This is a genomic window from Peptococcus niger, assembly GCF_900101835.1.
Taxonomy (GTDB): domain Bacteria; phylum Bacillota; class Peptococcia; order Peptococcales; family Peptococcaceae; genus Peptococcus; species Peptococcus niger.
This window is the reverse complement of sequence record NZ_FNAF01000003.1, coordinates 57672-173014: the sequence shown is the minus strand read 5'-3', so window position 1 is coordinate 173014 and position 115343 is coordinate 57672. Positions and strand designations below refer to the sequence as shown.

At 52.0% G+C, this 115343-nt stretch carries 98 protein-coding genes, 5 tRNA genes and 1 other RNA gene (2 of these 104 cut by a window edge); 19 read left to right on the top strand and 85 right to left on the bottom strand.

Annotation, left to right across the window (positions count from 1 at the left end):
- From BLQ16_RS03655 to BLQ16_RS03530, 26 genes are all read right to left on the bottom strand, one after another.
- Positions 1-1167 carry the 5' portion of a 4Fe-4S dicluster domain-containing protein gene (locus tag BLQ16_RS03655; protein ID WP_091791388.1) on the bottom strand. The gene continues 162 nt to the left of window position 1, outside the view, so 1167 of the gene's 1329 nt are visible here — the first part of the coding sequence; its start codon is at positions 1165-1167; its stop codon lies off the left edge, out of view.
- A 16-nt stretch (positions 1168-1183) separates the two neighbouring features.
- Positions 1184-1444, bottom strand: a complete 261-nt coding sequence (locus BLQ16_RS03650) for a EutN/CcmL family microcompartment protein (protein WP_091791466.1) — start codon at positions 1442-1444, stop codon at positions 1184-1186.
- 5 nt (positions 1445-1449) lie between these two features.
- A complete protein-coding gene (locus BLQ16_RS03645) occupies positions 1450-1746 on the bottom strand; it encodes a BMC domain-containing protein (protein ID WP_091791387.1) in 297 nt (98 codons plus the stop codon).
- Positions 1746-2585, bottom strand: coding sequence for an ethanolamine utilization protein EutJ (gene eutJ, locus BLQ16_RS03640; protein WP_091791386.1), 840 nt, complete (start codon positions 2583-2585; stop codon positions 1746-1748). Before eutJ ends, BLQ16_RS03645 begins: the two co-directional genes overlap by 1 nt.
- The gene (locus BLQ16_RS03635) at positions 2569-3081 is read right to left on the bottom strand and encodes a hypothetical protein (protein WP_091791385.1); all 513 of its coding nucleotides are present in this window, start codon (positions 3079-3081) and stop codon (positions 2569-2571) included. Before BLQ16_RS03635 ends, eutJ begins: the two co-directional genes overlap by 17 nt.
- 1 nt (position 3082) lies before the next feature.
- Positions 3083-3514, bottom strand: coding sequence for a EutP/PduV family microcompartment system protein (locus BLQ16_RS03630; RefSeq protein ID WP_159427973.1), 432 nt, complete (start codon positions 3512-3514; stop codon positions 3083-3085).
- A gap of 11 nt (positions 3515-3525) precedes the next feature.
- Positions 3526-3879: a BMC domain-containing protein gene (locus tag BLQ16_RS03625; RefSeq protein ID WP_091791383.1), complete on the bottom strand. Its 354-nt coding sequence runs from the start codon at positions 3877-3879 to the stop codon at positions 3526-3528.
- 11 nt (positions 3880-3890) lie between these two features.
- On the bottom strand, positions 3891-4838 hold the full coding sequence (gene cutD / locus BLQ16_RS03620; RefSeq protein ID WP_091791382.1) for a choline TMA-lyase-activating enzyme: 948 nt from the start codon (positions 4836-4838) through the stop codon (positions 3891-3893).
- A 26-nt stretch (positions 4839-4864) separates the two neighbouring features.
- Complete coding sequence (gene cutC, locus BLQ16_RS03615) at positions 4865-7414, bottom strand: choline trimethylamine-lyase (RefSeq protein WP_091791381.1); 2550 nt, start codon at positions 7412-7414, stop codon at positions 4865-4867.
- 17 nt (positions 7415-7431) lie between these two features.
- Entirely contained in the window at positions 7432-8940 is a 1509-nt protein-coding gene (locus BLQ16_RS03610; protein ID WP_091791380.1) for an aldehyde dehydrogenase family protein, read from the bottom strand.
- Positions 8941-8960: 20 nt separating this feature from the next.
- Positions 8961-9263 carry a BMC domain-containing protein gene (locus BLQ16_RS03605; protein ID WP_091791379.1) on the bottom strand — a complete coding sequence of 101 codons (303 nt, stop codon included), beginning with the start codon at positions 9261-9263 and terminating at the stop codon, positions 8961-8963.
- A gap of 9 nt (positions 9264-9272) precedes the next feature.
- Complete coding sequence (locus BLQ16_RS03600) at positions 9273-9575, bottom strand: BMC domain-containing protein (protein WP_091791378.1); 303 nt, start codon at positions 9573-9575, stop codon at positions 9273-9275.
- Between the two features lie 8 nt (positions 9576-9583).
- A complete protein-coding gene (locus BLQ16_RS03595; protein ID WP_091791377.1) occupies positions 9584-9862 on the bottom strand; it encodes a hypothetical protein in 279 nt (92 codons plus the stop codon).
- A 12-nt stretch (positions 9863-9874) separates the two neighbouring features.
- Positions 9875-10978, bottom strand: coding sequence for a hypothetical protein (locus BLQ16_RS03590; protein WP_091791376.1), 1104 nt, complete (start codon positions 10976-10978; stop codon positions 9875-9877).
- Between the two features lie 502 nt (positions 10979-11480).
- Positions 11481-11900 carry an ATP synthase F1 subunit epsilon gene (gene atpC, locus BLQ16_RS03585; RefSeq protein WP_091791375.1) on the bottom strand — a complete coding sequence of 140 codons (420 nt, stop codon included), beginning with the start codon at positions 11898-11900 and terminating at the stop codon, positions 11481-11483.
- 8 nt (positions 11901-11908) lie between these two features.
- Positions 11909-13342, bottom strand: coding sequence for a F0F1 ATP synthase subunit beta (atpD, locus tag BLQ16_RS03580; protein WP_091791374.1), 1434 nt, complete (start codon positions 13340-13342; stop codon positions 11909-11911).
- Between the two features lie 18 nt (positions 13343-13360).
- Positions 13361-14239: an ATP synthase F1 subunit gamma gene (gene atpG, locus BLQ16_RS03575; RefSeq protein WP_091791373.1), complete on the bottom strand. Its 879-nt coding sequence runs from the start codon at positions 14237-14239 to the stop codon at positions 13361-13363.
- A gap of 14 nt (positions 14240-14253) precedes the next feature.
- The gene (gene atpA, locus BLQ16_RS03570) at positions 14254-15768 is read right to left on the bottom strand and encodes a F0F1 ATP synthase subunit alpha (protein ID WP_091791372.1); all 1515 of its coding nucleotides are present in this window, start codon (positions 15766-15768) and stop codon (positions 14254-14256) included.
- Entirely contained in the window at positions 15765-16331 is a 567-nt protein-coding gene (atpH, locus tag BLQ16_RS03565) for an ATP synthase F1 subunit delta (RefSeq protein WP_091791371.1), read from the bottom strand. Before atpH ends, atpA begins: the two co-directional genes overlap by 4 nt.
- Positions 16328-16822 (bottom strand): F0F1 ATP synthase subunit B, encoded by a 495-nt coding sequence (gene atpF / locus BLQ16_RS03560; RefSeq protein WP_091791370.1) that lies wholly within the window; start codon positions 16820-16822, stop codon positions 16328-16330. Before atpF ends, atpH begins: the two co-directional genes overlap by 4 nt.
- A gap of 47 nt (positions 16823-16869) precedes the next feature.
- Positions 16870-17106: an ATP synthase F0 subunit C gene (gene atpE / locus BLQ16_RS03555; protein ID WP_091791369.1), complete on the bottom strand. Its 237-nt coding sequence runs from the start codon at positions 17104-17106 to the stop codon at positions 16870-16872.
- Between the two features lie 46 nt (positions 17107-17152).
- Positions 17153-17860, bottom strand: coding sequence for a F0F1 ATP synthase subunit A (gene atpB, locus BLQ16_RS03550; protein WP_200781871.1), 708 nt, complete (start codon positions 17858-17860; stop codon positions 17153-17155).
- 4 nt (positions 17861-17864) lie between these two features.
- Positions 17865-18125: a hypothetical protein gene (locus BLQ16_RS03545; RefSeq protein WP_091791368.1), complete on the bottom strand. Its 261-nt coding sequence runs from the start codon at positions 18123-18125 to the stop codon at positions 17865-17867.
- Positions 18122-18430 carry an AtpZ/AtpI family protein gene (locus BLQ16_RS03540; RefSeq protein ID WP_091791367.1) on the bottom strand — a complete coding sequence of 103 codons (309 nt, stop codon included), beginning with the start codon at positions 18428-18430 and terminating at the stop codon, positions 18122-18124. Before BLQ16_RS03540 ends, BLQ16_RS03545 begins: the two co-directional genes overlap by 4 nt.
- A 70-nt stretch (positions 18431-18500) precedes the next feature.
- Complete coding sequence (gene wecB / locus BLQ16_RS03535; protein ID WP_091791464.1) at positions 18501-19628, bottom strand: non-hydrolyzing UDP-N-acetylglucosamine 2-epimerase; 1128 nt, start codon at positions 19626-19628, stop codon at positions 18501-18503.
- 11 nt (positions 19629-19639) lie between these two features.
- Positions 19640-19969, bottom strand: a complete 330-nt coding sequence (locus BLQ16_RS03530) for a MazG-like family protein (RefSeq protein WP_091791366.1) — start codon at positions 19967-19969, stop codon at positions 19640-19642.
- Positions 19970-20245: 276 nt separating this feature from the next.
- Here BLQ16_RS03530 and BLQ16_RS03525 point away from each other — a divergent pair, with 276 nt between their 5' ends.
- Positions 20246-20734 carry a deoxycytidylate deaminase gene (locus BLQ16_RS03525; protein WP_091791365.1) on the top strand — a complete coding sequence of 163 codons (489 nt, stop codon included), beginning with the start codon at positions 20246-20248 and terminating at the stop codon, positions 20732-20734.
- Between the two features lie 52 nt (positions 20735-20786).
- Here the strand turns inward: BLQ16_RS03525 and BLQ16_RS03520 are convergent, their stop codons facing one another.
- Positions 20787-21512 carry a hypothetical protein gene (locus tag BLQ16_RS03520; RefSeq protein ID WP_091791364.1) on the bottom strand — a complete coding sequence of 242 codons (726 nt, stop codon included), beginning with the start codon at positions 21510-21512 and terminating at the stop codon, positions 20787-20789.
- 119 nt (positions 21513-21631) lie between these two features.
- Here BLQ16_RS03520 and BLQ16_RS03515 point away from each other — a divergent pair, with 119 nt between their 5' ends.
- Positions 21632-22063 (top strand): hypothetical protein, encoded by a 432-nt coding sequence (locus tag BLQ16_RS03515; RefSeq protein WP_091791363.1) that lies wholly within the window; start codon positions 21632-21634, stop codon positions 22061-22063.
- A gap of 58 nt (positions 22064-22121) precedes the next feature.
- On the opposite strand, the gene BLQ16_RS03510 is transcribed toward BLQ16_RS03515, so the two are convergent.
- The 5 genes from BLQ16_RS03510 to BLQ16_RS03490 are packed head-to-tail and all read right to left on the bottom strand — an operon-like array spanning position 22122 to position 24154.
- Entirely contained in the window at positions 22122-22874 is a 753-nt protein-coding gene (locus BLQ16_RS03510) for a sigma-70 family RNA polymerase sigma factor (protein WP_159427972.1), read from the bottom strand.
- A gap of 16 nt (positions 22875-22890) precedes the next feature.
- Entirely contained in the window at positions 22891-23271 is a 381-nt protein-coding gene (locus BLQ16_RS03505; RefSeq protein ID WP_159427971.1) for an ATP-binding protein, read from the bottom strand.
- Positions 23249-23668, bottom strand: coding sequence for a sirohydrochlorin chelatase (locus tag BLQ16_RS03500; RefSeq protein ID WP_159427970.1), 420 nt, complete (start codon positions 23666-23668; stop codon positions 23249-23251). The genes BLQ16_RS03505 and BLQ16_RS03500 overlap by 23 nt, the downstream gene beginning before the upstream one ends.
- The gene (locus BLQ16_RS03495; RefSeq protein WP_091791359.1) at positions 23661-23897 is read right to left on the bottom strand and encodes a PspC domain-containing protein; all 237 of its coding nucleotides are present in this window, start codon (positions 23895-23897) and stop codon (positions 23661-23663) included. Before BLQ16_RS03495 ends, BLQ16_RS03500 begins: the two co-directional genes overlap by 8 nt.
- A 41-nt stretch (positions 23898-23938) precedes the next feature.
- On the bottom strand, positions 23939-24154 hold the full coding sequence (locus tag BLQ16_RS03490) for a PspC domain-containing protein (RefSeq protein WP_091791358.1): 216 nt from the start codon (positions 24152-24154) through the stop codon (positions 23939-23941).
- Between the two features lie 100 nt (positions 24155-24254).
- On the opposite strand from BLQ16_RS03490, the gene BLQ16_RS03485 reads away from it, so the two are divergent.
- Positions 24255-24611 carry a hypothetical protein gene (locus tag BLQ16_RS03485; RefSeq protein ID WP_091791357.1) on the top strand — a complete coding sequence of 119 codons (357 nt, stop codon included), beginning with the start codon at positions 24255-24257 and terminating at the stop codon, positions 24609-24611.
- A 43-nt stretch (positions 24612-24654) separates the two neighbouring features.
- On the opposite strand, the gene BLQ16_RS03480 is transcribed toward BLQ16_RS03485, so the two are convergent.
- Both BLQ16_RS03480 and BLQ16_RS03475 read right to left on the bottom strand, forming a co-directional pair.
- Positions 24655-25287 carry a hypothetical protein gene (locus BLQ16_RS03480; RefSeq protein WP_091791356.1) on the bottom strand — a complete coding sequence of 211 codons (633 nt, stop codon included), beginning with the start codon at positions 25285-25287 and terminating at the stop codon, positions 24655-24657.
- A 72-nt stretch (positions 25288-25359) separates the two neighbouring features.
- On the bottom strand, positions 25360-26277 hold the full coding sequence (locus BLQ16_RS03475) for a ketopantoate reductase family protein (protein ID WP_144019652.1): 918 nt from the start codon (positions 26275-26277) through the stop codon (positions 25360-25362).
- A 115-nt stretch (positions 26278-26392) separates the two neighbouring features.
- On the opposite strand from BLQ16_RS03475, the gene ffs reads away from it, so the two are divergent.
- Together ffs and BLQ16_RS03465 are read left to right on the top strand one after the other, a co-directional pair.
- An RNA gene (ffs, locus tag BLQ16_RS03470) (signal recognition particle sRNA large type) lies at positions 26393-26657 on the top strand.
- 280 nt (positions 26658-26937) lie between these two features.
- Positions 26938-27010: transfer RNA gene (locus BLQ16_RS03465), tRNA-Lys, on the top strand.
- Positions 27011-27105: 95 nt separating this feature from the next.
- Here the strand turns inward: BLQ16_RS03465 and BLQ16_RS03460 are convergent.
- The 20 genes from BLQ16_RS03460 to murA form a co-directional block, all read right to left on the bottom strand.
- The gene (locus BLQ16_RS03460; RefSeq protein ID WP_091791354.1) at positions 27106-27828 is read right to left on the bottom strand and encodes an amidohydrolase family protein; all 723 of its coding nucleotides are present in this window, start codon (positions 27826-27828) and stop codon (positions 27106-27108) included.
- Positions 27829-27930: 102 nt separating this feature from the next.
- Positions 27931-29733, bottom strand: a complete 1803-nt coding sequence (gene lepA, locus BLQ16_RS03455; protein ID WP_091791353.1) for a translation elongation factor 4 — start codon at positions 29731-29733, stop codon at positions 27931-27933.
- Between the two features lie 21 nt (positions 29734-29754).
- Positions 29755-31329 carry a murein biosynthesis integral membrane protein MurJ gene (gene murJ, locus BLQ16_RS03450; protein WP_159427969.1) on the bottom strand — a complete coding sequence of 525 codons (1575 nt, stop codon included), beginning with the start codon at positions 31327-31329 and terminating at the stop codon, positions 29755-29757.
- Between the two features lies 1 nt (position 31330).
- Positions 31331-33445: a glutamine synthetase III family protein gene (locus tag BLQ16_RS03445; protein ID WP_091791351.1), complete on the bottom strand. Its 2115-nt coding sequence runs from the start codon at positions 33443-33445 to the stop codon at positions 31331-31333.
- Positions 33446-33447: 2 nt separating this feature from the next.
- The gene (locus BLQ16_RS03440) at positions 33448-33903 is read right to left on the bottom strand and encodes a hypothetical protein (RefSeq protein ID WP_091791350.1); all 456 of its coding nucleotides are present in this window, start codon (positions 33901-33903) and stop codon (positions 33448-33450) included.
- A gap of 108 nt (positions 33904-34011) precedes the next feature.
- Positions 34012-35706, bottom strand: a complete 1695-nt coding sequence (locus tag BLQ16_RS03435; RefSeq protein ID WP_091791349.1) for a lactate permease LctP family transporter — start codon at positions 35704-35706, stop codon at positions 34012-34014.
- A gap of 267 nt (positions 35707-35973) precedes the next feature.
- Positions 35974-36810, bottom strand: coding sequence for a metallophosphoesterase (locus tag BLQ16_RS03430; RefSeq protein ID WP_159427968.1), 837 nt, complete (start codon positions 36808-36810; stop codon positions 35974-35976).
- The gene (locus tag BLQ16_RS03425) at positions 36803-37441 is read right to left on the bottom strand and encodes a phosphoribosyltransferase family protein (protein ID WP_091791347.1); all 639 of its coding nucleotides are present in this window, start codon (positions 37439-37441) and stop codon (positions 36803-36805) included. The genes BLQ16_RS03430 and BLQ16_RS03425 overlap by 8 nt, the downstream gene beginning before the upstream one ends.
- 239 nt (positions 37442-37680) lie before the next feature.
- Positions 37681-37998 (bottom strand): TusE/DsrC/DsvC family sulfur relay protein, encoded by a 318-nt coding sequence (locus BLQ16_RS03420; RefSeq protein ID WP_091791346.1) that lies wholly within the window; start codon positions 37996-37998, stop codon positions 37681-37683.
- Positions 37999-38010: 12 nt separating this feature from the next.
- Entirely contained in the window at positions 38011-38211 is a 201-nt protein-coding gene (locus BLQ16_RS03415) for a hypothetical protein (RefSeq protein WP_091791345.1), read from the bottom strand.
- Between the two features lie 92 nt (positions 38212-38303).
- Entirely contained in the window at positions 38304-38528 is a 225-nt protein-coding gene (locus BLQ16_RS03410; RefSeq protein ID WP_091791344.1) for a hypothetical protein, read from the bottom strand.
- Positions 38529-38569: 41 nt separating this feature from the next.
- Positions 38570-39658 (bottom strand): dissimilatory-type sulfite reductase subunit beta, encoded by a 1089-nt coding sequence (gene dsrB, locus BLQ16_RS03405; protein WP_091791343.1) that lies wholly within the window; start codon positions 39656-39658, stop codon positions 38570-38572.
- Positions 39658-40866 (bottom strand): dissimilatory-type sulfite reductase subunit alpha, encoded by a 1209-nt coding sequence (gene dsrA, locus BLQ16_RS03400; RefSeq protein WP_091791463.1) that lies wholly within the window; start codon positions 40864-40866, stop codon positions 39658-39660. The genes dsrB and dsrA overlap by 1 nt, the downstream gene beginning before the upstream one ends.
- Positions 40867-41095: 229 nt before the next feature.
- Complete coding sequence (locus BLQ16_RS03395; protein WP_091791342.1) at positions 41096-42502, bottom strand: cobyrinic acid a,c-diamide synthase CobB; 1407 nt, start codon at positions 42500-42502, stop codon at positions 41096-41098.
- A 9-nt stretch (positions 42503-42511) separates the two neighbouring features.
- Positions 42512-44968, bottom strand: a complete 2457-nt coding sequence (gene leuS, locus BLQ16_RS03390; RefSeq protein WP_091791341.1) for a leucine--tRNA ligase — start codon at positions 44966-44968, stop codon at positions 42512-42514.
- Positions 44969-45290: 322 nt separating this feature from the next.
- Positions 45291-45364 (bottom strand) — tRNA-Arg (locus BLQ16_RS03385).
- A gap of 62 nt (positions 45365-45426) precedes the next feature.
- Positions 45427-45513: transfer RNA gene (locus tag BLQ16_RS03380), tRNA-Ser, on the bottom strand.
- Between the two features lie 109 nt (positions 45514-45622).
- A tRNA-Ser gene (locus BLQ16_RS03375) sits at positions 45623-45707 on the bottom strand.
- Positions 45708-45825: 118 nt separating this feature from the next.
- Entirely contained in the window at positions 45826-45987 is a 162-nt protein-coding gene (gene rd / locus BLQ16_RS03370; RefSeq protein ID WP_091791340.1) for a rubredoxin, read from the bottom strand.
- A gap of 97 nt (positions 45988-46084) precedes the next feature.
- Entirely contained in the window at positions 46085-47347 is a 1263-nt protein-coding gene (murA, locus tag BLQ16_RS03365) for a UDP-N-acetylglucosamine 1-carboxyvinyltransferase (RefSeq protein ID WP_091791339.1), read from the bottom strand.
- A 231-nt stretch (positions 47348-47578) separates the two neighbouring features.
- Between murA and BLQ16_RS03360 the strand changes: the two genes are divergently transcribed.
- The 5 genes from BLQ16_RS03360 to BLQ16_RS03340 all read left to right on the top strand — a co-directional run bounded on the left by BLQ16_RS03360 (position 47579) and on the right by BLQ16_RS03340 (position 51576).
- Positions 47579-47649: transfer RNA gene (locus BLQ16_RS03360), tRNA-Gly, on the top strand.
- A 104-nt stretch (positions 47650-47753) separates the two neighbouring features.
- Positions 47754-48200, top strand: a complete 447-nt coding sequence (locus BLQ16_RS03355; protein ID WP_091791338.1) for an RrF2 family transcriptional regulator — start codon at positions 47754-47756, stop codon at positions 48198-48200.
- A gap of 445 nt (positions 48201-48645) precedes the next feature.
- A complete protein-coding gene (locus BLQ16_RS03350) occupies positions 48646-49383 on the top strand; it encodes a (Fe-S)-binding protein (RefSeq protein ID WP_091791337.1) in 738 nt (245 codons plus the stop codon).
- A gap of 36 nt (positions 49384-49419) precedes the next feature.
- Positions 49420-50853, top strand: a complete 1434-nt coding sequence (locus BLQ16_RS03345; RefSeq protein ID WP_091791336.1) for a LutB/LldF family L-lactate oxidation iron-sulfur protein — start codon at positions 49420-49422, stop codon at positions 50851-50853.
- Between the two features lie 3 nt (positions 50854-50856).
- Positions 50857-51576 carry a LutC/YkgG family protein gene (locus tag BLQ16_RS03340; protein ID WP_091791335.1) on the top strand — a complete coding sequence of 240 codons (720 nt, stop codon included), beginning with the start codon at positions 50857-50859 and terminating at the stop codon, positions 51574-51576.
- A gap of 106 nt (positions 51577-51682) precedes the next feature.
- On the opposite strand, the gene BLQ16_RS03335 is transcribed toward BLQ16_RS03340, so the two are convergent.
- The 4 genes from BLQ16_RS03335 to BLQ16_RS03320 all read right to left on the bottom strand — a co-directional run bounded on the left by BLQ16_RS03335 (position 51683) and on the right by BLQ16_RS03320 (position 60159).
- On the bottom strand, positions 51683-52735 hold the full coding sequence (locus BLQ16_RS03335; RefSeq protein ID WP_091791334.1) for an NAD(P)H-dependent oxidoreductase: 1053 nt from the start codon (positions 52733-52735) through the stop codon (positions 51683-51685).
- A complete protein-coding gene (locus BLQ16_RS03330; protein ID WP_091791333.1) occupies positions 52732-53988 on the bottom strand; it encodes a lactate/malate family dehydrogenase in 1257 nt (418 codons plus the stop codon). The genes BLQ16_RS03335 and BLQ16_RS03330 overlap by 4 nt, the downstream gene beginning before the upstream one ends.
- Before the next feature lie 12 nt (positions 53989-54000).
- A complete protein-coding gene (locus tag BLQ16_RS03325) occupies positions 54001-58821 on the bottom strand; it encodes an HD domain-containing protein (protein WP_091791332.1) in 4821 nt (1606 codons plus the stop codon).
- Between the two features lie 87 nt (positions 58822-58908).
- Entirely contained in the window at positions 58909-60159 is a 1251-nt protein-coding gene (locus BLQ16_RS03320) for a M18 family aminopeptidase (protein WP_159427967.1), read from the bottom strand.
- Between the two features lie 94 nt (positions 60160-60253).
- Here BLQ16_RS03320 and BLQ16_RS03315 point away from each other — a divergent pair, with 94 nt between their 5' ends.
- The 3 genes from BLQ16_RS03315 to BLQ16_RS03305 all read left to right on the top strand — a co-directional run bounded on the left by BLQ16_RS03315 (position 60254) and on the right by BLQ16_RS03305 (position 64478).
- Positions 60254-61576, top strand: coding sequence for a CHAD domain-containing protein (locus BLQ16_RS03315; protein WP_091791330.1), 1323 nt, complete (start codon positions 60254-60256; stop codon positions 61574-61576).
- 154 nt (positions 61577-61730) lie between these two features.
- Positions 61731-62198, top strand: coding sequence for a pyridoxamine 5'-phosphate oxidase family protein (locus BLQ16_RS03310; RefSeq protein ID WP_091791329.1), 468 nt, complete (start codon positions 61731-61733; stop codon positions 62196-62198).
- A 90-nt stretch (positions 62199-62288) separates the two neighbouring features.
- Positions 62289-64478, top strand: a complete 2190-nt coding sequence (locus tag BLQ16_RS03305) for a DNA topoisomerase III (RefSeq protein WP_091791328.1) — start codon at positions 62289-62291, stop codon at positions 64476-64478.
- 62 nt (positions 64479-64540) lie between these two features.
- Here the strand turns inward: BLQ16_RS03305 and BLQ16_RS03300 are convergent, their stop codons facing one another.
- From BLQ16_RS03300 to BLQ16_RS03180, 25 genes are all read right to left on the bottom strand, one after another.
- On the bottom strand, positions 64541-65038 hold the full coding sequence (locus tag BLQ16_RS03300) for an NUDIX hydrolase (protein ID WP_091791327.1): 498 nt from the start codon (positions 65036-65038) through the stop codon (positions 64541-64543).
- Between the two features lie 19 nt (positions 65039-65057).
- The gene (locus BLQ16_RS03295) at positions 65058-66680 is read right to left on the bottom strand and encodes a hypothetical protein (protein WP_091791326.1); all 1623 of its coding nucleotides are present in this window, start codon (positions 66678-66680) and stop codon (positions 65058-65060) included.
- Positions 66677-67417 (bottom strand): ABC transporter ATP-binding protein, encoded by a 741-nt coding sequence (locus BLQ16_RS03290; protein ID WP_091791325.1) that lies wholly within the window; start codon positions 67415-67417, stop codon positions 66677-66679. Before BLQ16_RS03290 ends, BLQ16_RS03295 begins: the two co-directional genes overlap by 4 nt.
- 1 nt (position 67418) lies before the next feature.
- The gene (locus BLQ16_RS03285; RefSeq protein WP_091791324.1) at positions 67419-67754 is read right to left on the bottom strand and encodes a YbjQ family protein; all 336 of its coding nucleotides are present in this window, start codon (positions 67752-67754) and stop codon (positions 67419-67421) included.
- Between the two features lie 134 nt (positions 67755-67888).
- On the bottom strand, positions 67889-69643 hold the full coding sequence (locus BLQ16_RS03280; protein WP_242868940.1) for a hypothetical protein: 1755 nt from the start codon (positions 69641-69643) through the stop codon (positions 67889-67891).
- Positions 69644-69657: 14 nt separating this feature from the next.
- The gene (locus BLQ16_RS03275) at positions 69658-70875 is read right to left on the bottom strand and encodes a CynX/NimT family MFS transporter (protein ID WP_091791323.1); all 1218 of its coding nucleotides are present in this window, start codon (positions 70873-70875) and stop codon (positions 69658-69660) included.
- A gap of 123 nt (positions 70876-70998) precedes the next feature.
- Positions 70999-72039: a ribonucleotide-diphosphate reductase subunit beta gene (locus tag BLQ16_RS03270; RefSeq protein WP_091791322.1), complete on the bottom strand. Its 1041-nt coding sequence runs from the start codon at positions 72037-72039 to the stop codon at positions 70999-71001.
- A 27-nt stretch (positions 72040-72066) separates the two neighbouring features.
- Complete coding sequence (locus tag BLQ16_RS03265; RefSeq protein ID WP_091791321.1) at positions 72067-74601, bottom strand: ribonucleoside-diphosphate reductase subunit alpha; 2535 nt, start codon at positions 74599-74601, stop codon at positions 72067-72069.
- A gap of 175 nt (positions 74602-74776) precedes the next feature.
- Positions 74777-75646: a copper amine oxidase N-terminal domain-containing protein gene (locus BLQ16_RS03260; RefSeq protein WP_091791320.1), complete on the bottom strand. Its 870-nt coding sequence runs from the start codon at positions 75644-75646 to the stop codon at positions 74777-74779.
- Positions 75647-75665: 19 nt separating this feature from the next.
- Positions 75666-82022, bottom strand: coding sequence for a S8 family serine peptidase (locus tag BLQ16_RS03255; RefSeq protein WP_091791319.1), 6357 nt, complete (start codon positions 82020-82022; stop codon positions 75666-75668).
- Between the two features lie 25 nt (positions 82023-82047).
- Entirely contained in the window at positions 82048-89292 is a 7245-nt protein-coding gene (locus BLQ16_RS03250; protein WP_091791318.1) for an S-layer homology domain-containing protein, read from the bottom strand.
- A 15-nt stretch (positions 89293-89307) separates the two neighbouring features.
- Positions 89308-89841 (bottom strand): flavodoxin family protein, encoded by a 534-nt coding sequence (locus tag BLQ16_RS03245; protein WP_091791317.1) that lies wholly within the window; start codon positions 89839-89841, stop codon positions 89308-89310.
- Between the two features lie 108 nt (positions 89842-89949).
- Positions 89950-90729 (bottom strand): ABC transporter ATP-binding protein, encoded by a 780-nt coding sequence (locus BLQ16_RS03240; RefSeq protein WP_091791316.1) that lies wholly within the window; start codon positions 90727-90729, stop codon positions 89950-89952.
- Positions 90719-91759 carry a FecCD family ABC transporter permease gene (locus BLQ16_RS03235; RefSeq protein ID WP_091791315.1) on the bottom strand — a complete coding sequence of 347 codons (1041 nt, stop codon included), beginning with the start codon at positions 91757-91759 and terminating at the stop codon, positions 90719-90721. The genes BLQ16_RS03240 and BLQ16_RS03235 overlap by 11 nt, the downstream gene beginning before the upstream one ends.
- The gene (gene isdE, locus BLQ16_RS03230) at positions 91752-92675 is read right to left on the bottom strand and encodes a heme ABC transporter substrate-binding protein IsdE (protein WP_242868939.1); all 924 of its coding nucleotides are present in this window, start codon (positions 92673-92675) and stop codon (positions 91752-91754) included. The genes BLQ16_RS03235 and isdE overlap by 8 nt, the downstream gene beginning before the upstream one ends.
- A complete protein-coding gene (locus BLQ16_RS03225; protein WP_159427966.1) occupies positions 92650-93549 on the bottom strand; it encodes a heme-binding Shp domain-containing protein in 900 nt (299 codons plus the stop codon). Before BLQ16_RS03225 ends, isdE begins: the two co-directional genes overlap by 26 nt.
- Positions 93527-94912 carry a hypothetical protein gene (locus tag BLQ16_RS03220; protein ID WP_091791313.1) on the bottom strand — a complete coding sequence of 462 codons (1386 nt, stop codon included), beginning with the start codon at positions 94910-94912 and terminating at the stop codon, positions 93527-93529. Before BLQ16_RS03220 ends, BLQ16_RS03225 begins: the two co-directional genes overlap by 23 nt.
- 156 nt (positions 94913-95068) lie before the next feature.
- Entirely contained in the window at positions 95069-95911 is an 843-nt protein-coding gene (locus tag BLQ16_RS03215; protein WP_091791312.1) for a helix-turn-helix domain-containing protein, read from the bottom strand.
- A 23-nt stretch (positions 95912-95934) separates the two neighbouring features.
- Complete coding sequence (locus BLQ16_RS03210; RefSeq protein ID WP_091791311.1) at positions 95935-97587, bottom strand: amino acid ABC transporter ATP-binding/permease protein; 1653 nt, start codon at positions 97585-97587, stop codon at positions 95935-95937.
- Positions 97584-99425 carry an ABC transporter ATP-binding protein/permease gene (locus tag BLQ16_RS03205; RefSeq protein WP_091791310.1) on the bottom strand — a complete coding sequence of 614 codons (1842 nt, stop codon included), beginning with the start codon at positions 99423-99425 and terminating at the stop codon, positions 97584-97586. The genes BLQ16_RS03210 and BLQ16_RS03205 overlap by 4 nt, the downstream gene beginning before the upstream one ends.
- On the bottom strand, positions 99422-99793 hold the full coding sequence (locus BLQ16_RS03200; RefSeq protein ID WP_159427965.1) for a YbaN family protein: 372 nt from the start codon (positions 99791-99793) through the stop codon (positions 99422-99424). Before BLQ16_RS03200 ends, BLQ16_RS03205 begins: the two co-directional genes overlap by 4 nt.
- Positions 99794-100075: 282 nt before the next feature.
- Positions 100076-101110 carry an electron transfer flavoprotein subunit alpha/FixB family protein gene (locus tag BLQ16_RS03195; protein WP_091791308.1) on the bottom strand — a complete coding sequence of 345 codons (1035 nt, stop codon included), beginning with the start codon at positions 101108-101110 and terminating at the stop codon, positions 100076-100078.
- Between the two features lie 12 nt (positions 101111-101122).
- Positions 101123-101917 carry an electron transfer flavoprotein subunit beta/FixA family protein gene (locus BLQ16_RS03190; protein ID WP_091791307.1) on the bottom strand — a complete coding sequence of 265 codons (795 nt, stop codon included), beginning with the start codon at positions 101915-101917 and terminating at the stop codon, positions 101123-101125.
- A 45-nt stretch (positions 101918-101962) separates the two neighbouring features.
- Complete coding sequence (locus BLQ16_RS03185; protein WP_242868938.1) at positions 101963-102268, bottom strand: ferredoxin family protein; 306 nt, start codon at positions 102266-102268, stop codon at positions 101963-101965.
- Positions 102265-103548 (bottom strand): FAD-dependent oxidoreductase, encoded by a 1284-nt coding sequence (locus BLQ16_RS03180; RefSeq protein WP_091791306.1) that lies wholly within the window; start codon positions 103546-103548, stop codon positions 102265-102267. The genes BLQ16_RS03185 and BLQ16_RS03180 overlap by 4 nt, the downstream gene beginning before the upstream one ends.
- Positions 103549-104035: 487 nt before the next feature.
- Between BLQ16_RS03180 and BLQ16_RS03175 the strand changes: the two genes are divergently transcribed.
- The 6 genes from BLQ16_RS03175 to BLQ16_RS03145 all read left to right on the top strand — a co-directional run bounded on the left by BLQ16_RS03175 (position 104036) and on the right by BLQ16_RS03145 (position 112014).
- A complete protein-coding gene (locus BLQ16_RS03175; RefSeq protein ID WP_091791305.1) occupies positions 104036-106447 on the top strand; it encodes an FAD-dependent oxidoreductase in 2412 nt (803 codons plus the stop codon).
- A 62-nt stretch (positions 106448-106509) separates the two neighbouring features.
- The gene (locus BLQ16_RS03170; RefSeq protein ID WP_091791304.1) at positions 106510-107379 is read left to right on the top strand and encodes a fumarylacetoacetate hydrolase family protein; all 870 of its coding nucleotides are present in this window, start codon (positions 106510-106512) and stop codon (positions 107377-107379) included.
- A 318-nt stretch (positions 107380-107697) separates the two neighbouring features.
- Complete coding sequence (argC, locus tag BLQ16_RS03160) at positions 107698-108732, top strand: N-acetyl-gamma-glutamyl-phosphate reductase (protein WP_091791302.1); 1035 nt, start codon at positions 107698-107700, stop codon at positions 108730-108732.
- An 11-nt stretch (positions 108733-108743) separates the two neighbouring features.
- Positions 108744-109967, top strand: coding sequence for a bifunctional glutamate N-acetyltransferase/amino-acid acetyltransferase ArgJ (argJ, locus tag BLQ16_RS03155; RefSeq protein ID WP_091791301.1), 1224 nt, complete (start codon positions 108744-108746; stop codon positions 109965-109967).
- Positions 109948-110826: an acetylglutamate kinase gene (argB, locus tag BLQ16_RS03150; RefSeq protein ID WP_200781870.1), complete on the top strand. Its 879-nt coding sequence runs from the start codon at positions 109948-109950 to the stop codon at positions 110824-110826. The genes argJ and argB overlap by 20 nt, the downstream gene beginning before the upstream one ends.
- A 9-nt stretch (positions 110827-110835) precedes the next feature.
- On the top strand, positions 110836-112014 hold the full coding sequence (locus tag BLQ16_RS03145; protein ID WP_091791300.1) for an aspartate aminotransferase family protein: 1179 nt from the start codon (positions 110836-110838) through the stop codon (positions 112012-112014).
- A 224-nt stretch (positions 112015-112238) separates the two neighbouring features.
- Here BLQ16_RS03145 and BLQ16_RS03140 read toward each other — a convergent pair whose 3' ends face one another.
- Together BLQ16_RS03140 and BLQ16_RS03135 are read right to left on the bottom strand one after the other, a co-directional pair.
- Positions 112239-113294: a Fic family protein gene (locus BLQ16_RS03140; protein WP_341443773.1), complete on the bottom strand. Its 1056-nt coding sequence runs from the start codon at positions 113292-113294 to the stop codon at positions 112239-112241.
- A gap of 389 nt (positions 113295-113683) precedes the next feature.
- On the bottom strand, positions 113684-115343 hold the 3' portion of the coding sequence (locus tag BLQ16_RS03135) for an S-layer homology domain-containing protein (RefSeq protein WP_091791299.1). It continues 545 nt past the right edge of the window; 1660 of the gene's 2205 nt are visible here — the last part of the coding sequence; its start codon lies off the right edge, out of view; its stop codon occupies positions 113684-113686.

The following is a 115343-nucleotide window of genomic DNA, read 5'->3' as shown; positions in this document are numbered from 1 at the left end:
GATGTGTTGGCGCAGGCCCAAATACACTTCAGACGGACTATCATCATAAGTCTTTAAAGGAGCCGGGCCGTCATAAGCCAAAATATTTAATCGTGCCATCAATCGTTTAGATGAAAGCAAGCGCCACCGTCGTTCAGGACGCGGGGTAAAATGCTCTTTTGTTTTTTGATAGCGGATATTTGCTTCTAAGGTTTCCGCCTTAAAAATCATATTGGCTGTCTTGGGATATAAATTAGCCGGGCAGGCAAAAAGCTCGCAAACACCGCACTGACAGCATAACTGAGAAATAGCAAATGGTTCTAATTCTTTCGGTGCGAACGTCATGCCATTCATAATGCGATGTGGCTCAATAGAATGTCCCATTAAGTACCGCGGACAGAGGTCCGTGCACATACGGCACTGCTCACAAGCGCCATGATTGATGCGTTTTGCCTGTGGCATTTTCACAGTTTTACGTTGAATCAAGCCATGATCCTTGGGCAATACAACGTATCCCTTGCTTTTTTTTGTTACCGATCCGGATAAATCTTTTAAAACTGCCCCCATCATCGGTCCACCGTCAATGACAGCAATATTCTCGAAATCAACAACCCCGGCTGCTTGAAGCACTTCTTTTAGCGGTGTGCCAACCGGCACACCGGCCGTATACGGTTTCGGGACATGGCCTGCCACTGTTAAAAAGGTGGTGACAACAGGCTCACCATGATGTGCTCTGTACACATTCAGAGCGGTCTCACTATTCATGACCACACAGCCGACAGCAATAGGAATGCCGCCTTCCGGCACCACCCGGCCGGTGACCTCATGGACCAGCATCTGTTCATCGCCCATGGGGTATACATCCCGAAGTGGTTTAATGGTAATCCTATCTTGCAGTTTTAAAGCCGATAAACGGTCGGTCAGATGTGCAATCACCTCATGATGCTTCTCCTTGATGCCTATAATGGCTTGTTTAACATTCAGATGATTGGCGACAAGCTGAAAGCCTTGTAAAATTTCATCTGCATAATAGACCATTAATTGTTGGTCCACCCTTAAAAGCGGCTCACATTCAGCAGCATTCATAATGAGGAATTCGGCTTGTCCTTTTATTTTAGCTGCAGTTGGAAAGCCAGCGCCGCCGGCGCCTATTACGCCGGCTGCGCGTACTTCTTCCACTAAATCCATAGCTTCACTTCCTCAGTTAAAATATACAATCCTCGTCTATAATACCGACCACTGCTGCATCTACAGGGATGCTGTCATCACCTAGCATACGTCGCGCTGATGAGCCTGTTGTGATGAGTACTCTTTCGCCAATGCCGGCGCTAATAATATCCACCACAACCAATTCCTCACCGGCACGATTGCCGCCTATGATTTCTGCACGCATTAATTTAAATCCGCTGAGGCTTTCCGTTTTTCGTGTTGCCCACACACGTCCAATTAATTTTGCCGTTAACAGCTTCCTCATCCCTTTTTCATTAATCGCTTCCCAATTGTATCAATCGCCTCTTCAACTGCAGCTGTTTCACCATAAATGGCAAGTAAAATCATATTTTGTGGACAAGATCCACGAATATCTTCCACATGTACGCCTACGGTTTTTTGAGCGATATCGCTGGCGACAATCATATCGATTAATTTCCCTTGACACAAACCAATGGCATCAATTTCAGGCAAATCAATCGGCTCACGACTGCCCCGGCGACGGTCAAGTATCTCCAGTGTTGCAGGTGAAGGATGTTTGATGATACGAACATCCATTAGTTTCCCTCCTCCGGCAATTGACAATTCAAGGCAATCCCAAGAGGGGTAACAAACATCGGCTGTTGCGGTTTAAAGGTCGGAATGCCCGTACGGCGTTCAACGATTTCTTCAATACCGTTCAAGCAGGCGGTCCCTCCAACCAATACAATGTTGTCCACAGCATGGCCAGCTACATGATGACTGACAATAGCTGAAACCTTATCAATCACCGGCGCTAAAACAGGCAGTAACTCTTTATGATGTGCCGGATTGCGTTTAAACCGCTCCGCTTCATCATAAGGCATTTTATAGGCTCCCGATACCACCAAAGAAAAATGTGTTCCTCCGGTAGCTTCATCTGAAACATCCGTGACATGGCCATCTTTAAATATTGATATGCCGGTGGTCCCACCACCAATGTCCACTATGGCACCGTCTGTTATATTCAGAACAGCATTGGCGGCAGTGGGTTCATCCAGTAAATTGGTCAACTGAAATCCGGCACTTTCCACCACATTTTTAATGGCACCACCGTCAATTGATCCGGTTTCCGGCGGAATGGCAGCTGCTGCATAGACCAGTTCTGTATCCAGCTCTTGCTCCAGTTCGTCTTTCATGCGGCGCACAATATCTACCGCACCGATGTAATCAACCACCATGCCGTCCCTAACCACATCAGCGTATTGCATTTTACCTGCAACCGGACGCTTTTCTGCATCTAAAACGACAACCACAACACAAGCTGTTCCAAGGTCCACGCCCACATAAAAAGGTGGTGTCGCATTGTGACGAGGGGTCTTTAAAACCGTCTCAAAATCAGCAACCAGCTGATCAGCTTTCTCAAAGCGATGCTTCATCGGCAACCCCTCCCAGCAAATTTAAATAAGCCTGTATCAAGGCACTCTGTGCGGCGCATAAAACGGTTTCGTCTCCAGATGCCTGGACCAAAAGATTGGTCAATTTCCTATACCGCAGTAATCTGGCCGCTCCCGGATGGGCTAATAACTTACGCTCAAAATCCGGCATTTTTTCAGATACCGTGCACCCACACGCCACCGGTTTCCCGCTGGTCAGCGATTCAGCTAAATCGGCAAACAGGGCCGCATCAGCAGGGATATCCAAAGCCGCTTGCCACAATTCTGCGATTACCAGTGCCAGGTCTCCGTTTTTTTCAGCATCATGCCCCACATTTTTTACCCTTTTAGGTGCAGTGGGATCAATGATATCCACCCGTTGGTCTATCAAAAAAGTCCGAGCGCCCGGAGTTAAACGGATATCTTGTGAAAGACGATAAGTTGAAAAAGGGGCTTTTGCATAAGCGTCGCGCATCTCTCCTTCGGTAACATATCGCATTTTATCCCTCCCTTACAGCTTCTCGGATAGCGTCTAAAAACACTTGCATGCTTTCTCCGACAGTAAAATCAACCACAAAAATTTTATCAACACCTGCTTCAACAAGCTGGGCCCGGCCAAAACCAGTATTTTTCCCCTCATGGTCTTTCAGGTTAACAACACCATAAGTAGGGCAGCTGAACAGCTTTGCAAACCCATGAGAGTACACTTGTCGGTTACGATCAGCATCGGCCAAAAGGACCAGGCAGGCGGCTTGATTTTGCGCCATTGCAATCAAATGATGCGCCATCCAGCGATGCTCCAAATAGGCTGCCGGGACATCAATGGTACAAGATCCATAAATAGGATCCTGCCGTTTGCCCAGAGGCGCTTCACTGCCTTCCAACAAATGTGCCAGGTAGGATTTTCCCGAGCCTTCCGGCCCAATAATCATAACGCGCCGCTTCATGTACGCGTCACAGCTACAGTGTCAAATCCCAGTAAGTCACATAGCGTCTCCGTCACTGCTTGAAGAGCTGTGGCAACACTTTCCACATCACCACTGATAATGACTGAACCGGTAAAACGGTCCAAAAAACCAATCTCCACATCAGATGCTTTAGTGGCAACATCTGCTGCAATAATAGCTGTTTCCACAGGCGTTAAGGTTAAAATACCGATGGCACCCCGGCCTTCAATGCCCAGCCGCTCATATATGTCCTGCATCGGATGAGCGATGACGTGGGCCAAGGTCACTTGTTTGCCCGGCACACTCTCCTGAATAATGCGTTCATGTGTCCGTTTCTCAGGAATGCCCATCATTCGCCTCCTTAATGCCGTATCAAGTCAACCTTAAAATCATAATGAGAAAGAATCTTTTCCAGCCGATCTAAATCTGCTTCGGAGAGACTGGGGTCTCCTTCTATGGGATAGACCTTCCCCACCTGGGGATATTTCCCCACCCCCATTTTGTGGTAGGGCAAGATATCCACGCCTTTAAAGTTTTTATACAGTTTATACGGCGCTAAAAATTCAGCCACCTGGTGAAATTCTTCATCACTATCGTTAATGCCTTTTAAAAGCGGCATCCGTATTTTAACATTATAGCCTTTTTCTAAAAGCAACGCTAAATTATGCAGGATTTTTTCGTTGTTGACCCCGGTCCATTCCATGTGCTTAACAGGATCCATGTGCTTTAAGTCAAACAAGAACAAGTCACAGACCTCTGCAATTTTTAAAATATTGGATTCAGAGGTGTAGCCCGATGTTTCAATGGCCGTATTAATCCCCGCTTGCTTACAAGCAGCCAGTATGCTAATTGCCGCTTCCGGCTGGGCAGTACACTCGCCACCACCCAAGGTTACACCACCACCGCTCATCTCATAAAACATGCGATCTTCTTCTACAACTTCCAACAATTCGGTAATGGTTTTCCGTTCACCAACAATCGACAATGCTTGTCGCGGACAGGCTGCAACACACTTTCCACAGGCGATACAATCAATTTCCCTGTTTACCTCATGTTCTCCGGCTGCATTCATACGATGAATGCCCACCGGACAAACCTTAGCACAGGCACCGCAGTGAATACAGGCTTGCGCTTTGAACATAATTTGTACTTTTCGTTCCAAACCTTCCGGATTGGCACACCAGCGACAGCGCAGAGGACAGCCTTTAAAAAAGATCAGTGTCCGCACACCGGGTCCGTCATAGGTGTTATATTTTTGAATGTTGAAGATGAGCGCTTCCCGCTCAGGACCGGTGTTTCGAGCCGTCATGTCATCCTCTCCTTTACGCCATCGGTTTAAAAGCCCTTCAATACCGTCCGGGAAATGATTTCATCCTGTACTTCTTTACAAAGTTCAACAAAGAAGGCGCTATAACCGGCAACACGCACGACCAAATCTCGATATTCTTCAGGTTTTTCCTGTGCTTTCTTTAACGTTTCATTGTCCAAATAGTTGAACTGCATTTCACCGTTGCCGTAAGCACAAGCCGTCCGTAACAAGGTAATTAAACCGTTTTCACCCTCAGGAGTATCCAAAAGGCCGCCAATGAGTTTAAAGTTATGAACCATGCCAATATTCATATTGTCATTCGACAATTTGGAAACAGATTTAATAACAGCCGTCGGCCCCTTATAGTCAGCGCCTTGGGTCGGGCTGATGCCATCAGACAAGGGCGTCCAAGCCAGGCGGCCATTTGCAGAAGCCCCGGTCATTTCACCGAAGGGGGTGTTGTTAGAGATGGACAAAGTCCCGTGAGATAAAATAGAATACAGAGTTTTATACTTACGGTGTTCCATTTCTGTAAAGTTGATTAAATCTGCTGCGATGAAGTCAGCATAGTCATCATCATTACCGTACTTCGGAGCATTCAAGCAGTCTGTGCGCACTTGATCATAACCTTCAAAGTTTGCCACAAGTGCTTGGTTTAACTGCTGTAGGGTATATTTTTTATCATCGTAAACCAGTTTTTTGATGGCTGCCATCGAGTCTGCATAGGTGGCCAAGCCACTCCATACAACCCCCGGGCCAAAGTTATACATTGCCCCGCCAGCAGATACATCTCGTCCCTTTTCCATGCAGCCTTCATAAAGAATGCTCATCAGGGGTTTTGGTGCCAATTCACGGTGAACCCGTTGGCTGATAACAGTTGCTGTAGCGGTTTTCCTGGTAATCCACTTAATTTGCTCTTTAACCGCGGCTTCAAATTTTTCGTAAGTGTCAAACTGGCTGATGTCACCAGAATCAGGGGTGACCTGTTTGCCATACCAAAGCGGTACACCGTGATTCAAGGTTGTTTCAATGCATACCGGCCACTGGGTGTAACTGGTGGACGTCCATTGGTACAAACGACCTGCTTTTTGCGGTTCCACGCACCCCATCAAGCAATAATCCCGGGCATCTTCAATAGAAACGCCTTTGGCCAGCATCATTTTTATATGGGTGTCATCAAAGTGGCAAGCCGGGAAACCCATCCCGCTGCGGACCACATCAACGATTTTACGCATATATTTTTGTGGGCTCTTCGTATGAATACGGCAAGCTAAAGAAGGTTGGTAGATTTTCACATGACGAACCGCATCCATTAAAAGATAGGTCAGGTCATTGGTGGCATCTCGTCCATCACGGGTTACCCCGCCCACACACATATTGACAAAGGGCTGGTAGCCGGCGAAAAATTTAGAGCCGCCTTCACTTGTAATCCACATCATTTCGCTCATTTTTATGAGCATGCAACCAGCCAGTTCAAAGGCTTGAAATTCATTCAGCCGACCACTTTTTAAGTCTGCTTCGAACAGTGGGTACATATATTGGTCCACACGCCCGATGCTCATACCGGTTTGGTTTTCTTCTACCGGCAAAAGACTTTCAATGATCCAAACAGCCTGAATGGCTTCCCAGAAGGTTTCCGGTTTATGCGCCGGTACACGCTCACAATTGGCTGCAATTTGCATCAATTCTGCCTTGCGTTCCGGATTTGATTCAACAGCAGCCTTTTCACGGGCATAAGCCGCTAACCGACGAGCATAAATCATAACCCCTTCCGTGGTGTCCACCACGGCTTTATAAAAGTAAATCTTATCTAGATCCTCAGGGTTGGCATAATCCAATTGAGCCAAATGCTCTTTGGCCTCGTTTTGAATATCCAGCATGCCTTTTTTCATGACAATGACGTCATACCCAGGATTGGAGTCGCCGCCGCCGTTTAAAGCGTGGTAAGAGCAGTCGGATACAAAAGATTCGCCGCTCATTTCCCATAAGCCTGCTTCACGGTATTGGTCTTCACAATACTCGTCAACGGATTTTCCTTTCCAGAAGGGGAAGAGAACCTCACGGCAATAGCGTTTATCTTCTTCAGAAATATAAAACGGATCCTGCGGGCGGCTAGAGATGGTATCCAATTCTTCTTCCAGCCAACGCCAGGAAATATCCGGAGAAAAAGCGCCGGCCCGTGGTGCTCCACAAGGATTCCCGACAATGAGTTCATCGTCCTGAATCACCAAAGGAGCTGTTTCACAGCAATGCTTAAAGCATTTTGCCCGCAAAACCGCCTTTGGCATCCCCGGATTTTCTTTAGTAATCTCGGTAATGGCACGAGCGCGGTGGGTCGTAATCGTAGGCACTTGTTTTAAAAAATTGTCTTTCAGGCGACGCAAACGTGGCGTAATATCATCCGGAATTTGCGTACCGCCGGAAATAACTCCACCGGTGCAAGTCTGCCCATGCGGTGTTGTTTGATTTAGCTGATCGGTTACCTGAGAAAACATCCGCGCCAGGGCAGCTTTTTCTTCGCCGGACATATGGCGCGTAGCTTCCGCCAATTGTTTGGAGAATTCGCGTAAATCCATTAGCGTAAACCTCTCTTTCAATACGTTTGATGTGATAAAACTTCTAAAAAAGCATTAAAACTGTCTAACAACGGATCTTCAACTCCACCCGCTGCCGTATCCTCGACTTGCTTGTCTGATATTGGGCAGATATTTTCCACACTTCCGCAATAAGCCGCCAAGGCAGCATCAATGCGACGCACCGGACGTGCAAGCTTACGCAGATAAATCAAATTTTCCGGATTTAGATTATCCGGTGACCATCCGCTCTTTGGGTTGCCCGATCCCAGTGTAAATGACGGATACAAGTCCGTCGTCATGCCAATAGCACCAAAGGCTGCCGGAGTATTGATAAGTAGGCGTCCTACCGGCTTTCGCAAGGCAAACTGTTCAATAACCGCTTCATCGCGACTGTAAATGACCATGCTATGCCCGCCGTCTTCATCCAGGAGAAGCTCTATACATTTTTCACAAGCTTCTTCCCAATCCGCCTCCGGATACCAGGCCAAAATAGGCGCCCATTTCTCTTTTCGATACAAGCTTTGCTGAGAAACATACGGTTCTTTAGCAACCAGCACCTTTTTATTGTCCGGTACCTGAAACCCAGCTCGACGTGCTAATTCTACAGCGTTCTTGCCAACAAACTCGCTTTTATAACGTCCTTCATTATCAAAAGCAACATTAGCTAAGGCCTGTGCTTCATCAGGGTTCATAAAATAAGCACCGGCTGCAGCAAAAGCTTGGGCAAAAGCGCTTTCAACAGCAATATCAACGACAATACTTTGTTCCGCTCCAGGCAAAAGCCCGTGATCAAAAGATCGGCTGGAAATAATGTCTAAAGCTGCTTGAGGTAGATTTGCCGTTTTTTCTACAAATACCGGATTATTGCCCATGGATCCATAAATAAATGGTTTCCCGGATGCTCTCACAGAAGGCATGGCCGCAGGGGCACAAGAATTTACGATAAGCCCCGTCGCCGGGTGTTCGCACAAGGTCCGGATACCGGCAGCTGCTACTGTGTGCAAAAAGCCGACTGTGTTTGAAGGCAATCCCAATTTCTCAAGGCATGCACTCACCTTGTCAAAAAAAGCACTTAATGTATTCCGTGCGCGTTTAGGCGGAACAAAAATACTCACGTTACCACTTTTTAGAGCCACCGTTAATATATGGGCAGCTGTCACTACCGGATTCGTCGATGGCAGAATAACCACCAAGGGGCCACGCGCAATGCCCACTTCGCCGATTTCACCCCCATAAGCAGGTCGTAAAATGCCTCGATAGTTTTTTCCATTTAGCACTTGTGGCATGCGTTCGCATAAAAAACGCAGTTTAATATACTTATCTTCAATATTGCCGTAATCCGTCTCCAAAACCGTTTGTTCTGCTAAAGCTTTTGCTTCACTACGAACTAAGTCCAGTACTGCTGCAACCGCTGCATCGGTTAGAGAGGCGGGTAAGGCTCGCAAAAGAGCTTGTGCCTCCCGTGCCTGTTCAGCTAAAATACGCGCTTCTTGCACAGACAAAAGGTCGTTGTCGATGATAGGCATGTTTTCCCTCCTTTCTATGTTTATTCGGAGAGTAATTGATCAAAATTGTACCTTTGGGTGATTTTTTGCAAATCCTCATGAGGACGCGCAATCACCACTGAGCTATAAACTTCTGTTCCCATGGCTTCAACGGCAGCCACACCGGCGGCAACGGCCTGTTCGCAAGCGGCCACATCTCCTTCAACCAAAACAGAGATATAACCTGACGCCACGTTTTCATAACCGATGCAAGTCACATCTGCCGCTTTCACCATAGCATCTGCCGCTTCCAATACATAGACGAGACCGAAAGTTTCAATCAATCCCAACGCTTCACTGGCCATAAATCCCTCCTATCCGGCATCAATATCGTGCACGGAAACAATATCGCCTACCGCACGAATGGGGCGCTTCATAACATTCTCTGCAGTCAACTTACCGATGGCGGCAGCGGCTTGAGCGCCGGCTGTTACCGCTCGTTCGCAAGCAGCGACATCGCCTTTAACGACAACTGTGACCAAGGTTGATCCAATGTTCTCATAGCTGATTAATTCAACATCTGCCGCCTTTAGCATTTTATCCAACGCATATAAAGCCGGCACCATGCCCACCGTTTCAATTAAGCCAATGGCTTCTTCACCATAATATCGCGCCATAACGCCTCCTAGTAGGGATGATTGCCAATATAACCAATGATGGTTTTGCGCTGTTCAGGCGTTGTTTTATAGTACACCTGCAGTACCCCTTGCGCATCCACCTCATAGCGACTTTCTGCCAATAAATCATTACTGACCGCAGTCATGATTGCCTCTATAACCGCCGGGCGGCGCAGCCCCCGATAGTTGCCATACTCAGGCGTCAGGGTACGGATCACATCATCTGCTGTTGCCTCATCAACTTGTACAAAGTGATTTATGATTGCATAGTTTAATGGTAGTTTCATCTTGGCACCTCTTTACTCGGCTTTCTCGCGACGAAAGAAATCTAATGGATTTCCAGCAATGACAAAAATCCCGCAAGCCATGATGACAGCTGCAGCCCAAGCAATCGGCGGTAGGCTCCAGCCATCCAAACCGGCCACGACACCTAAAACAATCCAACAGAAGAAGGGGCCCCAGAAGGAGAACATGCCATTGCAGGCCATGCCCAAAGCCGCACCACACATTGAATTGCCTTTATACCAAAGGCTGTAGGCATAAAGTGCAAAGAAACCACTGATGACAAAGAAAAGCATAGACGGGCTGGTGAAGGCTTGTCCGGCCAACTTAAACCCTAATCCAACCGGTTCACCGCCAACTAGGGCAAAAATAGGAATAAGAACAAGTAAGTTGCCCAAACCGGAGGTGCATTGACGAATGGTAATCCCAATTTCATAGTCGATCAAAGTGGTCCCGTAACCGGCCACACAGCCTTCAAGTCCCCAGCCAAAAGCAGCAATAAGAGCAATCATAATGCCCAAAAAGCGGCCTTCCGGTGCATCTTGACCAACAGAAGTCGAGCCAATCATAAAACTGGCGATAACACAAATACCGATCCCCACAAGCATACGCGCATTTAATTTTTGCTTAAAGAGGATCCGTGCCAAGATTGCCCCAATAGCCGGACAGAGTGCTGAAATCGGCACAACAATTGATCCTGCCAATTGAAGCCCTATGACATACGCTGCCGATGAAATGGGCCCACCAATGGCTGCTGCCAAAATCATAATACGTCCCGGTTTCGTTCTTAAGCAACGAACAAAGTCTCCTAGCTTCCCTTTAATACCTGCATTGGCCAAGGCCCACAAGGCACTCATCGAGTCATTGACAGCACTGCCCAAAGCCCCAATCAAATAAGTGATGACAAAAGCCGATAGCAAGGCTGTATTCTCACCGTACCAGTCGGCCCATACGCCTTTTGTCATGCCCAACGTCATAAAGGCTGTATAAAGCCCATAGCTCATCCCAGATAAAATGGCTACGGTTACGCCTTTTTTAAAAAAAGACGAATCCAATTTGTGCTTTAATGCCTGTGCCGTCGTGAGGCCGTTGCCAGCCCCGGGTGGTGATTGATGTTCCATATACTTCATCCTTTCTGCGCTCATATTTTAAAAGCGAGCCGCCGCAAACGAAATATTGCGACAATTAATATTGTAGATAGTCTACCATATTCCCCCTTGGGGAATGTCAATCATCATAATACCCAGTTTTTTTCAATGCTTTCATATCTATTGTTGTTATTTAAAGTATAAATACGCACCTATTTTATACATATATAGCATTTAACTGAAATCCACCTTTCCCCTAGGGGCATAGTTTTCCAGTTTATAAGTTATATTTTTTTGTCTTTTATCTAACATGAAAACAGCAACCTCATCCTTGGCCAAAATCCCAGCAAATCTTACTTCAAACCTCAACCTTAGCGTTAGATAAATTTGATACTGTATATTTCTTTCAATAAAAGAGACGCCATCGCACAAAAAATCCCAGCTGAATCAGCCGGTCTCCATTTTGGGATTACTTCCACTGGAGAAGAAGGTTGATTCAGCTGGGATTGGTTGATCAGTTGGCGTATCCTTTGGCTTACAGGCCGATTGGATGGTGGTATTCGCTCATTTTGAGACGCGCATTGGCGCGGGCAAGTGCCGCTTCAGCGCGCATCACGTCTATCTCTTCACTTTTTTTCAAACGTTCGAGGGCACGGGCTTTGGCTGCTTCGGCGCGTTTAAAATCAATTTCAGATGCGGTTTCTGCCGCTGGCGCTAGAATGCTGACGGTATTATGGTTCACTTCCACAAAACCGCCGGAAGCGAAGATGACCTTTTGTTCACCGTCTACGGTATAGCGCACCACTTGAGGGACGAGGGCAGCCAGGGTCGGGGCATGATTGGCCATGAAGCCCATCTCGCCGTTTGTCGAGGTAACAACGACCAGGTCGCAATCAATATTCAATGCGACGCCTCTGGGCGTGATGACGTCAAGATGTGTTTTTTTACCCGCCATGATGCCTCCTACGCCAGCCCTTCTGCACGCATGCGTTCCGCTTTAGCAACGGCATCGTCGATGGTGCCGACCATCAGGAAGGCTTGTTCCGGCAGGTCATCGTGTTTGCCGTCCAAAATTTCGCGGAAGCCCCGCAAGGTTTCTTCCAAGGGGATGTACTGCCCGGGGTTGCCGGTAAACTGTTCGGCAACGAAGAAGCTTTGGGACAGGAACCGTTCTATACGACGGGCACGGGCGACGGTTAGTTTTTCTTCGTCAGAAAGCTCATCCATACCCAAGATGGAGATGATGTCCTGTAATTCGCGGTATTCCTGCAAGACCTCCTGCACATCACGGGCGATTTCATAATGCTCTTCACCAACGATGCGCGGATCTAAAATGCGGGATGTGGACGCAAGCGGATCAACGGCCGGATAAATCCCTTTTTCAGAGATGGACCGCTCCAAAACGGTGGTGGCGTCCAAGTGGGCAAAGGTGGTTGCAGGCGCCGGGTCGGTTAAGTCATCGGCGGGAACGTAAACGGCTTGTACCGAGGTAATGGACCCTTTATCGGTAGAGGTAATGCGTTCCTGCATGGTGCCCATTTCCGTTGCCAGGGTCGGTTGGTAGCCGACGGCTGACGGCATCCGCCCCAAAAGGGCGGAAACTTCTGAACCGGCTTGGGTAAAGCGGAAAATATTGTCAATAAAGAGCAGGACGTCCTGATTTTGCTCGTCGCGGAAATATTCGGCAACGGTCAGACCGGTCAGGGCAATCCGCATCCGGGCGCCGGGCGGCTCATTCATTTGCCCGAAAACGAGGCTGGTTTTATCGATAACGCCGCTCTCGCGCATTTCGACCAAAAGGTCTTTCCCTTCACGGGTTCGTTCACCGACGCCGGCAAAAACAGAATACCCGCCGTGTTCATAAGCGATGTTACGAATGAGTTCCTGGATCAGCACGGTTTTCCCAACCCCGGCACCACCAAAGAGACCGATTTTCCCCCCCTTAACGTAGGGGCAGAGCAAATCGACAACTTTAATGCCGGTTTCCAAAATTTCTTTGGACGGGTTTTGCTGAACGTAGGTCGGTGCGCTCCGGTGAATGGGCCAGCGGGTCTCTGAGGGCACCTCGCCGGCTTCGTCAATCGGATCGCCGACGACGTTCATCAGGCGGCCCAGGGTCGCATCCCCAACCGGCACGGTAATGGGGCTTTCCTGGTCGGTGACGACCATGCCCCGCATGAGGCCGTCGGTGGAGCTCATGGCAATGGCACGGACGATATTGCCGCCCAAGTGCTCTGCGACTTCCAGGACGACCTTAAAATCATGCCCGGTTTTTTTATCTTCAGGCTGCTCATCGGAGGAAATATGCAGAGCGTTGTTGATGTTCGGCAGCAGTCCGGAGGGAAATTCAACGTCGACGACCGGGCCGACGACTTTTATAATGGTTCCTTGATTCAAATTGCCTCCTCCTTACTCTTAACCCAGGGCATCGGCGCCGGCAACAATTTCCGTAATCTCGTTTGTAATTGCCGTTTGACGCGCTCGGTTAAAGGAAATTTCCAGTGTGGCCAAAAGGTCTGTGGCGTTATCGGTGGCGGCTGTCATGGCTGTCATGCGCGCCCCGTGTTCGCCGACTTTTGCATCAACCAATGCGGCATAAAGCTGATTGGATAAATAAAGCGGCAGCAGCGCTTCCAGAATTTCGGCGGCATTGGGTTCAAAGATATAGTCATCGTGGAAAGTTTTGCTTTCTTCATCCTCTTCCACTTCTTTTGTCTGAAACGGCAATATAGGTACCGCCACAGGGGTTTGGCTCATGGCCGATTTGAATTTTTGATAAATGACCGTGACTTGATCGTATTGCTCGGATGTATAAGCACTGGTAATGTACCGCGCCAGGGCTTCTGAGTCGCTCATTTCAGGGATATCGACTGTATCCAGGGCGGCCAGGTCCACCTGATAGCCCCGCTTTTTGAAAAAATCGGCAGCTTTGCGACCAACGGCCATAATGCCGATATCAATGCCTTCTGCTTCAACTTTTTGCACTTCAGCCAAGGCAAAATTCAGCAAGCTGCTGTTGTATCCACCGGCCAAGCCCTTATTTGAGGCAAAGACCATAAATCCGGCGCGTTTCACCGGGCGCGCTTTTAAGAGCAGGCTGTCAAAACTCATCCCGCCAACATGCGCCACTTCCCCGATGACTTGCTTCAATTTGTCACGATACTGTTCTCCTGCGCCCACAAAGCCTTGCGCCCGGCGCAATTTAGAAGCAGAAACCATTTTCATGGCGGAGGTGATCTGACGGGTATTGGTAACGCTTTGCATCCGCCGTTTTATCTCTCTGGTTTTCGCCATGTTCTGCCTCCTTTCTAAACGGAAAAGCCTTCTTTAAAGGTTTCGATGGCTTCTTTTAAAGCAGCCTCTGCCTCTTCCGGCAGCTTCCCTGTTTCACGAATCACTTTTAAAACGCTATCGGCGTATTTTCCGCCCTTCATATAGCCCAAGAGCTCATGTTCAAAGCGCGCCAATTCATCCACGGGAATGTCATCGACATGACCACGGCTAACGGCATAGATGGCCACAACCTGGTCTTCGACTGCCATGGGGCTGTACTGCTTTTGTTTGAGCAATTCGGTAATGCGTTCCCCGCGGGCCAGGGTGGCTTTGGTGGACGCATCCAAATCGCTGCCGAATTGCGCAAAGGCCTTTAATTCATTGTATTGCGCCAAGTCGATCCGCAAGTTCCCGGCGATTTTTTTCATGGCCTTGATCTGTGCCGAACCGCCGACACGGGATACGGAAATACCGGCGTTAATGGCCGGACGGATACCGGCGTAAAATAAGTCTGTTTCCAAGAAAATCTGACCGTCGGTAATGGAGATTACGTTGGTCGGAATATAAGCGGAAACGTCTGAGGCCTGAGTTTCAATAATCGGCAAGGCGGTCATTGAGCCGCCGCCGTACTTATCTTCCAGTTTTGCAGCCCGCTCCAAAAGGCGTGAATGCAGGTAAAAAACATCCCCGGGGTAGGCTTCACGTCCCGGCGGACGGCGCAAGAGCAGCGATATTTCACGATAGGCCACCGCTTGCTTGGACAAATCGTCATAAACGATCAAGACGTCTTTGCCATTAAACATAAATTCTTCGCCCATGGCAGCCCCGGCATAGGGGGCCAAGTAGAGCATCGGTGCCGGTTCAGCGGCAGTAGCGGCAACAACGATGGTGTAATCCATGGCCCCAAAGCTTTCAAGCTGGCTGACCACATTGGCAACCGTAGACGCTTTTTGACCGATGGCCACATAAATGCAGATAACATCTTGTCCCCGCTGATTAATAATAGCGTCAATGGCAATCGCTGTCTTGCCGGTTTGACGGTCCCCAATGATAAGTTCACGCTGCCCGCGCCCAATCGGCACCAGGGAATCGATGGCCTTTAAACCGGTTTGCAGCGGTTGATTAACTTCCTGGCGGGTAATAACGCCGGAGGCCACATTTTCCACCGGACGGGTCCGGTCCGTTTCAATATCGCCCTTGCCATCAATCGGTTCACCGATGGCATTGACCACACGCCCGATCAGGGCTTCGCCCACCGGAACTTCCACGATGCGACCGGTGCGTTTAACCGGGTCGCCGTCTTTGATGTGGTCAAATTTCCCTAAAATAATACAACCAATGTTATCTTCTTCCAAGTTTTGCGCCATGCCTTGCACGCCGCCGGGAAATTCAAGGAGCTCGTTGACCATAGCGTTTGACAGGCCGTGTACACGGGCAATCCCGTCCCCGACCTCTATAACAGTACCCACTTCGGAGGTTTCAACAGCCTGATCGTAGTGGCGGATTTGTTCTTTTAAGATCGCACTGATTTCATCTGGTCTGATGCTCAATTGTCCCTCACCTCCGTTTGTTTATGGCCTTGCACCATCGTTGCACGCAAGGCTTCCAGTCTTGCCTTTACAGAGCTGTCGATAATATAGTCACCATAGCGGACTTTGACCCCGCAAATAAGCTCCGGGTTCACCGTCACACTCAGGCGGACGTTTTTACCGCTGGCTTGAGACAAGTGCTCCCGAACACGTTCAAAGGAAGCATCATCCAAGGCAAAGGCGGTTTCCAGCGTCATATCCACAATGCCCCGCATCTCATCCATGAGTTGCTGAAAGGCTGCATAAATGTCAAAAATATAAGCGGTGCGGGATTTATCAACCAAGAGCAGTAGAAAATGAAGCATTTCCGTGCTGATCGTATCATCAAAGATCTTGCGCACCACGGCTTTTTTATCCACGTTGGAGAACTGAACCCCGGTATAGACGGCGCTCAATTCTTCGTTTTTATGAAAGGTATCGATAACCAATTCAAAATCCTGGGCAACGGCTTCCCGTTCTTCCGCTTTGTCCGAAAGGGACATGAGCGCTTGGGCGTAGCGTTTGGCGAGCTTCATATCTCTCATTTGGCTATCCCCGTCTCAATTTCCTCTGCGATAAAGCTGTCCAAAAGGGCCTGATGTTCCGCTTGGCTGACCTCACGTCTGAGGACGCTTTCCGCCGCATCAATGGCAATATTGGCCACGTCGGCCCGCAAGCGTAAAGCAGCTTGTTCCGTTTCCCGGGCAATGTCTGCTTTGGCCCGTTCGTTCAACCGTAAAATCTCAGTCCGAGCCTCTGCAATCAAGCCTGCGCGATTTTTCTCGCCCAGTTCGGTGGCCTCGTTGATAATGGCCTGTGCTTTTGTATTGGCTTCTTTCAGCTCAACTTCATACTTTTGTTTCAGTTCTTCGGCTTCCTGACGCGCGCGCTCCGCTTCGCTGAGATTTTGGTCGATTTCCTCTTTACGTGCTTCCAACATACCGAAGACCGGCTTGTAAAGAAACACTTTTAAAATGACCAAGAGCACAAAGAAGTTGACGATAGCGGCAATAATTTGCGGTAAGGATAGTTCCAACGAAGACCCTCCTTTCTGATTTTTTTAAACCGTCAGCAATGGTCCCGTTAACCGATTTTACCGAAGAGCATGAAGGCGATCAGCAAGGCGTAAATGACAGCTGCTTCCATGAAGGCCAAACCGATAATGAACGTTGTCCGAATGGTGCCGACCAATTCCGGTTGACGTGCCATAGCTTCAGTTGCGTGCCCGGTGGCAATCCCCTGCCCGATACCGACACCCAAAGCGCCCAGCCCAATGGCCAAGCCCATACCGATTGCAATTAAACCCATTGTCATTTCCATGTAAGAAATCCTCCTTTAAAATGTTTGATAAACGAATGAACGGCAATTAGTGCCCTTCTACATTAGATGCTTCTTCCCAGTAAATACAAGCCAGCAACGTAAAGACATAGGCTTGAATGGCGCCAAACATCACCGATAAAGCATACATCGGCAGCGGTAGGAAAAACGGCAAAATGCCGAACAACACGCCGAGGATCATTTCTTCACCGAAGATGTTGCCGTAAAGACGCAGCGCCAGCGACAAGGGCCTTGTGATGGTATCCAACAAGTTCATCGGCAGCATCGGCGTTAAAAAGTAATGCTTGATAAACGCCATGCGCCCATCCATAAAGCCAATGATGAAATAACCAACGATGACAATAAGGGCCAAGCCTGCGGTAACCGATAAGTTGGCTGTTGGTGCGACGTAGCCCGGAAGGTGCATTCCGGACAGCGGCAAGAGCCCGATATAGTTAGAGCATAAAATCATCAGGAAAAACGTCATGAGGAAAGGCCCATAGCGTTTTGCCCTTTTCTCGCCCATAATATCGACCACCATGCCGTGCAACAATTCCACGACGGTCTCCAAAAAATTTTGCAGCCCGCTTGGATGTTTGCGCATATGCCGCGTCCCGATGATACAGACAAGAGCTAAAAGCACCATGATAACCCACATGGTGACCATGTCGCTGGAGATAAACCATTGATCATTGCCGGCAAGAATCTGGGGTGCGCCCATTTCCTCACCGGCATAGGCCGGCTTTGCTAAGAACATAATTTCACCCCTTTTTGCGCCAAATATACGTTATAAAGTAAATCGGATCAACCGTCAGCCCGATGGCCGCCGCCACCATGGCCGGCAGTTGAAAATGCATTGCATAGAGAACGCCAATATCCAATACGCCTCGGATAATCAATACCGGCGCAACATTTAAGGCTCCCGGTTTTTTGAAAAAATAGCGCTCGGTAAAAAAGATTTTAACCGCCGACGCCAAAAGCCCCAAGAAAAGCCCCAGTGCTACCGCCGCTCCTGATGTCATTCGTCACCGTCTCCCTTCTCATCCAGCCGATCGGTAGATTTTTTGGCCTCGGCCGCCTGCTCAAAATGCGCCAACTCGCGCAAGAGAAAGCGAAAACCCGTTATAATCGCCATCACCACACCAATAAAGGTAAAGACGAAATAGGTCCCGAATTTGTCATCCAGCCATTGTCCGATGTGCCACATAATAAAAAGGGAAGCACCCAACGTTACGCCGAAGGACAGCGCCACATTAAAGGCGCGTACCCAAACCGCATCCGATCCCGGACGGCGCGGCAACTTAGGCCGCCATGTTCCGTTGGTCATGACACCCTCCTGCTAATACCTGCCATTATATCAAAAGCCCTGTTTCTGTGTAAACAACAGGACGAAAGCGCTACTGCCAATCTTCCGGCCGGTCTCCCAGGTTGAAATGATGCGCCAGCGCACTCAAGATGCGCGCACAGGCAGCCCCATCTCCGTAGGGGTTCACCGCATGTCTCATTTCCGCATAAGCCGCCGGATTGCTTAATAATTCTGCGGCCGCTGCATAAATCGGCGCTTCATGGGTGCCGACCAGGCGGACGGTGCCCGCCTCAACGGCCTCCGGACGCTCAGTGGTATTGCGCAAAACGAGCACCGGCTTACCCAATGACGGCGCTTCTTCCTGGAGACCGCCGGAATCGGTTAAAATCAAGTCCATTGCATTCATTAAATGAACAAAGGGCTCATAATCCAAGGGTTCCATAAAGACAACCCGGTCATGACCGCCAAGAACCTTTTGCGCCGCTTCACGAACCTTAGGATTTTTATGCACCGGGAAGAACAACTGGGTATCCGGGAAATCCTCTAAAAGGCGGGCCAAGGCGCCGAAAATCCGCAGCATCGGCTCGCCCAAGTTTTCACGACGGTGAGCCGTCAGCAAGAGTTTCCGGCCCTCTTTTGCCAGGGCCTCACGCACCGGCCCCTCGCTAAAGGTATAGTCCCTTTCCAGCGTGGCGTTTAAGGCATCAATCACCGTATTCCCGGTAGTATAAATAACCCGCTCCGGAATGCCTTCTCGAATGAGTGCCTTGCGGGCATTTACCGTGGGAGCCAGGTGGACCGTCGACAAAACCGCCGTCAGCCGGCGATTGCCTTCTTCCGGAAAGGGCGCGTACATATCGCCACTGCGCAAACCGGCTTCCACATGGGCCACCGGGGCCCCTTGATAATAGGCTGCCAAGGCCCCGGCAAAGGTGGTCGTGGTATCGCCGTGAACCAGGACCATATCCGGTTTTTCCTTGGCAATAACCCCTTCCAGGCCGCGCAAAACAGCCGATGTAATATCGGTAAGCGTTTGCCCCGGCCGCATAATGTTCAGATCATAGTCGGGCGTGATATGGAAAAGTTCCAACACTTGATCCAGCATCTCCCGGTGCTGGGCCGTCACCACCACAATCGGCGAAAACAAGGGCGACGCCTCACACGCTTTAATCAGCGGTGCCATCTTAATGGCCTCCGGGCGAGTGCCGAAAACAAACATCAATCGTTTTGTCACAGGCTTTCCCCCTTTTCCAAGCGCAAATATCCCTTGCGCAATAATTTTTGAATGTGCGTTTCCAAGGCTTCCGCAATGTCCACGTCATAATTGTCTTCTAGTACATACATCATCGAAACGGCTGTTTGGGCCACATCCAAGAGCTCTGCGGCAATCGCCTGACGCACCTGGGCATCGCTGTACTCGGCGGTTTCGCCGGAAAGCCCCCGGTATTTGCCGATGGCCTGGGCCAGTTCGCCCGTTTCCTCCATGAGTTTCAGCGCTGTGGATTCCAGGGTTGGGTTCAGCCCGTTCAGTTTTGGCAGGGCAATCACTTTTTGATCCATTGTATCCCCCATTTTACAATTTTGTCATATCAGTTTCTATTATACTTAACAAAGGCGGCCGGAACAACCCGACAGCGGCAAAAGTCTGCCCTATCGACGTATTATTTTGAAGAATTCGACGCTTTTGGCCAGGGCTGCAAGGCCATTTTAGCGCACCTGCCACCTGTCCATAACATCTGTTTATCGTGTTTTTCACGCAAATACAAACAGGTATCGCCGGCCAAAAAACTTGTCCCGCCGGGCCGCCCGTGATAGGATAAACGGGAGGTGAGGCAAATGTTAGACCGTCCGGATTGGGACAGCTATTTTATGGATATTGTACAAATCGTTAAAAACCGTTCTTCCTGCATCAGGCGGCAGGTCGGCGCCCTCCTGGTAAAGGACCACCGTATCATCACCACCGGCTACAACGGCGCCCCGGCAGGCATGGCCCATTGCGGTGACCTGGGCGGCTGCCTGCGTATGAAAATGGGCTTCGCGCCAGGCACCGGCCATGAATACTGCCGGGCCCTGCACGCCGAGCAAAACGCCATTATGCAAGCCGCCATCATGGGGGTGTCCATCAGTGATGCCACGCTTTACTGCACCGATTCACCCTGCACGCTGTGCGCTAAAATGCTCATCGGCGTGGGGGTGCGACGGGTGGTTTTTTTAGGCGAATACCCAGACCGCTTGGCAATGGATTTATTCGCCGAAGCTGGCATTCCGCTGGAGCGGTATAACCCTGACACCCGCCAAACCGAGCGCTATTTGTCTGAGGCATAATTAAACGGCTGTCCTGTACACCATTCGGTATGCCGGACAGCCGTTTGTTATTTTACCAAGCTTCTCCCCACGGTGCGAGAACCAAGGCTAATATATCTTTTTTCCCTGTATTTCTGTAAGTTACAATAACTTCTTGTCTTAATGCAATAGAAGTATACGACGTTCCAATCGTTGCATATTCGCTAAAACCTGTATTATACTTATAAGCACCATTGGGCCACCATTTTTTTGCTTGATAAGAAGTATTATGTCCCACACACTTTGCTAAAGCAACACGGTCTGATAAGGAAATCGCATTAGGATAGTCATTACGCCAATTCCCCATGACCCCAGTCATCAAAACAGCATTATAATTCCGGCGATAGAAGAAGCGACCCCAAGATTTTACGCGTCCTCCACTATCCCAAATTTCATCTGTTTGTTCCAAGTCACCCGCACGTCTTAGATCTTCAGCAGTTATTTCCACTGAAACATCTCGAAAATATTCATCTTCTAAATTATTATTCGACATTTTGTCATATGGATTTCTTAAAACTTTCAATTCTGGGGAAGTATAAGTCTTTACAGCTACTTTTTCATTTGTATTTGGGTTAATTAGATAGGCATTTTCACTATTAGGAGAATAAAGGGCTAAATCACACAAATAGCTATCTCGTTCTGAAATTTCCGTTTCTGAGTAAACTTGCTGTTGAGAGTCGTCTGAGGCGCAAAAAACTTCTGTTGGAAAAAAACCAATCATGAGAGCTACAAGCAGACAAGAAATCCAATACTTTTTCATTTTACGTCCCTCCTTAATTAAAGCAAACAACTCTGTATGCCAACTATTGACTATTATCGGATTATACATTATTATTTGAATATAATCAATAGTTTTTTTACAATTAGGGAGGGATTAGGATGAAAAGGCGGATTTTTGGTCAGGTCGGGTATCTCGTTGTCATCATTGCCTGCTTTACCCTTTGCCGTAATCTGGCGGAGCAATCGGCTTCATGGTTACAGTTTGACCCGCGCACGCTGATTTTTTTCAAAGGCTTCTTTTCCTTGCTGCCATGGCTCATCGCCGGCGTTTTAACCGCCCGCTGTTTGGATGTGGGCGCTGTATCCGTTTCACGTGCTTTTCTGACGCTGCTTAACAGCCTAACCGCTATCTGTCTGCTCTTTCTCTGTGCCCTTCCGTTTATCTTTTTCAACATATCGCCTGCCGCCTTTTTCAATCCCCTACCGGCGGATACGACACTCCAAACGGTTTGGTACACAACAAATTATCTGCTCTTTATTTGCGCCATGGTCAATACCTTAAATCAAATAAGCAAAAGGACAAAAAAATAAACACACAAAAGCGACCCCTAATGGACAGATCAAAACCAATCATTAGGGGTCGCTTGCTTTATGCTTTTTCACCGGTTTGCATAAACCGCCGAATTTTATTTAAAGAATTTTTCTCCAAACGGGATACTTGCATTTGGCTCACGCCCAGAATATCCGCTATTTTGGTCTGCGTTAAATCTTCCACGTAGCGGTAATAAATCACTTGGCGCTCCTGCATTTCCAGATGCTTCATGGCTTCTTGCAGGTCCCGCTTTAACTCCACCGTATCCAGGTTGCTGTCTTTTTCGCCCAAATAATTGGCTAGGGTGTTCACATTGCCATCGGCGTCCTCCTGGACGGACAGGGAGGTGGTTTGCGTCGCCCGTTTTGCTTCAATGGCATCTGCCACTTCTTGCTCTTCAACGCCGATCATTTCGGCAATTTCTCCGGTAGATGGCGCTTCACCGTGATTTTGGTAGTACTCATTTTCCGCCTTTGTAATATAGGTGCTCATCTCCCGATACTTGCGCGGAATGGTAATGCGCCAGGTATTATCCCGATAGTAATTCATCAGTTTGCCGCTGACCGTGCGGTAAGCGAAGGTCTTAAACCGCACCCCTTTGGCCGGGTCAAACCGCTCCAGCGCCCCTAAAACAGCAATGCGCGCCACCTGCATCATATCTTCTTTTTCCCAAGGCAAATAGCATTGTGACTGACACCAGTAGCGCACCAAAGGCTCCATATTTTCGATGATTTCTTCCAGCTTCTGGTCATCGGGATCCGCCTTATAATCATGCACCAGACCTTCTATATCTTTTCTGTTGTTTGCCATACCCGTCTCCATTACATTAAACCAATTGAATGCGAATGCGCATGTCCTGCGACCCTTTCAGATACTGGAATTCATCGCTCAAACACCGCACCAAATACAGCCCCCTGCCGTTTTCATCGGTAAGGCCCGCCTCCAGGCAATGCGCACAGCCGTCTATTGCTTCGCCCTGCCAAGCGCCTGTTTGTCGAACGCTGATACGGACGCTATCCGCTTCAAACCGGCAGGTCAAGATGACCTTTCCGGTGGTGTGCAGCAGGGCATTGCCCAAGAGCTCATAGAGGCACAGTTTTAAATCATTTAACCGTTCCGGGCAGGCATGGGCAAGTTGCGGCGCCGCCATAACCCGCTGAATGCAGGGTGAAATATCTTGTATATCATAAAGTTGCATCGCTGTCATGCCGTTCCTCACCTCTTTCCGAACGGTCTGACGCCAGGCTTTGTACGCGTTTTTCAACAATGGTACAAAGCAAGGGATCAGCGCCCAAGGGCGGCGCCAGTAAAAATTCCGCATCCGGATAGCCTTGCCGCAAGGTCGCAATCATCTCCGGCATATGCTTGGCACAGTGGGTCCCCATGGAAAGGAACAACGGCACCACATAAAAAACGCGGATGCCGTCCTCATAAAGCTCTGCCGTAATCTGCGGCAAAGTCGGCTCAACAAATTCCATAAAAGCATAGGCCGTCCGGTACTCCGGGTGGTTCTGGCGGTAGCGGTCCGCCGTCTGGGTCACCGTTACCTGGCCTTCACTGCGCCGGCTGCCATGTCCCAAAATGACAACAGCCGTATTATTCATAATAATCATCCTGTGCCGGGAAAATAAAGGCCAAGAGCAGGTAGAGGCCGGTCGCGCCCAGCATGGTCACACCGGGTAAAATGACCGGCAGCAAAAAGCACAGCCGCACCACGGTCACGTCCCACATAAAATAATCGGCCAAGCCCTGGCAAACGCCTAAAAACTTACGACCCTCCCTGGCCCTGCATAGAGTCCTCTTTTTATCCCTTTCATGATCATAATAAGCCAATGATCCGTCCTCCCTCACCTCTAGCCGTCAGCGCGTGCCTTTTAAACGTCAATATAGCCGTCATCTTCCGGAATCACAGCGGCCAAAACAGCATAAATAATCACCATACCGAAGAAGGGCACCGGTGGCAAGAAGGCCAAGAGGGCAAAGGCCAGACGCACATAGGCCGCATCAATATCAAAAAAATCGCCTAATCCTTTACAAACACCGGCAATGCGTTTTCCCTCTTTGGCACGACGTAATTTTTGAATGCTCATATTTTTTCCTCCATTCACACGCTTTCATTTGAAAGCCTTGCAAGCTTTTAGTATAATGAACAGGATCTTATCAATCCATGAACGAACAAGGAGATTCTTTATGCGTATTTTTTTATTTCTTTTATCCCTGATCATCGTCGTCTGTTCAGCAGTCTTGGCCTACCTGGGCTTCAATGAAACCCTGCCCTTTGTCTACTACATGCTGTCCAGTACCGCTTTATCGGCCGTTTTGGCGCTGCTCTTGGGTCATTTTATGTACCGCACATACGCCAACCGCAAACGCGCACGAGATGCGGAGCGCCTAAGCGTTGCCCTGGAAAATGAAAAACGCGAGTTAGCCGCTCAGCGCAATCAGCTGAAAACGCAACTAACCCGCAAGGGTGATGTGGTCATTCCGCCCCTTAACATGGATCCGGATTTAACCCAAAAAATCACCATGACACCGCCTAAAGCGTAACTGTATATCAAAAATTATGAAAAGCCGCCTTTGGGCGGTTTTTTTAACGCCCGGCAGCAGACACAAAAGAGATCAGACCCCGATCCAGTAAAATCAATTTATTTTGCAAGCGTCTGAAAAAATCTGCGCCCACCTGCCAATGGCTGCGCAAATACACCACTTCATCGTCGTAGAGCGGCTTCATTTGATAGACTTTTTCGCGAATGATGACCAATTCATCCTGGTCGGCAATCACCCCGTCTAAAAAAAGATAATTCTCCCGCCGGGCTTCATCTTCCAGCAAGCGTTCCCATTCCATTTCAATCAGCTTACTGAAAAGCCAGTAGCTGACCATGGCCGTACAGACACAAATGGCATGTCGCGGCTGAAAAATCATATTTCGCTGTAAAATCTGCACAATATCGTTTAAATTTGAAAGGGTTTGGGCTCTGCTGTGTGCATAGACATCATCGTCAATCTTGCCATTCCGCAAGCACCTGTTGATGGCCTCCAAGAGCTCATCATCCGTTTGCTGCGTGCGCTGCCGGTCCGGCCCTTCCTGCAATTCAACCAGGGCAAAGCCGGTGGCAATGGACGCCGTCAACCAATACATGCGTTCTGATGCAAACAAACTCTCTACAGACCGGCGATCTCCCTTGCGGAGCGCGGTAAACCCCTCCATCATCGGTTGCGTCATTTTTTGTCCACCTACTTTAATTATTAAAACTTACCTATCAAATACCCGCTCCCGCCAGCAGACAAACGCAACCTATTCCAACTCTTTATTCTTGGCTTCTAAAATATGGTAGAGCCATTCATTCACCGGCACAGCAACCTTATGCTTTTCTGCCAGCCGACAAACCGTCCCGCTGAAAAGCTCCATCTCTGTCGGCCGGCCTGCATCCAGGTCCTGCAATAAAGACGGCTTCCCTTCCGGAGAAAAGCCATCGGCAACGGCCATCCAATTTTGGATATCGTCCTCCGTCAGATGAACGCCTTCCGCCTCCGCCAGAGGAAGTACCTCCCGCATGGCCTGGATCATTTGCGTCCGCGCCTCGCCCCGTTTCTGGATAACGCCATATCCGCTGCCGTAGACGCTGACCACCTGGTTCAGGCCCACATTGAACATAAACTTATTCCACAATTGACGGCGCGCATCTTCCGGCAACTCAATGGCCATCTCCATGCGGCGGAAAAAATCCGCCACCTCCTGCAGCCGCTCTTCCTGTCCTTCCGTCCGAACGCCAAAGACCAGCTGACCGGCGCGCGTGTAGTGCATGTCATGGCCGGTGCGGGTCGCATCCATGCTCTGGGCCACACAATAGAGAACCGAGGCATCTCCAAAAGCCTTTGCCAGGTCATCCTCACTGACAATTCCGTTCAAAATAGAAATAACCGTTGTGTGCGCATCAATAAAAGGCCTCATCTGCTCAATAGCTTTTGGCAAAGCCCGATATTTCACCGCAAAAATGGCCAAATCCAGCTTTTCACCCTCAGCCGGCTCCGTAACAAAGTGAAGCGATAAAGGCGTATCGTTAACTGTAAAAGTTGCCTCCCGATAGGCGTCCAAGCGCGACCGGTCAACAATAACATCAAGCGCCTCAGGCTGCAGACGTCCCACCATCTGAGATGCCAGCAACATGCCCATAGCGCCCATCCCGATAATTCCAACTTTTTCTATTGCCATTCCTATCACTCCCAAATGTTCAAAACAATCACCGTCATTATAGCGCAATTTTTTGTTTTTTTCCACAAAATGCCGCCGCTTGCAAAAACACTTGTCCCACTGTATAATAAATAAACCGCACTAGGTGGGGCGCTAGCGGTGCCCTGTCACCTGCAATCCGCTATAGCAGGACTGATGCCGTCCCCCGGGAAGTAATTTCAAGGTCTGGCGGCCATTAAGTAGTGATGACAGCTGGGTCCAACGCAATATGTCCCTGTGAACCTTGTCAGGTCCGGAAGGAAGCAGCAATAAGCAGGTCCACATATGTGCCGTCGGAGTGCCTGGCTCGAGCCGGCTGATGGCTTGCCGCTTGGGAGCGTTTCTCAAAGGTCGGCGTGCGGATACATACAAGTCGCCCTCCAGGGGCGGCTTTTTTGCTTGCTCTTACCTTGCTAAAAATCGTAATCGCCAGCAGGCAATCCGGTACAGAAAACCCTGTCCCAACATAAACAGCGTCCCATCAAATAAGTGGCCGGCAAAATTTTCGTCACGCCGGTATCCGGACTGGTATGGCTGCCCCCATCCCGCCCCTCTCAACACCTATTCCCCATAAATTAACGCCAGTGCTTTAGCAATGGATTGACAGGGCGGTCACAAAGGCGTATAATATCATCTTGTAACGGACCATTAGCTCAGTTGGTAGAGCACGCGACTCTTAATCGTGTTGTCCAGGGTTCGACCCCCTGATGGTCCATTTTTTTGTGCCTATTTTTATCCCTATTTAACTAAAGAAGCCCTCCCGGTGCGATTGGTCTCGCGCCGAGAGGGCTTTTCTCTTAACCGATGGACTTACAGACCCATGAATTTTTTAATGTTGTTGTAGAAGACGTCTTCTTGGGCAGCTTCAGATAGGCCGCTGTAGCGGACTTTGTCAATTTCCACCTGGGGCGCGTGGAAGGGCAGGTCAGTGCCGAAGAAGAGGCGGTCGCTGCCGACACGGTCGTAGGCTTCTTTGATTTTGCTGGGCATGGGCATACCGCTCATTTCCAGCCAAATGTTGTCATAGCGGCAGGCCATATCGATGGCGGCCTGGACGTAAATGCCGTGGCCGTGACCCATGTGGATCATGACAACCCGCACGTCCGGGTGCCGTTCAGCCAAGAGGGCGATTTGCCAGGGGGTGGCAAAGGGGACGTGGCCGGAATGGATAAAGACGGGAACGTCCAGGCGGCGGGCTTCTTCCATCACAGGATCGACGGCCGGGTCATCGGCAGAATAGGCGTTGAAGAGCGGGTGCAGCTTAATGCCTTTAAAGCCGCGTTTTTCAATATAATGATGGGCTGCTTCTGCACCGCCGTTCATGGGATGGACCCAGGCGAGCGGAATAAAGCGATCAGGGTATTTGGCCGCTGCGGCGGCGGCTTCATCATTGGTGTCAAAACCTGTGGGGCAGATGATGGCTTGGCGAATATCGTACGCATCCATTGTTTTCACCAGGTCTGACGGTCCGTTGGCAACGCTTGCCCAGCCGCCGAATTGGCCGACGTGGGCGTGTGCATCTATTATTGACATATGAACACCTCCAGTTTTTTCAGTATACACCCTGGGATCCCACAAAAAAAGCGCCAAATGGCGGGTGAAAACACCGACCATTTGGCACTTTTGCTAAAGGGCTTAGTCTGTATCGTTTAGGGAGAGGACGGCCATGAAGGCTTCTTGGGGAATTTCAACGTTGCCCACTTGCTTCATGCGCTTCTTCCCTTCTTTTTGCTTTTCCAAAAGTTTACGCTTACGGCTGATGTCACCGCCGTAGCACTTGTCCAGGACGTTTTTCCGCAAGGCTTTAACCGTCTCGCGCGCGATGACTTTATTGCCGATGGCGGCCTGGATGGGCACTTCAAATTGCTGACGCGGCAAGAGTTCCTTCAGCTTGGCGGCTAGGGCCCGGCCACGGTGGTAGGCCTTATCCCGGTGGACGATGCAGGAGAGGGCATCGACCACTTCGCCATTGACCAGGACGTCTAGCTTGACCAGATGGCTGGCTTCATAGTCGCCCAGTTCGTATTCCAAGGAGGCGTAACCGCGTGTGCGGGTCTTCAGCTGGTCAAAGAAGTCGAAGACGATTTCGCCGAGGGGCATGTCGTAAATCACGGTGGCGCGGGTCTTGCCAGTAAATTGCATGTCCTTAAAGCGGCCCCGCCGTTCCTGGCCCAGTTCCATGACGGGGCCTACATAATCGGACGGCACCATGACTTGAACCCGGGCAAAGGGCTCTTCAATGTGGTCAATTTTTTGCGGCGTCGGCATCAAGGCCGGGTTGTCCACTTGGACCATGCTGCCGTCAGTTAAGTAGACATGATAAATAACCGACGGGGCTGTGGTGATCAGGTCCAGATTGTATTCCCGCTCCAGGCGTTCTTGAATGATTTCCATGTGCAACATGCCTAAAAATCCGCAACGGAAACCAAAGCCCAAGGCTTGGGAGGTTTCCGGTTCGTACTCAAGGGCGGCGTCATTCAGGGAAAGTTTAATCAGGGCGTCTTTGAGCTCCGGGTATTGTTCGTTGTCCACCGGATAGAGGCCACAGTAGACCATGGGGGTGGCCTTTTGATAACCGGGCAAGGCGGCTTCAGCAGGCCTGTCGGTGGTGGTGATGGTATCACCAACCCGGGTATCCGCCACTTCTTTCATGCTGGCGGCGACGTATCCCACTTCGCCGGCGGCCAGGGCGCGCACCTTTTTTTCACCGGGCACGTGGACGCCCAGCTCTGTAACATCGAAACTTTTCTGGCCGGCCATCATAAAGATCCGGTCATGATCGTGCAGGGTGCCTTCTTTAACGCAGACATAAGCGATGGCTCCGCGGTAGGCATCGTAAAAGGAGTCAAAAATCAAGGCCCGCACCGGCGCTTCCCGGTCACCTTCCGGTGCCGGAATGCGCGCAACAACGGCTTCAAGAATATCTTGGATGCCTTCACCGGTCTTGGCCGAGCACAAGATCGCATCTTCGGCATCCAGGCCGATGACCTCTTCAATCTCTTCTTTCACCGCTTCAGGGTCGGCAGAGGGCAGGTCAATTTTATTGATGACCGGGATAATCTCCAGGTCATGCTCTATCGCCAAGTAGACATTGGCCAGGGTTTGGGCTTCTATGCCCTGGGCCGCATCAACAACGAGAAGGGCCCCTTCGCAGGCCGCCAGGGACCGGGAGACTTCATAGGTAAAGTCCACATGCCCCGGGGTATCGATGAGGTTCAGGACGTATTCCTGGCCATCCTTGGCTGTGTAATTCAGGCGAACCGTTTGTAATTTAATGGTAATCCCGCGTTCACGTTCCAGCTCCATATTATCCAATAACTGAGCTTGCATTTCTCGCTCACTGACCGTTCCCGTGGCTTCCAATAAGCGATCCGCAAGGGTAGACTTGCCGTGGTCAATATGAGCGATTATGCAAAAGTTACGTATCTTTTTTTGCATAAAACTCCTTCCTGAAGCGGTTTAAAGGTGTAATTTCCGGCGAAACATGCCGACCGCCTCTTCCATTTCATCAATGCGCAGAATAAGCGCCATGCCGGTAAAGGTCGCAATGCCCACGCCAATGGCCAAAAGCAGCTCGACCAGTTGGGCGCTTTTCATCTCCACTGCCATGCCGTCCAGGCCCATCAGGGTCAAACGGACAGCCACCAACATCACGGCGCTGGCCACCAGCACCTTTGCCAAGCTGGCGGCAATATGGCGTCCGCCAAAGGGCCCGATTTTATACCTGAGGACAAAAAACAGGAGGACCATGGCCAAAAGGCCGGCCACCGAATAGGCCAAGGCCAAACCGCGAAAGTTCATCGGCCCGACCAGGGCAAAGGACAGGGCGATGTTAACCCCGATGACCACCACGTTCATCAGGACTGCCGACCGGGTATCGCGCACTGCATAGAAACCGCGGTTCAGCATTTGCTGTTGGCTGTAGCCGACGATGCCCAGGGCATAAAGGGCCAGGGCTTGCGCCGTCACGACAACGTTTTCTTCCGTAAAACGGCCTTGCAAATACAGGGCCCGAATAAGCGGCTCGCTCACCGCCCAAAGCCCCACAGACGCCGGAACCAGCAGGAAAAAAATCTGATTGATGCCGGCGGTTAACTGTTTTTTAAAGGCTTGGATCTCTCCCGCCGACACCGATTCGGCCAAGCGGGGGAAATAAGCCGTTGCAATCGCGATGGCGAAAACGCCGATGGGCAATTGCATGAGGCGGTTGGCGTTGTTGAGCAGGGTCACCGTTCCCGGTGCCAGCCAACTGCCCAGGTATTGGGTCACAAAGGTATTCAGGTAGATGACCGACAAGCCCAAGATGACGGGCAGGGCCAGGCGGAAGAACTCCTTCACACCGGGATGGCGCAAGTGCAGGACCGGGTAATAGCGAAAGCCCAGCTTGGCCAAATAGGGAATGTGGACAGCAAAATTCAAAAAGCTCCCAACCACAACGCCAATGGCGAAGGCCGTAATGCCGAAGCGGGCCATCAGCTTGAGGCCGATGACAATAATCGCAATATTGTACAAGAGCGGGCCAACCGCCGGCGCGGTAAATTGCTGGTGGACGTGGCAGATGCCTTGGGCAATCCCCGATAAGCACATGAAAAAGCTCTGGATCAGCATAATCCGCGTCAGATAAATGGTCAGCGCCTGGGTCTCCGGCGCATAGCCGGGGCTGATGTAATGCACCACAAACCAGGGCGCCGCAAAATACAAGAGCCCAATGCCCACCGTCACGGAGATGAGCACAAAATTTAAAATAGTTGAGGCCACTTCCCAGGCGTCTTTTTCCTGCCCCTTGGTAAAATAGCCGGACAAAACCGGGATAAAGGCCGTGCTGAAGGCACCGCCAATTAAAATCAAATAGAGGACATCTGGAATCAGAAAGGCCGCCTTGTAGGCATCGGTCATCGGCCCTTGCCCAAATACGGTCGTTAAGACGATTTCACGCACATAGCCTAAAACCCGAGAGGCCGCACTCATTAAAATTAAAAACCCAGTAATTTGTCCCAAAGAACGGCGTTTCAGCCCGCCTTTCAAAAAAGCCATGTCAGCCTTCCAATAAAAGCGCCGTATAGCTGGGCATGCTCCAGACGCTTTCATCGCAAAGAACTTCCAGGCGGTCGCCCAGTTCGCGGACGATCTTCATTTGTTCAGACACTTGGTCTTGATAACTGTAGGCACAGGCTGTCAAATCGTCCTGCGAGGCTTGCGCCGAGCCAATGGCATGGTCCAGCTTGATGACAGCGCTGCGGAAGGCATTCAGACAGCCGGAAAGCTCGGTTAAGAGGTAGTATTCAGCGCTTTCAGAGACATTCAAATGCAGGTCTTTTTTGTCCCGCAGGATGGACAAAAGCAATTTTTCATACCGCAGAACATCCGGGATAATATTTTTATTGGCCATTTCAACCATGGTCAAGGCTTCAATGTTAATCCGGCGGCTGTATTCCAGCAAATGAATTTCCCGGCGTGAATCAAGCTCTTCTTGGGTGTAAATTTTATGGTTGGTAAAGAGCACGGCATTCTTTTCGCTGTTGTATTGAATAAAGGCATCCACAGCCTGTTCAATGACCGGCAGGCCCCGACGTTTGGCTTCTTCAACCCATTCATCGCTGTAGTTGTTGCCGTTGAAGACCACCCGTTTATGGCTGCGGATTTCTTCGACGATCAAGAGGCTCAGTTCATCCCAAAAATGGTCCGCTTTTTCCAGCCGGTCGGCATATTGCCCGAGCACGTCTGCATAAGCCGTATTAAGGGCAATATTCGGCCCGGCCGTTGATGATGATGCACCGGGCATCCGGAATTCAAATTTGTTCCCGGTATAGGCAAAGGGCGAGGTCCGGTTCCGGTCGGAAATATCCTTCGGCAGTTTGGGGAGAATGTTCACACCCAGTTCCATGACGCCCTTGTCCACCGTATTGTAGTCCCGGCCTTTTTCGATTTCTTCCAGGATATCAAGCATTTCATCGCCAATAAAAATTGATAAAATGGTCGGCGGCGCTTCATCGCCACCCAGACGCAGGTCATTGCCGGAAGAGGATATTACCGCCCGCAAGAGTTCCGGATAGGTATCCACAGCGTGGAGCATGGCACATAAAAAGAGGAGGAAACGCGCATTTTCTTTTGCCGTATCGCCGGGGACCAGTAAGTTCTTGCCGTCATCCGTCCCAATCGACCAGTTGATGTGCTTACCGCTGCCGTTCACCCCTTTGAAGGGTTTCTCAGAGAGCAGGCAAGCCAAGCCGTGGTGGGGAGCGATATTGTTCATGCAGGCCATGACCAGCTGGTTTTGGTCATTGGCCACATTGCAGGTATTGAAAACCGGCACCAGTTCAAACTGGCCCGGAGCGACTTCGCTGTGTTTGATCTTGGCCGGGACCCCCAACCGCCAGAGCGATTCGTCCAGTTCCTGCATAAATCCGGCCACCCGTTCATTGATGGCTGAAAAATAATGGTCTTCAAACTCCTGGCCCTTGGGGGCCGGCGCCCCAAACAAAGTCCGGCCACAAATAAATAAGTCCTTGCGCTTACGATAATGCTCCAGGGGTACCAGAAAATATTCCTGTTCAGCGCCCATATAGGCGATCACTTGGCGCGTTGTCTCATCGCCAAAGAGGCGCATAATCCGCAAGCCTTCTTGATTGATGCTGTTCATGGACCGCAAAAGCGGCGTCTTTTTATCCAGCACATTCCCCGTATAGGAAAAGAATACAGACGGGATATACAGGCTCTTATCTTTAATGAAGGCCGGACTGCTGGGGTCCCAGCTGGTATAGCCCCGGGCTTCAAAGGTCTCTCTCAAGCCGCCTGAAGGGAAACTGGAAGCATCCGGCTCACCTTTAACCAAGTTATTGCTGGAAAACTCGGTGATGGCACGCCCATTGCCGGTCGGCTCTAAAAAGGATTCGTGCTTCTCTGCCGTCATGCCGGTCATGGGTTGGAACCAATGGGCAAAGTGAGTCGCCCCCCGTTCAATGGCCCAGTCCTTCATGGCCGCTGCAACCACCTCGGCAATGTCCTTGTCCAAATCAGACCCGGTTTCAATGGTCGCCTTGAGGGAATTGTAAATCCGCTTCGGCAACCGTTGCTGCATGACTTCATCACTGAATACATCTGCTCCAAACATATCGAACATGGAAATTCCCTCTTCACTGTAACCCGTCATATTTATCTCCTTTTGCCTGTTTTTTTCTTTTTGCGCCCGGCGGCCCTTGCCTGTCGGGCGCGACGCATCTGATCATTAACATGATGCTTGGCATAGTTCAGGTAGCTGCAAATCGGAATGAAAAGCAGCGGCACTAGGACCAGCCCTTCGCGCATGGCCACCTGGGGCAAGCGGGTAAGCGGTACATTTAAGGCCATCGCCCCCAGCAGGAAACCGGCGGCCAAAAGCCCCAAGATAACCGCAAACCACTTCACCACATAAAAGAAAAGCCCCGCCTCTTGCACCGCCGGCCAAGACGCCATGGCCTCATTGAAATGCGGCCTCAGCAAGGTTGCCAACGGTAATAAAAAAGCACCGGCCCAATAGGGCATCCATGCTTTATAGCCCATCCAAATAACGGCATAGACCAAAAATGCCATGATCAAGCGCCAATAGGCCATTTTTTGTTTTTCCGTCATCGGCTCACCCTTTCAATCTCTATAACACTCCTATTCTATCATGAGCAAGCCCCGCTGTCACATAAAAAAACACGAGCTCCACATACAGAGCTCGTGTAATCAAATTCTTTAGCCAACGACTGCAAACGGTAACACGTAGGCAAAAAGGCCGTTGACAATACAAATCAACAAAGCGAACAAGAAACTGAAGCGGATGGTATACCGCAAAAGCTCGCTTTCCTTCCCGACCATCCCAACTGCTGCACACGCAATGGCCATGGATTGGGGAGAAATCATTTTCCCGGTAACCCCACCGGAGGAATTGGCTGCCACCAGAAGGACATCGGATACGCCCACCTGGTTGGCTGTGGTTGCCTGCAAGCCGCAGAACAAAGCGTTTGCAGAAGTATCGGAACCGGTCAAGAACACGCCGACCCAACCAATCAAGGGAGAAATGAAGGGGAACAAGGCACCGGTAGAAGCCAAGGCCAGCGCCATCGTAGAAGCCATACCGGAGAAGTTCATGACATAAGCAAACGCCAGAACGCAACCGATGTTAACGATGGCCCATTTCATTTCGTTAATGGTTTCTTTAAAGGTAGCAAGGGCCTTGGAAGCGCCCATGCCATAGACAAAGACCGTTGCAATGGCCGCTAAGAAAATAGCTGTCCCTGTACCGCTGAGGATGTCCAGTTTAAACACAGCCGGCAAAACTGCATCGCCAATCGGCTGTGCCTGCTGCACCATTTCATGAAGGCCCGGCATCTTAAAGGTTAACACCGTACCGGCCAAGGGGCCTGCAGCTACACCGTCAGCTGCCGGTGCGAAGAGTGCTTTAAAGCCTTTATTCGTCCAAATAATAACGAAAACAATGAGCAAGAGGAAGGGGCTCCAGGCACGAACAATGGTGCCGGCAGAATGATGCTGCAAGTCTGCTAAAGCACCGGCATTAACTTCTTCTCCAGCTTCTTTAGCAGCTTCTTCAATGGTGTACACATGTTTCGGTTTCCAGACGCGCAAGAGAACGACCATGCACAAGAGGGAAACCACTGCCGAAATAATAGACGGCAACTGAGGCCCGAAAACGTGGGCGGAAACCAACTGAGCTGCGGCAAAGGAAACACCGGCAACAATCGCTGCAGGCCAGCATTCACGAATGCCGCGCAGACCGTCCATCAAAAAGACGATAAAGAGCGGTACCACTAAAGATAAAATAGCCAATTGGTTGGCTGCCTGTTGACCGATCAGGGTTGCATCAATCCCGGTAACCGACCCTGCTGTGATAATCGGTACCCCTAAAGCACCGAAGCAAACCGGTGCAGAGTTGGCCACCAAGCACAGACCTGCTGCATACAAGGGTTTCAGACCGATCCCGGCCAAGAGCGCTGCTGCAATAGCAACCGGAGCGCCAAAGCCTGCGGCCCCTTCAAGGAAGGACCCGAAACAGAAGCCAACCAGGATAACCAAGATACGTTGGTCCTCCGTAATGGACAGGATGCTGTCGCGGATGATGTCAAACTGGCCGCTGTTAACGGAAAGTTTGTACAGGAACACGGCACAGATAATGATCCAGGCAATGGGCCATAATCCATACAGGAACCCATTGACACCGGCCATTACAGCTGATGCCACCGGCATTTTAAAAACGAGAATTGCGATAATGGCGGATAAAACAGCCGTGCAAAAACCGGCAACGTGCGCTTTCCAGCGCAATACCCCTAGAGTAACAAGAAAGAAAATAATGGGAACAAGTGCTACAAGAGCAGATAGCCAAACACTATCGCCGATAGGCGTATAGTTTTGGGTCCAAATGGCGCCAATCATAAAATACCTCCTCTACATTTTTTAGTATGATTGCCTATACGTATTATACGGGCAGAATTCAATAAATTCAAGCTGTTCTGTATCACTTTCTTCAAAATATGGAAATTTTTTGGAGAAATACCAAAATAAGCCTCTTTGTCTGAATATTTATTCTAGTCTGCTTTATTTTTCCCGGCCTTTAAGGCGGATATATGCATAATAATAAAAAAGCTGACCGATTCAAGTATGAATCAACCAGCTTTTGATCTATTATATACCAGTTTAAAATCAGCCAATATCCACCATGACCAGCTCCGGTCGATTGGCAATGCGTGGCACCAAGGGATGCACTGCAAAACCGGCGCTGACAATCAAATGATAGGGGTATTTTTCCCCGCAGGTATAAATGCCACGACTGAACCGCGGGAAGAGGCCCTGCCCCGGTGCAAAGACACCACCGATAACCGGCAAGCGCCATTGACCACCATGGGCATGGCCGCACAGCACCAAATGAGCCTGGAGCTGATTATAAAAATCCACCTGTTCCGGCCGATGGGACAAAACCACCCGATAGGCTTGTCGGTCTACCGGTCCCTCTTTCAAGGGGCTACCGGCCGCCCATACCCAGTCGTCTCGATCTGCAAAGGCAGCCACATCTTTAAATCCAAGGACTTCTATCCGCTGCCCTGCGGCCTGAAAGGCTGCCCCCTCGTTAGCCAAAACGGCAACACCGCAAGCGCGAAGCTCTTCAACCATCTCAACCCGGTCGGACCGACCTTCTTCATGGTTCCCGGTTACAAAAAAGACCGGTATGTGAGGGACCACTTCTGTAATAAGGGCAAGCCCTTCGTCAATTTCGCCCTTGCGATCAAAATGGTCTCCTGCAATCAGCAAGGCATCCGCTTGCTCATTCAAAACGATACGGGCCAGCGCCTTCCCGCTCCACTGACCGCTGCCGCTGTGGAAATCACTCACCAAGGCCAGCCTCAGTGGCCGGTCACCCTGCCAATGGGCATCTTGTAGCCGATAACGTGTGATGGACGGTTCATAAGAACACAGCCGCCAAGCGGCATAATTGATCCCGGCCAGCATCAATCCTGCACCGGCCAATGGCCATTTATTCATCAGCACCCTCCTCATCAACGGCTTCTGCATATACCAAGCCGACCGGTTCCAGGGGAACAGCTTGAACCGATGCCGCATCAAACATCGGCACCCTTCCCAGCGCCAGCAAATCCGGTAAATCGGGGGCCCCTTCCTGGACCAGTATGGTTGCCATTCCGGCCACATAACCGCCCAGGGCATCAACCAATTGGTCCAAAGCGTACATGGTCTTGCCATGCAGGACGCAGTCATCCACCAAAAGGACGCGTTTGCCTTTCAAATAAAGGGCATCTTCCTGGCTCAAGTACAGCTTGCGGACATTCAGCGGCACATCCTCCTCGCCTTCAATCTTGCCTTCAATTTGGATGGCCACCACATCGTCCATATGTGCCTTTGCCTGCTTGCGGGCCACAATATAACGCTTCAACCCAGCCTGGCGAGACATCTCAAAGGCCAAGGGAACGCCTTGTGTTTCTTCTGTTAAAATGCAGTCAAAGTCAGGCACTTGTTCCAGTAGAGCTCTTGCCGCATTTTGCGTTAAGGTGACATCATTAAAAGCGATGAACACCGCTTCATAAGTCTCTTCATCCACTTGGTACAAAGGTAGGCGCCGACGAACGCCTGCAATTTCCATCTCAATCATTTTCTGCATGCAAAGCCCTCCTTTATAGTCTCAAGTGTTACTTGTTTCATAATAGCAAGGCGCACTCATAAAGTCAATTCCACAAGAATCGCTTTGGGCAGGTCTACAATTTTATAAGCAGCTTTTGCCGGGCGGGACAGGAACAGAGTATAAATCTGTTGCCGTACATTTATCAATCTGATGCGGATGAGTGAAAAAAGGCGGCATAAAAAAAGAGCTCAGCCAAAGCTGAGCTCTTTTTCATACGATTATACGCAACCGGTCGGTTTCGGCAGGCCTGCGATTTTGCAAGCGCCTTTTGCCGGGCCGGACGGGAACAGATCATAAATCTGTTTCAGGCTGTAGCCGGATTCCTTGGTCAGTTTACGGACCATGGGAGCAATCCCGTATTCTTTGAAGTAGTCTTTCAGGTATTGAATGACTTTCCAATGATCTTCATTGAGTTCATTGATACCTTCTTGTTCTGCTAAATATTTAGCAACATCTTCATCCCAGTCGTCGAGGTTGACTAAGAAACCGTCTTCATCGACTTCAATTTTTTTACCGTTTACATCGATATCTGGCATGGTATCTTCTCCTTACATTTTGAATTGATCGAATTTACGAAGTGGGTCTACATAGCCGGGATAATCCGCCAAATAATCCTTTAACATGTCGGCGGCCATTCTCAGGCCGTCAACCTGTCCTTGTTTGAATTCCGACGGTTTGGAATCGGAGAGCTCGCGGATCAAATCCTCCACATAGTTCAACCACTCCATACAGTCATCCATGAGTGCCATGTTTTTCCCCTTCTAACAAGAATATTATAGCAAATTGTCTGTACAATAGCAAAGCAGGTACTATCAGACTTGCTTATACCATCACAATTTGACTATTCTGCGCCGGCGGTTCCTTTGGAACCGGGCAGGCAGATGTAACTGGTGCCAAGGTAGAGGAATTCAATCTTACCTTCTTTAGCAAGATCATTAACTACCTTGTCAACGTCACGCTTCTTGACGCCAAGAGCGGTAGCGACTTCTTTATTCTTCGCTTTCTCTTTGGTGCCTAGAAATTCAAGAATTTTTGCCGACAATTCTTCTTGCGTGTATTCAGCCATAAAGACATCTCCTTTCGGCGCCGCGCACGAAAGCGATGACCTTACATCGTTTCGACTGCGTCGGTAAATTTAAAGTTGCTAGTACTGCGGAAGGTCTTCACAGAGAAGGTGAAGTCGTCAATGTGCTTATCGGTGAATTCAAGGCCGGTCAATTCGAAGAATTTTTCCCAACCGATACGTTCTACCCACTCACCGTAACGTTCACCGGGACGTGCGTTTTCAACCCATACTTCTACGAGCATTTTGATGGTTTTAACCAGGGTCGGCCAGCGCGGCGGTTCGTTCGGAATGTAGGGAACAACCAATTTTGAGAAAGACGGACCTTTACGGGTGTTGGAGACTTTACCACCGACGAAAATAGCAAGACCGTCATCATCCGGGTTTGCAATCGGCAGAGCCGGGCATACGGAGAAGCAGTTCCCGCAGTACATGCATTTTTCTTCGTTAATGGTAACAGATTTCTTTTTCGGGTTCGGACGAATGGCGCCGACCGGGCAGCTGGCAACCAAGTTCGGAATTTCGCAGCTGTTGGCCACTTCTTCGTCCAAAACACGCGGAAGCGTTCTGTGAATACCGACAAAGGAAATGTCGGAGCAGTGAACAGCACCGCACATGTTCAGGCAGCAAGCCATGGAAATTTTCAATTGAGCCGGCAGGTCATCACGTTTGAAGTAGTCATAGAGTTCGTCCATGACCACCTTAGTGGTGCCGGAAGCATCTGTTGCAGCACTGTGGCAGTGTACCCAGCCCTGGGTGTGCAACAAGGTTTTCAAAGAATTACCGGTCCCGCCAACAGGGAAGCCATACTCTTCGACTTCTTCGATAATCTTATCAACATTTTCTTTGTTGGGGGTCAAAAATTCGATGGAACTACGGGTGGTAAAGCGGAAATGGCCATCACAATATTTGTCAGCCAAACCAGCAAACCAACGTAAGGATTCAATAGAAAGTAAACGCGGAGAACCGACACGAACGGTATACACGTCACCAGCAGGACCGTGGTGCATGTAAACGCCCGGTTTGATTTTTTCGTGGTATTCCCATTTGAAATAGTTGTCCTGACAAATTTGGGGCATTCTCTCAAAATAATGAGGAGGTCCAATGTCAGTGGCTGCGTATTGTTGCGTCATTATTCTGCCACCTCCGTGTCATTTTCGAAGTCATCGCCATACCAGTAAATGTACGGATTTTCACGCGGATGCTTAACCATTTGCGGAACGGGTTTCATGCCGATGGATTTCAGCATGCTGTTCATGCCTAAACGGTAAATCAATTCGCCCAAACGTTCACGGGTTTTAGCGTTTTCGTCCCACCAATCCCACAAGTTTTCGAGGAATTCTTTCAGGTTGGCATAATCGTCTTCTTTGTCAAGTTTCATGAAGGGAACGACGACCCAACCAATGAAGGCAGATTGAACGATGGTTGCTTTACCGCCGAGCAGGATGCTGGCGCCTTTTTCTTTACCGACTTTAAGGGCTTTCGGCATTAAGTTGATGCAGTGCATGCAACGGTTGCAGTTGGCGTTGTCGATATTGAGTTCTTTTTTGTCTGCATCGTATTTAATGCACTGGGTCGGGCAGGGTTTTACGATAGCAGCTTCCATCGGCATGCCATTGTCGGCATATTTGGCCACTTCTGCCTGGTCCACTTGGATGGCATCGCGCCAGGTACCGATGATGGCGATGTCAGAACGTGCGGTGGAAGATACGCAGTCGTTCGGGCAGCCGGAAATTTTAATTTTGGACTTGTACGGCCACATCGGGCGGTGCAATTCCATTTGGTATTCCATGGTAATATTGTAAGTTAAATCTAAGGTGTCGATGCAAGCGTATTCGCAACGGCCAGGGCCTACGCAGCAGCTCGGGGTTCTGAGGTTAGAACCGGAACCGCCCAAGTCCCAACCTGCATCAGACAGGTCGTTAAAGCACGGTTGTAAGTGGTCAGTGGTGGTTCCCAGGAAGACAGCGTCACCGGTGGTCCCGTGCATATTGGTTAAGCCGGAGCCGTGTTTTTCCCAGATGTCGCACAGTGTGCGAATGTCATCTGATGTGTAGAAAAAGCCGGACGGTTGGTTAATACGCATCGTGTGGAACTCTTTAACAGCCGGATATTTTTCCGGTTCTAAAGTATAACGACCCACAACACCGCCGCCGTAACCGCGAACGCCTACAATACCGCCGTGTTTCCACAAGGGCACTTTGCGTTCATAGGATTCTTCCAAGAGATCGAGCAATTCGTGTGACATTTCATTGCCTTCACTTTTTTCGATCTCAGTGATGAAAGACGGCCAGCGGCCCTTTTTCAATTCCTCCATCATTGGTCTGTTCTTAGTTGACAAATCCATACACCTCCATGTGATTGGGTTCGACCTAAGCCACTCGACTCAGGTCCAGTCAGCTGTTTTAACGAATAGCGATAATTAATTGGGCGTACAGCTTGGTGTTCACCCGGTAGGTTGTGACAAAAACCCAGTGTATCCATCTACTGTATCTAGTGTCCCACAAATATCTGTATTTTGCAACCAATTGCACAAAGTTTGTGAAACGTTTTTCTTATGCAAGGGATAATCAGCATTTATGCTCTTGTTTAAAGGCCATTTTAACAAATTCTTCCGCCCACCTGCCATCTGACGCTGCATGATAATGATGGTATCCAGCCAAAACATTCCGGTAGACCAGGCCATCGTATGTGATTCCGTTCACAACCGCTAAGCCCTTACCGCGTTCCGTCTGAAAGCCGAACGCCTGCTCCGCTGGATCAATCTCCGGTGGCCAAACCACCTTTGAGTTGTGAAATTCATGGCCTCGAATCAGTTCACCCGGCGTAAAAAAGGGGTTGGCCTCCGTAATTCTTTGAAAGGCATAGCCATGTCCTTGAGGCCGTTTGGTCATGGTAATCTCACACGGGAAAACGTCACACATGGGGAAAAAGCCTTCTGTGGTATGAATGCCTCGGCTCAAATACATGAGTCCGCCACACTCGGCATAGATCGGTTTCCCTGCATCTGCAGCACGTTTAACCGAGCGGCGCAGGGCTTCATTGGCGGAGAGGTCCGCCGCCATCACTTCCGGGAAGCCGCCACCGATGTACAGCCCATCCAATTCGTCAACAGAGGCATCAGCAAAGGCGTCTACATCGACCAAGTCTGCCCCTTGCTGGACAAGGGCTTCCAAGTTTTCCGGATAATAGAAGCTGAAGGCCCGGTCGCGGAAAACACCGATACGAGGCTTGACCGGCAAGTCCACTGCCGGCGGCGTGGGCAGGGGATCAGCCAGGGGTGGTGCCGCTTTTGCGATGGCCAGGATCCGGTCAATGTCCACGTGTTGCTCCACCAGTTCGCCCAACCGGTCTACCCGAGACAGCAATTCCGTCTCTTCACCGGCAGGCACCAGCCCTAAGTGCCGGTCAGGTATTTTGATGTCGTCCCCCTTAGGCAGGGCACCTAAAATCGGAACGTTACAATATTTTTCGATAGACCCGGTCATAATATTTAAGTGTCGCGGTCGTGCCACCCGGTTCAAGATGATGCCGGCAATATGAATGCGTTGGTCAAACTGAACAACACCGTTGATCAAGGCCGCCACACTGCGCGTAATCCGTTGTCCGCTCACCACGAGAATCACCGGAATATCCAGCAGGCAGGCCAACTCAGCACTGGAATTGGAACCGTCAATGTCAAAGCCGTCAAAAATGCCCATGGCGCCTTCCACCACAGCCAGGTCGGCCTTGTCGCTCTGGCTGCACATGCTGTGAATCAGCTGGTCATCGCGCATCATAATGGCATCCAGGTTGCGGCAAGGAACACCGGAGGCGATGGTGGCCCAACTGGGATCAATATAATCCGGGCCTTTTTTATAGGGCTGGGCCCGCAAACCGCGATCCTTCAGCGCCTTCAACAACCCAATAGTGACCGTTGTCTTACCGCTCATGCCCTGAATGGCGGCAATCATCAGTCTTGGAAATTCAGTTGCCATAGCGCCCCCTTATCCGACGACAAAGTTAATCAGTTTTTTCGGCACAACAATGGTCTTGCGCACTGTTTTTCCTGCGATCAAGGCCTGTACCCGTTCATCCGCCAGCGCCTGTTCAGCCACTTCTTCCCTGCTCAAAGCCACATCAACAGTGATGTGCTCCCGGACCTTCCCGTTAATCTGCACCACCATCTCCACTTCATCCTGGACTAGGGCGCTTTCATCATACTGGGGCCAGGTCTCCAGGTGGACGCTTGCTTCATGGCCCAGGGCCGCCCAAAGTTCTTCTGCCAGGTGCGGTACAAAAGGCGCCAGCACATGTACCAGAATATCCGTCGCTTCATCAATAGCCGGCGAGCGTTTGTCATCATAGGCATCCATGGCTGCGTAAAGGCCGTTGACCAGTTCCATAATGGCGCTGACCGCTGTATTAAAGTTAAACCGCTGGTCAATGTCCTCTGTAATGCGTGCCAAAGAGGTGTGCGCCAAGTAGCGCAATTCTTTTTCCCTGGCCGGATCTCCCCCACCTTCGGAGGCTGCCAAGTACCGCTGGACAAAGCGATAAACACGCCCTAAGAAGCGGTAACACCCTTCTACTGCGCTGTCGTTCCACTCCAAATCCCGTTCCGGCGGCGCTGCAAAGAGAATAAACAAGCGAGCTGTATCGGCGCCGTAGGTCCGCATAATGTCCTCAGGACTGACGATATTCCCTTTGGATTTGCTCATTTTCGCGCCGTCTTTGAGCACCATGCCCTGGGTGAGCAAGTTTTTAAAGGGTTCCTCTGCCGAGACCAGCCCCCTATCTTTTAAAACTTTCGTGAAAAACCGCGCATAGAGCAGGTGCAAGATGGCATGTTCCACCCCGCCGATGTATTGGTCTACCGGCAGCCATTTGTCCGCCTTGTCTTTAGCAAAAGGCAGGGTGGTGTTTTGGGCGTCTGTATACCGCATAAAGTACCAGCTGGAGCAGACAAAGGTATCCATGGTATCCGTTTCCCGACGGGCCGGACCACCGCATTTCGGGCAGGTGGTGTGGACAAAATCCGGCGCATCATTCAGCGGCGATTCACCGGTCGGCTTAAAGTCAACATCTTCCGGCAAGCGCACCGGCAGCTGGTCTTCCGGGACAGCCACCGTACCACAATGGTCACAATACACAATAGGAATCGGCGCGCCCCAGAAGCGTTGACGGGAAATCAGCCAGTCGCGCAAACGGTAGTTCACCGTTTTGCGTCCAGCCCCCTTTTGGCCCAGGGCCTCAACGATGGCCTCCATTGCAGCCACATTATCCATGCCTGTGTAGGCGCCGGAATTGATCAGTTTCCCCGGTTCAACATAAGCCTCGGTCATATCCGCCGCTTGAACGTCCTCACCGGTCGCACTGACCACCGGAATCATCGGCAGGTCGTATTTTTTGGCAAACAAGAAGTCCCGTTGGTCACCGGAGGGAACCCCCATGACCGCCCCTGTGCCATAATCGGCAATAACATAGTTGCCCACCCATACAGGGATTTTTGCTCCATTGATCGGGTTGATGGCATAAGCGCCCGTAGGCAGCCCTTCTTTTTCAGCTGTATCCCCGGTCCGCTCCAAGTCTGTCAAGTGGCTCATGCGGTCTGCAAAAGCCCGGACCGCCTCAGCCTCCGGCTTCCCAGCAATAAGCTTTTCAACCAATTGATGCTCCGGCGCAAAAACCAGGTAGGTCGCCCCAAACAGCGTGTCCGGACGGGTTGTATAGACCTCAATATCGTCTCCCGTTTCCAGCTTAAAGGTAATCATGGCCCCTTCAGAGCGGCCAATCCAATTTTCCTGCATGGTGCGAACTTTTTTCGGCCAACCGTCCAAGAGCCGCAAGTCCGCCAGCAAACGGTCTGCATAGTCGGTAATGCGGAAATACCATTGTTCCAGCGCCTTCTTATGCACTTCTGTACCGCACCGTTCACAGGCGCCATCCACCACCTGCTCATTGGCCAAAACCGTCTGACAGGAGGGGCACCAGTTGACACGCCCTTCTTTTTTATAAGCCAAACCGGCCTGATAAAATTGCAAGAAAAGCCATTGCGTCCAGCGGTAATAATCCGGCAGGCAAGTGGTCACTTCCCGATCCCAATCAAAAGAAAGCCCCAGTTGCTTAAACTGGCGTTTCATGGTCGCAATGTTTTCCTTTGTCCACCGTGCCGGCGCCACGCCGTGTTTAATGGCCGCATTTTCAGCCGGCAAACCGAAGGCGTCCCAGCCCATCGGGTGCAGCACATTGTAGCCCCGCATCGTCTTAAAGCGCGCCACCACGTCGCCAATGGAATAATTGCGAACATGTCCCATGTGCAAGTTACCACTTGGATACGGGAACATTTCCAGGCAATAATAGGACGGCTTGTCTGCCGCATCATTCGTTTGATAAAGGTCCGATGCCGCCCAGCGCTCTTGCCATTTTTGTTCAATCTCAGCTGCGAGATATTGTTCTTTCATATTTCAATTCCCCCTCTGCGTCCCTGCCGCATGTATTGGCATTATTATACGGTTTGCAAGAAAGGCCGTCAACGCAATCACCGGGAATAAGCCAAATTGCTCACCCCACATTGACAGGCCATGCTGTAAGCACGATTGGTCCTGTTTAAATTAGCAGGTGTTTGCACGATGCCAGCTAAACCTAAAATCAAACTGAGTTCCGTAGAAAAACACCCCCCGAAAAGCAAAATAGGCCCCGCCTCATGATTAAGGCGGGGCCTACTCTGCTGCCCGATGGCTTTTGTCCTACAAAAAAAGCCCTTGCATAAGCAAGGGCCAAGGCCGCGCCGCAAGGGATTCGAACCCCTGACCTTCTGGTCCGTAGCCAGACACTCTATCCAGCTGAGCTAGCGGCGCATATTCTGTTTTCGAGAGATTCGACCCCTATACAACGGTTTCGAATGGGCTTAACCTCTCTACGGAGAGAGAGGGATTCGAACCCTCGATACGGTTCCCCGTATACTCCCTTAGCAGGGGAGCACCTTCGGCCTCTCGGTCATCTCTCCAGTGAACGCAAGAGATATTGTATCAAATCATGCTCGGCTTGTCCAGCAGTTCTTCACAAAAACCGACAATTAATTTTACAACTATCCTGGCTCCGATTGGCGAAGGCAACGGAGAGGGTGGGATTCGAACCCACGGAACCTTTCGGATCAACGGTTTTCAAGACCGCCGCCTTCAACCGCTCGGCCACCTCTCCATGATTCTCACGGATATGTATCTTAGCAAAAATTTCTTTACTCGTCAAGTAATCCAGCCACAAATACAGACAGGCAGCAAAAAAAGCGCCCTTGACGGACGCTCTTACATTTATAAAATTATTCTTCTTTGCTGAATTGGCTCTTGTCTGCGCCGCACATCGGGCAAACCCAATCTTCCGGAAGATCAGCAAAAGCTGTACCCGGTTCAATACCACCGTCAGCATCCCCTTTAGCAGGGTCATAAACATAACCGCAAAGATCGCATACATATTTGTCCATCTTAAAATCTCCTCTCTTTTTGTCAGCGACTTCCCACGAAGTAGTATTTTGGGCGTCTGCTTTTATTATACCCACATTAGCGCGGGCCTAACAAGCTTTACATCTCCACACGCTGAATTTTTGCACCCAATTGCCTAAATTTACCAATCAAATCCTCATAGCCCCTATCCAAATGGTGCAGCTGGCCGATCGTGGTTTCGCCTTGAGCCGCCAAGGCTGCAATTAATAAGGCCGCGCCGGCACGTAAATCGGTGGCCTTGACATCGGCCCCATAGAGGGACGGCACGCCATTAACAAAGGCATTTTTGCCGTCAATTTGAATGTTGGCCCCCATCTTTCGCAATTCATCAACATGCATAAAACGATTTTCAAATATGGTTTCGGTAAAATGAGAAGCGCCCTCCGCCATGCACATATAGGCCATAAACTGCGACTGCATATCGGTGGGAAAGCCGGGATAAGGCATGGTTTTAATATCCACCGGGAGAATATGTTCTCCGCCGATGACCTCGACGGTCATGGCCTCTTCATTAACAATAACCTCTGCGCCGCTTTCAATAATTTTATCCAAGACAGGCCGCAGGTGTTCAGCAATGCAATTGGTCACTTTGATCCGGCTTTTGGTAATAGCACCGGCCAACAGGTAACTGCCGGCTTCAATACGGTCTGGAATAATGGTATGCGCCGCCCCATGCAAGCGCGGGACACCGTTAATGCGAATCATAGAGGTGCCGGCGCCGCGGATATCTGCGCCCATGGCATTGAGCATATTGGCCAGGTCCACAATTTCCGGTTCTTCCGCAGCATTTTCAATCCGCGTACAGCCTTCCGCCAAACTGGCCGCCATCATTAAGTTTTCTGTAGCGCCTACAGAGGGCACCCGCAGAAAAATATCGTTGCCTTTTAAACGACCATCGCTTTCTGCGTGGACGCCGTCTTCATCAATATGGATGGTGGCCCCTAAGAGCTCCAGGCCCTTCAAGTGCAAATCAATCGGGCGCGTCCCAATGGCACATCCACCGGGCATGGACAGATTCACTTTCCCAAACCGTGCCAAAAGCGGCCCCATAATCAACACGGAAGCGCGCATTTTTTGTACATATTCATAGGGTGCTTCTGTTTGAGAAACGCCGGCACCGTCTATAACCATGGTATGGCCGTGATAGTTAACCCCGGCTCCCAAAGACTGCAGCACTTCGGAGATGGTTTGTACGTCCGCCAGATGCGGCACATCATATAGGGTACATTGGTCTTCCGTTAAAAGCGTGGCCACAATAATCGGCAACACGGCATTTTTTGCCCCGCTGATGGCAACTTCCCCGGATAGCTTCTGTTGACCGGATACGACAATTTTTTCCAAACTGATCGTCTCGGCCTGCGCCGAGTCTCCACCTCCTACTCTTTTGTCCTTACTTGCCTTTCTATTCTACTTGAAAAGGGAAATGAGGTCAACGATTTACCCGATTTTAGACCGCTTCTTCATGAAGGCAAGTGCTTTATTGTCTAAAAGCTATTATCAAATGTTTCAATAAAGAAATTGACAAAGGAACCGTCTTTCTTTATAATACACCTAGATAAGACAAGGTACCGTGCGGATGTGGTTCAATGGTAGAACATCAGCTTCCCAAGCTGAAAACGAGGGTTCGATTCCCTTCATCCGCTTCATTGCCCAACTGCATGACGGTTAGCGGTTGGGCTATTGTTTTATTTTGTTAATATAACCTGTAGCAGGAGGTCCAGAACCGCATTTGTTTAGGAGGATTCAAATGGCTCTAAACGTTACAACTGATTATGCGATTCGTATTTTGCTGTTTTTATCCGCTAATGCCCCCTTGGGCGTCAGTGTGACCGGTAAAATTATCGCCGAAGACATGCGTATTCCTTATAATTATTTTTTGAAAATTGTCCCTCACCTAAAACGCGCCGGCTTTATCGAATCTTTCCAAGGCAAAAATGGCGGTTTCGCTTTAGTGCGCCAACCCGAAGATATCACCTTGTACGATGTCATTGCCGCCATGGACGATGATCTTGTGGTCAGCGAATGCCTGCACAACCCCGCCGCCTGCGGACGCAATGCGTCCAGCCATTGCGCCGTACACAATGTTTTTTCGGATATCCAGACCAACCTTGATAAACACTTGAAAAGCGTAACCCTAGACCAGCTCCAGCACAACCAGCAACTTATAGATGACTTAAAGCCAGTTGATGGCTAGTGTTTAATGAAAAGAAAACCACAAGGCAGACCGGTTGCTTCCGGTACACTGGAAGCAACCGGTCTGTTTTATATTAAGCAGCAAGCGCTGGGCGACCGATTCCTCCCCTCTAGACCCCAGCTGCCGGACAGGATTTTTATTCATTCAATTCTACAAATGTGCAAATTCATGCATTATTTTCTATACTGAAATTTTGCTCCTTTTATAAAAAATACGCTGCCTACAAGCCTCTCTCTTTTTCGCAACTTCCACACAAATTTATTTATTCTGTAAATTTAAACATAAGTTTATTATAAGAATCCTTTATGGACTTAAGCGTCTAAATGATTAATTGTTGGTTAAATTCTTTTGCAGTTCATTGCATAGCCTGTTATACTATAGATAACTTTTTTGACTGTCACTCTGAATTTAAACGAGGGACTATAACATTGAGGAAGGTGTAAATATGAAAATCCATTTGTTTACGCAATGCATGGTAGACATGTTCTACCCCCAAGTGGGCATTGCTGCTGTTGAGGTATTGGAGCGCCTCGGCTGCGACATCGTCGTTCCGGAAAAGCAGGCTTGCTGCGGACAACCGATGATCAATTCCGGCTATGTGCAAGCTTCCAAAGCCGCTATGAAAAACACAATTAACGCTTTTGAAGATGCTGAATACATTGTCAGTTTATCCGGCTCCTGTGCCTTCGCCATGAAGCACGAATACCCGCAGTTGTTTAAAGACGAGCCGTCCTGGCAAATGCGGGCCGCTAAAATGGCCGATAAAATTTACGAATTCACGGACTTTATTGTCAATGTCCTGGGCGTCACCGATGTCGGCGCTCGCCTGAACAAAAAGGTAACCTACCACAAAAGTTGCCATGCCACCCGCCTCTTAGGCATTACTGACCAGCCTTTAACCTTATTGAAAAATGTCAAAGGCTTAGAATACATTGAACTTGATAAAGCCGATCGCTGCTGTGGTTTCGGCGGGACCTTCTCAGTCAAAGAGGCTGAGATTTCCGAACAAATCGTTGCCGAAAAAGCACAATATGTCATCAACAGCGGTGCCGACGTCCTCTGCGGCGCCGACCAGGCTTGCCTGATGAATATTGCCGGCCGTCTGGACCGCATGAAAGATATGGGTCAGATGCCGCATCCGGTCAAGGTGATGCACATTGCAGAGGTGTTGAACTGCCGTTAAGGCCTTTGCCTGACGGTGCCATAGAGGAGGATACTTATGGCTATTATTTATGATTCCAAGCCCTTCAAAGAACGCGTTGAAAACGCCTTGGCGGATGATTTTAAGCACCAGGCCATTGAAACGGCACAGGATATGTTCCAAGGTAAACGTGTCAACATCGTGGCCGGCGTTCCCGCTTGGGAAGAGTTTCGCAGCCAAGCGGCTAAAATCCGCGACCATGTTTTGGACAACCTGGACTACTACTTAGACCAATTCGCCACGAATGCAGAAAAAGCCGGCGCAAAGGTCTACTTTGCCAAAGACGACAAAGAAGCCGTCGACCAGGCCATTGAAATTTTCCGCAGCGTCAATGCGAAAAGCTGTGTGAAAAGTAAATCCATGATGACCGAGGAAATTGGTCTCAACCACGCACTGATCGATGATGGGGTCACCGTTTATGAAACCGACTTGGCTGAGATGATCCTCCAGTTGAACGACTGGAACCCGCCCTCTCATATTGTCGTTCCTGCCCTGCACAGAGACCGCTTCATCATTAAAGACCTCTTCGGCGATGCCGGCTATGAGGGGTCTGAAGATCCCATGGAGCTGACCCACTTTGCCCGCCGCTACATGCGCGACAAATTCCTGGCAGCAGATGTCGGCGTAACCGGCTGTAACTACGGGATTGCCGAGACCGGCACCACAACCCTCGTCACCAACGAAGGGAATGGCCGTATGGTCACCGCCATACCCAAAACTCAGGTTATCTTTATGGGTATGGAGCGTATTTTACCGAACTTTGAATGCTTGGACGCCATTATGCAATTGTTCGTTCGCGCATCTGTCGGTGCTAAAATCACCTCCTACTTCTCCCTGTCCACCGGTCCTAAAAAAGCCAATGAAGTGGACGGCCCGGAAGAACAACACATCATTATCATCGACAACGGCAGAACCAACATCCTGAAAGGCGAATTCCGCCAAATGTTGCGCTGCATTCGTTGCGGCGCCTGCCTGAACATTTGCCCTGTCTACCGGCACATTACCGGCCACGGTTACGGCTCCATTTATCCAGGACCGATGGGTGCTGTCCTCACACCGCTCATGGTTGGCTTTGAAAATGCCAAGTACCTGCCCTTTGCCTCTACCTTATGCGGGGCTTGCACAGACCATTGCCCGGTGAAGATTCCCCTTCACGAAATGCTCCTGCGCCAACGGCAAATTATCGTTGAAGACCTGAAGCTCATGAGCCCAATCGAAGGTGGCATTTTCCGTACCGCCGGTATGGGGCTGAGCAGCAGCCTTTTATACGATGCAGGGACCAAGGTAGCCGCACCGGTGATGAAGGTTCTCAGCTCCGGCGATAAAATTAAAAACGATCGCGATATTCCTGTTTTGCGCGATTGGACGTCCAGCCGCGATATGGAACTCATGAAGAGCCGCAAATTCCGCGACTGGTTTAAAAAACACCAAAAAGAGAAAGGCGGGCGCTAAGCAATGTTAACCCAACAAAATAGAGAGGTCTTCCTCAAAAACGTATCTCGGGCGCTCGGCCGCGAAACCATTCCAACCCACGTTGACGCACCGGATTTGTCAGATGGCCCCCAGGTTTCCATGTACCAAGACCTCAGCCAAGAAGAAGTGCTGGCCATGTTTAAAAACGAATGTGACGCCCTGTCCATCCGTTATCGGGAAGCCACCCCGGATAATTTGGCAGAGGTTGTCATGGAATCCATTGCCGACTGGGGCGGCGGTAAAATGATTTATCCGCAAGCGCCGGAAATGGAAGAATTCGGGATTCAAGCAAAGTTTGATGAAGCCGACGGTAAAGACGGACTATCCTTTATCCAATGGGATCCGACCAAAAGCCGCGAAGAAAACATCAATAACGCTCAAGATGCCAACCTGGGGCTGACCTTCCCCAGCATGGCAATCGCTGAAACAGGCACATTGGTGCAACCGATGAGCAGCGGCTCCGGCCGGTCTGTAGGCCTTTTACCGATTACCCACATCGCCGTTGTGCGCCGCTCCAGCATTGTGCCGCGCATGACCCAATCGATGGCGAAACTGGCGGAACAATTCCGCCAAGATCCGGCTAACTTCCCCTCTTCCGTCATCCATATTTCAGGCCCTTCCTCGACAGTGGACATTGAATTGGTCCGCGTTGTCGGTGTCCACGGCCCGATCAACCTCACCTATATTATTTTAAACGACTAGCATCCAAGAAAGCCGCTCTTCTGTAAAGGAGCGGCTTTTTTATTTTCTATTAGCCAGCATAAGTAAAGACCCCGACAGGTCATCTGTCGGGGTCTTTGCATATGTCTTAAGCCGGTGCCAGGGTGGCGGCAATTTGCTGGGCGAAGGTTTCTGCCACCTGCTCAATGCCGTCGCGTTCTAAAATAGAGCGCGGCCGATTGGCGGTGATCATGGCGGCAAAGTAGGGCGGCAGGCGAAATCCTTTGTTCAGGCAAAAGGCATTCAGCAGCTGCCGGGCCAAGAGGTCGCTACCCGAATAACCGCTGACGATAATGGCGTAAAGCCATTGGCTGGTAATTTGACCTATGTTGGCCGAATGGGTCAGGCGGTTGATAAAGGCAACCAGGTCCGGTCCCAGGCCATCGTTTAGGTTGGGCGCCAGGATCATAAGGGCATCGGCCTTGGCCACTTCAGAGAACCCTCTTTCCACCATCAGATCCCGGTCCGGGCAGCCACGACTGACGCAGACCTGGTAGCCACAGCCCCGGCAATCGGCAATGTTGCCCTTGCCCAGGTTTAAAAAGCTGGTGTGGACCTGCCCAGGCAGCGCATCCCGCACCAAGTTCCAAAAGCAGACGGTATTGGCGTTGCGCAGCCGGTTGGTGGCGGCAACGGCCAAGAGCTCTACCGGTGACGCTGGGACCGGCGGACGGTCTGTCTGGAGCCGGCGTACCAGTTGGGCCAGGTGGTAACCGTAGGCGCTTTTTAAATCGGTCTTCATCAGGGCAGCGCGCAGTTCAAAGTTGTACAAATCACCGGTGCCTTCAATCAAGGCCTTAGGAATAAAGGCGCAGCCGGCACGGTTGGTGTAAAAGACGATTTCCCGGGCAATGCTCTTGGTAAAAAGGGCGCCCGGCCCATCTACCCAAACGGCACCGGTGGCGCCTTCCAGGAGGGTCGGCTCAAGGGCCAGCCGGCGCTTCATGGCGTCCAATTCGCTGTTCATGCCGCCATCGTCCAAGCTAACCGCAAAGAGGACTTTCTTCCCCCTGGCCAGCTCCAAGTCCGTTGCCTGTTCAATCAAAATGGCATCCTGGGGCATATACCTGGCCAAGAGCCCGTCCAGCCGCTCATTGTCTTTCCGTTTGGCGGCCGGCGGGGCAACAACGGCTAGGGTCACAGGGCATCGCCATCCGCTTCAATTTCCGCTTTTAAGCTGGCCACGCCGTCTTTTAGACGGTCGCACAAGACCGGATCCATGGGCAGATATTCCAAGGCCGGCAAACCGTTGCGGGTCCGCAGCGGGGCGCCGTAATAAACGCCATCCATGAAAACGGCACTGTAATGCCGGGTCCCCCGCAACCGACTCAAGAGGGTCAAGGCGCCGCTGGAAACCGCCGGACCAACAAAGGGCTTATAGCCGATGCGGCGGCGGAGGTCCATGTTCAGGGAAGCCACTTTGGCGCTTAATTCTTGCGACAGGGCATCGTCATAGGCGGCAATGTCATTGGCCAAGATGAGCCCGTCACCATGGCGTCCGAAGGCGCGGCCGTTTTTAATGTACTCAGGCATCACATAGCCGGCACGGGCGTGCATCACACCCAAACCGTAGCCTTCCACTTGCTCAGGGCGCAGGCCTTTGCCGTCAAATTCACCTTTTTCATTTAAGTTGGACTGGCGCCAGGCCACCTGGGCCAACCGTTCCACCGGGTCAGAGAGCATGATGAACATGCCTTGGTAGTCCTGCTCCCGGGCCAATTTAGCGTATTCGGCAACCATCGGGGCATTGTGCTGATATTGCGCCTTGCGTACGTCGGCTGCTTCTTCACCCGGAGCAGGCACCCCGCGGGCAGCAGCAAAGATGACAATATCCACATGCCGGAACAAGTCTTCCCGTTTAATTTGGTGGACCGTCGGAAGGTCTTCATCCGGGAAAGACCAAACACATTGGCCCATTTCAAAGGACCAGCGCTCCGCGGCCGATTCCAATACGTCATAAATACCGATGTCACCGATCAAGTCGCTGCCCATAAGCCTCAGGGCAATGAGGCAGGTATGGCCGACATCCCCCATGCCGATGATTTGCACCCGTGCCGGCAACCGGCAGGGCACGCCGGGATAATTCAGCCGATATTCCCAGCCCTCCCAGGAGGTGTTCACAGCAACGATCCGATGTTCCGCTAAAGATACGGAAAAGGGGGCAAAGGGGCTGTCCAGGGTCTGCCCCTTATCCATCAGGCCGGCCACCCCGAAGTGGGGGGCTTCAATAAATTGAGGCCTATTGACAATATAGGCACTGGGATCATTGTAGCCACCTTCGTAGAGCCGTAAAATGGTATCCGCCTGGGCGGTTTTACCAAAAGCAATTTCTTTGGCACCCTCCGGTGCTTGATCGGCAAGAATAGTGTAACCTTTGTACTCGTATGCTTTCACGATAAGTCCTCCTTATGGAATGAGATTTTGGAAATAAGCTAAGCGCGATAGGTTCTGTGCAATGTAATGCGATGGGCTGTGGGTCATGTCGTAGACCGGGCCGGTGCCGTGGTCGGAAATCATCGGCCGGTTAAAGACTTCCGGCATCCGCCGCAGGGTCAGGTTCCGCTCATTTTCCGCTTGATAGGCTTCTTCCAGGACCTGCATGATGGCCAGGGCATTACGCAGGCTGGCTTCCGAATACTGCCAAGTTGCATTTGCATCGGCATCACGGAAAAGGGGCGAGGCGGCAAAGGGCAGGACCGGGTTTGTCACCCGTTCCAGGCCGGACAAAATGCTGACCGGACCATCCGCCCGGGAATAACCGTCAATAAAGGGGTAGCCCTTGCTGTCAACAATCCAATAACGGACATTCGGCAAATAGTGCAAGGCCCGGTAAGGCAGGTCCAGGTCTTCCAGTAAATCTCGCCCGCTGCCGGTGATGATGCCGCTGACCATGCTCTTGATCGGTACTTTTTCCGCGGCCAAAAGCGGGAGCACCAGCTCCAGGGTCCGGCCACGGTTAATCACTTCATCGCTTAAAATAACGCCACGATGGAAGGCATAGAGCACTTGCGCCTGCGTTTTTAAATCACTGTGATAGGGCAGGGGGGCAATGTCCAGTTGGCGCATATCACCGGGGTAGAGCCGCTGGATAAAAAAGGGCCGGGTAACCGTATTGGCCACCACTGACCGCCGCAGCAAGTGTCCGAAAGGCACGCACATGTAGTCCCCTAGGGTGCGCACTTGACCTTGTACCGGCGGGACCCCGTTTTCGGAACTGATGAGGCGGGCCAATTCCGCTTCCAAGACAGCGCTTTCATAGGACAGCACCAGTTCACCGGGATAAAAGGCGGTCATGGCCTGCATCAAGCGGTGGTGGGTATCAAATAGAACCCGGGCCACCGAGGGCAGGTGAGCATAGGGCTCTTTCAGCAAGGTGCCTACATTGTTGGACAGCAGGAGGGGCATGCGCATGTTTACGATGGCATACCAGCTATCAGATCCGTCATCCGCAAAGGCTTCCGTCAGCAGCTGAAATCCGTGCCGCATCAAAAGCCCGCGAAGCCGTTTCTTTTCCTGCTCGCCCTGGCCCATGTACACGGCCACCGTCGCCGTCTGTTCAATGGCCCATAAGAGGGCATCGGTCAAGGCGCGCTGGCCGCCGTCCATGGCCTTATCGGAAAAGACCAGGTGGGAGATAAAGGCCATATGGCTGGCGCCTTTTTCTCGCAGGTAGTGGCAAATGTCCCGTCTGCCAATAACGTCATAGAGGTCACGGGAGGATACGGTCTGCACCATCGCCGTGCTCTCCAGGTGACCATCACGGCGGATGGCCACCAGGCGGCTGTTCTGCGGCAATTCACCGGTCAAAAAGGAGAGGGCTTGGTCTTCCGCTGAATCCTGCTCCAGAAAAGCCTCTAAATCGCGCCAGAAGCCGCCTTCCTGGGCCGCCACCAAGGTGGTCGTGTACGGCCTGTCGGCCTTGACCGCCTTGGTCTTCCGCTCCCCTAAGTAAAGGTTGTGGGTGTAGATAAAATTCTGGGCCATGGTGTCAATCAAGTGGGAAATATCCCGGTTTTTCTCGATGTTTTTGCGAATGGCCGTAGAAGAAACGCCATCCGGGATTTCCGGCAGGGCGATTTCAATCACATCACCATCTAGGCGGGCCAGGGCCTCGGCTTTGGCCTCGGAACTCATGCCATCTTCCGCCCGGCGCACAATGATGTGGTTGAACTGATGCACCGAATAGCTGTCGCGCGGCTGCCGATAGGCAGAGGCATTGGCCAAAACATCGCTGCCGACCACCAGGTAAAGGTCCTTGTTGTTAAAGACCTCCGCCAGGCGGGCCAGGTCTTCCGCACTGGCAATGTTCACCGGAAAGATGGGCGGGAAAAGGAAAACATTTTCCTCCTCCGCCACGCTCATTTTTACGATGGCCCGGCGGATCTGCGTTGGCTGGGTATTCTTGCTCCAGCTGAATTCATCCAGGCCTAGGTAGACTTCAAAGCCGGCATCCCGGATGTTTTGCACGATGGCCTTATGCCCCAGGGTAAAGGGGTCAAAGGTCCCCGGAAAAAAGGCCACCTTTTTATTTTCATACAAATGCCAGGGATCCCCGCCCAGGAAGTAATCGCTCAGGAAGCGGTAAAGGTGGTTCAGGAGGGCGCAGCGCGCGTAGAAGTCCAGCTCCCCTGCCTCTTCCTCATTGACCACCAGCATCAGCAGGCGTTTGTAGGCCACATCAAAAATATCCCGGCGATAAGCCAGCGACAGCTGTCGGTTGCCAAAGATGGACCGGCCCAAGGCGCCTAAGGTTTCCAGCTTAACCGTATCGTGGTAGCTGGCCAAGCCCTTCATTAATAGTCCCACCAGGCGCGACAGGTGGCGGCGGCGTTCATCGGCCCTTTCCTCTCGGTCACGGCTTTCAAAAACGGCCACCATATGGGCCAGGGTATCCATGGCCAGCTGGGCGGTGGTTTCATTTTTGGCATCGACCAGGTTGGCCAGGGTCACAAGGATTTCATCGTATTCCCGGGTGGGCAAATTATTGCACAACCGGGCCAGGTATTCAGGGATATATTTGGTGAATTCAAAGGAATCCATTTCCAGCCCGCGACACAGCTCCACCGCCACTTCATTCACTTCTTCTTCGCTCAAGTGGGCGGCAATATTGACCAACATATTCCCCGCCTCATGGCGCACATTGATCTGTTCACTCACTTTGAGTAAATTGGAAAAATGAAGGGCCACGTGGAGATGGTTCATGCCCGGGTCATCCACCAGCGCATCCGATAGCCGCCGGATGTTGACCCGCTTCACCTGCCAGGGGGTGGAGGACTTGAGATTTTCCAGGAAAACTTCCGAACTGCGCAATTTCGGCAACCGGCAAATCCCCCCTGCCAGGAGGGCGTCAATATGCGCCTGCTGGTAGGTCTCCCCGGGCCAGGTCAAGTCCAAGGCCCGGATGCGCTGCCAATAGGGGATAATGGCCTTGGCCGGCAGACGGCTTTCAGTGATAAATTTTTCAAAGAACTGCAAAATGGCCAGCCGCACTTCCACATTGTCCCGTGGGGCCCAGGCTTCCGCTGAACGCAGGAGCATATGCGCCTCCCGCTCGCTGACCGCCTGCATGGGCACCTCGGATAAGGCGTCCAGGAGGATAAAGGCGCTCAAATCATCACAGTCTGTATTCCGGTAGTAATGGAGCAGCTGGGTTAAAAATTGTTCTTTATCTTCTGCCGGCAAACCGGTCAGCAGGCTATCCAAAATTTGGTGAAAGGCATAGCCTTGGAAGCGGCGGTAACGATCACCTAATTTATGGTCCGGCGAAAAGACCCGCACCAGGACTTGCTGCCAGAGGGACAAGGCCGTCCGCCCCTGCCGCTCGCGAACGGTCCCATCCGGCAGCCACTTGCTATACCGCTCATCAAAGCCGGCAATGAGATTGCCGATGAGGTCCGCCGCCTGACGACGGATATCCCCTTCCGGATGAATGAGCATTTCCAGGAGATAATTAAAAATCAGTTCCTTTTGCGGCCGCGTCATATAGGTCATGTATTCATCAAAAACGGTAAGGTTGGCGCGTACCGTGACCGCATTGTCTTCCGCCCGCAAGGCTTCCAGCATGCCGCGCAGGTAGGCCGGCTTGCCAAGCATGTGCATGATTTCGATGTTATGCCGGAAGGTCAAATCTTTAAAAATACGCGGTGTGGCTTCTGCATCGAGCATGCCCACCCAGGCCGGCCGTCGCTGTGGGGGCCGCCGTTCGCCCAGGCTGACGTCAACGCCGTAGCCGGTCATAAAGGCCTCAAAATCCGACAGGCGGTTGTAGACCCGTTGGTAGCGCTGGCGTTTGGCGGCATCCACATTGTCCAGCTTGTTTAAAATCACTTGGAAGGCGTCATCCAGGCTGTAGATCATCATCACTTCATGGGCACCGCGGGGCCCTTCCTGGGCCTTGCTGCGAAAGTCTCCGTAAATCAAGAGCATGGATTCAACGGCCAAGTTTTCCAGTTCCAAATCCCAGGTGGAGTGGTTGGTAGCAATGTGCCCGATGGCCACCAAGCCTTGGCGGTTGCACCATTGCTCCGTATAGTAATAGTGGAGGTAGGCCATCCGCTTGATTTCTTCCTCGTTTTTCGGGCCGAATTTGCCAATGTCATGCACCATGGCCGCCCCGGACAGGAGGACCACGTCCACCGGGACTCCGGCTTCCTTCAGCTGGAGGCCAACGGTCAGGGCCACCCGTTGAACGCCAACGATGTGGGCCAACAAGTCAAAGTAAAAGAGCTCCCGCCCCAGGCGCAGGATTTCATCAATATAATCCACTTCCCAAATATTTTGCAGGCGGGAAAATTCTTTGGCGTGGGGGCTGGCGGTAATCTCTTGCGGCGTCAAGGGCATAAAATCCAGCCGCTTGTCCAAACCGTTCAGCCGGCGGTGGGTGCTCAGGAAAAGGCCCAGCAGGTCCAAGCTGAAAAAGGCGGCAGCCCGAAGGCGCTCTGAATACATCCCCTCACCCCGGTTGTCAAACAGGGCGCCGGAGGCAATATCGTAAACCGCCTGGGGCCAATCCTCAGGCAGGGCAAGGTCTACCGCTGTAAGAAAATCACCGGCCAGCTGGACCACGGCTTTAGCGGGAATGGGCGTCTGGTCCAGGAGCCCTGCCGCTTCCGAGGCCCACCGGGCGTCCTCCGCTATCCGCTGCAGCCGCTCCGTCTCGATGCCCAGGCTCTTGGCCAGATGGGCATCGCCAAATAAATGTTGTAATTGTTCGTTAAAAGAGCGCATGGGCGGTCCTCCTTTTTGACCTTATTGCTTATATTATACCCGCTCTGCAAGGGATTTTCGCCATCCTTGCAAAAGAATTTATCGCCCCTATTGTTCGTAGAAGGCCTGCAGTGCCTCTTGCATCCAGACCTGGTCTTGACAACCGCCCACTTCCCGGGGGGCGTGCATGGCCAGGAGGGCATTGCCCACGTCCACCACCGGCATGGGCAGGCTTTGGGCAAGAATGGGCCCTAAGGTGGCGCCGCCGCGCAAGTCTGAGTGCAGGTAAAAGCGCTGCACCGGCAGGTCAACCGACCGGCAGACCTGTTCGAAAACCGCTGCGCTGGCGCCATCGGTGGCGTAGCTCTGGTTGGCTGCGCATTTGATCACCGGACCGGCGTTCAGCATCGGCGCATTGGTCGGGTCCATTTTATCCGGATAATTGGGGTGATAGCCGTGGGCCTGGTCGGCAGAGACCATAAAAGAAGCGGCTACCGCTTCCCGCCAGGAAGTCTGGAAGTGGGCCTCGTGCCATTCCTTTAAAATATCGCGCAGCCGCAGGGCACCCGCACCGGTGGCAGACCCGCTGCCAACCTCTTCATGGTCAAAGATGACCAGGACTTGGGTTTTATCGGTCGGCGCCGCAGCTAAAAAGGCCTGCATGCCGGCATAGGCCATGGCGGCATTGTCCAAGCGAGGGGCGCTCATCAAGGCCTTATCCAGACCGACAAATTGCCCTTCTTCAGCCGGCAAGAGCTCCAGTTCATAGCCCAAAACCTGGTCCTTTGCCAAGCCCCAATGCGCCAGGAGCTCATCGATCAAGTCGGTTTCACTGTTTGCAGCCGCCAAGGGCTGGAGGTCTTTCTGCAAGTGGAATTCATAGCCGGTGCGCAGTTCCTGGTGCATGTGAATGCACAAGTTGGCCGTGGTGCACACCGCCTGCCCACTGTCTACCAAAAGGCAGCGGGGGTGAAAGATATCTTCACCGGGCAGAAACACCGCCCCGGCCGCCCGCAGCGGCCGATCCATCCACGAGGACCAGATGGCACCGCCATAAGGCGCCACGTTCAAGCGATGTAGGCCGACGCCGCCCAAGTCGGCCCGGTCCTTCAACCGCAACGCCGGCGCGTCGCTATGCGCCGCCACCAGCTGAAAGCCCGGTTTCCTGCCGCCACGCCAGGCGCAAATAAAGCCCTGGTCACAGATAAAGCCTGCTTTTTCCGCAGCCAAGGGCCCGGTCACCACTTCCTTGAAGCCCCCTTCTTCCAACTGCCCGGCAACAGACCGGGCCAAGTGCCGCGCCGTAGGCGACCGCCGGATAAAGTCGAACAAATCTGTGCAAGATGCGATATGGCTCACTGCAACCATCCTTTCCCTGTCCTTACGCTTGAAAAAAAAGCTTGTTCACGGTATATTTTAATTAACTTATCCCTCCGATACGAAAGGAGTCGTCATGCGTTTAATTTTAATGCGCCACGGCAAAGCCGTCGGTCCGGATGAAGCCCCCAGCAATGCTGACCGGTCGCTGAGTTTGGACGGCCGCCTGGCGCTAAACGAAGAATTGCCCTACCTGGCCCGCTACCTCCGCCACACCAACCAATGCCACATCTGGCATTCCCCCTTGGCCCGCAGCCGTGAAACGGCAGAAATCCTCATCCGTTACATGCCCGGTCAAACCATTGAAGCCCGGGACTTCATTGCTGATGGCAATGAAGCCGCCTTGGTGGCCGCCTTAAAAACCCTGCCCAAAGAAGCCACCCTGGTCATCATCGGCCATGAGCCCCATCTTTCCATTTGGCTGGAAAATTTGGCCCGGCGGCGGGACCACTTTAAAAAAGGCGAATCTGCCGTCCTGCTCCTGGATCCTGAAAATCCTTACGACGCGGTCCGCATGACCACCATTCGCCTCAAAGAACTCTCCCGCCTGGGCCCGGTCGACCTGCCCCTGCCGGTTGCCATGCATGAAATCTTACTGGACAGCCAGAAGGATATTTTGAAAGAAAAAGACCGGGTGCTGACCGATGTGGAAAGCGAAGAAGCCATCCACAACCTGCGCGTCGCCTTGCGCCGACAGAAAAGTTACCTAGCCCTCATCAGGCCCTTTGCCGATAAAGCCATCTACCGCAAGGCCCAAAAATCCTACAGCAAGCTCTTAGAAGAGCTCTCCCACTTGCGGGAAACGGACGTCATCCTCTCCACCATCCATGAGGCAAAGCTCTGGGAATTGGCGCCGATTGTCTCACCGGTCCAGGCCGAACGCAATGCGGAAGCCCTCGCCCTGGACATGCGTTTTTCCCAGGCCGACAGCGACCGGGCTTATGCCGAGGCCTATGCCATGGCCATGGAAGCCTTGGCCACCATGGATGACAACCGTCTTTTTTCCCGATTTGCCGAAAAGCAAATGCCCAAGCGTTTTAAAAAATTACGCCGTCAGGCCAAGCAGCTGATTGGCGAGCGCAACCACCGCAAGCTTCACCGCCTGCGCGTCAAAATCAAGCACCACCGCTACCTCTACGAACGACTGGCCTGCATGGCCCATTACGACAGCGCACAGCGCTACCGGCTCCTGACCCGCCTGCAAAAAACCATCGGCGACTACACCGATACCTTCTTCAACAGCGCCGTCCTGCACGATATGATCGCCGAGCAAGGCGCCATCACAGACCCTCACTTGGAGCGCGCCATGCACGTCTACGATGATCACCAGGAACAAATGCGGGAAGAGGCCTATGCCAAGACCCAAGACCTCTTAAAGGCCCTGGCCCAGTGCCCCTAAGGCTTGCGCCCCCGCCTTGCCTGTATAAAGAGGCGCACAAGTCGATAAGTAATGAGCCCCATGAGGACCAAGGCGACGAGCCAAAAAACCATTGCCAATCCATAAATAAATTCAACCATAAGAATCCTTTCCTAACCACCTGTGGAGGTTTGCCATGGCCACTTACAGCCGACCAACCTATTCAGAAGAAGAAATCCGCCGTCGCTTGCCCCAGGGCCATTACGGCATCCTCTCCTTAATTGATGCCGAGGGCTTGCCCTACGGCGTCCCCTTAAACTATGTCTACCATCCGGACCGCCAAGCCCTCTACTTTCACGCGGCGAAAACCGGCCGGAAGATAAGGGCGCTGACCGCCCATGAGCGGGCCCACTTCGTCATCGTACTGCAAGAAGAAATCGTCCCGCCCATTTTTGTAACCCACTACGATTCGCTGATGCTCGAAGGCCGCCTTCACCTGGTCCAAGACGATGACGAGCGGCGCCAAGCCTTGACCGCCCTCTGCGACCGCCATGCTCCGGATCAACCGCGCCGGGATTCAGTCCTTGCCGAAGGCCTGGCCCGCACGGCCATCATCCGTTTTGACATTGAGACCGCCAGCGGCAAGGCCAACCGCGACAAATAAGGCTACCGTCATCATAGCATAAGTCACCCTGTCGATACACCCTGCTGGTCGGCCTTTTCCGCATCAGCAGGGCTTTTTTAGGAGGAAAATATGTCCAAAACCGTTATACTCGCCGAGAAGCCGTCCGTCGGCCGCGATTTGGCCCGTCATTTAGGCGCCCGCGACCGCCATGACGGCTATATTGAAGGGCCGAATTACATCGTTACCTGGGCCTTGGGCCACCTGGTCGGCCTGGCTGACCCGGAAAAATACGACGACAGCTACAGCAAGTGGCGGTTGAATGCCCTGCCCATTATGCCCAAGCAAATGAAAACCGTGATTTTACCCGGCGCCCGCAAGCAATTTTCCGCCGTCAAAAAACAACTCTTGCGCAAAGACGTGGACCGGATCATCATCGCCACCGATGCCGGCCGGGAAGGGGAATTGGTGGCCCGCTGGATCATTGACAAGGCCGGCGCCAAGAAGCCCACCTACCGCCTGTGGATTTCCGCCCAAACGGATAAGGCCATTCGTGACGGCATGGCCCACCTGCAGCCGTCCGCCAAATTTGACCCCCTGGCCGCCTCAGCCCTTGCCCGGGCAGAAGCCGATTGGCTGGTGGGGTTGAACATCACCCGCGCCTTGACCACCCGATTTAACGCCCAGCTGTCCGCCGGCCGGGTGCAAACGCCGACCCTGGCCATGATTGTCGCCCGGGAAGACGCCATTGCCCGCTTTAAAAGCAAGCCCTACAGCGTCATCACCGCCGAAGGGCAAGGGGTCCGCTGGGAATGGCAGGGCAAGGACGGCAACCGCCTTTTCAATGCGGATAAAACCGCCCAGCTCTTGAACAAACTCCGCGGGCAAGACGGCCGCGTCACCGACCTTAAACAGAAAACGCGGCGGATCAACCCGCCCCTCCTCTACGACCTGACCACCCTGCAACGGGATGCCAATGCCCGCGTCGGCATGAGCGCCAAAGACACCCTCCGCCACCTGCAGCGCCTATATGAAGTCCACAAGCTCGTCACCTATCCGCGCACCGACAGCCGCTACCTGACCGATGACCTGGCGGCCACCATGCCGGACCGCCTGGCCGCCCTGAAAAGCAGCGCTTATGGCGATACGGTCCGCCGCATCAACCAAGGCCAGGCCAAGCTGCCCGCCGCCTTCTACAACCCGGCCAAGGTCAGCGACCACCATGCCCTCCTGCCTACGGAAATCCGGCCCGGTTCCGCCCAGCTCAACCACGATGAACAGTTTATCTACAGCCTGATTGTGGAACGCTTTCTGGGCGCCTTCTTAGGGCCGGCCGAAGTCCGGGACACCAGCCTGGAAGCGGACATTGCCAGCGAACGCTTTACTGCCCGCGGGGAAGTGACCGTCAAGGCCGGCTGGCGCAGCGTGGCCCAGGATGAATCGGCCCTGGAGGAAACAGACGATGACACCGACACCGCACAAACCCTGCCGGACCTCCAGGTTGGCAGCCCGTTAAAAAATCTCAGTTTCAAAAACAACGAACGCCGCACCCGGGCCCCCCACCGGTTCAGTGAGGGCACCCTCTTGGCGGCCATGGAAAATCCCCAGGCCTTTGTGGACGATGCCCGGGCCAATAAAATTTTGAAGGAAAGCGGTGGCATCGGTACACCTGCCACCCGCGCCGATATTATTGAAAAACTCTTCCGCAATTTTTACATCACAAAAGACGGCAAGAGCCTGGTCCCCACCGCCAAGGGCCGGCAAGTGATTGACCTTGTCCCTGAACCCTTGCGGTCCCCCCTCCTGACCGCCCAATGGGAAGAGCGCCTGGCCGCCATTGCCCAGGGCCAGGACGATGCCGCCGCCTTTGATGCAGACATGCGACGCTTTGCCGGCGACCTGGTCCAGGCCGTCAAAAACAGCGACGCCATTTTTAAGCACGACAATGAAACCAACCTCCCCTGCCCCCACTGCGGCAAGCTCCTCCTGGCCGTGGACGGCAAGCGGGGCAAAATGCGGGTCTGCCCCGACCCGACTTGCGGCTACCGGGAAACGGTCAGCCAAACCACCGGCGCCCGCTGCCCCCAATGCCGCCACCAACTGGTGATCATCCATAAGGACGATAAAAAGCTCTACGCCTGTAACCATTGCGGCTTCCGGGAACCCTTTGACCGCTTTAACGACAAGCACAAGGGCGGCAAAAAAAGCAGCCGCCGAGACGTGGCCGCCTACCAGAAAAAGCAGGCCAAGGAAAAGGACATCGGCGCCAATGCCTTTGCCGATGCCTGGGCCGCCGCCTTGAAAAATAAAAAAGACCAATAAAAAAATTCCCCGCCGGAAAATTTTTCCCAGCGGGGAATTTTTTTACTTTTTTGCTCCGCCAATCAGGCAAAAAGGCCCTGTACGGCGGAAATTTTAAGTGGCTGCCCGTTGAGGGCCGCCTGGACGAGCAGATCATTTTGGTAGACCAACTTCATGGAAAAGGCCGGGGCCTCCTCATCCAGGGCCAAGGGCAAGAAGAGGCGGTCACCTGGCCAGAGGGCCAAATCAGGCACTTCCTCTTCCGGCACCCAACGCAGGGTCCCTTCATCACAGGCGGTCACCGTCCGGGTCTTGACCGTGCCGCTGTAAACGTGCATATACTCTGCCGGCGCCTCGTCATAGCAAAAGGTCACCACGCCCCGGTAGATGAGCGTCTCCGCCACCAAGCCGGTTTCTTCCTGAATTTCACGCAAGGCGCATTCGTCCGGGCTTTCATCCGGCAAAAATTTTCCCCCGATACCAATCCACTTGCCATGGTTCACATCGTTTTCTTTTTTGTCCCGAAAGAGCATGAGCACATCGTCCTCATACCTCAAGTAACACAAGGTCGTCAGTTTCATGAATACCCCTTCCTACTGTCTAAAAACGCACCGCCTTCCGCCGCATCTGAAAGGCCAGGCACAAGGCCGCTAGGGCCAGCACAATAACCGCCCCTGTGACCGCCAGGGCCAAGTCTGCCCCTTTAAAATACCCCAGGGCCGCCAGTCCGGCAACCCCACCGAAGGCGCCGGCAAAGCCAACAAACATCAGGGTCATCATCAGCCCGCGCGGCATTCGGTTCATCAAATCTGTGGCACTTTGCCAACCGGTGTTCAAGTGGGTCAAATCATACAGCAGCCAGTTGGCATCCGCCAGCATGTGGATCAGCCAAAAGACCAGCAGGGCCGGTGGCAGGGCCGGCCAGATGCCGGACCAGGCCGCAAGGCCCACCAGCACCAGGCTGGGCAAGGCCCCGGACACGACCGTTGCAAACCGCCATTTTTCTTTTAAGTACCGGGTCATATCAATCGGCAAGGCACAAATATAGGCAAAATTTTCCCGGTCCATTGAAACGATGTAGGCCGCCAGAGAGGTACCCATGATGTTGACCATGGCCCCAAGGCCTAAACCGACCAAGAGGCCCAGCAAAAGCATCAACCCCGGTTCCCGATAAAAAGGCGCCGGCAAGCGACTGCCGGTGAAGGCCTGTGGCAAAAAGAGAAAGACCGGCAGGATAACAGGGGTCACCAGGGTCTGGGACACCAGGGTCACATCGTCCAGCAATTGCCAGTTGTAGCGCCACAACATCCGGCCCAGGCCCTCATTTGACCGCCTTTGCAAAAGGTCACGGCGCGGCGCCTTTCGCTGGGTCTTCTTAACTTGGTCCACGCCAAACAGGCTATCGTAATAATGCACCGCCACATGCCGGTAAATCCAAAGGGCCAGTAAAACCAGGCCGGCAAAGACCAGGGCCCAAGCCGGCCACTGCCAGTGGGAAAGGAGGAGGCCGGACAAGGGGCCGGGCCGGGAGACAAGCTTGGTCTGCTCAATGTCTATCAGCCCCTGCAAGGTCCAAATACAAAGCACCAGGGCAATGACCGCAAGGGCTTGGGCGGCCACATTGGTGAAGGTTAAAAAGCGGGTGCTCATCCGGCTGAAGAGGGCGGTTTTCACCAAGCCTTGTAAAATGGCCACGTTTAAAACCATGTAGAGTAAGAAGAGGACCAGGGTCCACAACAGGGGGCCGATGACGATGACCGGCCAGCTGAACCCGTTCCGCCAATAAAAAAGCGCAAAATACGTGACCATCGGGCTTAAAAACATGTACCCGCTCATGCCGGCCACCAGCAACCGGGCCAAAAAGAGCTCCTGCGGATAGACCGGCAATGGCATATAGGCAGCCGTATCGGCGCTTTCATAGAACAAGTTATAAAAGGTCGTAAAGCTTTGTAAAATCGGCACCATCAGCATGACCAGGACGAGGAGGTCCAGGTACATGGGCAGGGCGGCAAAATCCACGCCGATAAAAAGCACGGAATAAATGATAAAAATGAAGAGAAAGGGCAGGATAAAGGTTTTTCGCACCAGCATCCCGGTCAAGGCATTCGGATTGGCTTTCAACTTTTCAGCCTGCTTCTCCTGCAGCTTGCCGGCCAGGGCCGTGTTGGCAAAGACCAGGTTAAACCGCAAGAGTTCTTTAAAATAAGCCCAACGGAAGGTCATACGGCCGCCATCCCTTCATCAGCCGAGGCCACCAGCCGCAGGTAGATGGCCTCCAGGCTGTCGCCCGGATGGGCCGCCCGCAGTTCATCCATCGTACCGACAAAAATCAACCGGCCATGGCGCAAAATACCGATCCGATCACACAGTTCTTCCGCCACCGCCAGAACATGGGTGGAAAACAGGACCGTATGCCCCTCTGCCGTATGCCGGCGCATCATTTCTTTCAAATTAAAGGCACTCTGCGGGTCCAGGCCGGTCAGCGGCTCATCCAGGACCCAGACCGCCGGCTCAGGCAAAAGCGCCCCAATCACGAAAACCTTCTGCCGCATCCCGTGGGAAAAGCCTTCAATGGCCCGGTAGCGTTCATCGCCCAGCTCAAAGAGCTTGCACAGGTCCTCAATGCGCCGGTCCCGCACCGCATCCGGCAGGTCGAAAATTTTCGCGATAAAGGCCCAGTAGGTCACCGCGGTGGATTTCAGAAACATATCCGGTGAATCGGGAACATAACCGATCATCTTTTTCACATCATTGCGCCGGTCTGCCAAATCCAGGCCGCCCACCGTAATGCGCCCGGCATCCGGTGCGATGACACTGGTCAGACATTTGATGGTGGTCGACTTACCGGCCCCGTTATGACCGATCAGGCCAAAGATCTCGCCGTCCCGGATGTCCAGGTCCAGCTGGTCCAGCGCCGTCTTGTCCCCATACCGCTTGGTCACGCCCTCAAACCGAACCATCTCAGCCCTCTTTCTTGCGCAAGGTGACCGCCGTCCCGCAGGCGCCAACGGCCAGCATACTGCCTGTCCCCATGGTGGTCAGGGAAAAGTCCAGCCCGATGACCGCATCGGCTCCCATGGCCTCTGCGCGCTGCTCCACTTCTTGGATCACATCCTGGTAGGCAGCGTTCAATTCTTGCTCATAGCTGGCCGACCGACCGCCGAAAATATCCCGCAAGCCGGCCGTAATGTCTTTACCCAGGTGCATCCCGACGACCGCTTCACCGATGACCGGGCCAAGGACCTCGGCAACATCAGAATCCAAACCATTCGGTAGGGGGGTGGTTAAAATCAGCATTTTTCATTCCTCCTTATTCAATCACAATCATTGTTTCATCGTTTTTATTGTACTATCCAACAAATACAATTGCAAGAAAAATCCCTGCCGGTGAAATCCGACAGGGATAGGTGTATGAACTTGTCCTCTACCACTCAGGCTGCAGAGCCGGCCTTTTTTGCTACAGCGGCGGCTTTTTTGGGCGCTTTAGCGGCCGCTTGCTTCGATTGATCCTTCTCCGCTGTCGCTTCCGGCTGGGTCTGGTCTGCCTTGGCAACAAGGCCCCGGTCTAAGGCCGTTACCCGGCAAGTTTTGCCGGCACCGCTGACGCTTAAGGTGACGTCATCACCGGCACGCAGGAAGGGCAATTGCTCAGAAATACTGGCCTGGGCGGTGTAAACCGTTTCATCCCCTTCCAAGAGGAAGTAAAAGACGCTGTTGCCCTCAATGACCACGCTTTGAATGTCCGTTACCTTCCCGGTCACCCGCTTACTTTTACTGGCGGTGCCCGGTTCGGTTTGAATATTTTGCTGGGCTGCGTAGGTCTTATAGGCTTCGGCCACATTGCTGGAAGTAACCACGTGCTGGTAGTTTTCTGCATCGATAAAGGCGTACATTTTAATTAGCCCGGCTTCGTCTTTCAGGGAGAGGAAGTAGGTCGGCCGGTCGCCCATGTTGATCAAGAGGGGGAAGGTGGCCTTGTATTGTTTCTCCTGGACCGCCCCTTCAGCAGAGCCCATGGCGGAAAATTCTTCAGCCGATGCCACGCTATAAAAGACGCATTCCTTGGTCCGCATGTTCACCAGCACAAAGCCGATGTTCGAATCATCGGAACTGACCGATGTAATCCCTGTGTAGAGAAAAACATCATCATTGAGCGCCAGGTAATTATAGCCTTCTGTGGCGCGCAGAACGCCCTTTTGCCCGATGACCGAATTGATGAACCCGCGCTGATATTTACCGTTCCAATTGATCTGGTTGATGATCAGGGGGGCTTCATACACACAGTCAATCCAGTTTGGCGACTGCTTCACGTCATAAACTTTTGACCGGCCGTCTTGGGCATTGGTCACAATGACCTCTTTCACATCCGGCCCGCCGAAAAGGCCCACGCTCATCCGGTAAACCGGGGTGATCCAATAGGGGACTCCTTTTTCGTCCACTTCAAAATTGGAGTTGTAAAAGAGCTTGAGGGGGTATTGCAGCCGCAAGTGCCGTGTAATATAGCGGTTAAAATGCTCGCTTTTGCTGTAGCGCAGAGGCTTGTCGCTCTTGACCAAGTCGGTCTGGCCGTCAATCATATTCACCCGCATATAGTAGGGAATGCCCTCACGGGTATTCATCAGCCACTTGACCACACTGGCGTAGCGCAAGGGCGATACCCGCACCGGGTCGTCCTGGTAGTTGATCTGGGTGTATTGGTCGCTCACCGTAAATTGGCTGACCAGGTCCACCACTTCACCCATCTTCCGGTTGCCCAGGCGAATGGCCGTGTCCCGGTCAACGGTCGGAATCCGTTCCGGTGGCAACTGGACCACTTTTTCCGTAAAGTTTTCATTTTCTTTATTAAGGATATGGGCATATTTGCCGGCGTGTAAAATTTGCGTTGAGCTTAAAAAGCCGATGACCACCACCGCCGCCACAGCTGCTCCGATGATCAGCAAAATCCGGAAAAGCTTTTTAGACGGCATCCGCGATTTAACGGTCCGCTCAAAGCCCATATAGCGGATGGTTTTTTCCCGCACCTGGGTCCCGCCGACAAAGAGAAAGGCCCCAATAAGCGCCAAGGCCAGCAGGTAAAACCAAAATTGCGTTGACTGAAGGTGAAGCGGCGGCAGCCATGCATACCAGCTCACCGCTACAGTTGCCACAAAAAGCAAAATACGTCCCGGCAGAGAAAGTTTTTTCATCAAATAACCTCATTTCATTCGTCGGTCGCTTCATACACAGGGGCCACCAGCCGGTCCCGACCAGCCAAGTAGCCGGCCACCACCACCACAACCGCGGCAGCCGTAAGGAAGAGCAGGGGCCATTGCCAGGAGCCGAAGCGGTCATAGACACCGCCAATTGCCACCGGGCCAATGCCCGCCATCAGGTAGCCGGCAGACTGGGCCAAGCCCGATAACCGGGCTGCTGTGGCCACATCCGGCGTGCGGACATTAAAAAGCAACATGGCCATGGAAATCGTCATCCCGTTGCTCAAGCCCGTGAAGAACATAATGCCAATCAAGAGCGGCATGGGCGCCCCAGGCAGGAGGAACAAGAGTCCAAAGCCGGCGGCATAAAAGAAACCGGATAAGCCTGCCAAAAGGCGCTGGTCTGCCATCCGTCCGGCCAGAATCGGCGTCACAAAAGAAGCGGGAATGCTCCAAATTTGAAATAGAAAAACCAGCAGCCCAACTTGGCCTGAATCCAGCCCCCGGTCTAAGAGCAGGGTGGGCATCCAGGTAATGAAACTGTAAAAAATCATGGATTGAAAGCCCATAAAGACCATCACTACCCGGACCACCGGTTCTTTTAAAAGTGACCGCCCACTCCTTGACCTTCTTGCCGGTTCGCTCGCCTGTAGAGACCGCTGCGCGGCCATGGGTTTTTTCGCCAGCAGGAGCCAAATCACCAGCGCCACCAGGCCAAAGACCACCCAGACCAGCATGGCCGACCGCCAGGACCAGCCCGACCGCCCGGCCAAGGGCAGGGTGAGGCCTGACGCTATGCTGTTGGCAAAATTCATCAGCGATAGATAGGCGCTTGTCCACAGGCCAACGGCCTGCGGAAAGCCATACCGGACCAAGGGCGGCATAAGAACATTGGCCGTCGTAATGCCGAAGGCCAGCACCCCGGTGCCCAAGAAAAGCAGCTGCCAACCGCCAGTCACCCGCAGCACCTGTCCGCAAACAATAAGAGCACAACCGCCGAGTAAGACGCGGTTCATCCCAAAGCGATCGCTCAAGCCGCCCACAAAAGGTGAAACCCCGGCAAAGACCAGGACCACCAGCGTCGTTAAAAGACCGGCCTGGGCCGCACTCATCTGCAAGTCCGCCCGCACAATCCCGGTGAGCGCACCCGATGCCGTAATCGGCATCCGCATGGAAAGGGCGGTTACTAAAATGCCGGCCCCCAGTAAAAAACGTTTCTTATTCATCAACTTATCCTTCTTCTTTGTTCAGTTATTACCGACCCCATCGGCGGGGTCTTGTCCATTATAGCATAGAAAGGCGAAAGCTAAAAAAGCCTCCGAAGAGGCTTTATTGGCACCGGCTAGGGCTTACAGGTCATCCACCAGGGCTGAAGACTTGGCATAGGCCGTGGACCGGGCTTCAAAAAAGTCCGTTTTAATCAAATTGGCGTTGGAATACTGGCTGACCCAGCTCATGGACGGCGGCTCGACATCGTAGCCGTCATACAGCCGCGGCAGGCCAAGGTTATCCGCCCGTTGGTTGCCCAAAAAGCGGATGTAGTCCGTCACCATCTCGCCGGTCAGGCCTTCCACATCATCGCCGATGGCGTATTGACCCCAGGCGATTTCCTGTTCACAGCCCTCTTTCAGCATGTCACGGTAGAGGGCCTCCTTATCCGGGGTGAAGAGCTGCGGCTCTTCTTCCCGCAAGGCCTTGATAATATTGCGGAACAACCAGAGGTGGGTGTTTTCATCGCGGTTGATGTAGCGAATTTCCTGGACAGACCCGGGCATCCGGTTGTTGCGGCCCAAATTATAGAAAAACATAAAGCCGCTGTAAAAGTAGATGCCCTCCAGGATATAGTTGCCCATAATGGCCCGCATAAAGTTCAAATCATTGGGGTCTTCCTGAAAATCGTTGTAGATCTTGCCGATGAAGGTGTTGCGGCGCAGGAGGTGCTCGTCATCCTTCCATTGGTAGAGAATGTCGTTGCGCTGCTGCGGCTCGCAAATGGTATCGAGCATGTAGGAATAGCTCTGGCTGTGAACCGCTTCCTGGAAAATCTGAATGGACAGGCACAGGTTCACTTCATTGGCGGTGATATAGGCGCTGATGTTCGGCAGGTTGGACGTTTGTACCGAGTCCAGGAAGATCAAAAAGGATAAGATTTTATCGTAAGCGCGCCGTTCTGCCGCCGGCAGGTGAGGGTAATCCTTGACATCCTGGGCCAAGTTGATTTCTTCCGGTACCCAAAAGTTATTCATGGCCTGACGATACCAGCCGCTGACCCAGTCGTAACGCATGTTGTTAAAGTCGTTGATGTTCGTGGTGCTGCCGCCGATCATCCGCCGCTTGGCAACATCCGTATCGCCACTCGGGTTAAAAATCGGCCGTTTTTCGATTCGCATAAGGGCCTCCTTTGTCTTGTCCCTCTCCTAAGAAGAGCAGACTTCACACTCTTCCACTTCCAAACTTTTAGAGCGGATGTAATAGATGGTTTTTACCCCGCTTTCCCAGGCCAGGATATACAGGCCCAGGACCTTGCGGAAGGTGTAGTCATTGGTGATGTACAGATTCATGCTCTGAGCCTGGTCAATATGCCGCTGGCGGATGCCGGAGGCTTTGACGCTGTAACTTTGATCGATGAGGTGGGCATTTTTATAGAACCAGAAATTGGCCTCGGACAATTCCGGAGCCACCCGCGGCATGAGCCCGTCTTTTTTCTCTTCCAGGAAGAATCGATTCATAATCGGGTCTACGCCGGCAGTGGTGGCCGCAATAATGGACGTACTGGAGGTGGGCGCCACCGCCATCAGGTAGGCATTGCGCAAACCGGTGGTCGCCACCTTATCCGCCAGGGCCTGCCAACGCTCATCCGTATAGCCCCGTTGGCTAAAGTAGGCGCCGGTCTGCCAGTCGCTGCCCTCAAAATAAGTGTAAGCGCCTTTTTCCGCCGCAATGGTCGCGCTGGCGGAAATGGCCGCATAATTAATCCGTTCAAAGACATCATCCACAAATTGCAGGTGGGCATCGCTTTCCCAGGCGATCTGGTGCTTGGCAAGCATGTGATGATAGCCGCTCACACCCAGCCCAACCGGCCGATACTTCCGGTTGTTGATTTTGGCATAGGGCAGGGGGAAGAAGTTCAAGTCAATGATGTTGTCCAGGGCCCGGACGGCACTTTCCGTGATATATTGCAGGGCCGCATCATCGTCCACATCAATATGCCCCAGGGACAAGCTGGCCAAGTTACAGACCACAAATTCACCCGGCTTGGTGACGGTCACCACCACGTCTTCGCCGTCAAGGCTTTCAACCCGCTGGTCCTGGAGGGCAATGGCGCTCATATTCTGGGCAATTTCCGTGCACAGGTTGGAGCAATAAATCATCCCCTTGTGCTTGTTTGGATTGGCCCGGTTGACCGTATCCCGGTTAAAGGCAAAGGGCGTCCCTGTTTCCACGCTGCTCTTAATGATTAGGCGAATAATGTCCTTAATGGGCAGGATCCGTTTGGAAATCCGATGGTCCGCCACACAGTCCAGGTATTTTTCCCGCCATTCATCCCCGTAGGAATCTTCCAGGGCATAGCCCTTAACCGACTGGATTTCATGGGGGCACATGAGGTACCAGTCCCCTTCAATGTTGTCCCGGGCCTGCTCCCAAAAATAATCCGGATAACAGACCGCCGGGAACACATCATGCGCCTTCAGCCGGTCATCCCCATTATTGGTGCGCAAGCCGAGGAACTCCGGCAAGTCCTTATGCCACACGTCTAAGTAGACCGCCACCGCCCCTTGACGGACGCCCAATTGGTCCACCGCAACCGCCGTATCATTGGCCAGGCGAATCCAGCGAATCACGCCACCGGCAGCCCCTTCAAAGCCCCGAATGGACGACCCGCGGGCCCGTACCTTACCAAAGTAAAGCCCCATGCCGCCGCCAAACTTGGACACCTTGGCAAAATTATCAATGGACCGGTAAATCCCGTCCAAGGAATCCGGCACTGTGTCGATAAAGCAACTGGACAGCTGGTGGTGCGGCTTGCGGGCATTGGCCATGGTCGGGGTGGCCATGGTCACCTGGAGCTGAGACAGCATATCGTAAAAGCGACGCACCCAGTCCAGGCGCGCTTCCGGCTGCTCATTCATGGCCAAATGAAGGGCAATGCCCAAGAACATTTCCTGGACGCTTTCCACCGGCTCACCGCTGTGCGTCCGGATCACATACCGCTTGATGAGCAGGTCCAGACCGGAATAATTGATCTTCTTATTTCGCGCCGGATCAATGAACCCATAAGCCCGCTCAATTTCTTCCCGGCTGTACTGCTGTAAAATATAGCTCCCGTACAGCCCCTGGTCCGTCAGGTACTCCAGCTTTTCATAAAAATTATCCACCCCGAAGGACTTCATGTGCTGGGCCAATTGGCGGTCAAAATCAATAAAATACAGCCGGGCGGCAATAAATTCCCACCGTGGCGCCTCAGAAGTGGCCAGTTCCACCGCAGCCTTAATCAAAAAATGCAGCCGTTCCTTTAAGGTCATGCCTGCTTTGTAAAAGGACCGGAACTTCATATCCAAATAATCCAAACCATAGGGCGGATCAGGAAAGTCCCGCTGAATTTCCTTAAGGGCCTGCTCAAAGCCCACCAGCTCAGAAAAATCCCCCGCAATGCGGTTCCGCACCCGGCGCTTGCGCTTCCGGTCCTCCCGGTACAGGATAAAGCTCTTAACTTCCTTATAATAATTGCGTTCGATTAAGGTTTTTTCAACCAAATCCTGAATATCTTCTACATGTAGGGGCTGGCCGGCACCCTTTTCACGCAGCAATTCCTCTTCAATCGCCAAGGTCATCGCATCGCGTTCCTCGTCGGCCAAGGGGCTGTCAACGCTGGCAAAGGCCAGCTCAATCACCCGTGAAATTTTGGCCCGCCGATAAGGCTCCACCAACCCGGTTCGTTTTGTTATATTCAAAAGTCAACCTCCTAGACTATATATGGTAGAAAACAAGTCGCCAATCAGACTGCCTTAGCGACTCATATTAACTATAATATACCCCCCGCCTAAATTTTGCACGCCTCAAAATGTAAATAGCAAGACATAAAAAAGAATCGCCCTTGACAAAGCGATTCTTTTTATATTTATAGACCTATCGAATATCGATAACGGCAATGCCGGCAACTTTTTCATAGTTCACTTGGTTGCCAAAGGCTTCCCCAATAAAGCGGAGCGGTACCAGGGTCCTTCCGTTTTGAATGCTGGCGGGAACATCCAGAGTCTTGATCTGACCGTCAACAGTAGCTTGGGACTTACCGATGGTCAGGCCGATCTTATGGCCATCTTTTTGCGCAGTCACTGTCCGGCTGGCATTATCCCATTGAACAGTGGCACCCAAAGCTTCAAAGATGGCCCGAAGGGGCACCAAGGTCCGACTGTTTTGAATCACCGGCTGACTGTCAAAGCTGAGCTTTTGCCCTTTGACAAAGACCTGGATGGGGTCGGTACCCACCGGTTGCACTTTTCCAGAGGCCGACGAGGTCTTGGCAACTTCTTTAGCCTTCTGCCAATCAAACTGGAGAATGGCATCCTGTTCCCCGGCTCCGGCTCCGCCACCGGCCAGTTCATCCATAGCGTCTACCCAAACAGCTCCCTTGATGCTGCTTTCTCTAGCCTTTTCTCTGCTAAAGGAGAGAGCCTTATTGTATTCTCCTGAGTGAGCAACTTCCCGGGCTTCCACCTTATCTTTGCCCTGATAGATAAAGAGCTTGGTCAAGTGGCCGGTTAAGCCTTGCATTTGGATCGGACGAACATAAACAGTATAGTCGGTGTGGCCATTATCCTTCACTGTAACCTCAGCAATTTGCTTTAAGGCTCCATTGCCTACCGAAACTTGGCCACTGCCGTCCGCCTTTTGCATTTGCACAGGCAACTGATAGCTGGTATCGGCAAAGGCTGCAACTGGGGTTGCTAAAAAAGCCAAAGCCAAGCCGACGGCGGTCATTTGTTTAATTAAATTCATATTTTTTCCTTTCTATTTCTTAAGCGTGGGCGGACATGATATCGGCATAGGCCCAGTGACTCGGACCTAAGTCGGTAAATAGGGGTTGTGCCAGCTGGCCTTTTTCAGTGGATACCTGCAGAACCCTGTTTAAGATAACCACTGCTTGAGCCCGGGTCAAGGGGGCATCCGGTGCAAACCGGTTTCCCGGCAAGCCCTTGACCCAACCGGCGGCAGCAGCTGCACCGATAGACGAATGGGCCCAGTGATCTCCGGCCACGTCTTGAAATTGACTGCCGGAAGCAGGGCTAAGCTTCTGCCATTTGACTACGATGGTAACAAATTCTGCCCGAGTAATGGCCTGGTTGCCCCGGAAGCTCCCGTCCGGATAGCCGGCTACAAGGCCTGCCTGAACCAGACTCCCTGCAGCATCTTTATACCAAGCATCGGCCGGAATATCGCTAAAGACTGCCTGGCTGCCAGCCGGTAAGAGCCGGGATAAAAGTCCGGCCATTTCTGCCCGAGTCATTGCCTGATCCGGTCGGAAAGTGCCGTCCGGATAACCGGCCATTCTTAATGCAGACTTCCCAGCCGGTTTTTCTGGTGCAGGTTGGGGGACCGGCTTGACTTCTTGGGTCGGTTGATCTTTTTGGGGCATCTGCAAGGGCTTGGTCGCCGGCTTAGGCGGCGCATAGTAATGGCTACCGCCGGAAGAAGAGCTTTGCTTTTCTTCCAAGTTTCTTCGAGCCCCTTGCAAGTCATTTAAGGCCTTATCCACATCAGCTTGACCGGCATCTGTGCTTTCATAGACAGCCTTGGCCTTTTGATAGGCCTTCTTATAACGGGCAAAACTATCCTTTGTATAGTCTTCTGCTTGACTAGCCCGGTAGGCATCCAGCGCCTTTTTAAGGGCCGTCTTATCCACGGCTGCGGTGGCCTGTAAGTCTTTTAGGACCTGCTCAGCTGCTTGCAGTATAACCAGCTTATCCGCAGGGATAAGGGCTTGTTGCACCTGACTTAAACCATCGTAGGCAGCCCGGACGCCGGCAATGGTCTTGCCATCTGCTAAGCTGACCTTATCAGCCGCCGGCAGCTGATCGATAGCCGCCAGGACGCGGTCGGCTGCCTGATGATCAAGCAGGGCCTGATAAGCCACCTGCCGCGCCGTAAAGTTTTCTTTTTCCGTCACTTGTGCCTGGTCATCCGAGCCCAGTGCTTCATAAGCTCGTTGAATAGCCTTTAAGCGTGCGCCGTCATCCAGCGTGATTTGCTCGGCTTCCGGCAGAGCTTTAACCATAGCGTCCCATTCTTGTGCCTTGGTCAGGGGGGCCGGTTTTTCTTCTACCGGACTCAGGGCTTCTATAGCCGCGGTTAACCGTTGGGCCATATCTTTTAAGGCTTCATCGGCCGCGTCATGGTCTTCCAAGAGAGCTTTGGCAGCACTACGGGCCTCTACAAAGGGCGCCCAAGACTCAGCTGTATAATCGCTTGCTCTCAAGCCCTCTGCTTGAGCCAGGACCTTACTTAATTCGCCAATGGCTGCTTCCCGTAGGGCAGCCGCTTTTTTCTCGGCCAGGTCTTTTTGGGCCTGCTGGAGATTTTGGCAAGCCTGGTTAACTTTTTCTTGATCGGCTTTCTGGTCCGTCAAAACCTCTTCAGCCGCTTTTAAAGCTGCCGCAAAGTCCTGCCAGGCCGATTCCGGATAGTCGCTTTCTTTTTCCGCCTGAGCAGCTGTAATGGCTGCTGCTAATTTGTCCTTGTCAACCGGGGATTTTTCTGGTTCTTGTCTGGCTAATTTTAATTGACTTTTGGCTTTTTCAATAGCCTCGACGGCTGCGTCAAGGTCTTTTTGGTCCGGGAAGCCCTTATCCAGGAGGGCCTGGCCCTCTTCTAAAGCCTTTTGAAGTGGCCGCCAACTGTCCGGGGTATAAGCAAATTCGTCCAGTTCCTGGCAATCAGCCACTGCCTTTTCCAGGGCCGACTTATCCACCAGTTTTTGTCCGTCTTTGCGAACGAGTTCCCCTAAGGCCTTTTCAAGCCCATCTGCCCGAATATCAACATCTCCCTGGCTCCGCTCTGCATCCGGTTTCGCCAACATATCCTTGCCTTCTTGCAAGGCCTCTTGGAGCTGCTGCCAGCTGTCTGCGGTGTAGTCATCAGCTGTCAGCCGGTCGGCTTGATCTACCAGCGCCTCCAAGCGACCCAGTTTAAATTGAGATTCGCCTAATTTACGCAAGTTAGCTAAGCCTTCTTCCAGGTTTCGGCAAACCTTATCAATGGTTTCTTGGTTGGCTGTTTCATCAATGAGGGTTTGCTCTGCCATGGGCAGGTACAGGTCAATATAACCCCAGGACGTCTTATCCGGTTCATACTCTGCCCGGTTATTGACCACTTCTCTGGCTTTTTCAACGACTTGCCGGAGGGCCGTCCGGTCAACATAGCCAGGCGCTATATCCTTAATAGCCTTAAGGGTCACTTCCAGACCCTTATCGGATGAGCTGGGAGACCAATTTTTGGGACTGCGAATCACATAGTGGCCGTCTTCCATCAGCTGCAGAGACAGGTCTGAGGGAATAAAGCTCAAGCGCGCTTCTTTTTCTGTTTCACCGGCCGCAAATTCAACCCGCTGCTCAGTTTTCATCAGGTCTTGACCTACCAATTTCAGGGTAAAGGACCCTTCATAGCCATTCCGCTTAATTTTTACCGGAATGGTTTTTTCTTGTTTCTTTTCAATGATCAAGGACTTGAATACCCCGTTCCGGCCGCGAACTTCAAAGTCTTCACCGCCCTTAACCCGGGCGTAATAGTTTTCATCCAAACCGGAAAGGCCGATCCGGTAGTGACCTTCCGGCAGGCCGATCTTATAGTCTTGACCGTTATCGGTCTTGGGTATAAAGGTTCGCTTATTATCCAGGTCTTCAATAATAAGGCTGACCCCAGCCTTATCGGTATTCGTTACCGTAATAAGCACTTCATTGGTAAAAAGTGTTTCAAAAGAAACCGTCAGTGTTTTTTGCAGGTCGCCTTCAGTGATTTCAAAAGGAATGGTTTTCTCGCCAATCAAGCGATACTGGGCATCTATATCGGTAATCACTAAGACGTGCTTGCCAACGCTTAAGTTTTGCGCATCTTCCGCTTGTCCGTCAGGACTTTGAATCTGCCAGTTAAAGCTGCCCTGAGGCATGGCCTTATCACCGGCCAAGCCGTTAACAATTACACTTCTTTCATTGCCCTTCCTTTCGGCCTTGGCCAAAGGCAGGGTAACAGTATTGTAAGCATAGTCACTGGCAACCACTTTTGCCCGATTTATATCCAATCCGGCCAGGTCAAAGCTGTAGCCTTGGCCCTCAACTTGAGGATAGATTTTCTTTTCCCCGTCTTGGATATAAAGGTCTCTCAGACCGGAGCCTTCTTCAAGCAAAGCACTAATCCTATAGTGAGACCGGTCGCTGTCAAAAGCGGCCTTGGTAATCCGGGGATAGGTCCGGTCTAAGACGACCGGAAAATGAAGGCTTTGGCCGGGAGCCTTTAGGTCCATCCCCTCACCCCAAGTCTGGACAGCCAGGTCATAGTGGCCATCCGGCAAGGACCGGCCGGCTCCATCGGTCCCATCCCAGGACCAGTGGCCCTTGGTGGTGGTCATATTCTGTGCTGGCACAATGCCGAAATTCGGGTGGAGGTAGAAGTTCTTAATGCCCTGGTCATCGGGATTCTTCACCTGGTAAATAATATCCCCTTGCCCGTTATTTTCACGAACGGTGAGTTCCAACCCCTTGTAATTACGGAGGAAGGTCCCATAGAAAAGGGCGGTATCGGCAGCCCCGTCCCCATTGGGCGAAAAGGCAATCTTGTCTGCCTCAAAGCCGGGCGCATCATAGCTGGAGTTAGGCAGCTGACCTAAAACCACTTCTTTTTCACCCAGCTTGGCCCCCAAATGAGTATAGAAGGCGCCACCGTCTCCCTTACCCATATGATAGTAATAGGGGCGTTTGCCGGCTTTGATCATGTCGTAAATAGAGGGTTCCAGGATTTTCAAGTTCTTATAGCTGCCATGGAAACCGACAAAGGGCGCGCCCAGTTTAGGGGTGGATGGATCCTTGCTTTCAGCAAAGACAAAGCCTTCTAAGAAATAACCCTTGGCCATTTCTGCGGCCAGGTCTATATCTTCCGGCACGCTCATGCGAATACTGACCGACACCGTTTGGCCTGCAGGCACGGTGACCTCTTGTGAATCACTTTCTGCCAAAAAGCGGGGAGTCAAGACCATTTTACCGTTCTTGACACTGTCGGTATTTAAATGCCCGTACACCGTAAAGGTCAAGGGGCTGTCCCCATAGTTATGGATGGCAAAGGGAACAGTGACGTCATTGGTCTGTAAATCGGTCCCGATGTTAATGGAATTAATTTCCCCAGTCCCTTCAATAACGGCCTTGGCATGGAGGGCTCGGTTGATCTGCATCAATCCAGCCCCCTGCTGACGGGGAGAGGTGTAGGCGTTGGTCTCTGTCGACTTATGGGGGGTGGCGGTACTCATGAGAAGATTTTTTACCAGCCGGTATTTTTCTTCTCCCCGGACTTGGGGAAAGTCTTTTTCTACCCGCTGTTTAACCAGGGCTAATCCGCCGGCCACATGAGGGGCAGCCATGGAAGTCCCATCCATATTTCCGTACTGGCTGTCATTATAGGCAGAGAAAATGCCGCCGCCAGGGGCGGAAATATCCGGTTTTAAGTTGCCTGCCGGGGTCATGCCCCAGCTGGAAAAATCAGAGAGCTCTCCCCCGCCAGGCTGATCGGCAAAGACAAAGTCTTGGTCAAAGGAAACAGTGACCTTACCTCCACTTTCCTTGATTTTGTCTTTCAGATAAAGTCCGTCAGCATTGTTGATAAGTGTTGCCGGGATCTTAGTACCCGGAGCTTCTAAGATAAAGAGGGGGGCATCAGGTTCATTATCAAACATAATAACCCCCTCATAGCCGGCCTTTTCAGCGTTTTCAATCTTACTACGGAAGTCAAATTGCTCATCCGGATCAGCCGACCCCCGCTGAATCAGGGCATAATACCCCTTTTCAGTGACTTTTTGAAATTCATCCGCATGGCCGTAGCCCGCATCTACCAGGGTAATCTGGCCGGTCGCTAAAGTGCCAATCTTATTGGGCTGGTGGTGGAGGGTCCGGTTATCATTGATAATTCGAAGGCCCTTGGTGGCCAGCTGCATATTTTGCACCGCTGCTACTGCCATGGAATAGGGAGCGACCGCCGGGTCGGCCAAAAGGCCGTAGTCCGGATTATCCGCGCTGGGCCGGTTGTCTTGACCGGCATCCTTGCCGTAAAAGCCGTTGTTACCGGCAGCAATGGAAACCACTATCCCCATTTCTTGGGCATGTCTTAAGGCTTCCGTGGTCACCGGGGCCACATTACTTTCCGAGCCGGCCGGCGAACCGATACTGATATTAACCGCATCGACACCCATTTTAACGGCATCTTCCAAAGCCTTGGTATAAAGTTCCGCATTGGTCCCTTGGCCAAAAAGCCCTCCGCCGAAAACCCGCATAACGGCCAATTGGGCCTCCGGGGCAACGCCTTTCAGCTTGTCGCTGTTACCGGCAATAATCCCGGCCACGTGCATCCCGTGGCTCATGCCAAGCGGATCAGCTTCCTTAATCGAGGTGCTACGGTTGGCATAATTGTAACCGAAAGGAATTTTAGCGGAGAAATAAGCCCCCGGTGCTAATTTCTTTTCTGTAATGCATTTTTGTATGTCTTGGGCATTTTTAAAGTGAGCGCTTGAGGGAGATGTCAGCTTCATGGCCTCATGGTAGGGGTCACAGCCCGAGTCAATCACGGCAATCAAGGCCCCTTCCCCATTGTAGCTGTTTGCTTGGGCCAGGTCGGCTTCCACCATTTTATTGCTGGACAGGTCTTGCCGCCAAGCCATATTGGGTCGGCTTAGGGTAGACGTTTGGCGCAAGAGGGCTGCTTCAACGTGCTTAACCCCCTTGAGATCTGCTATTTTCTTAGCATCAGCCACCTTTACATCCAAAGCCGCCCCGGTAAAGGCAATATCATAGGTGCCTTCCACCTTATAGCGAATGCCGGCTTGGTCCATCTCCTTGTAAAAATCTTCCCGGGCCGCCTGAGCATAGTCCATCTGCTCCTGCATTTCTGCTGCGTCCCTACGTTTTTCTATCGGCACACTGCTTTGTCCCTGGTGGATAGTCTTATCTTCCAAAGCTACCAAAAGGGTAATTTGATCATTTTTCTTAAAGTGACCATCCAGCTGCTCATTTAATGAAGCCAGGGCCGGACTGTCTGCACCGGCCGCTGCCGCCGGTGGCACCGGCACAGCCGATGCCACAAGCGCAGCCACAAGTACAAGACTTGTCAGTTTTCTTTTCATATGCTCTCCTTCTTAATCAAGGTTTTTAAGCACGAGCGGCTTTTTGAATATCTTGGTAAGCCCAGTGATCCGGTGCCAGGTCGGTAAAGGTCCGGTCGCCGCCGCTGCCTTCATAGGCAAAAGCGCGGTTAATCATAGCCACCATTTCTGCCCGACTGACCTCTTGGTCCGGTTTAAAGGAGCCATCCGGGTAACCGGAAACAATGCCGGCAGCCTGAGCACTACCAATCATCTGATAAGCCCAGTGTCCGACGGACAAATCCGTATAAGTAGCCGGCTGAGAGGCCAGAGATTTCATTCTGACAATCATGGCAATCATTTCAGCCCGGGTCATGGTCCGGTCCGGACGGACGGTCCCATCTTCATAACCGCTTAAGAGACCGGCAGATATCAGGGTCTTCATGCTTTCGCTATACCATCTGTCGGCTGGAAGGTCTTTAACCGATGCCTTGACCGGCTTATTCACAACTACAAATTTTGCCAACATAGCAGCTGCTTCTGCCCGACTAACGGAAGATGCTGGCTGGAAGGTCCCATTGGGATAACCGCTGATATAGCCGGCTGTCGGTTGAGTCAGGCTAAAGGCCTTATTGCCAGCTTGTTCCGGCGCTTCTTCTTGTTGAACTTGATCTTTTTTCAAGGCATCCATGGCCTCAATAAGGGCCTTTTTAGCCCGTTTAGCCGTTGCTTCATCTTTGGCTTCCTTGCCGTCTTTAAGGGCCCTCTTTAAAGCTGCCAAGTCTTTAGCCGAATACTTGTCCTCTTTCATCAGCTTTTCTGCCTTATCCAGCAAAGCTTTCAATTCTTTGTCAGCAAAATTCTTGCCTTCTTCAGCCTGCAGGCCCGCATCACCAGCGCCTTTCTTCGGTTTCAATGTGCTGCCCGACCAATCCAAGACTAAAATGGCATCCTGTGTCATACCGGCCATCATATCAACATTAAAGCTTAGCTTAATCTCATCCTCTTTAAGCCGGTTACGGGTAAAGCGATAACCGATGCTGTACTCGCTGTCACGGCCGGTTACTTGTTCCGCCTCTTGTCCGTCTACCGTAACGGCAGTGATACGTCCTTGCTGTCCCATGACACTTAATGATTTAAAGTAAAGGGTATAGCTGACTTCGCCATCTTTTTCCAGGACCTCTACCTGAGGATAAAAGGCCTTGTTGGCCATGGAGTAAGCGTCCTTTGACGCATGTCGGATAAAGGCCTTAACTGTGAATTCTTTTTCTTCCGGCTCGCTCTTGGTAACCCTTTGCAACTTGGCCACAGCCCGATTCAAGGCCTCGATGGCCTCCTTCATCTCAACCGTATCCCTATTCAGAGCAGTCTGAGCTTTTGCAAGAGCTGCTTGAACAGCTGCTCGGCTGTCATCGGTGTACGTCTTGCCATCAGCCAGTTTTGCCTTAGCTTGGTCGATGGCCTTGGTCAAAGCGGCCTTGGCGGCTTCTTTGTCTTTATCAACTACCGGTTTTTCTTTTAAGTCGGCTACGGCCTTATTTAGGGCAGCGGTAGCGGCTTGCATAGCGGCGGTGTCTTTATCCAGAGCGGCTTTGGCCTCAGTTAAGGCTTTGTCTAGGACTGATTTGCTGGCATCGGTGTAGGTCTTACCGTCAGCCAGTTTGGCCTTAGCTTGGTCGATGGCCTTGGTCAATGCTGCCTTGGCGGCTTCCTTGTCTTTATCAACTACCGGTTTTTCTTTTAAGTCGGCTACGGCCTTATTCAGGGCAGCGGTAGCGGTTTGCATATCGGCGGTGTCTTTATCCAGGGCAGCTTTGGCCTCAGTTAAGGCTTTGTCTAGGACTGATTTGCTGGCATCGGTGTAGGTCTTACCGTCAGTCAGTTTATCTTGAGCAGCTTTAATAGCCTTATCCAAAGCGGCCTTGGCGGCTTCTTTGTCTTGATCAACTGCCGGTTTTTCTTCAGGCCAGTCAAAAATCAAACGCAGGTCAGCTTCTCCGTCTCCTCCCATAGCTCTCATCATATCAACAACCACGCAAAGGCCGATAACTTTCGGTTTGTCCTTACTGATAAAACGAATGGTTTTCGGATAGTCTTTATCTTTTTCAGTATACCTATCGATAACTTCTACACCCTTGCGAAGGTCTTTGGCTTTTTTGGCCTTCATATCTTCAAGCTTGTCATAGACATAAGCCTTTTCCAGATGCCCCGTAAGACCCATGACCTTCATCGGTTGGAAGCTAACATCAACCTGCCAACCTTCTGCTACTTTTTGGACCTTAGCTTCCGGAATAACTGCCTTGGAAGACATAGACTCCTTATCTTCATTTGCCTTAAAAACCTTAATCGGCACGGTCTCGACCTGATCAACGGCTTTTTCTTCTAAACTGGTCACGGCCTTATTCAGGGCAGCGGTAGCGGCTTGCATAGTGGCGGTATCTTTATCCAGGGCGGCTTGGGCATCGGTAAGCGCTTTTTCTACAGCGGCCTTACTGGCATCGGTGTAGGTCTTGCCATCAGCCAGTTTAGCTTGAGCGGCTTTAATCGCCTTGTCCAAAGCGGTCTTGGCGTCTTCTTTCTCCGGATCGGTCTCAGCAACCGTGACTGCTTTGGCCTCTTTCCAATTCAGGCGTAAACGGACCGGATCTGTACTGGTAGATGCTTTTCCGGGCACAGCTAAAGCAGACCGGTTTGCCGGAACAGACCCGATGGTATAAGTCACAGTCAAATAGTAAATATCTTGAGGCTTGTCTGCAGTCATAAAGCTGGCAGCGATCATCCCGCGCTCATTGCTTTTTACATCTTTTAAGGGCAGGGCCCGAGCCTTACCCAGGGTCTGGTCATCTTTGCTTTCATAGACTTCCAGCGCTTGCAAGTAACCGGTGATGCTGCCTATGGTTAAGGGCGTAAAGGTTAATTGAACTTTATAGCCCTCATCTGTTTTGCTTACAAGGGCCTTATGGCCGAGGATACTTGCAGCCATGGAGGGCTCGTCTTTATCAGCCTTCCAGAGCTCAGCAGGAACTTCCCAAGCCGTGTCCTTTTTCTCTGCCACAGCACTCTTTGCCTTGGCTTCCAGGGAATAGCGGAAGACCGGCTTATAGTCACTCTGGTTGCTCTTCATTTGCAGAGTCCGAGTCAGCCGGTAGCAGTCACCGGCCTTCATATCCGGATCTTTAAAGGTCAGTCGGTAGTCATCTAAGGGGTCTACATCGCTCAGGGTCCCGTTATGCCCTTCATTTTCCAGGAACTCATTGCTGATTTCCCGGTAGCTGTCCCCCTCTTTTTTCTCAATGACGGTGCGGATTTGCCAGTCAAAATTCATTTTATCTAAGATTTGGGCAATCCCCAGGTGGTCATTGATGGTGGTGATATTATGGCTCTTGTATATTTTATCCTTGAGGAAAGTCAGGTAGGCTTCCGGAGACAGGAAGCTGTCCCAGGTATGGAAATCTTTAATCTCCCAAAAGGCCATTTGCAACATATCCAGGTCTTGGTTTAGGGTGATTTCTCCTTTATCTGCCTGTAAACTGGCCTTCATAGCACTGAGCTGGGGCTGGTAAAGGTTTTCCATGCCGCTGCCAATGTGAATCCCCAGTTTAGAGAGCTTATCTACTTGATCTTGGCTGAGGCTGGCCGGCAAATAGTTGCGGCTGACGTCAAATTTATTAAATGCCGGTTTTTGCGCCAACATCTTATCAAAGGGAATATCCGTCAGTAAATTACCGCTTACATCCAGGTTGGGATATTTAGTCCTGTAATTCGAACTGTTGCGAGCCATTTTCTGCCATATTTTTTCGTTAATATCTTTGATTTGGTTATTGCTGATATTCAGCTTGTAAAGACGGCCAAACTTGCTTATCCCGTCAGGGAGACTGGTCAGGCGGTTATTGGCCAGGCTGAGTTCTTCCAGTTGAGCGAAATGATTAAAGTCAGCCGGCAGCTCGGTCAAGCGGTTATCGGACAGATCCAGCTTAGTCAGCCGTCTCATCTCACCGAAGGTTCCCTCTTCAATCCGGCTAATTTGGTTTCCGCTGGCATAAAAGACCTTCAGTTTGCTGTTCTTGTTGAAGAAGCCCTCAGGCAGGCGGTCAATCTTATTCCGAGAAATGGCTACTTCTTTCAGTTCCGGGTTGTTGGCAAAGAGATCGGCCGCCAGCTCTGTCAGTTCATTTCCTTCCATCCACACGGTGTGCAAATTTTTATTTTTAGCAAAGGTGTTCTTGGGCAGGGCAGTGAGCTTATTTCCGCTTAGGCTGACCTGACCAAGGCCCGTCATATGATCAAAGAAACCGTCCGGCAAAGATTCAATGCCGTTGGCATCCAGGTAAAGCTCGCTAACATTGGGGCCCAGATCTTTTAAGATGGAAACATCCGGGCTGGGGCCGATTTTTTCATTGCTCAAATCCAACTTACCACGGGCATTTTGCAGTTCTTCTTTAGAAATCTTCCCATCGCCGTTGGTATCTACCCCGGCGGCAATGAGTTTTAATCTGAGGTTGTCATCATTTTTCCCTTGGTCAAAGGCCGGGTTTTCAGCTTTATTAAAGCCGGTCCAGCCCTTGATGACCGGTGGAGTAAAAGAAAGGTCCACCTTGGTGTACTTGGTGTAGTTGCCTTTATCAGAATTCTGACCATTCATCATGGCGTTTAAAATGGCCAGTTGGTATTTTTTATCCAGGGCCTCTACCGGGACGGTATAGGTCTTGCAGTTATCTGACGCTTTACCGTAGACCTCATCTTTTGCTGATACAAATTGCTCTTTTCCTTTCTCGCTGCAGGCAAAGTCTAAGAGCAAGTTAGCATTAGAAGTGATTAAGAAGGTGACGGTTTTTTGATTGCCGGCAACGGTTAATTTTGCCTTCTTATCTAAGAAACCGGCCATCATGCTGGGGCTGCCGTCCGGCTTGCTAGCAGCGAAAGTCAGGGTATAGTCGCCATCCGGCAACTTAGCTGTCAGAGCATAGTCTTTTTTGCTGCTCTCGTTATTGAATTGAACCCCGTTATCCCAGCTGCTGCCGTCAGTAAAGGTGATTTTTACAGCGGCCGGTTTTTGTTTTTTGTAAGCTGTTATCAAATCCGCATTGAAACCGTAGACTTCGTAGCCGGTTAATCCACCCTGGGTATAGCCAATTTCTTGGTTGGTAAAGGTCTCGCCGTTCACCGTCCAAGTAGCTGCTTTAAGACTAGCTGCCAGTTTAGTTCTTTCTTCAGTGGATTTCTTTTCGATATCCTTGCACTGGAGGACGACAGAATCTAATTCGCCCATCCAGTTCATTTTTTCTTGTAGACCGGTAATAGCCAGCTGGTCAGCCATTTTTTTCTGGTCAACGGCAGGTTTTTCCTTTTCTTTTTTGCCGCTGGTTAAGAGATAAATGGAAAAACTGTCAGCCGTAAAGATTACCCGGCCATTCTCCACTTGGGCTTTGACCGGCCCGGATTGGCCATCAGCCTTAAGGTGGTAGACCGCCAGGCTGTCTTTATCATGACTGCCCAGGGGCAAGCTGACCTTAACCGGTTTTTTAGGTTGCACCTTTTGATTGTTACTGTAAAGGGAAATATCAAAGGCAGAGACGTTTTTCTTATCTGCAATGATCTTGCCATAGGCCGGTGACAGGTCTGCCACTTCTTGACTTGATCTTTCTGTAAGGCTTAAGGAGACATCCTTGGGAAGGGCGCCGGCCGGTGCCGTTACCTGCACGGTTTCATCGTCATCGCTTAAGACTTGTTCTTCGTTAGAAAGTTCCGGTTCAGCCGGTTTTTCAGGCTTTTGAGGGCCTTTGGGATCGGTCACCGGGGTGATTTTCTTGATAATCGTGGTGTGGGACCCGTCTTTCCAAAGGAAGGTCAAGTCTAATTGATCTTTCCCGTACAGGAGGTGAATCACACTCTGGTCATTGCAGATCATCCCCTTCCAGGAAAGAGTCCATAGGTTGCTATTGTCATAAGTCTTGCCGTTCACGGTAAAGGACTGCATGTCCTCAATAAGGAGCCTATGCTCGACATTCTTAAATTTAACCACCAGCTCCGGGTCCCCGTAGCCCTTGACAAAGTCAGCGCTTTCAATGACATATTTTTTAGAGACTTCCCCGGTTGCGGGCTTGGCCGCTTCTTCCTTGCGGGTGGGGTTTTCTTTTAGATACTTATCGATGTCGAAGGGTTTTTGGGGCCCTTCATAGCCCGCATCAATATGGGTAAGGGTACTGCCATCTTTAAAGCCGATAACCATTTTATGGGGGTCATTGTTAAAGACCCGGCCATAGACGGCAAAAGCCAGCACTTCCCCTTGCAGGGTAATATCACCGGGTTTTTCTTGTTTATCAGCCAGCTGGCTATCATCGATAAGCACATAGCGGATATTTTCAACGTACTTTTTGTACCATTGGTCTTGGGGGATGTCGCTGGCCATCCGAGCCCCGTTCCAATCATTAGCAGCTTGCTCGAATTTTACAAACTCCCAGCCGGCAGCCATGCCCCCGGTATTTTTATCCACCGCTCCTGAGGGGGGATCTTCTTCTTTTTCCGACTCTTTATTCGGATCTTGATAGCCCTTATCTTCGTATTTAACACTGCTGTCATCGTTGAAGGTCATAATGACCTGGTGTTTGTCATGCTTTTTAAAATGGTCTACGATCAACTTACCATCCGGGGTTTTATCCCAGGCCGACAGGACTGTTTCGCGTAAGAAAAAGCTTTGCCGGCCGTCTTGGGCATCCCGGACACTGAAGGTTTTACCGTCAATGGTCACACTCTTTAGGCCGCAGGTCATCAGGGTATTTAAGGCCCCGTTTTCCGAGCTGTTATAATCATAGCGCAAATTGATGGACATACCGTCACTCTGTAAGTGCTCATCGCCGGCGTGACCCAAAGCAACACCGATAATGCTCAAGCCGTCGGTCATTTTTTCAATCTCCGGCCGACTATAGGTCGTGGTATAAGCCTGGTAGTTAGGCGCTAAAATTTTAATATCATTACTGGGCAGGCTGAGATTGTGGTTGGAAATTTGGATCGAACTCACTGTCTCATCCTCTTCTTCCACTCTCTCAAAAGCCTGATTGGGGATCGTATCCGAATGCCCAACTTCCCGGTAATGAAAACCGTTTATTTCAATATCAACGATATCGGCCAGCCAATCTTTTTCTTCTTTAGTTAAAGGATCATCTTCAAAACCAATCTCTAAGGTATTGTTTACAATCTTAAAGGTGACCCCTGCCGGTGCTTCCGGCCGCTTACCGGCCGCTTGTGCAGGCATGACCGGCAACATGGTTAGAAGCATACAAATCATCAGCAGGGTCGCAATCAATCGTTTCATTCTAAAACCCCTTTCTTAGGAAATTTTATCCTGTATCGTCTTGCGAAAAGCAGCTACAGCCTCTTCATATTCCTCTTCAGTAGCCACCCGGGACCTTTCTCCGGCCGCCACCATTTGTTCCCTAATGCTTTCTCCGTTTTCCCCCAAAGCCTGTGCCGGCATCTTCCGGACCCGCTCTAAAAGAACAGGGTCAACCAGGCCTGGTAAAACAGCCTTATCCAAAGAAACTTTAAAACACTCTAAAAGGCTGTCTAAATTAGCCCGTACTCGGTCACCATGTTCACTTGACGGCTCAGCCCCCATGGTCACAAAAATTCCACAGGGGATTTCCTTAGGCAGAGCTTGAATCCATTGCTTGGCCACTTTATCAGGCCAGGCGCGGTCAATCCATCCACCAGCCAAAACGCAATCATACCCTTGAGCAGATGCGCCCTTTTTGATATCGACAAGCGTCCAGTCACCGAGTTCGGCTAATCCAACGGCTAATTTTTCAGCTAATGTTTTCGTATTCCCGGTTAGGGAAGAGTAGGCGATAAGTCCTTTCATCATTCATTCTCCTAATATTTAATGTATTTTTTATGTCTATGAATTTAAACCGTTTTGTTACGGTCAACGATACAGTGTGTCATTTTACCTTGCTCCTTTAACCGACAGCTACTATACAGGCCCATCGCCTATGTCTGGCGATAGTACCAACTGCCGCTTTCCACAAGTCACTGCTTCCAAGGGGGTATCGTAAAGTCGACTCACCCCCTCTGACGTAATGGCTTCTTGTGGCGCCCCCTCAAAAAGGATTTCTCCTTGTTTCATGCCAATCACCTTATCAGAAATACCGATGGCCTGATTGATATCGTGTAAAATCATAACCACCGTCAACCCCAACTGTGCATTAAGCGTCTTAATCAACTTCAGCAAATCTGCCTGATAACGTACATCTAAATAAGTGGTGGGTTCATCTAAAAACAAATACTCACTTTCCTGCGCCAATGCCATAGCAATCCATACCCGCTGCCGTTGTCCGCCGGATAAAGCAAGCACCTGGCGCTCTGCTACATTTTGGAGGTTCGTATTCAGCAAGGCCTTGTCTACGGCTTTATCGTCTTCTTCGCTGTAACGCGACATCATTTTCAGATATGGACTACGGCCGTAGCTAACCAACTTTCTCACTGTAATATCTCCACTAATACGGTTCTGTTGATGGACAATGGCCACCTTACGGGCAAAAACCTTCTGCGAATAGTGAAAAATATTCTTATTATCCAGCTCAATCAACCCTCTTTGTGGCCGTAAATATCGGGTACAGCAATTAAAAAGTGTCGATTTTCCTGAACCATTCGCGCCAAGCAGGGTGGTGATGCTCCCGGCCGGAAAAGACAGGCTGATATCCTTAAGAATGCTATGTTTTCCGTAGGAGAAAGACAGGTGTCTAATATTCATCAGTTTGCCCTCCTATTTTCAGTAAGGCAATAAAGAAAGGACCACCAACCACTGCCATGATAACCGCCGCCGGCACTTCATAGGGATAAAAAACAGCCCTGCCGATGGTGTCACTGGCCAGCATAAAGAGCGCTCCTAATAAAACAGCATAAGGAATCAATACTTTATGGTCGCTACCTACCAAGAGTCTTGCAATATGAGGTACCAGCAACCCTAAAAAGCCGACTATTCCTACCACAGATGTGGTGATTGCAGCTAAAATAATGGCAATGAGCGCCACCCAAAAACGGTTTCGGTCGACAGCGATGCCCAGTCCGCGCGCCGTCTTATCGTCCAACGCTAAAAGATTGCATACCCGGGCCGATAAAAGGGCCACCACCAGGGTCACACCCACATATAGCGCTAAAAGCCGGACATCATCCCAAGTTTTCTGTGCAATATGACCACTGACAATAGATTGTGTAGCGCTCATATTACCACCACCCCCGAAAGCCGCAGCCACCGCTTGACCGATACCGGTAAAGGTCATGTTCAAGGCCACCCCCACCAGGATCAACCGTGTTGGATGAACACCGCCGTCCCAAGCGAGCGAATAAATGGCCAAATAGGCCAGCAAACCGCCGACGACGGACAAGAGCGGAACGCTAAAAAATAAGGCTGGGAAAAGAGCCGTCACCAGGCTACCGACCAATGCTGCTGCAGATGAAATACCGATAATGCCCGGATCAGTCAGTGGATTCTTCATCACTGCCTGCAATAATGTTCCGGAAACAGCCAAGGCTGCCCCAGCAAAAAGTGCGATAATAATCCGCGGCAGCCGCACATCAATAACCGTATCTACAGCTTCATTACCTCCACCCACAAGCCCCTGCCAAAGTTCCCCCAGGCCCACATCTAGACGGCCTACAGTAGTCGAAACAATGGTCAATAAGACCAGTAATGCTCCCGTTACCAGAAAGGCGCCGGCTTTTAAAAAAATTCCCTGCCGCCAACCCCTAGGGTTCGGAGAACAGCTTTCCTGATTACGCATATAAAATTTCCTCCAAATCCGCCAAGGCTTCCGGGTAATTAAATTTTGCACTCATCCCGAACCGTTCATGGTTCAAGTCGTAAACACAACCCTTTTGAACAGCACGAAAATGTTTCCAATTAGGGTTTTTATTAAATTCATCCCGGAACATTGCCATGACATCATCCGGCAGAGCATGCGCTGTGCGCAAAATAATATCCGGATCTTTTTTCAGCATATCTTCAACATTGACATTTAAAAACGGCTGACTCGGATCCGTATAGACATTCTCGCCACCAGCCAGCTTAATCAAGCTGCCCACGTAAGAATGATCTGTTGCAACCACATAGGACCCCGGCAACCCCATTAAAATAAGGACTTTCTTACCAGAGCCTTGCGGATGCTTTTGACGATAGGCACTCATGAAATGATCATATTCACTAAGTAAGGCTGTCGCCTCTGCGCGGCGGTTAAAACGCTCGCCCAAGTCTTGGATGCTGCGATACATACCGGGGACATTATTTAAATTGATAAAACCATAGTTCAAATTCAGTTTTTCATAAATTGGCTTTAAATCACTCACTAGGCTGACCGGAGAAAGAACCCAATCCGGTTGCAAATCAGCCAGCACCTCTTGGTCCGGTTGCATGGGCGCACCAATTTTTTCAACGCCTGCATACCGCTCCGGAAGCATATCGACAGTGCTTTCCGGCACACCAACTAGCCCCAAATCCAACTTTTCCATAATGTAAACAGTAGCCATGGAAGTGGCAACAATCCGCTCCGGTGTCTCTTTCCCTTGATAAGTCGTTTCTGCCGCCTCTGCGGTCTCTGTCCCTTGATGGCTGCGCTCATAAGCGACAAAAACCCCCGCTGTCATCACCGCCACCATTAAAAGGCTCACAAGACTCTTAGCCCAAACGGTCCTCCGCATCATAAAGCAGCGCCTCCTTTCCGTCATTATAGCGGCGCAAAAAACGCACGCTGAAAAACAGCACTGCTACACCAAGGACAGCACCAACGGTGATCAATACCAAAGTAATGACTAGGGCAGCAAAGAGAATGCGGGATACCAGCCCCCAAGGCCCATTATTGGCCTTATCTTTTTGCAATTGCGGACTATCCGCAGTCAACAGGCCAAAATCATCACCCAATCCGGTGTCTTTCATATCTTTGGCCGGGGGCTGAACACCTGTGCTTGCTTTCCCAGCCGGTCCCTTATTCGCCGTAAGACCGCTTTTTTTTGCATTTGGAGGAATCGTCCCGACCCCACCGCCGGCAGTAGACCCTAATCCTCCGGCTGAAGTGACAGCCGGCGTTGCACCGTCTGATTGGCGGTTATTCAACTGCCCATCCATAAGCCCATAAAAAATAACGTCCCGGCCCATGTCCACCACAAAAATTTGAATGCGCAAAATGGCATCGGCTGCAGGGACCGGAATCATATAATCCACTGAATTGCCACTACGCTGGACCTCCATGGCTTGAACTGCCGTAAATCCGCTACTGCCACGGGTCTGTACTGCAAAGGAGGCATTTTTTGTATGATCTGCCAAGTTTAACCTCAGCGTCAGCCATTGGTTACCGTCATTGTCCACTTCATAAAAACCACCCGGTGACAAAACCGACTCCACCATCCCCTGGCCGATTGCCGAATTATCACCGGCGTCTTCAACAACACCGGTTAATGGATGAGCATAATACGGCTGAATCCCTACATCAGCGCTCTCTGCCGCCAAAACTGGCAACGTGAACATAGAGTATAAAAGCACTGCGAAGAAAACAGTTTTAATGGCGATTTTCACGCTCATCCAGCCTCCTTTCAAAAGCACGCAGATACAACCAGCGGTCCAATTCATTTTTAAATAAAGGATAGGTTCGTCGCCCAATTATCGCCGCGCCACCGATAAGTACCGCAAAAATAAAGGCAATCACACCTGCTGCCGAATTGCGTTCTTTCACCGGCTCGTTTTGTGCCGTTTCATCGTCAGTACTGCCCTGATCATCCCCACTCGCCAGCTCTGTTCCTGCCGATAAGGGGGCAGGCCTAGCCGTTGCTGGTCCTGAAGCCGGAGCATTCAGCCGGTTCCCAGGTGCTGCCGGTAAAGGGGCCGCCGTTTTTCCAGAGCCTAAAGGCGCCCTCCCCATCGCTTCATTCACAGGAGAGGTTGCCGTTTTTTGACCAAGCTGTTGGCCCGACTTTTTGGGCGGATTTTGAGCCTTTTTGACGCCGGATGAAAGCAAGCCGCCCTTATATGGAACCATAATAAAATTTCCAGGTATGGTGCTATGAACCAACCATTGATCGCCACCATCCTGAACCGTCAACGCTGCCAGACCATCTTTATCAAGGCGATACACAGCACATTGCGGATAAATTTTCGGCAAATACAAGGATACCTCAGCAGAACATTCTTTCCGGAACTGCCCAAGGCGATTTTTATCTGCTGCTGGAATCCTGTCCAAAGGCTGAAAAAGTTGAACCTTCCAAGCATAGGCCTCACTGGCATTCAGTTCCGCTTGATACTTTTCTTTGTCACTTACCGGCAGTAAGGTCACTGCCAAATCAGGCAAAAATTGAAACCCACCCGGTAAATCAGCAGACAAGCCAGACGCCGATAAGGTAAAGGGGGCAGAGCCATTTGGCACGCGTCCCTCTTCAAGAGCCGCCATTAAACCGTCATCAGGCAAAGGACGAGCTGCCTGCCAATTGATGGCCAAACGCGCAGCGAGTGGCACATCGCCCATAAAAAGAACCTGAGGATTGACCAATACCGGAACCCTATCCGGCACATTTTCGAACGTCAACCGAAAGGCTTGCGGACGCGCACCCCGCGTTTTTGGGAGTTCTAACGAATAATCCAAGGGTGCGGCTCCCCGGTATGCCATTCCATCTAGGTAATGGCAGCTCCACATAGAAGTCGTTAACCCGGTCACGCTTAACATCTGGGTCCGCAAATACAGGGTTAAATGTCCTTGTTCTATTTTCGCCAAGGCCTCTGGCTGCAACCCGTTTGCCCCCATGGATTTTTTATCTTTATCTGCATGCATCAAGATCACGGGGACTTCATAGAATCCATCTTCCGGCGGCATCGCTGCAAGAACCGGTTTATAAGAAAAGGCTGCCACTAAGAGAAAGGTAAAAATAAGGTACTTCTTAATTTTAAGGGTCATGTTATGTCTCCCTTCCCAAGGTATGATTATTTTAATTAGTTGCAGCTAACAAATCAATAGGTCTGCAGAAACTATTTTCATTACCTTTGGTTAACGGTAGCTAATTAACCCCAAAAAAATACCGCCATCCCCTAAACAGGCAAGGCGGTAAAAAGATTAGGATAAGTTGAACAAGTTAATGGTAAACACAAATTTTGCATAGTGGCGATGTTTAATATTAACATCCGGAATAACACACAATTCCAAAGCAGCTTGTAAAATACCACCACCGGTATAATACCATTTTCGAATCAACCGAAATGGCAAGCGAACCGTATCACCAACCGGTACAATGCGCTCCTTTCCCTCATCCTGGTAAACAAAAAGCTTTGGCTTCCCAGAATAATGTGTGTCCCCGTAAACCTCTTCAATAGGCTTGGCCCGGAAGGTAATATAATGGTCATCGCCCTCCGGCATAATGGTCACCGCTACGTCTTTATACAAGCCACGCAGCGCCATCGACAAGGGGATAAAGGCATCGTCCGGGCTGTTTTCTTCTTGAAATACGACAAAATAAATGCGACTCATACCGGGGCCAAGAATTTGTGCCATTTCATCAGCAGAAAGGCTGGTTCCTTGGCGTCTTTCCACTTTTACAAAATAACGGGCCATGGAAAGCAGCCGTGTGCGCATATGCCGAGACTCTTCCATCAACATAGAATTGGCCAACTCGCGGGCACTGTTTTTCTCAATACCCAGCCCTTCATGGAGAACCACGGCCATTTCATCACGCTCAACCATGTTCTCTTCGGCAATGCACCGCCCCAGTTCAGATAAATGAATAATATTCTGCTCTTTATAGACCAACCCCACCTTAACCATGCGGTCAATAATTTTTTTACTGTTTACCTTGCTGCATTGAAAATAGCTAGAAATCGTTGGCAGCGATTCATCGCGATCAGACTCCAGCAAATACAAAAGATATTGTTTTTGGTGATTGGTCAGTGAAAACTCAAACATATAACCACAGCCTTCTTTTATTGTTAATGATTGTTGACACACACCAGTCGATCTGCAATACGCAGCGTCGACGCACGATGACTGACAATTAAAACTGCCCGTTCAGAAGACGTTTCCCGAATGGCTTTTAAAATAATGCCTTCATTTAAACTATCCAAATTTGCCGTTGGTTCATCAAAAAGAGCAACTGCGCCTTGATGCAAAAATGCTCGTGCTAAACCAATTCGCTGCCGTTCACCGGCAGATAGCCGAGTGCCTAAGTGACCGGCCTGCGTCGCATAACCCTCAGGGAAAGCACATATCACATCATGAATACCCGCTTTACGACAAGCTTCATAAACCATTTCGTCTGTAGCACATAGATTGGCCAAACGTACATTTTCCAGCAGCGTATCGTTAAACAGATACGTTTCCTGTGTCATGTAGCTTTCCAAGCATCGCAATGATGCTGTATCAACCTTGCGCAAATCCAAACCGTTTAATCTAACATGTCCCCTTTCCGGGTCATAAAAGCGCAGCAGCAGCTTTAATGCCGTTGATTTACCACAGCCCGATGGGCCTGTCAGGCCCACTATTTCTTTTGGTTTTAGGGTCAATTGCCAGCCGTTTAAGATTGGCTTATCTTCATAAGAAAAGAATACCTTGTCCAGCGCTATTTTGTCAAAGGTGTCTACCTTATTGCCCACCACTTCCGGCGTTTCCGGTTCAGCATCCAAGACCTGCAATACACGTTCACCGGATGCAAAGGTCAGTAATAAATTATTAGCTAAATTTGACAAAGCAAGCACCGGCCCGAAGCCAGACATAAATGCCACCGTTGGCACAATCACACCGTCCCACTGAACAGCACCACTGCGCAATAGATACACCGCCAAAGCCCAAAAGGCCGCATAGCTCAAAAGCACTGCTCCTAAAGAAAGGCTTCCATTAAACCAGGCTGTTTTCTGCAACTGCCAAACAGAGCGGGATAAGCGTTGACCACCCGTGGTTAAAAGTCGCTTCCGCTCATTTTTCTGTTCAAATTGAATACATTCACGGATACCATTAAAGCCATCCAGTAATATGCTGTTTAGGCGACTTAAATCAGCGCGCTGCTGGCGTCCGGCTACCCGTCCTGAACGTGCAGTTGCTACCGGTACAACAAGCGCTAAAATTAAGTACACCACCAAGGCCAATAAAGCATAGGCCTGATGATATGAGCCTAAAAAGGCGAACATGGCACCACTCACCAAAATAGCGATGGCTACTGGCGAAATGGTATGCGCATAAAAAACTTCAAGCAATTCTATATCATTGGTAATAATTGAAACCAGAGTACCACTATTCTGCTGGTCCAAACCTGCCGGTGCCTGCCGACGCAAGGCTTTAAAAACACGGTCCCGAATGACCGCTAAAATACGAAAGGCCATATCGTGATTCGCCAGCTGTTCAATATAATGTAAGGCAGCTCGCAAAAGACCTAGAACAATAAAAGCGACCGCTAAGTTTTTTAACGAAGGCTGGTTACCGTTCATCACCTGGACCATGGACCAGGCGCCTAAAACAGGGATAGCAATAGCAGCAATGTGTCCCAGACTGCCGGCTACAATTGCCACTGCCAACGTCTTTAAAAGAGACCTTGTCATGCCCAAAAGTCGCCAAACCATGCGCCACCACGAAAGCTTCTGTATCTTCATTGAATCGCCTCCGTTCTCAGCCGTTCCGGCAAGTAAGTCATCTGCCGTTGCGATCGCAAAGCAGTCACCTGCACCAGCGACTCTTCCGGTGCGGCCATTTGGACGGTTTCCTTCCGTTGAACCTGGCCTTGCCCGTATGATTCCAAAGCACTCTGGCGGTTAAACATCTCCGCAAACAATCCGTTTTGGGCAAGCAGTTCTTCTGCTCTTCCTTCCTCTACAATGTAACCACCTTGCATAAATGCCACACGGTTTGCTGCCAAAGTTAACTGCAGCCGATGGGTGATTAAAAGCACCGACGCTTTTGAGCATAACTGCTGAACCACCTCCATAATCACCGCTTCACTTTCCGCGTCAACATTACTGGTTGCTTCATCAAAAATATACAGGTCAGCTTCTTTTAGCAGTAGCCTGGCAATCGCCAACCGTTGGCGTTGTCCGCCGGATAGGTTGGCTCCACCTTCACGAACCAGCGTATCCAGCCCGTCTTCCGCTGCAAACCGCTCGGCCAAGCGGACTTGTTTCAAAACATGCCAGAGTTTTTCATCATCTGCCTGTGCATCGGCCATGCGCAGATTATCTCGGACACTCTCGCTAAAAAGCCAGGGTTCCGCATCAATACGCGCTACACGGTCCGCTAAAAGTTCTTTTGACGCCGCACCTGAACCGAACATGTAACAAATTCGACCGCTGGTCGGATCATATTCCCCACTTAAAAGTGCCGCTAAAGTTGACTTGCCACAGCCTGAAGCACCGACTACGGCAACCAGTTCACCGGTATGAATCGTCAAATCAATGCCTTTTAAAACCGGATTATCAATGTCATAGCCAAAATGAACATCTTCCAACTGCGCCGCCACCCCATCTGGAGACGCCGTCAAGACCCGCTCAGGTGCAGCCGGCTTATCCAACACGCTGAATAGACGATCAACCGCCGATAAACCATTCATCGCCACGTGAAAAAAAGACCCCAATTGACGCAGCGGCAAAAAGAATTCCGCACTGAGCAACATAAAAGCAAGACAACCGGATACACTTAAATCCCCGCGACTAAATGCGACAATCGCCGCAAACGTTCCCAAAGCTGCACCACCGTAAGCCACCACATCCATTACCGCTATGTTAGACAACTGCATCCCCAGAACGCGCATGGTTGCAACGCGAAATGCCTCCGCCTCGCGATTCATTGCCTCATTACGATCCTCGTCAGCCCCGTACACTTTTAACGTTACCAAGCCCTGTACATTGTCCAAAAAACGTTCCGCCAAACCGATAAAGGAACCCCAATAACTGTTCATCACCCGCTTGGCTAATTTTTGAACTAAAACAATAGCCAAAGGAATAATCGGGATAAAAGCTACCAATACCAGGGCCACAACGACATTTAACCGTACCAAAAAACCAAATAAAATAATCGGTGCCAGTAAGGAATATACCAACTGAGGTAAAAAGCGACCGTAATAATTATCCAGCTGCTCAACACCCTCTACCCCAATTTGAACCAATTCTGCCGGCGAAATATAACGACTGTAAGAAACACCATATGCGTACGCCTTATCAAAAAGAGCGATCCGTAAACGTTGCTTCACTGCGATAGAGGAACGATAATTCGCCCAGGTTTGAAGATACTGACAAATCAAACGTAGCAATAAAGCTGCCCCAATCGCCATGCACACAGGTGCCAATTGAAAATTTGCGTCAAGCAAGGCCTGCGCAAAATCAGCAATAACAAAAATCATAAAAATATTGACCACCAAGGCCACCACCTGCATGATGACCGATATAGCAATATAACGCCGTGTTCCAGATACCGCCTGTAAAAGACGTTTCGTATTCATAACTTTTCCTCTTTCAATGTTGGAATGCGCAGAATGAAAATATAATATTTAACCACCATCAGCGCAAGTAAAAAAATACGCAACCATAAGTAAGGCGCAAAAATAATCCCAACCGTCAGCATAACTGATGACAAAATGAGAATTTGCATCTTTTGTTGCCGCGTCATCCCGCCTCTGGTCAGATATGCTTCACAATAGCGTCGATAAAATCGTGTTCGTATCAAATACCGATGAAACCGTTTTGAACTTTTGGCAAAGCAAACCGTTGCCAAAAGATAAAAGGGAACCGTCGGTAAAATAGGTAAAATAATGCCGATGCTTCCGCAAACAAATGCAAAGCAACCAACAAGAAACAATAAGCAGCGCATAAAGGACCCCTTTCCGAAATATTTTTTAGGCACAGCTAACTTTCTGAGCCTGTATTCAGTATACCAGCTCACCGGTTGACCAGCCATATCTTATCGGCGTTAACCAAGGTTGAACTAGCTTATCATTTAGAGCAACTTTCACCATAAGAATGGAGGCACATTCCCGAATCGCTCCCCACGTCAGGATCAGATTTCCAAAAGATAATGACCCTGCCCTAACCGAAAATAAGAGTAAAAAAATAACGCCGGAGGCAATCCTCCGACGTTATTAAAAGGTTGAACTTATTTTGCACCGGGTTGGGCACCGGCGTATTCTTTTCTGTAGGTGTTCATGGCTTCAGTCAAGGCCGGAACCACTTCAAACAGGTCACCAACGATGCCGTAAGTGGCAATGTCGAAAATTGGTGCATCCTTATCGCTGTTGATGGCGATGATGACGTCCGCCCCGTTCATGCCCACTTGGTGCTGAATGGCGCCGGAGATCCCGACGGCCACATAGATGTCCGGGCTGACGGTTTTACCGGTCTGACCTACTTGGTTGTCCACGGTAATCCAGCCGGCGTCAACAGCCTTACGGCTGCCGGCCACCACGCCGCCCATGGCATCTGCCAGGTCTTGGAGCAGCTTAAAGTTTTCTTCTTTTGCCATGCCACGACCACCGGACACGACAATATTGGCTTCCTCAATCTTAATCTTGTCGCCTAAATCATGTTTGACAACATCAATGGTTCTCATGCGGATTTTTTCATCCGGAATGTGAATTTCTTCCCGGAGGACTTCCACTTCACGGCCGTCTTGACGTTCGGCTTTTTTAAACACAGCCGGACGGACCGTCCCCATTTGCGGACGGGTATTCGGGCAGTTGATGTGTCCCATGAGGTTCCCGCCCAAAGCCGGACGAATCCAGGTAACAAGCCCTTCTTCGCTCATTTCCAGTTCGGTACAGTCGGCGGTCAGCCCGGTCTGCAGGCAACCGGCCACTTTCGGGCCCAAGTCACGGCCGTTGATGGTGGCACCAATCATAATAACGGATGGCTTATATTTGCCGATCAGCTCTTCCATGACGGCGCTGTAAGCATCGGTGTTGTAGTGTTTGTAGCGTTCATCTTCAACCACGAGTACTTTGTCTGCACCGTAAGCGGCAGATTCAGCAATCAGTTCGTCCAATCCGGACCCGATGGCCACTGCCCAGACTTCATAGCCGCAGGATTCAGCCATTTTTTTACTCTCGTTGATGAGTTCCAGGCCAACATTTTTGACTTTGCCGTCATCATGTTCCATGAAAACCCAAATATTTTTGTATTCGTTTAAATCCATGCCCGCTCCCCCTTAAATAACTTTCTGCTCAACTAGGCGTTGCATTAAGTTGGCCACAGAATCTTTGGCGTCACCACCGGTAATGTCATCGCCACGACCGCGAAGTTTCGGCGGTGCAGCGCTTTTAACCTTGGTGGGGGAACCTTTTAAGCCGATCTTACTGCGATCCAACTTATCACCGAGCGCATCAGCGGAAAGCATTTCCACTTCATAGCGTTTGGCTTTGATTTTGCCGCGCACATTGGCGTGGCGGGGGGAGTTGATGGCCTTAGTGACGGTAATCAGGGCCGGCAATTGGCATTCAACCACTTCATAGCCGTCTTCCTGTTGCCGCTGGCAAACGAGCTTACCCTCTTCCGTTTTTGCATCAATGACATAAGTGACTTGAGGGATGCCCAGGTGTTCGGCCATTTCCGGGCCGACTTGCCCGGTATCGCCGTCAACGGCCTGCATACCGCAGACGATGACGTCAAATTTGCCCAGCTTTTGAGCAGCCACGGCCAGGGCATAGCTGGTAGCATAGGTATCCGCACCGGCAAAGGCACGGTCGGTCAACAGCACAGCTCGGTCGCAACCCATAGCGAAACAATCACGCAGGGCTTCGGTGGCGGCCGGAGGCCCCATGGTCAGCAGGGTTACTGTAGAACCCGGATTCGCTTCTTTAAGTTGAATGGCGGTTTCCACTGCATTCATGTCAAAGGGGTTAACGATGGATGGGACCCCTTTACGGATGAGTGTATTGGTTACCGGGTCAATTTTGATTTCTGAGGTGTCAGGCACCTGTTTAATGCATGCAAGAATTTCCACAAACACCGCTCCTTTTGTTTCCTCTTTTTAATAAAATTGTATGGCTTAACCTTCTTTAGCTAAAAAGCCTTTGCCATGATTGGGATAATTCCAATCGTAGCCCGGGCGGCGTTCGTTGAGGCGTTCGCAAACGAGACGGCAGTTGCCGCATTCCAGGCAACCAACGTGGTCAAAGGTCATCACGTCATTGTCATCATCCCATTTGTAACGTTCCGCCGGGCAGCTGTACGTGCACGCCTTGTGGGTGCAGGTGCGGCAGGCTTCTTTATCAATAACGATATGTGCGTTTGCGTCATCACTGTCAAAACGGGTGGCCGCCAGGCGGTCATCCATATTCATACGTTTCATCATAATGAGCGGACCCCTTTCAGCAAGTCTTTTGCAATCCCGACCAGGCTAACGCCTTTCAGGTCTTTGCGGACGGTGTTCATCAGCGACTGTGCCGGCTTACCGTCTACGTTGTACAAGGAGTGCATGACGTTCAATGCCATATTCGGGTATACGGTGAACAGGTTCTTGGAACCGGCCATGTATTCATGACCCTTGCGCAAGGTCTTGAAGTCATCCAGGACGGTTTTTTGCAGACGATGTTCATAGCTCTTCAGGAAGTCTTTCGTGAAGATGCCTTTTTCCAGCGCATTAAGTGCCGTTTCAGCTGCTGCAATACCGCTCATAATGGCGTAGTCCATCCCGCGAACGGTATAGCCGCGGTTCATGCAGAGGCCGGCTGCGTCACCGGCAACCAGGATCCCGTCGCCGCAGAATTCGGAGAAGGAATCGAAGCCGCCTTCAGGAATCAAGTGGGCGGTGTATTCAACCACTTCGCCGCCGTCCAAATATTTGCCGATGATCGGATGTTCTTTCAGGTCTTCAATGGCATCCGGCAAATGGTTGTGGTGTTCTTTCCAGGTTTTAGAGTCCTGAACCAAACCGATGGAAATGCTGTCCTTGTTGGTGTACAGGAAGAGCCCACCGAAAACGCCCTTGTTGGCACTGCCCATGCCGAGCATGGCAGCCCCTTCATCACCGGTTAAGCCGAAGCGATCGTTGATGGTTTTTTCATCTAAACGAATCACATACTTGGCCGCTACGGCAATATTTTCCAACTTGATGGGGGCAATAACACCGGAGCGTTCTGCTACCAGCGGGTTAACCCCTTCTGCGTCAATGATCAAGTCTGCTTCCAGCTCTTCTTCGCCGACAACAACGCCGCAGACTTTACCGTCACGACGGATTAAATCGGTCACAGTGGAGCCGCCGATAACCATGGCACCGGCTTCTTCACATTGGTCTGCCAACCATTTGTCAAAATGGTTGCGCAAGACACTGTAAGATTGGCCACTTTGCGTACTGACGGATGTGTCAATGGTCATGGCATCGTCATCGTTCATCAGCATGAGCATTTCGCGGCTGATTTGACGTTCAAGAGGAGCTTTGCCCTTCCATTCGTCACCCATCAGCGCATCTAAGGCATAGGTGTAAATGCGCCCGCCGGAAACGTTTTTAGCCCCGCAATGAGGACCTTTCTCGATGACCAGCACTTCTTTTTCCGCTTTGGCCAGGCGATATGCTGCGGATAAACCGGCTAAACCGCCACCAATAACGATTACATCAAATTTTTCTTCTGACATCTGTTTACCACCTCGTTTACTCGTTTGGAAGAATTATCGATTAAGACCAAAGAGGTCTTCCCCCTCAAAAATAAGGCGCTTTTTAGCACTTGCTTAACATACCTCCTTCAAGGTAGAGAACCAGCTGGGGGCGCCTTTTTTATACAACTCTCCCCACTGTCTCTATAGTACAAGGTTTTGTCTGAAAAATGTTACTGTTTTTACACTTTATCCATAGCAGTTACTTATCTTAAGTATATCGCATAGCAGGAAACTAGGCGCTACTTTCTGTTAGTTTTGTTATAAGATTTTTTTATATATCGTGATCCGGCCCTATTTAAACGCTCTTGTCGGGTCTTTCTTTCCTGTGCTATACTACAGTTGAACGATTTTTTAACAGGTCGGCACCACTGCCGGCCTGGGCAACCCATCGCCTTATTTTTTTCTGTTTTCAGATAAATTTACATAACCCTCACCCAGTCTGTCCAACTTGACCAAAGGAGGAACCATGTCCAAAAAAATCATCATCGTCGGCGGTGTCGCCGGCGGAGCCTCTTGCGCCGCACGCTTGCGTCGTTTAGACGAGGCCGCGGAAATCATCCTGCTGGAACGCGGGAATGCCGTGTCCTTTGCCAACTGCGGCCTGCCCTACCACATCAGCGGTTGCATTGCCAAGCGCGATGCCCTGATCTTGCAAACACCTGAGTCCCTGCACAGCCGGTTTAACCTGGATGTCCGCCTGCAGGCTACCGTTACCGCCATTGACCGGGCCGGCAAAAGGGTCCATGTGACGGACGGCCAAACCGGCAAGACCTATACGGAGACTTATGATGTCCTGGTCTTGTCCCCAGGCGCCGAACCGGTGGCCCCGCCCATTCAAGGGCTTGACGGTGCGAAGCGGGTTCACCGTCTCCGCACCCTGGCGGACATGGACGCCATCATCGCCGACCTGCCTGATGCCAAGCACGCCACGGTCATTGGCGGCGGATTCATCGGTCTGGAAGTAGCGGAAAACCTGCGTGAGCGCGGCTTGGAGGTGGCCCTGGTGGAAGGGGCTGCCCAAGTCTTGGCGCCCTTAGACCCGGAAGTGGCAGCCCCCCTGCACACTGAGCTGGTGAGCCAGGGCATTGACCTGCGCCTGAACACCCAGGTCACCGCCTTTGCCGATGACGGCAAGTGCATCACCTTGGCCGACGGCAGCGACCTGCATACAGATTTCGCCGTCTTAGCCATCGGCGTCCGCCCGGAAACGGACCTGGCCAAGGCGGCCGGGCTGACCCTGGGGGCCCGGGATGCCATCCTGGTCAACGACCAACTGCAGACCTCAGACCCGGCCATTTACGCCATCGGCGATGCCATCCAAGTGAAGGACTTCGTCTTGGGCTACGATACCCTGGTCCCCCTGGCCGGTCCGGCCAACCGCCAGGGCAAGCTGGCAGCCGACCACATTTGCGGCCGCCCGGTCCGCTACCAGGGAACCCTGGGCAGTTCCGTGCTGAAATGCTTCCGTCTGACCGCCGCTTCCTGCGGCAACAACGAAAAGACCCTCCAGCGCCTTGACCTGCCCTACCAGGCCCTCCACCTCTACCCCTCCGACCACGCCGGCTATTATCCGAACGCCAACGCCCTGCTCTTAAAGGTCCTCTACCGGCCCTCTGACGGCGCCCTTTACGGCGCCCAGTGCGTCGGCTTTTCAGAAGTGCATAAAACCATCGATACCCTTGCCACTGCCATTTACGGCGGCTTATCCGTCTATGACCTGGCCGACTTGGAGCTCTGCTACGCTCCGCCCTATTCCACTGCCAAGCCCCCGGTGAATTTCGCCGGTTACGTGGCCCAAAATATCCGCGACGGCTTTGCCATCCGCCCGGCCACCTGCCTGGACGACCTGGCCGCCTCGGATGCCTATATCTTAGATGTCCGCACACCGGCCGAATACAAGGCCGGCCACCTGCCTGAAGCCGCCTTCATTCCCCTGGATGACTTGCGCGACCGGCTGGATGAACTGCCCACCGACAGGACCATTTACATTCACTGCGCCGTCGGCCTGCGCGGCTACTATGCGGCCCGTCTGCTCACCCAAAAAGGCTATGACGTGGTCAACCTGGGCGGCGGTTTCCGGCTCTACAAGAGTGTCAAAGACCAGCTGAAGGCCAAGCCCCTGCCGGCCCCACCGGCGGCGGCCACCCCGGCCCCGGCGGCAGCCGCACCGGCAGAACCGCCTGCCGCTGAAAGCGACATCGACGTCACCGGCCTCCAATGCCCCGGCCCGGTCGTGGAAGTGGCCCGCCGCCTGAGTCAAGCGCCTGCCGGCAGCCGCTGGCGGATCATCGCCCCGGCCGGTCAGGCAGATGAAATTCGCCGCGCCTGCACCCCCCTCGCCGACAGGCTGACAGAAGAAGCCGGCGACGGCACAACCATCTTCCACCTGACCCTTGGCGCTCAAGAGACCGGCGCCCCCAAAGGCCTCTCCCTCATTCTCTACACCGCCGACCCGCAAAAAATTGCCGCCGCCTTGACCTTGGCGGCCAACACCCGGTCTCGCGGCATTCCCGTCGACGCTGTTTTCGCCTTCTGGGGCCTCCGCGCCTTGGCCAAAGCGCCTGACGCCGCCCCCTTTGTCCCCCGCAGCGAACTGGGCCGCCGGCTCTCACAAGCCGCCGACCTCCTGGACCGCTTTCACCTGGACAAGGCCGATCGACTGGCCGACCGCCTGCGCCGCACCGCCGGTGAACGGGGCCGCGATGCCCTAACCCAAGCCCTGAGCGATGCCCAGGCCGCCGGCGTCAACCTGCTGGCCTGCGGCCTGTCCATGGAAGCCTTCGCCCTCTCCTCCGGCGACCTGATCGACAGCGCCCGGCGCATTGACCTGCCCGGCTACCTGCAGCGGGACAAGCGCCACACCACCCTCTTCATCTGATGGCGCCGGCAGCCTCCACCGGTTTTACCTACCTATCCTAGACAAGAAAGAAGGAATTCCTTATGAAATGGGCCACTTTCACCCGTCCCGACGGCACTGCCGGCTTTGGCACCCTTGCTGAAGACGTCATCACCGATATCACCGCCCCTGCCGCCGCCGGCGGCATTGGCGACCTGCTCGCCCTGGTACAGGACTACGCCAACTGCCCGGTGGCCGATTGGTGCCGCGCCGGCACCCGCCTATCCCTGGCCGATGTCCGCCTGGAAGCCCCTTTTCCCCGCGCCCTGCGCAATGTCATCTGCCTGGGCAAAAATTATAAAGAACACGTCAATGAAATCAAAAGCCTCATCGACATGCCCATGGACAAGCCCGAGGCCCCCATTTACTTTTCTAAAATGGTCAACCGCTTCACCGGCCCTGAAGACAGCCTGACCCTTCCTAGCGGCGCTACAAGCGCGGCCGACTACGAAGTGGAACTGGCCGTCATCATTGGCAAAGAGGGCAAGGACATTGCCCCCCAAGAGGCCTGGTCCCATATCTTCGGCTACAGTGTCGGCAACGACTACTCTGCCCGTGACCTGCAAACCGCCCACCGGCAATGGTTCCATGGGAAAAGCCTGGACGGTTTCTGCGCCCTGGGCCCGGTCATCGTCACCTGCGATGACCTCGCCCAGCCGCCTGCCCTAACCATCGAAAGCTTTGTCAACGGCGAACGGCGCCAAACCGGCCGCACCGACGCCCTGATCTTTGACATTCCCGCCATCCTTGCCGACTTTTCCAAAGGCACCACCCTCTACCCCGGCGATGTCATCCTCACCGGCACCCCTGCCGGCGTCGGCGCCGGCTTCAACCCGCCCCGCTTTCTCAAGCCCGGCGATGAGGTCATCTCCCGCATTGAAGGCATCGGCGAATTGCGCAACGTCATGGTCTGATCAACCGGCCCCGGTCCCCCTAAACCGGACAAGGCCTCCAGCAAACCTGCTGGAGGCCTTTTTTCTTGCGGACACCGGGCTCCTTCGGCCATGCGCAAGCTTGACCGCCTGATAGACAGCCGATAGGGTCACCACCCCACCGCCCAGCCCTTGGCCGGGCGGTCTTTTGTTATGCGCCAAAGTCACTAGTGAAATGACCGCAGGGAATTTTGAATAATTATTCATAAATCTCTTGACTTTATTCACCTACCCCCTATAATATAGACAACACAAAAGGCAAACCAACGCACCTACGCGTTCAATTAAGGAGGACCGGATATGATTAAAGCAGGGATTATCGGCGTTACCGGATATGCAGGAGCCGAATTGGCGCGCTTGCTCTTGGACCACCCGAATGTGACCATCACCGCCGCCAGCTCCGTTACCTATGAAGGACAGCCGCTCGCTGCGGTCTACCCGTCCTATCACCAGTTTACAGATGTCATCTGCACCGATGAAGATGAGGTCATTGACAAGTCCGATGTGATTTTTGCGGCCCTCCCGGCCGGGCTTTCCCAAAGCATTGCCAAAAAAGCCCTGGCAGCAGGGAAAAAATTCATCGACCTGGGGGCCGATTTTCGTCTGGACAGCGAAGCCCTTTACGAAAAATGGTACGGCAACACCTGGGAAGACGCCGATTTGCAGCATGAGGCGGTCTACGGCATGCCGGAATTTTTCCGCGAGGACATCGTCGGCGCCCGGATCGTCGCCAATCCCGGCTGCTACACCACGGCGGTGCCCATGGCGGTGGCCCCCCTGGTGGCCAACCACTGGCTGGTGGACTACCCCATCATCTGCGACTGTAAGAGCGGGATCACCGGCGCCGGCCGTCAACTGACCGAGACCACCCATTTCCCCGTCATCAACGAAGGCTGCCACCCCTATAAAATCGCCGCCCACCGGCACACACCTGAAATGGAGCAGACCTTGACCCGGCTGGCCAACCACATCACGGAAGTGACCTTCGTCCCCCACCTGATCCCGGTCAACCGGGGCATCCTCGCCACTTGCTACATGACCCTCGCCAATTCGCGCACGGCCCAGGCCCTCCACGACTTGTACCGCCAGTTTTACGCCGATAAACCCTTCGTCCGCGTGCTCCCGGACGGTGCCGTGGCCAACATCGCCTCCGTCCGCTATTCGAATCTGTGCGACGTGTCCATTCACTTTGACGCCCACACCAATACGGTCATTACCGTCTCCGCCATTGACAATATGGTCAAGGGCGCTGCCGGTCAGGCCATCCAGAATATGAACATCATCTGCGGTTTGCCGGAGACCACCGGTCTTTTGCACGTGCCGCCGGCATTTTAGGAGGTGCTCTTATGACTTACGAATGGCTGCCCCATGGCAGCGTGACCGACCCGAAAGGCTTTACCGCCGCCGCTGCGGCCGCCGGCATCAAGGTCAGCGGAGCACCTGACTTGGCGCTGATCCTTTGCGAAAAGACCGCCACCGCCGCTGCCGTCTTTACCAAAAACCGCGTGGAATCCGACACCGTTACCGTCTGCCGCCGCCACGCCGCCGACGGGTCTGCCCGCGCCTTTATCGACAACAGCGGCAATGCCAATTGCTGTACCCCGGACGGTTTAGCCGTGGCTGAAGGCATTTGTGCCGCCACCGCTGCCGCCCTCGGCCTGGCCCCCCAGGACGTGCTCCCGGCCTCCACCGGCATCATCGGCGAATCCCTGCCCCTGGCCCCCATTGAAAAGGCCTTGCCCACGCTAGTGGCAAACCTGTCTGCCTCCGGTGGCATCGCCTGCGCCGAGGCCATTATGACCACCGATACAGTGCCTAAGCACCGGGCCCTCACCTATACCGGTCCGGACGGGGCCACCATCACCCTTGGCGCCATTGCCAAGGGCAGTGGCATGATCCACCCGAATATGGGCACCATGCACGCCCTCATCACCACCGATGCCACCATCACCGCCCCCTTGCTGAAAAAGGCCTTATGCGCTGCCGTCGACGACAGCTTCAACATGATCAGCATCGACGGCGATACCTCTACCAACGACACCGTGGCCATCATGGCCTCCGGTCTGGCCAAGGCCCCGGCCATCGCCCTTGAAAACGAAGCCTACCGGGCCTTTGCCGAGGCCCTCAAAACCCTCTGCATCGCCTTGGCCAAGGACATTGCCGCCGACGGCGAAGGGGCTTCCCAGCTCCTCATCTGCCAGGTCTTAGACGCCGCTAGCACAGCCGACGCCCGCCAGGTTGCCAAAAGCGTCATCAGCTCATCCCTGGTGAAAACCGCCATCTACGGCGGCGACGCCAACTGGGGCCGCATCATCTGCGCCTGTGGCTATGCCGGCGTCCCCATTGACCCGGCTAAAATCGACATCACCGTCAAAAGCGGGGCCGGCTTTGCCACCGTCTGCGAAAAGGGCCGGGCCACCGGCATCAGCCGCCGGGAAATCAACTACATCTTCAAGCAGCCCCCCCTTACCCTGGAAATCAAGCTGGGCCAGGGCAAGGCTGAAGCGGAAGCCTACGGGTGCGATCTCACAGAAAGGTACGTGGCCATCAATGCCGAATACGAAGTCTAGCCCCCTAATTGATCCCCAAACCCGGGCGGAAATTCTCGTCCAGGCCATTCCCTACATTCAGCGCTTCGCCGGTAAAACCATCGTCATTAAATACGGAGGCGGCGCCATGCTCAACCAGGCCCTGATGCAATCGGTCATGAGCGACCTCTTGCTCCTCCAGCTCATGGGCATGCGGCTGGTCCTGGTCCATGGCGGCGGCCCCTTCATCAACCGCGCCTTAGAGGCCATCGGCCACACTTCCCAATGGGAAAACGGCCTCCGTGTCACCGATGCCACCACCATGCAGGTGGCCCAGGAAGTCCTCGCCGGCGGCGTCAATAAGACCCTCGTCCGCGCCGTCGGTGCCGCCGGCGGCCGGGCCCTGGGCATCTGTGGCCTGGACGGCCGCCTGCTCACCGCCTGTAAGCACGACGGCGACGTGGACCTGGGCTATGTGGGCGATATTGAATCCGTCGACTGCCGGCTCTTAAACGATGGCCTGGACAAGGGCTACCTCATGGTTGTCGCCTCCATTGCCGGCGGCCGTGACGGCCAAGTCTACAACGTCAACGCCGACCACGCAGCCGCCGCCATCGCCGCCGGTTGCGGCGCACAAAAGTTAATTCTCATGACCGACGTGCTCGGCGTCCTCACCGACAAAGATGACCCGTCCAGCTTAATCAGCGTCCTGCCCCAGGCGCAAGTGCCCGACCTCTTGGCCGACGGCACCTTGAAGGGTGGCATGATTCCCAAGCTGACCTGCTGCCTGGATGCCTTATCCGGTGGCGTTCAGCAAGCGCATATTTTAGACGGCACCCTGCCCCACGCTATTTTATTAGAACTTTTAAGCGATGACGGCATCGGCACCATGGTTTATTAGGAGGTTCCCATGCAAACAGAAGACATCAAAAAGGCCTACCGGGCCCACATGCTCCCCACCTACGCCCCCTATGACGCCGTCCTGGTCAAGGGCAGCGGCTGCCTGGCCACCGACATCGACGGCAAGACCTATCTGGATTTCGGCTCCGGCATCGGCGTCAATGCCCTGGGCTACTGCGATCCCGACTGGGTCCAGACGGTCTGCGACCAGGCCGCCCAATTGCAGCACACCTCCAACCTTTATTACACCCTGCCGGCCATTAGCCTGGCCGACCGGCTTTGCACCGCCACCCCCTTTGACGCCGTCTTTTTCGCCAACAGCGGCGCCGAAGCCAACGAATGCGCCATCAAGCTGGCACGGAAAGCCAGCTTTGACCGTTACGGCCCCGGCCGCGCCGACATCATCACCCTGACCGACAGCTTCCACGGTCGCACCATGGCCACCCTGTCCGCCACCGGCCAGCCGCCCTTGCACGAAGCCTTCATGCCCATTAATCCGGGCTTTACCTACGTGCCCCCTGATGACATCACCGCCTTTAAGGCCGCCGTCACCGACAGCACCTGCGCCGTCATGATGGAATGCGTCCAGGGCGAAGGCGGCGTCCACATCCTTGACCGCGCCTACGTTCAAGCCGTCGCCGATTATTGCCGGGCCAAGGACCTGACCCTCATCATCGACGAAGTTCAAACCGGCATTGGCCGCACCGGCAAACTGTTTGCCTACGAACATTTCGGCATCCGGCCGGACATCATCACCCTGGCCAAGGGCCTCGGCGGTGGCCTCCCCATCGGCGCCTGCCTGACCACCGAGGCCCTAAAGCCCCATTTCGGCACTGGCAGCCACGGCTCCACCTTCGGCGGCAACCCCGTTGCCTGCGCCGGCGCCAAGGTCATGCTGGACCGCATTGCCAACCCGGCCTTCCTGCAAAAGGTAGAGGCCAAGGGGCAGCTGTTGGAAACCTGTCTCGCCGCCTGTCCCGGCATTGCCAAAATTGACCGCCTGGGCCTGATGGTCGGCCTTACCCCGCGCGACAAGGCCCCCAAAGACGTCCTCGACGCCTGCCTGGCCAAGGGCCTTCTCATCCTCACCGCCAAAAATAAAATCCGCCTCCTTCCACCCCTGTCCATCAGCGAAGAAGACCTTCAAAAGGGCTGCGCCATCTTATCCGCCGTCCTATCGGAAGAATAAACCCGGCCCAAAGAGCGAGCTGATCCTAAAACCTCACCACACCTGCCGGAAAAATCAACCCACACAAAAACCCCGCCGCAAGCCCTGCCTAAAAAAGCAAGGCCTGCGACGGGGTTTTATGTCGCCGCTTATTCGAAATTTTTTCCTTGAACCGGTCGTCATCGGCCGCTTTGGTCCCCTAAAAAGAGGCCCTTGGCCTCCGGCGCCCGGTGCAAGGTCCGCCTCTATTTTTCTCCTAAAAGGCCCAAATACCGCTCCAGTTCTTCATCAATATATTGTGCAAACAAGTTTTCCATCGGCGCTAAATCAGCATTTTTATGGTAGGCATCAAAAGCCCTATAATAGCGCATCCTATCCGTAAACTTAATGTCTATCGGCGGCAGGCCGGATTTCATCAATTCTAAATTCACCAGCAACCGCCCTGTCCGACCATTGCCATCAATAAACGGATGGATTGCTTCAAATTCAATATGAAACTTGGCTAATTTCTTGACAATATGCAGCTCGGAAGCAGCGTAATCCAGCAACAAGGCCTCCATTTGCGGAGCAATTAAGTAGGGCTGAACCGGTTCATGATAGGCACCGGCAATCCTCACCGGTATCTTCCGATAGACGCCCCTATCTTCTTTTTTATCCGCCAGCACCAAGTCATGAATGTCTCGGATGACGGCCTCTGTTAAAGGCTTTTGCTCCTTCACCAAGTCCACCACAAAGTAAAAGGCTTCCCTGTGAGCAAGGGCTTCCAAGTGGTCTTGCAAGGGTTTTTGGTCAATGGTCAGGCCCCTTAAAACCAAATCTGTTTCCCTTAATGTAAGCGTATTGCCTTCAATGGCATTGGTATTATAAGTATATTCTACCATGAAATCTTCCGTCAACCGGGCCAGTTCACCCTCGGTAAAAGGCCTCAACTGCCGAAGCCGCTCCAGCTTATGGTCAATCAAGGGCAATAGACGGTCAGCCCTTGTTAGCCGTTCATCACCGGGTTTGGCCGCCTCAGCCGGGATTTTCCAGCATTTGCCCTCTTTATAGGCACCTGAAATCCGGCCCTCTGCACATAAAAGGCGCACCCGCCGCTCTGAAATACCCCATTTTTTAGCGATCTCTTTCACGTCAACAACCATCTCATCGCCCCCCATCAGCAAAATTTCAGGAACTTGCGGAACAACAACAGGTCTATCGGAATAAAGCAAGTCCTCTTTCGGAACAATACCAGCCTGCCTACAAACCTGCGCCCTATAAAAAGGCAGGTCTACCGTCCTTCGCTTGTTTAAAGCTTTCACCTGAAAGGCACCAGGGCCTTTAACCTGCTTGAAGCGGGACCTGACAAGCCTCCAGCGGCCGCCCCTCTCAAATGCGCCTTCCATTTGCAGCCATTTTACTACAAATACGCCCTTTGATAAAGGCCGGCAACCGACGACGAGGCCGTAGAAGGCGGCCAGCACCCGCCTAGAATAATGCCCCGACTGGCAACAGGCAGGTGACCGGCGCCCGGTCGAGAAAAAGGATAGACAGCCCGAACAAAAATAGAGCTGTTGCCATTTAAGGCAACAGCTCCTTTAATCTAACCTTGGTCCGGTGAAGCAGGGTCTGTTTCGGTTAACACTTAACCAGACCTCTAGCCTATTATTCTCGTTAAATCCTCTCTTGACCGGTTTTACCCACCCCAGGGCTATGGTCTGTCGAAGCTGGCTTCCATGATGGCGCCATAGAACCAATCGCCGGAGCCCACGTCGCTAAAGTGGGGTAACTTGTCTTTCTGGGCCTTGAGCCGGTTAAGGTCCGGGGTCCGGTTGAGCATCCGGTTGCTGATGGTGGCGACTTCTGCCCGGGTGATGGCTTGGTCTGGGCGGAAGGCGCCGTCCGGGTAGCCGGAGAGCCAGCCGTTGGCCGCGACTTGGCGGATGGCTTGGTAGCTCCAATGGGTGGCGGCCAGGTCGCTAAAGGCGGGGGATTGCTGGCCGGTCATCTCGGCAAAGCGGGCGGCGATGGCGGCAAATTCTGCCCGGCTGATGGCTTGGTTCGGTTTGAAGGTCCCGTCCGGGTAACCGGAGACGATGCCTTTTTGGACGGCGTAGCCGATGGCATCGGCATACCAGTCGCCGGCATGAAGGTCACTCAGACCGGCCTTGTAGCTCTGTCCTTTAACGGGGCGATCTTTTAAAAGCCGGGTAAAGAGGCTGGCCACTTCGGCCCGGGTCATGCCCTTGTTGGGGGCAAAGGTCCCGTCCGGATAGCCGGTCAGGTAGGAATAGTGACCGGCTTTGTTTAGGTCATGGTTGGATAATTTGGATTCAGGTTTTAGCTCAGGCTTTGTTTCCGGTTTTGTCTCCGGCTTCGGCGTTGGCTTGGCCTTCGGTTTCGATCCGGGTTTTGACGAATGCGAGGGGCCGGTCTTGCCGGTCCCGGTACTGGACTTGGCCTTAACGGTCACTTCAGCAAAAGCCGGCTGCTTATCCGTCTCCGTTTGGGTCACCTTAACCACATCGCCGACCCTCAAGGTCTTACCCGCCGGCAGGGCCAGGCGCCACTTGCCGGCACCGTCAACCCTGGCCCGACCGATTTCCTCGCTACCAGCGGTTACAAGAATATTAGCGCCCTGAACGCCTCTCCCGCTAATGGTCTTATCGCCAACCGTTACCCGGTCAACAGTCGGTACCCTTGAAACCGCTAATGTGGCCTGAGCCGTAAACACATTATTCGTCTCGCTGACCACATAGTCCTTAGGATCCGCCGGGTTCTTGCCGGTCCAAACCGGGTTCTCATACCCTTTAAGGGCCTGCGGATTGATTAAGCCAAAAATACTTTTATGCAGTTGGGAATGTTCATAGGTCTTGATATTAGCCCCCGGTTTCACCTTATAGGCAGCATACTCAACCGGCTTGTTCTTGTCGCCAGTTTTTTTATGAGGCGCTTGACCGGCTTCAACCCCTTCACCCAGTAGGAACTTGACCTGGACGGCATCTTGCGGCGCCTTGTCATCCGTCAGCCCGGCAAAGTGCTCCGACACATAGAGCATTTGGTCATCTACCGTCAGGGCAGAGCCGTCAGCAAAAGTGACCTTTAAACTGCCCTTTGCCCCACCCGGCAGATAAGTATCGGTCCTTCTTCCCGCCAAGTCGGTGACAACGGTTTCCTCTTTATTTAAAATCTTTTGCAGGCTGGGGTCAGGATTTTTCAAGGCCAGGCCTGCCTTCCAGTTGACCGCATCACCTTTCCAGACCTTAAGGTCCTGGGCCTGCAGTTGGTCCTTCAGAATAGACGCTTCCGCCTCAAAACCATAGATGCTATAAATCAATTCAACCGGTTCGCAATTCGGTGCTTGAACGGTT

Excerpts from the sequence above, each read along its gene's own strand:
- BLQ16_RS03515 (WP_091791363.1), top strand. The coding sequence starts at position 21,632 with ATGAAAAGGCGGATTTTTGGTCAGGTCGGGTATCTCGTTGTCATCATT.
- BLQ16_RS03220 (WP_091791313.1), bottom strand. The coding sequence starts at position 94,912 with ATGACCCTTAAAATTAAGAAGTACCTTATTTTTACCTTTCTCTTAGTG.
- atpC (WP_091791375.1), bottom strand. The coding sequence starts at position 11,900 with ATGGCGGGTAAAAAAACACATCTTGACGTCATCACGCCCAGAGGCGTC.
- BLQ16_RS03395 (WP_091791342.1), bottom strand. The coding sequence starts at position 42,502 with ATGGCAACTGAATTTCCAAGACTGATGATTGCCGCCATTCAGGGCATG.
- BLQ16_RS03205 (WP_091791310.1), bottom strand. The coding sequence starts at position 99,425 with ATGAATACGAAACGTCTTTTACAGGCGGTATCTGGAACACGGCGTTAT.
- BLQ16_RS03440 (WP_091791350.1), bottom strand. The coding sequence starts at position 33,903 with ATGACGGAAAAACAAAAAATGGCCTATTGGCGCTTGATCATGGCATTT.
- BLQ16_RS03215 (WP_091791312.1), bottom strand. The coding sequence starts at position 95,911 with ATGTTTGAGTTTTCACTGACCAATCACCAAAAACAATATCTTTTGTAT.
- BLQ16_RS03175 (WP_091791305.1), top strand. The coding sequence starts at position 104,036 with ATGTCCAAAAAAATCATCATCGTCGGCGGTGTCGCCGGCGGAGCCTCT.
- BLQ16_RS03635 (WP_091791385.1), bottom strand. The coding sequence starts at position 3,081 with ATGCGATATGTTACCGAAGGAGAGATGCGCGACGCTTATGCAAAAGCC.
- BLQ16_RS03145 (WP_091791300.1), top strand. The coding sequence starts at position 110,836 with ATGCAAACAGAAGACATCAAAAAGGCCTACCGGGCCCACATGCTCCCC.
- murJ (WP_159427969.1), bottom strand. The coding sequence starts at position 31,329 with ATGGCTTTTTTGAAAGGCGGGCTGAAACGCCGTTCTTTGGGACAAATT.
- lepA (WP_091791353.1), bottom strand. The coding sequence starts at position 29,733 with ATGCAAAAAAAGATACGTAACTTTTGCATAATCGCTCATATTGACCAC.
- BLQ16_RS03275 (WP_091791323.1), bottom strand. The coding sequence starts at position 70,875 with ATGAATAAGAAACGTTTTTTACTGGGGGCCGGCATTTTAGTAACCGCC.
- BLQ16_RS03590 (WP_091791376.1), bottom strand. The coding sequence starts at position 10,978 with ATGGAACATCAATCACCACCCGGGGCTGGCAACGGCCTCACGACGGCA.
- BLQ16_RS03490 (WP_091791358.1), bottom strand. The coding sequence starts at position 24,154 with ATGAGCATTCAAAAATTACGTCGTGCCAAAGAGGGAAAACGCATTGCC.
- BLQ16_RS03595 (WP_091791377.1), bottom strand. The coding sequence starts at position 9,862 with ATGAAACTACCATTAAACTATGCAATCATAAATCACTTTGTACAAGTT.
- BLQ16_RS03600 (WP_091791378.1), bottom strand. The coding sequence starts at position 9,575 with ATGGCGCGATATTATGGTGAAGAAGCCATTGGCTTAATTGAAACGGTG.
- BLQ16_RS03250 (WP_091791318.1), bottom strand. The coding sequence starts at position 89,292 with ATGAAACGATTGATTGCGACCCTGCTGATGATTTGTATGCTTCTAACC.
- BLQ16_RS03185 (WP_242868938.1), bottom strand. The coding sequence starts at position 102,268 with ATGATGAAACGTATGAATATGGATGACCGCCTGGCGGCCACCCGTTTT.
- BLQ16_RS03200 (WP_159427965.1), bottom strand. The coding sequence starts at position 99,793 with ATGCGCTGCTTATTGTTTCTTGTTGGTTGCTTTGCATTTGTTTGCGGA.
- BLQ16_RS03310 (WP_091791329.1), top strand. The coding sequence starts at position 61,731 with ATGGCCACTTACAGCCGACCAACCTATTCAGAAGAAGAAATCCGCCGT.
- BLQ16_RS03435 (WP_091791349.1), bottom strand. The coding sequence starts at position 35,706 with ATGATTGGCGCCATTTGGACCCAAAACTATACGCCTATCGGCGATAGT.
- BLQ16_RS03255 (WP_091791319.1), bottom strand. The coding sequence starts at position 82,022 with ATGAAAAGAAAACTGACAAGTCTTGTACTTGTGGCTGCGCTTGTGGCA.
- BLQ16_RS03625 (WP_091791383.1), bottom strand. The coding sequence starts at position 3,879 with ATGGGCATTCCTGAGAAACGGACACATGAACGCATTATTCAGGAGAGT.
- BLQ16_RS03520 (WP_091791364.1), bottom strand. The coding sequence starts at position 21,512 with ATGAAAAAGTATTGGATTTCTTGTCTGCTTGTAGCTCTCATGATTGGT.
- cutC (WP_091791381.1), bottom strand. The coding sequence starts at position 7,414 with ATGGATTTACGCGAATTCTCCAAACAATTGGCGGAAGCTACGCGCCAT.
- BLQ16_RS03605 (WP_091791379.1), bottom strand. The coding sequence starts at position 9,263 with ATGGCCAGTGAAGCGTTGGGATTGATTGAAACTTTCGGTCTCGTCTAT.
- dsrB (WP_091791343.1), bottom strand. The coding sequence starts at position 39,658 with ATGACGCAACAATACGCAGCCACTGACATTGGACCTCCTCATTATTTT.
- BLQ16_RS03630 (WP_159427973.1), bottom strand. The coding sequence starts at position 3,514 with ATGATTATTGGGCCGGAAGGCTCGGGAAAATCCTACCTGGCACATTTG.
- BLQ16_RS03540 (WP_091791367.1), bottom strand. The coding sequence starts at position 18,430 with ATGACCAACGGAACATGGCGGCCTAAGTTGCCGCGCCGTCCGGGATCG.
- BLQ16_RS03195 (WP_091791308.1), bottom strand. The coding sequence starts at position 101,110 with ATGGATTTAAACGAATACAAAAATATTTGGGTTTTCATGGAACATGAT.
- argJ (WP_091791301.1), top strand. The coding sequence starts at position 108,744 with ATGACTTACGAATGGCTGCCCCATGGCAGCGTGACCGACCCGAAAGGC.
- BLQ16_RS03525 (WP_091791365.1), top strand. The coding sequence starts at position 20,246 with ATGTTAGACCGTCCGGATTGGGACAGCTATTTTATGGATATTGTACAA.
- BLQ16_RS03415 (WP_091791345.1), bottom strand. The coding sequence starts at position 38,211 with ATGGCACTCATGGATGACTGTATGGAGTGGTTGAACTATGTGGAGGAT.
- BLQ16_RS03355 (WP_091791338.1), top strand. The coding sequence starts at position 47,754 with ATGGCTCTAAACGTTACAACTGATTATGCGATTCGTATTTTGCTGTTT.
- BLQ16_RS03280 (WP_242868940.1), bottom strand. The coding sequence starts at position 69,643 with ATGAAAAAACTTTCTCTGCCGGGACGTATTTTGCTTTTTGTGGCAACT.
- argB (WP_200781870.1), top strand. The coding sequence starts at position 109,948 with ATGCCGAATACGAAGTCTAGCCCCCTAATTGATCCCCAAACCCGGGCG.
- BLQ16_RS03260 (WP_091791320.1), bottom strand. The coding sequence starts at position 75,646 with ATGAATTTAATTAAACAAATGACCGCCGTCGGCTTGGCTTTGGCTTTT.
- atpB (WP_200781871.1), bottom strand. The coding sequence starts at position 17,860 with ATGTTCTTAGCAAAGCCGGCCTATGCCGGTGAGGAAATGGGCGCACCC.
- BLQ16_RS03340 (WP_091791335.1), top strand. The coding sequence starts at position 50,857 with ATGTTAACCCAACAAAATAGAGAGGTCTTCCTCAAAAACGTATCTCGG.
- leuS (WP_091791341.1), bottom strand. The coding sequence starts at position 44,968 with ATGAAAGAACAATATCTCGCAGCTGAGATTGAACAAAAATGGCAAGAG.
- BLQ16_RS03300 (WP_091791327.1), bottom strand. The coding sequence starts at position 65,038 with ATGAAACTGACGACCTTGTGTTACTTGAGGTATGAGGACGATGTGCTC.
- BLQ16_RS03240 (WP_091791316.1), bottom strand. The coding sequence starts at position 90,729 with ATGAATATTAGACACCTGTCTTTCTCCTACGGAAAACATAGCATTCTT.
- BLQ16_RS03460 (WP_091791354.1), bottom strand. The coding sequence starts at position 27,828 with ATGTCAATAATAGATGCACACGCCCACGTCGGCCAATTCGGCGGCTGG.
- BLQ16_RS03245 (WP_091791317.1), bottom strand. The coding sequence starts at position 89,841 with ATGATGAAAGGACTTATCGCCTACTCTTCCCTAACCGGGAATACGAAA.
- BLQ16_RS03210 (WP_091791311.1), bottom strand. The coding sequence starts at position 97,587 with ATGAAGATACAGAAGCTTTCGTGGTGGCGCATGGTTTGGCGACTTTTG.
- cutD (WP_091791382.1), bottom strand. The coding sequence starts at position 4,838 with ATGACGGCTCGAAACACCGGTCCTGAGCGGGAAGCGCTCATCTTCAAC.
- wecB (WP_091791464.1), bottom strand. The coding sequence starts at position 19,628 with ATGTTTGTTTTCGGCACTCGCCCGGAGGCCATTAAGATGGCACCGCTG.
- BLQ16_RS03610 (WP_091791380.1), bottom strand. The coding sequence starts at position 8,940 with ATGCCTATCATCGACAACGACCTTTTGTCTGTGCAAGAAGCGCGTATT.
- argC (WP_091791302.1), top strand. The coding sequence starts at position 107,698 with ATGATTAAAGCAGGGATTATCGGCGTTACCGGATATGCAGGAGCCGAA.
- BLQ16_RS03530 (WP_091791366.1), bottom strand. The coding sequence starts at position 19,969 with ATGGATCAAAAAGTGATTGCCCTGCCAAAACTGAACGGGCTGAACCCA.
- BLQ16_RS03345 (WP_091791336.1), top strand. The coding sequence starts at position 49,420 with ATGGCTATTATTTATGATTCCAAGCCCTTCAAAGAACGCGTTGAAAAC.
- BLQ16_RS03480 (WP_091791356.1), bottom strand. The coding sequence starts at position 25,287 with ATGACGCAACCGATGATGGAGGGGTTTACCGCGCTCCGCAAGGGAGAT.
- BLQ16_RS03170 (WP_091791304.1), top strand. The coding sequence starts at position 106,510 with ATGAAATGGGCCACTTTCACCCGTCCCGACGGCACTGCCGGCTTTGGC.
- BLQ16_RS03285 (WP_091791324.1), bottom strand. The coding sequence starts at position 67,754 with ATGCTGATTTTAACCACCCCCCTACCGAATGGTTTGGATTCTGATGTT.
- BLQ16_RS03350 (WP_091791337.1), top strand. The coding sequence starts at position 48,646 with ATGAAAATCCATTTGTTTACGCAATGCATGGTAGACATGTTCTACCCC.
- BLQ16_RS03270 (WP_091791322.1), bottom strand. The coding sequence starts at position 72,039 with ATGCGAATCGAAAAACGGCCGATTTTTAACCCGAGTGGCGATACGGAT.
- BLQ16_RS03315 (WP_091791330.1), top strand. The coding sequence starts at position 60,254 with ATGCGTTTAATTTTAATGCGCCACGGCAAAGCCGTCGGTCCGGATGAA.
- BLQ16_RS03325 (WP_091791332.1), bottom strand. The coding sequence starts at position 58,821 with ATGCGCTCTTTTAACGAACAATTACAACATTTATTTGGCGATGCCCAT.
- BLQ16_RS03305 (WP_091791328.1), top strand. The coding sequence starts at position 62,289 with ATGTCCAAAACCGTTATACTCGCCGAGAAGCCGTCCGTCGGCCGCGAT.
- BLQ16_RS03485 (WP_091791357.1), top strand. The coding sequence starts at position 24,255 with ATGCGTATTTTTTTATTTCTTTTATCCCTGATCATCGTCGTCTGTTCA.
- atpE (WP_091791369.1), bottom strand. The coding sequence starts at position 17,106 with ATGGAAATGACAATGGGTTTAATTGCAATCGGTATGGGCTTGGCCATT.
- BLQ16_RS03445 (WP_091791351.1), bottom strand. The coding sequence starts at position 33,445 with ATGACGGGTTACAGTGAAGAGGGAATTTCCATGTTCGATATGTTTGGA.
- atpH (WP_091791371.1), bottom strand. The coding sequence starts at position 16,331 with ATGAGAGATATGAAGCTCGCCAAACGCTACGCCCAAGCGCTCATGTCC.
- BLQ16_RS03180 (WP_091791306.1), bottom strand. The coding sequence starts at position 103,548 with ATGTCAGAAGAAAAATTTGATGTAATCGTTATTGGTGGCGGTTTAGCC.
- BLQ16_RS03475 (WP_144019652.1), bottom strand. The coding sequence starts at position 26,277 with ATGGCAATAGAAAAAGTTGGAATTATCGGGATGGGCGCTATGGGCATG.
- BLQ16_RS03410 (WP_091791344.1), bottom strand. The coding sequence starts at position 38,528 with ATGGCTGAATACACGCAAGAAGAATTGTCGGCAAAAATTCTTGAATTT.
- isdE (WP_242868939.1), bottom strand. The coding sequence starts at position 92,675 with ATGATGCGGAGGACCGTTTGGGCTAAGAGTCTTGTGAGCCTTTTAATG.
- rd (WP_091791340.1), bottom strand. The coding sequence starts at position 45,987 with ATGGACAAATATGTATGCGATCTTTGCGGTTATGTTTATGACCCTGCT.
- BLQ16_RS03545 (WP_091791368.1), bottom strand. The coding sequence starts at position 18,125 with ATGACATCAGGAGCGGCGGTAGCACTGGGGCTTTTCTTGGGGCTTTTG.
- BLQ16_RS03430 (WP_159427968.1), bottom strand. The coding sequence starts at position 36,810 with ATGAATAAATGGCCATTGGCCGGTGCAGGATTGATGCTGGCCGGGATC.
- BLQ16_RS03420 (WP_091791346.1), bottom strand. The coding sequence starts at position 37,998 with ATGCCAGATATCGATGTAAACGGTAAAAAAATTGAAGTCGATGAAGAC.
- BLQ16_RS03500 (WP_159427970.1), bottom strand. The coding sequence starts at position 23,668 with ATGAATAATACGGCTGTTGTCATTTTGGGACATGGCAGCCGGCGCAGT.
- eutJ (WP_091791386.1), bottom strand. The coding sequence starts at position 2,585 with ATGAAGCATCGCTTTGAGAAAGCTGATCAGCTGGTTGCTGATTTTGAG.
- atpG (WP_091791373.1), bottom strand. The coding sequence starts at position 14,239 with ATGGCGAAAACCAGAGAGATAAAACGGCGGATGCAAAGCGTTACCAAT.
- BLQ16_RS03510 (WP_159427972.1), bottom strand. The coding sequence starts at position 22,874 with ATGGCAAACAACAGAAAAGATATAGAAGGTCTGGTGCATGATTATAAG.
- BLQ16_RS03505 (WP_159427971.1), bottom strand. The coding sequence starts at position 23,271 with ATGACAGCGATGCAACTTTATGATATACAAGATATTTCACCCTGCATT.
- BLQ16_RS03645 (WP_091791387.1), bottom strand. The coding sequence starts at position 1,746 with ATGGATGTTCGTATCATCAAACATCCTTCACCTGCAACACTGGAGATA.
- BLQ16_RS03225 (WP_159427966.1), bottom strand. The coding sequence starts at position 93,549 with ATGAGCGTGAAAATCGCCATTAAAACTGTTTTCTTCGCAGTGCTTTTA.
- BLQ16_RS03290 (WP_091791325.1), bottom strand. The coding sequence starts at position 67,417 with ATGGTTCGGTTTGAGGGCGTGACCAAGCGGTATGGGGACAAGACGGCG.
- BLQ16_RS03425 (WP_091791347.1), bottom strand. The coding sequence starts at position 37,441 with ATGCAGAAAATGATTGAGATGGAAATTGCAGGCGTTCGTCGGCGCCTA.
- BLQ16_RS03235 (WP_091791315.1), bottom strand. The coding sequence starts at position 91,759 with ATGCGTAATCAGGAAAGCTGTTCTCCGAACCCTAGGGGTTGGCGGCAG.
- BLQ16_RS03295 (WP_091791326.1), bottom strand. The coding sequence starts at position 66,680 with ATGACCTTCCGTTGGGCTTATTTTAAAGAACTCTTGCGGTTTAACCTG.